Origin of the sequence: Bacillus sp. J14TS2 (assembly GCF_018333015.1) — a bacterium.
Taxonomy (GTDB): domain Bacteria; phylum Bacillota; class Bacilli; order Bacillales; family Bacillaceae_C; genus Lederbergia.
Genome location: NZ_BORE01000007.1, coordinates 1 through 115,343, shown reverse-complemented (window position 1 = coordinate 115,343; position 115,343 = coordinate 1). Strand labels below are relative to the sequence as shown.

Genomic DNA, 115,343 nt, shown 5'->3' with positions numbered 1-115,343 from the left:
TAATGACAGTTAAAATAGGTGTTTGTCCAACCTCTGCTATTCTGTATGATAAATGGGCCATATTCAAGGTACCCAATGTTCCATATAAATAGGCGATCGCTACTAAGAATAGCCAAGAAGAAAGGACATTGATTGCAATATACTTAATCGATTCTCTTAGTTGCTTTTTCGTCCCTCCGATGGCGGCAAGTATATAGGAAGCCAATAACATTACTTCAAAACATACATAGAGGTTGAAGAGATCCCCTGTTAAGAAAGAACCATGGACACCCGCAATCATAAAGAATATAAAAGGATAAATAAATAGCTTTTCCAGTTTTTCATCCAAAGAATAAAAAGCATATAATAAGCAAACTGCTGATACAATCGATGTCGTCAGGACAAGCAACATGGAGAAGGAATCTGCGACAAAAAGAATGCCAAACGGCGGTTTCCAGCCCCCAAAGTCCAATCGAAGGATTCCTTCTGTTTGAATTTGATTTAATAGAAATATACTTATACCAATTGTTAAGAGCAGGGATCCGATGCTAAGCCATTTTTGGATTCGAATACGTCGCCGTAGGAAAACCAGTAAAATGGCTGTTAGAATCGGGATCACCATTGGTAAAACAATCATATTATTCATCATGAGTCCCTCTTAATTGAGCAAGATTATCGGTGCCAAGCTTACGATGCGTCCGGTAAGCTAAGACAAGAAACAAAGCTGTTACGGCAAATCCGATTACAATCGATGTTAAAATGAGAGCCTGGGGAAGAGCGTCTGTATAAGCGAGCGGTTTTTCCCCAATAATGGGAACACTTCCGGTTTTGAGGCCTCCCATTGTCATAATAAGTAAATGAGCGGCATGGGATAGGATGGCAGACCCTAGGATTACACGAATTAAATTTTTGGAGAGAAATAAATAGGTTGCGATCATTACTAAAATCCCCGCCAGAATGATCATTAATGTTTCCATTGGCTACACATCCTTACTAATACTTGAAATAATCGTCACAACCACTCCAACAACGACTAAGGCGACTCCCGCCTCAAATATTGTCACAGTTGTGAGCTCCGTCTCGCCTAGAAGTGGCAAGTGGAAGTGATGAAAGACTTGCTTTAAAAAGGGGGCACCAAACAGTACGGCTCCGACGCCCGTTGAAACAGCAATGAAGGCTCCTAATGCAGCTACTAACTTAAAATTAAATGGTATCGCCTTATGAATCGTTTCAGTATCAAAGGCGAGACAGAGTAAGACAACGGCCGCAGCTAGGACGAGTCCCCCGATGAATCCCCCGCCTGGACTATTGTGGCCGGACAAAAATAGATAAACGGCAAGGGTTAATATAATAAATACAACGACTTTTGCAACCGTCTGTAAAATCACATCATTGATCTTCAAGTTTTTCCTCCTCCTTTATCCCTTTGCGCTGAATAAGACTATAGACACCAATACCAGCAATGAAGAGGACGACGACTTCGAGCATTGTATCGAAGGCCCTGAAATCTCCTAAGATTACGTTTACGATATTTTTTCCTCCTGCAAGCTCATAGGCCTCTTCAAAATAACGAGAGATGGTTTCAAATAAGTTTCCACTATTCACAGCTAAAGCGACAAGGATGAATAGACTCCCTACCGAAACGGAGATCATTATGTTTGTGATTTTTGTTTTTCGTTTTGTATTTTCCTTTTTCCACTCTGGCAGGAAATGGTAACAAAGTAAAAATAAGACCGTTGAGATGGTTTCGACAACAAGCTGGGTAAGAGCCAAATCAGGTGCGCGAAATACAACAAATAGTACAGCAACCATATAGCCAAGTACACTATTTAATAGAATGGCTGTTACGCGAGATTTGGCAAATAAGATAGAAACACCCGCAATCACCATGACAAGCACAACAATCCATTCATAGACCCGAACCGGCGCATCTCCTGACATATCGAATGAAAAGGCGTTTGTGTAAAGATAAGTTCCGCCTGTTACGACAACTAGAAAGAGAAAGATATAAACTAAATAATCCCGTAAATATCCTGTCAAATAGAATTTTGTGAATGTTTTGGAACGCCCCTCTGATTGTTCCAATAGACTGTCATATAAAGTATTAAAACTCCACTTTGGTGGAAATAACGAATAGATTCCCTTCCATTTTCGAAGGAAGATGTATAAGAACGTACCAAGGAGGATGACACCGATTGTCATCGCAATTTCCATATTCCATCCATGCCAAGGAGAAACCGTTTGGCTTAAATCAAAGGATGGTGTAAATGTTGGAAAAATACTATACATCGCTGGAGTGATGATATATTCACCTAAAACATTTGGGAAAAAGAAAATACCGAGCACTAATATTGCTAATATGACAGGAGAAATGATCATACCTATTGATGCCTCATGAGCCCCATGTTCAAGCTTTTTCTCTTGATAGGTTCCTGTAAAAGTTTTAAATACAAAGATCATGCAATAGACAAAGGTTAGGATGCTCCCAACCCAGGCGATGATCGGAAAAAGAATGCCCCAGGTATCTAAAGAAAACAGATCAAGCTGATGAATGTTAAGGACAGCTGTAAAAAACATTTCTTTACTTAAAAAGCCATTAAAAGGCGGTAATCCTGCCATAGAGAAACACCCGGCTAAAGCGACTGTGAAGGAAATCGGCATAAAGGACATTAAACCACCAAGTCGGCGGATATCGCGAGTTCCTAATTGATGGTCTATAACGCCAACAATCATGAAAAGCGCACCTTTGAAGGTAGAATGATTAATTAGATGAAATAGTGCTGCAAATGTAGCAAGTGTGAAGAGCACTGATTCTTCTTGTACACCTAAATGATAAGCGATGGATCCTAAACCAAGCAGGCTCATAATTAAACCAAGCTGACTAACAGTAGAAAAGGCGAGCAATGCTTTTAAATCTGTTTGTCGAATGGCTCGGAAAGATCCCCAGAACATTGTGACAAGTCCTACACAACTCACCAACCAGAACCACAAGGCTTCACCGCCAAAAATAGGTGTAAAACGTGCTACCAAATAAATTCCCGCCTTGACCATTGTAGCGGAATGGAGATAAGCACTAACAGGAGTTGGGGCTTCCATTGCATCAGGTAACCAAATATGAAATGGAAATTGTGCAGATTTCGTAAAAGCGCCAATTAAAATCAGAACTAAGGCTGGGATAAATAAAGGATGCCCCGTATATTGATCAATCGATGAAATGATCTCACGAATACTTGCTGAAGCAGTCATGGAATAAAGCATGATAAATCCAGTTAGCATAGAGAAACCACCGCTAACTGTGATTAAAAGCGCCTTTTGAGCCCCATTCCGGGAACCTTTTCGATGATACCAAAATGCGATTAATAGGAAGGACGAAATACTCGTTAGTTCCCAAAACACATACAAAACAAATAAATTCTCTGAAAACACAACGCCTAGCATTGCGGTCATGAATAAAAGTAAATACACATAAAAAGTGTGAAGGGATTCCTTCGATGATAAATAATAAATGGAATAAAGGATGACCAAGCTTCCAATTCCTGTGATTAATAGTGCAAAGATCATGCTAAGACCATCTAGATAAGTCGTAAAGTGAATGCCATAGGTAGGAATCCATTCGATTGTATGGAGATATGTTTCTCCAGACGCAACAGAAGGAATGAAACTTGCAAGCATAATAAATAGGATAATGGGAACAGCTAGAACAATCCATCCTATATGAAAGGGTAATTTCTTTTTAGAAAGGTACGGTAAGAATAATGCAATAAATAGGGGGATGACTATTGTTATGTTGATGGATAACAAAGTGAAACCTCCAATCTGTCTTGCCTCTATGTTGTGAACGCAGTCCTAATCCCCGTAAACACGTTAAAAAAGGCAGAAAACAATTTAAGATTTAATATGGACAAAATGGTAAAAGAAATACATGAACGATGGCAGAAGAGTAGCAAGCGAATCGAGATATGGGCATATGAGGTCCACGGATTGTGGGGGAATGGCTGATCCTTAGCCGTTCTTCCTATACTAAAGGCGTTTGTGCTATTCTTAATCATTTATGTGTGATACAGGATAATTGTTGCCCATATACATTTCGTTATTTTATGTATACTATATACAATAGTATACACGAATCCACTGGATAACGCACATGAGACGATTCTAAAAAAAATACGTATTTTTAGGATGAAATATGTTATATTGGATCAATAATGAAAATGATGATTAAAAAGTGAAGAAAAAATGAAGAGGTGGAATGACTCATGAGAAGAGTAAAGGGTCGTATGGATGAGTGTATTCTCGTCTGTGTTTATTACGGTCCGAATGGGGAGCGTCTTATTAGGCGTGGCTCTAAAATAGCGAATATGGTAAATTGCCCATTCTATATATTAACGGTAGATCCACGGCCATATGATGAATTTGATGCGGAAAAGTCGGACTATGTGGAACATTGGAAAGAGCTGGCAGACGAATTAGGGGCTGAAGGATTTATTTTGAAGGATAATGAAAAGCGTCCGTCAGCGAAGGTCATCGCAGATGTTGCCTATCATCATAACGTAACACAAATTATAATTGGTGAGACCGCGCAAAACCGATGGGAAGAAATTACGAAAGGATCTTTTGTGAATGTTTTATTGAGAGAGATCTCTTTTGTTGACCTGCATATTGTTTCGGTTGATCGCACCATCAAGAGTGAAGAAGATGACATCTATGAAAAAGGCATTCGTTGTTTCCTAGTGAAGGATGAAAACGGTGGTTATCAATTAAGCTTCACTCTATCTAAACGATCCTGCTTTGAAGGAATTTTCTACAAGGAAATTGGCACAGACTTTAACACAGGCGTTTTTAAAATTGTTGTGAGTGGGAAAACCTGTCAGATTCACGTAACCGATAATCAAATTATGGAACCAGAGAAGTTACCAACATGTTCTAACTAGATGAGTTGTTTCAAAAGGATACATCCTTTTGAAGCAGCTCTTTTTTAAAAAAAATATATAGCTGGTAATGTTTGAACGTCTAAAATGCTTTAAAGGAAACATGCCTGCAACCGGATGAATCCTTTTTAAGAGAAGATCCGTATACTTTGTTATCAGGTTGCACGCACTTTAATGATTATATGAAAATAAAGGATGTGTCATTCTTGGCAGAATATGAAGATAAAGTAAGAGATGAATTGGTCCTATGGCAAAGGAAAATTGTAAAACGATCGAGTCTTTTTAATCGAATGTCGAAAACGACGCAAACAAAGATGAATAGCTTGATTCCGGAAAAAGTCCATAATGTGGTCACTGAAAGTATAAAAAATATGGCAAAGGCAACACTTGCTGGCTCTAATGTGACAACGAAAAAAGAAGCATTTATGGAAGTCAATCTTTATGAACAAGACAAAAGGGTAAAGCAAAAGCTTACGACGTATAGAAAAACAGCTGTAGTAGAGGGGGCTGGTACAGGGGCTGGCGGTATTTTACTAGGTTTGGCTGATTTCCCCCTCCTGCTGTCGATTAAAATGAAATTTTTATTTGAGGCAGCTACGATTTATGGATTTGATACTAATAAATATGAAGAACGGCTTTTTATCCTCCATGTCTTCCAGCTGGCATTCTCTAGTGATGAGAAACGAAAGGAAACATTCGAGACAATTAAACATTGGGAGAATAAGAAGCGGGAACTGCTTGATATGGACTGGCGCGTTTTTCAACAAGAATATCGCGATCATATTGATTTGGTGAAAATGTTTCAACTAATTCCTGGAGTTGGTGCTGTTGTAGGTGCCTATGCGAATTATAATCTCCTTGATCAGCTTGGAGAGACAGCAATGAATGCTTATCGTTTACGATTATTAGGCAATTGAAATAAAGATGAAAGAAGAGTGGAAGAGTAATGAACGAACAACCTATATCGATTCGTCTATTGACTAGAGCTGACTTCAATGTCATCGAAGCGGCTTTTAAAAAGCAAGGATGGTATAAACCAGCTTCACAATTTGAACAATATGCTTTAGAGCAGGATAACGGGGAAAGAGTAATTTTTGTAGCCGAATACGTAAACGAGTTTGCTGGCTATGTCACAATAAAATGGCAATCGACCTATCCACCATTTTTAGAAAAGGGAATTCCAGAAATCGTCGACTTGAATGTGCTAATTCACAATCAAAATAAAGGGATCGCCACTAAGTTGATGGACGAAGCAGAGCGAATTGTCGCGGATACACATCCTGTCATTGGAATTGGCTTTGGACTTATGGAGGATTACGGTGCTGCCCAACGCTTATATATCAGCAGAGGCTACCTGCCAGATGGCCGCGGCATCTCCCAAAACGGAAAACAAATAAAACGTGGGGAACAAGTGCAAGTGGATGACGATTTAGCTTTATATTTAACGAAGGCTTTATAAGGTGCCTGAACCGCCAAAGCTTTTACCGAATTCCTGGATTTACAACATTCTACCTATGTTCAATCCTTATCTATTCGTGTAGCATAAACCCAAAATAGTTGTTTCGTGATAAGGAGGCGGCTACATGTTAGAAATGCTGGGGAATTTTCGTCATGGAATTCAGTCTACCTTAGAAAGAATCCAAACCACTTGGCAAACACTGGTTGGTAAGTTTCCGATCATCACCTATCTATATATGATTGTTTCGTGGATCTTTGTCATAGCTTTCATTATTAGTCTCTTTTTCTTGAAAGATTCACGAACAATGGTGGTCCAGTTCTTATGGTCTTTTTATCTGATCGTGCAGTTTTGGCTTCTTTGTCGAAGTAAAACGCTAACCTGGAAGCAATATACTCGTTTTTTCCTTGCGGGTGCTTGGTTTGTCGTTCCATTGACAGCCGTTATTGTTCTTCTCATTACAAAGTTATTTGGCAGTTTGTCTTCTGACTTTTGGAGTATGTCTATCTTAACCCCTATTATGGAGGAAGTTTTTAAATTATTGCCGCTAGCTGCATATTTATATTTGTCTAGACGAGCCAGTTCTCTAAGTCTCACAGACTATGCTTTAATTGGAGCAGCAACTGGTGCGGGCTTTCAACTCATAGAGGAATTTGCCAGAAGAATTGCAACAGGTAATATGTATGGATTTACTTTATTTGGCGGGCAAGTCCTTCATTGGGACTTCTTTACCCTTTTTCCCGGCTATATGGAGGAAAGCTTCCTCCCAACCCAAATGACAGCTAATCATGCCCTGTTAACAGCCATGATTACCCTTGCCATTGGCTTTGCTATAAGGTTTAGAAAAAAACTGAAAAATTTAACCTTTGTTGTGCCAGGCTTCTTTCTATTTGTCGCTATAGTGGACCATGCCTTGTGGAATGGCAGCTACCAATTCCCGGATTGGATTAGGGCTTTCCACGGATTATTAGGAAGCGGTTACCAAACAAAAGCTTGGTTTTTAATTATGTTAGGTATTGCTTTAATCATTGATTATACCGAGCTAAATAGAAATAAGGAGCAGATCCCGAGGCTGCCGAATGAAAAAGCCATTAACCCTTTCTCTGAAATTTGGAATTTGATCATTGCCTTTTTCAGAAGTCGCCAGCATTATGGGTTTTTATTGCATTTTTATCGAGAGCGTCGAGAGTTCAACTTGACTCTCCTCTATGGAAACAGCGAAGCTAAGGAGACGCGTCTTTCGCAATTAACGGAAAATGTTGAAAAATATTATCAAATCATTCTAGCAATTGCTGCGACGCTTTTAGTGATAATGATGTATAACGGATGGGAATATGTAGCTAGTGGCTACGAGGCCTGTTTTGCCTGTCTATTTGATAGCCTTCAAAATTGGTGGAATGGATTATCTGGTTGGGAAAAAGGAGCCATTTTTGCAGGAGCGTTCGCTTTAACGGTTCCATTTTTAGGTGTTTGGTCTGCGCTTGTAGCTGTTTCAACTGGAATTAGTCTTGCTGCAAGTGGAAAAGAGATTGCGGATGTGATCCGCCATCCGAAAAAGCTCATGAACCCTGAATATGCGGCAGCCTCAGTGCTGACGATTGGTATGAGCCGGCTGCCTTTTGGTAAAATTGTTTCCAAGAAAATACTAAAAGCAGGAAAAGGAATTGAACGCTTTGAGCTTACAACGGCTAGTGGCTTGACGTATCGAACATCTATTGGGAGTAAGGGAGAGCTTCGCTCAGTTTTTGCAAAAATCGAAAAGCGCCATTTGGGAAAGGGGACAGATACCAATGCTGCCTCAAGAAAATATGTAAGAAAGCTTGGAAAGTCAACGGATGATGCTGGACATGCGATTGGCAAGAATCTTGGGGGACTTGGCAATAAATATTCGGGAAATATTTTTCCGCAAAATCTGAGTGTAAACAGGGGATCATTTCGAGAATTTGAGAAATTAATTGCCAAAGAAGTAGCAGCTAATAAAAATGTATTTATCCGGGTTGTCCCTAAATATACGCCCGGTTCGACGAGGCCTATTGAGATAGCCTATCATGTGAGAATTGACGGAGTAATGATTAAACGAGTTTTCCCAAATCCATAAGGTGATACTTTAATCAGTGGGGATTTTTCAACGCACAGGATGTCGCGAACATAGTCTGCTTCCTTATCCTACACGGATGAGAAGATCAAAGGCAAAATTCGTGAATCCTGCGACCAATCTCCTGTTGGCCTGAGATAAAGAAAACACGATGAGCCCCTGCTAGTCGCTAGGAGACGAAGCTAGATTAGGGCAGTTATCCCTCACCTATGTTTCCCAGACTATACTAAAGCCTTAAGGTTGGGGGTTACTACTCATTAATGCGGGATAAATGACAAGGAGTTGAAGATAAATGTCCGGTTATGTTTTAAAAATAGATGAGGCAGAGCCACAGCAAAAGGAAAGCGATTATTCCTTTATTGGTGGTCAGCCTCGACTTCCAGAGGATAGGCCAATACCTCATTGTCAATTATGCGGTGCGGAGCAAACCTTCTTTTTTCAAGTCGCATTTCCAGCAGGTCATTTATGGGAAGGATTGACAATGGCTGTTTTTCATTGCACAAGCTGTGCTCATGAAGGGGAGCGTATTCCGGAAATATTGCCAGTTCCTTTAAAAGGGGCCGATATTCCGAAGGGCTTTCTTGAGTCCTACCAACGAAATTTTAAAATTGAAATCTTTGCGACGAAAGAAGGGGTGATTCGAAAAGACTATCAAGAGAACATTCAATTTAAACGTTGGATACTTGAGGCTGTAAACGGAGATCCCAAGGCTAATAAAGTGGGTGGGAAGCCTAATTGGCTTCTGGAAGATGAAGCGCCAGTCACTTATGACGGAAAAGTGCCGATGTTTTTCCTGATGCAATTAATGGAGGACTTTCAGTTTGAACTTGTGGATGATGCTCCACCGCAAATGCAAATTGGGTTGAGGGGTAACCCTGAGCCTTCTCAGGAACGGTATTATGAGCTTTTTTTGGCCAATCAGCTTTATTTTTTCGGAACGGAAGAAAAATCGGACCCGCTAGTTTATGTATTGACACAAATTTAAAGAGGGGCATCCATTGAATACCTCATCGATCAGGAATAATCGTATTCCGAATGGATACACACTTTCTTGGCGTATGGAAGATAAGGCCCTCCGCTAAGATAACATATTATTCGTCCTTGGAGTTTAACTCTTTATTATGCCCCAGCCTCTTTACCTTAGTATAGTGAAAAGAAAGAGAAAATTTTGAGAGGAGTTTCATATTTTGACAAATCCTATTTATCATCGCCTGCAACCTGCTCCTGTTCATGGGGGATACAAAGAGGAAGATTATTTTATTTGGTGTGGATCATGTGTAAAAGGGGAAGATGGAAGATATCATTTATTTGCATCGCGTTGGGAAAGAAATCTTAGTTTTGGTGCCAATTGGTTATTTAACTGTGAAGTTGTTCGAGCTTCTAGTGATACACCGGAAGGCCCTTACCGCTTTGAGGAAGTGGTATTGGAACGAAGGGGACGCACTTATTTTGACGGAATGAATCAACATAACCCTTATATACAGTATTGGAACGGTACGTATTATCTTTATTATATGGGTACAACATACGGAGGCCCTGTCCCAACGCCGGAAAATCCGCCATCTAGTGAGCGTATATTAGAGGTTTGGAATAATAAGCGTATAGGCCTTGCGACAGCAACTTCTGTATTCGGGCCCTGGGAGCGATTGGATAAGCCCTTACTGGAACCCCGTCAGGGTAAATGGGATGGTACGGTGACCACTAATCCCGCGGTAACGATTTTGCCCGATGGAACAACCTATATGATCTATAAATCACGAGAATATGCAGGCGCTACCCTTCAATTAGGGGTTGCGATGGCTGATCAGCCTGATGGCCCATTTCGCCGTCTATCAGATGCTCCCATCCTGAACTTCTCGGATCCCGATTTGCATGTAGAAGATCCTTTCTTATGGTATTCCGACAATCGTTTCCATCTGTTGGTCAAGGACGACTTCAAAAATAATTCCAATGGTTTAACTGGGGAATGGGGCGCTGGTGTCTATGCAAGTAGCACAGATTGCTTACATTGGGATATTCACAAAGGAAAAGCCTATTCACGAACAGTGAAATGGGATGATGGTACCCAGAAAAAAATGACGAATTTAGAAAGACCTTTTTTATTAATAGAAGATAATGTCCCCACCCATCTATTTGCAGCGACAGGCATCGGAGAAGTGTGGAATTTCGACCATACATGGAATATGGTTATTCCTCTTGCTTAACTAAAGCCCAAGACTGAGTTTCGATTTCAAAAAGGTTCACTAGATGGAGGAGATGTTGGTTTGCCGCAAGTTTGGGGAAATTGTGATAACGATATAAAACAGTTTGTGATCGAATTGAATGCAATTTTAGAAAATCATTTGGGAGATACATTAGTCGGGATCTATCTCCATGGTTCACTAGCAATGGGGAGCTATTATCGGCCAAAAAGTGATATTGATGTGATCGTTGTGGTTGATCAGAAACTTCCTGAGACTTTATCTGAAAACGTAGGAATAGCTATTGCCCGCCATGCTGAGAAGCGGCCGACCATCGGGAATATTGAACTTAGTGTGATCACCTCCAAGGTCGCGAAGGAAATACCGATCCCAACTCCCTATGAACTTCATTATAGCTCCGATTGGCATGAAACTATTTTACAAAAGAAGGTAGATTATCGTACTGAAAAAATTGATGAGGATTTGCCCTCACATCTGATGTATGTTGTGCAGCGCGGGATTTGTCTAGGTGGACAATCGATTGAGGATGTTTTCGGAGAGATGGACTGGGATGATTTTATGGCAGCGGTGCTTGACGATCTAAAATGGATTTTAGAAGATGATCATATTATCGAGACGCCTTTTTATAGTGTATTGAATATTTGCCGCGTGTTTCAATTGCTACATGAGAGAAAGGGAACAGTGCATAGCAAGGATGAAGGTGGGGAATGGGGACTTACACATTTTCCAAAAGAATATCATCCCATCATCCAACAAGCAATTGAAGTCTATCATTCCTCGAATCCTATTGAAGAACAGCAGAGGAAAATGGGTGGACGTGAGTGGGAGCGAGAACAACTCCTCGCTTTAAGGGATTATGCCCGTGTCCTTATGAAAGAAGGTAAAATACTAGATGTTTAGTCATTATGGCAAGCTTAGTACAGAACTTTATGATCTTACAAAACCGGTGGGACAGTCGATCAATGGCGATATCGACTACTATCTCAATCGATTAAAAAACGTTGATGGCAGAGTATTAGAAGCTGGGGTGGGTTCTGGAAGATGTCTTATTCCATTGTTAGAGAAAGGACTTACAGTAGATGGAATTGATTATTCTCTAGATATGCTGCAGTCGTGTCGAAATCGCTGTCAACAGCGTGAACTTACTCCTGAATTATACGAAATGCGACTAGAGGATTTTACACTACCTCATCAGTATCAGGCGATCATTATGCCAACAGGTACCTTTTGTTTGATCGAATCACGTGAAAAGGCAGTTAAGGTATTGGGAAATTTTAAGCAACATTTAGCAAGTGGAGGCCGTATTATCGTAGACTTATTACTTCCTTACGATTTTAAGGAGGGGGAAAGCACAACTGAAGTATTTTCTCTTCCTAATGGTGAAGGTATGACATTAGAAAGTAAATCTGTTCATATAAATTGGGTGGTACAGCGAACAACTACCCTTTTAAAATATGAAAAGTGGAAGGCTGGACACTTGCTTGCAACAGAATTACAGGAATTACAATTGAGTTGGTATGGAGTTGAAGAATTCACGTTGCTATTAAAAGAGCTAGGCTATCAAAATATCATTTGTTCTTCAAATTATATGCATGGCAGATATCCAACGGCTCCGGATGAAATCATTACATTTGAGGCAGAAGTTAGATGATTATTTGGGTGAATGGCACATTTGGTAGTGGGAAAACAACCGCAGCTTATGAATTGCAAAGAAGAGTTGAAGGGGCCTTTGTTTATGACCCAGAGAGGTTCGGCTATATGCTGATGGCCAATGTACCAAAAGAGGTTGCAAAGGATGATTTTCAAGATTATTCGTTATGGCGAGAGGCAAATTATCGTTTATTAAAACAGCTAGACCAAGAATACAATGGTGTTTTAATTGTGCCAATGACCTTAACAAATGAGCAATATTTTGACGAGATAATAGGCAGATTAAGAGAAAATGGTGTCATCGTTCAGCACTTTACGTTAAAGGCCTCTAAATCGACGATCAAAAAGCGATTATTAAAACGTTGGGAAGGGGAGAACTCATGGGCCTATCAGCAAGCTGAGGGGCGACTACAGAGTTTGGAAAATAGCCTGTTCAAGGAACATATCCAAACCGATAGTTTATCGATTGAGGAAGTAGTGAAAACAATTGCGAGATTGTCAGAGGTTGAGCTAAAGCCTGATCATCGAAACCCTTGGAGGAAGAAACTAGATCGCCTAGCTGTGTCGTTAAAGGAAATAGGAATTATCAAGCAAGGAAAGCATTGAAGGCGGTTGCTATACTAACTTTATTTTTAAAAAGAGATTTAAGGATAGGATATGAGGTGATTTTATTTTGAAAATGAGAACAGAGAAAGAAATGATGAGTTTAATTGTTGGGACTGCTGAGGAAGATAAGCGTATTCGTGCTGTGGTCATGAATGGTTCGCGAACGAATCCGCGAGCACCGAGGGATTGTTTTCAAGATTATGATATTGTATACGTCGTAAGGGATTTGCCATCTTTTACAAAAAATCATCAATGGATCCAGCAGTTCGGTGAGATTATGATTATGCAAATGCCTGAGGATATGTCTTTGATCCCTCCCGATAATAATGGGTTTTTTGTCTATTTAATGCAATTCACAGATGGGAACAGGATTGATTTAACCTTAGTTCCTGAGGAAAGAGCGGATGAACTAATTAGTTATGATCATGATAGTTTGAGTATCATCCTACTGGACAAGGATCATTTGCTCAAACCATTTCCTCCTGCTAGTGATCGGGATTACTGGGTACAGCCACCCACAGCAAAACAGTTTGCTGATTGCTGTAATGAATTTTGGTGGGTAAGTCCCTATGTTGCCAAAGGGCTATGGCGTGAAGAACTTTCCTATGCAAAAGAAACGATGGATATTCCTGTTAGAAATATGCTTATGAAAATGCTGGAGTGGCAAATTGGTATTGCCACGGAATTTTCTGTTAGTGCAGGCAAAAGCGGGAAATACTTTAAGCACTATCTTGATGAGCCAACCTGGGAGCAATTTGTCCAAACCTATCCGAATGGAGAGTATGACAATATATGGAAGGCGCTGTTTGTAATGGGAGATTTATTTCGAACATCTGCGCAAAAGGTTGCCGCTCATTTTGACTATCAATACCCAGAGGCAGAGGACATAAGAGTAACAGCCCATTTGCATCATGTTTATTCCTTGCCAAAGGATGCCAAAGCAATGTATTAGCTGGAGAGGGAAAATGGGGAAATAAATTATTGAAAATTCACTCTAAACGTTCTGTGAGATCTGCTATTCTAGCATTAGACATACATCTTGAAAAGCCCCACAAAAATACAAAGGATAAGTAAAGTTGTTTGCGATTCTCAAATCGCCTTTGTCATAAGAGTAGCTGTCCAAACTTGGACAGCTATTTTATAGAGTGGCGTATAAATACTCCCGTATAGATGTGAAATACTGTCGTATAGCATAAATTACTGTCGTATAACACCAAATACTCCCGTATAGACACGATTTACTCTCGTATAGAAAAATATAATTATTCCTCCAGTAGTGCAATCACTCTACTCCGCATATAATCATAGGCATCCTTGTCGTTTTTCTTTGCAAAGAAGCGAAGGCCATCAATCCCTTTAAAGAGCAAATAGCAGCGTAACCTCTCATCAAAATAAGGAATGTCTTTTCCGCTTTCGATCCACGATTTTCTTACTCGCTGCGGAAATTCAAGATGTGGCGACCAGAAATGTAAACCAGCAAGATCAAACATAAAGTCACCATACATTGCCATTTCCCAATCGACTATGCCTGTCACTTTCTGTCCATCAGAGAGCATATTGCCTAGATGAAAGTCACCATGAACAAGATGTGGTTCAGAAGGGGAATAGTCAGCCAGGGCCATCATTTTGTCAAAGCCTTCCGTAAACAAAGTTTCCTCTAAAAAGCTATCCGTATAGAATCTCGTCCAATTGTGATGGAAACCTTCTTGGGCTGGATCGAAAAAATGAATCAATGTTTCCTGCCAATTCCTTTGGCCAGTTACTTGGTTTGCTGTGATTGTTCCAAAACCAACGGCTGGATCAATTGGAATTTGACTCATATATGTAAAATGAATGGCCAATTGATTTAAAATCGTCTCTACTTTATTTTCTTCATCCCAATCACTTATTGCTTTACCCGCTGCCTTTTCGCTGATGGCATAATACATATCAGGCAGACTTCCAATTTTAACTACCTTTGGAATAGGAAGAGAGGGAGAAGAGTATTTTTCATACATATATTTTGCTTTATCAAACGATTCCCGATCACTTTTAAAATGAACCACATATTCCTTTTGTAGATGGTTGAAGCTAAATACTCGACTAAGCTCTCCCATCTCAATCGCCGTCACATTGGAAATTGGTTCTTTAAAAAGATCGTTTAGTTTGCTAGTTGCCTCATAAACATCCATATGCAATTTGAAAGACTGCATTTTAAGGCTCCTCCCATATTAAGTTTTTGTTGCCATTTATAGAGTTTTCATTTAGAATAATAAATAGTTCTTTATTGAGAACAAATGAGACTTTTATAGAAAGAAGGCACATAAATGGATGTAAAAAGAGTTCGTGACTTTCAACAGAAACAAATCTTATCACCCGATCTCTCGAAAAGAGCAGAAGGCGGCCATCAAGATCGTCAGTCTGAAGAGCTTTTGAGAGTTTTACAAAGAATCGAAACTAAATTAGATGTTTTACTTATGCAGAGACCAAAATGATGATAAAAGGATGAGCTCTTTACTTGCCTCTCCAGAAAGTAGACCACACCTTCCTTAATTGTGGTTATTTCGTTTGGAGAAAACGAGAAAATATAAATTCAGTAAGAAAGAAGATGGCTAACCCTGATATCAGGATGACAAAAGAGCTTTGAATAAGGGATGCTCCTTTGAAATTTTCAAAGACGGCATTAATAAAAAGAATCGAACTCCAAAAAATAAAAGTAATCGTTAAGGCGAAATGGACCGCCTTTGGCTGATGGTTAGAATTTTCTTTGAAAAAGATAAAACAAACCTCCCTTTTAGTAATATCATGCAAACAATACCCATGATTACATACAAACCATGGATATTGTTCAAAGTTACCTTCCTACAATTCCTATTCCAAATTGCGTTTTTGTTGCAATAATTGTTGGAATTCCTCTTCTAATTCTGGCGAAGGTTCAATACTCAGTCGACTGAGGACATCAGTTATTTTCGTCTCGAGTAAAAGTCGCTTATCCTCTGATGCATCTCGCTCCGTTTTTACACTTGCTTGTTTATATTCCTTATAACTTCCATCAAAAACCTGTAATTCCTGCTTTTCAATTATTAAAATTCGATTGGCAATCGATTCAATGAAACGACGATCATGAGAAACAAAGATGACGGTGCCTGCGTAGCCCTGGAGCAAGGATTCTAGTGCCTCCACAGCTTGGATATCAAGGAAGTTTGTCGGCTCATCCATGATAATAGTATTAATATCACTTACAAAGATTTTGGCAAACGCGACTTTGACACGCTCACCGCCACTTAAGACAGACACGTTTTTATAGACATCCTCACGGAAAAAGTGCAGTCTTGCAAGCACAGTGCGGATAAAACTTTCTTCTTGTGTGGAGGTGGAGCGAACATTTTCCAGAATCGATTGGTCGAGTTGTAAAACATCTAAATTCTGACTAAAATAGCCAATTTTCACAGCAGGGGAAAAGTGTATACCTTGTTCTTGACGAAGCAATTTCTTGATAAGCGTTGTTTTTCCGCTGCCATTCGGTCCGATAATAGCTAGCTTATCCCCGCCCTTTACCTGAAAATGAGCCGGTTGCCAAAGGATTCGCTCTTCGATTTTCCCTAAGACATCCTCTACCCTCAGAATGATCCGGCCTTTAAACGTTTCTTCGTTCGGTAGATTCATTTTAATCGATGGCAATTCCTTCACTTTCTCCACTTTTTCTAATTTTTCTAGGCGGGTCTCAATCGATTTGCCAGCTTGACGAAGCTTTTTTTGCTTATTGGCGAAATATGGCTTTGCCCCTTTAATCCTTGCATCGGAAGCACTTAAGTTTTTCGGGGTTTTTGTAGCACGAGCTGCTTTCTGTTCTTTTAATACGAGTGCCTCCTCTAATTGTTGCTTTTTCCGTTCGTATTGTTCATAGGCGCTCTCTTGTTGCCTTCGTTCTAATTCTTTTTGGGCCGCATAATCAGCATAATTTCCTTTGTATTCATTGATTTGTCCTTCCTCTAATTCCCAAATGGACGTACATAGAGCATCAAGGAACGCCCGGTCATGGGAGACGAGAATGAAGGCTCCTGGCCATCTCTGTAATTGTTTTTCAAGCTTTTCAATATGTTCCGTATCTAAATTGGTAGTCGGTTCATCAGCAAATAAGAGGTCTGGCTTCTTGGCCAACGCTTGATTAATATACTCCTGGGTCACTTCACCGCCACTTTTAGTTGTATTCGTCTTTTTTAATTGAGGAAGGAGTTCGCTCTCAGCATAAGAGTCAACCTTTCCAGATTCTGGTTGTTTTTCTTGTGCTAATAGCTCTAATAAGGTTGTTTTTCCGCTTCCATTTGTTCCAACTAAGCCAATCCGATCATTTGCTTGGATTTGCAAATGATCTGTCTCAATTAATAGGCGATCCTGCACATAATACTTTAGCTCGGTTGCTTCTAGTAACATCATCGAATCATCTCCATATTTTAAAATTAGGAGACAAAAAAGCCTCCTATATCCATCAGAATAGGAGGCATACGGGTAACACAAAAAGAGACCTAACTCCCTCTTTTTGCCCAACATGTAAAACCAATCCTATTCCGAAAAGATCGTTCGAAGACATGTGAAAGTAAACAGATCAATATCTGTGCTTTACCACGTTTCGTTCGACTGTTTTCAAAAAATAGGATTAGTTTCGCATCTAATTGGGTCACCCTTCCGTTTTTAGTTACTGTCACTGTAGCAGAGGGGGAGGAAAAAGTCAATGCGGGCTTGTCCAAAGTTTTCGCATTTCTGTAAAATAATAACGTCTATAAATTTAGGTAACTTACACTTGAAAATAGGTGTAAATTATCCCTCTAAGAGCACTGTGTAAATGATTTGTTTCCCATGTATTGTTATTATTCGTGGAGGTTGTCGTTTTTGTAATTTCCCCCTTTTGGTAACATCTGCTTTTTTTAGCCAATCTAAATTCGTTGCATTGGTATAAATGAACTTATTATATTGGAAGATATCTGAATCGATTTGGCTGTTGAATTATTGTTGGTAGGAGATGAACATCCAACGAGTAGGACTAAAAGTAATAAATGGTATATGATTGTTTTATTCATTCCTTAAGTAGAACCTTTTTGAATATATTTCTGTCAAAAAGTAAAAAATCCTTTTAAAAAGCTTTGAACCAAGCGGATTTCAACAAATGACTGTTCATAAGGGTTGCCGAAGCAGTGAACAATAGTATAGTGTAATGACAATGTTTGTAATGGAGTGGTTCAGATGACGAAAAAAGTGCTCATTTGTTTGAGCGTTCTTGTGATAGGGATGGTGGCTTATTTCTTCTGGCGAGGTTGGCAGGAGCAGTCCGCTCCAAGTAGTAAAAAGAATCAAGAGGAATTAATAATGTCTATTTTTAGCGAGGCCAAACTAGGGAGAGTTCCAGAAGTTCCTTTGGTTGCTGGAGAGTCCAGTCCTCAGGAAGTCTATAAGCTATTGGGAGATGCTGATAAAACCGACACACTTGCTGAAGGGGTATATCAACATTATGACGATCAAGAAATGACGATAGGCTCGCGGACAGATCGGGTGGTGGATATTCGTTCCTATGCCTCTGAACTAAGGGGTATTCATTTAGAAACCATTGAAAAATTAAAAGGTAAACCAGATGAGATTCGCTATTATCAAGATGAACAAGTCGACCAAATGATCTTAGTATACAACATGACGAAGAGTGAACAATTGAAATGGATATTGCCAAAACCGACAGAATCGGAACAAAATCCAGCGGTTGATCATATTTCGCTTTATTCGGATTCGGCCAAAGCAATAAGAGCGCAAAAGAATGTAACCGAGCAACTGAATGATATGAATATACGTGAAAAAATCGGGCAAATGATTTTTGTAGGGCCAGATGGAGCAGAGCTGGATGAGGGGACAAAAGAGCTAATCACGCATCACCAAGTTGGCGGCTTTATCTTCTTTTCAGAAAGTCTGCAAACTTCGGAGCAAATGCTCACGTTATTAAATGACATAAAGAAAGAAAACACGCAGAATCCCTTTCCGCTTTTTCTAGGGGTGGACCAGGAAGGTGGGCAGGTTTCCAGGTTCCCTGATGATATCTTGTCTCTGCCAACGAATGAAGGGATTGGGATGTTGAACAATTCAACCTTTTCCTATCAAGTGGGGCAGGTACTTGGAGAACAACTTAAGGCATTTGGGTTTAATCTTGACTTTGCTCCTGTGCTCGATGTTAACAGTAATCCAGATAATCCTGTGATTAATGATCGTTCATTTGGGCCCGACCCACAGCTTGTGAGTAGGTTAGGGATTGAAACAATGAAAGGAATTCAATCACAGCAAATTATGTCTGTGATCAAGCATTTTCCTGGACATGGGGATACGGCCGTTGATTCTCATTTAGAGCTTCCTATCATTGAGAAATCTGTTAAAGAAATGGAGAAGTTGGAGCTCATTCCGTTTCAAAAGGCAATCGATGAGGGGGCTGATATGGTGATGGTCGCCCATATCTTAATTCCAGAAATAGATCCTGCGTATCCATCCTCCATGTCAGAAAAGGTGATCACCAACTTATTGAGAGACCAACTTCATTTTACCGGTGTTGTTGTGACTGATGATATGACGATGAAGGCGATCACAAATCAATATGAGATGGGGGAAGCAGCCGTCCAATCTGTTAAGGCAGGAAGTGATGTGGTCTTAATTGCCCACGAGTATGACAAGGCGAAAGAAGCGATCGAGGCACTTGTTCATGCAGTAGAAACGGGTGAGTTGAGTGAAAAGAGAATCGATGAAAGTGTACGCAGAATTTTAGAATTAAAAAGGAAATACGCCATTCAAGACCAACCTGTTAAAAAGGTAGATGTACAGAAATTAAATAAAGCGATGGAAGAATTATTACAGGAATATCCGGAAGAATAAAGAAGCTGGGACATAACTAAAATGTTAAGCTCCAAAGACGAACAATGCATGACCTTAGCGACTCCTGCGGGAAGTGAGAGTTCGGCAAGACCCCCAAAGCCTGAGGAGGCTTGTCACTCGCCCGCGGAAAGCGAAGTATATTTCCGAAACGGGTATATACACCATACTAGTTCGTTTTTTTCTTGGTGAAAACACTTTTGTCCCTCTTTAAATCCTTAATAAATCATCGTTGAGCTTTTTCGCCTGATTTCGAAAATAGAGATAGAAGCCTAACCAAATTCCCGCATAAATAAGCAGAAATAGCCCAGAAAACAATAGAATGCTTTTTAGTGTAAAAGGAATCCAACCAACACGAAATGATAAAATAAAATAAAGAATAGCGACTGAAACAAAATGTAAGATGGTTTGCTGTAGTAATGTTAGTCTTTTTATTTCAAAAAACAGTGGTGTAACCGAGAAAAACCATCCACAGAAAAGGCAGGCAAGGGAATTTTTTAGAAAAAGCTGGCCGTCTAACAGATGTGATCCTTTTAAATAAACAATATTGGTGATCAAAACTGCCATGAAGGCCCCAAATAAAATCCCTATTACACTTTGAAATAAAAATTTCCTCATCTATTTTTTCCTCCTATTCATTTTCAATGAATCTCTAATGTTTTTTACATAGTGTCGGGTTACGTATTCTTTGGCGCCTGATTTAAAATGGACACAGAGTGTTCCGTTAAAGGAAGGCTCAAATCGGCTCAGTTCATGCAGATTAGCAATGACTGATTTGGACAAACGGACAAATTTTGAAGATGGAAGGATTTCTTCTAATTCATATAATTTTTCTTTCAATTTAAAGGAACCTACTGATGTCACAGCAACGACCGTTTCCGCTTCTGTATGAAAATAATGAATATCATTGGGTTTTAATATATGCTGCATCTCGCCATCTTTCCCAATAATGAACTCTGTTTCTTTTCCCTTTAAGAAGTCTAGAATATCTTGGATGGAATCATCGAGTTCTTTACAATGGATCGTGACTCTCGTTTGTTCATGATCTTGATCGATGTCCAGGGATATCTTCATCTAAATCGTCCTCCACTAATTTTCTCCCCCCTATTATACGGGTTTTTTCTTTATTTGAATGAACAAATAAGAAATAATTAGAAGTAGGAGTATGTAGCCAATCGATAAAAAGGTATCTGTATGAAAATGAATTTGGTTATTCCAAATAGCAATAAATAAATGATTCATATGATACATGGGATTTAGATGAGCGATAACTTGTATAAACTTAGGCATCATCTGAATAGGTAAAGCGAAATCTCCAGTAAACATAACAACTTGAAAGAGTACAATCGAGAAAATTAACGCATTTTTCATATCATGGAACAAAGAGTAGACAGCGGATGCCACAATAAGTAGGATAGCATTGAATAAAATGAAAAAGATATATGAAACGAGTGATCCAAACAAGCTAAAAGGTAAGCCGTAGATCAAAATGCTAAGTAACTGAATCATAAAATAGCCGAAGCTAGTGATAAGCACAGACTTAAGAATATTGGAAATCAATAATATTTCTTTAGGAACAGGTGAAAGTAATACCCTCTTTTCAACGCCGCTTGAACGGTTTATCACTTGTTCAAAGCCAAAGGCAAGGAAAATAACGGAAAATGTAATTAGTAAGATAAATGATGGTGTATAAGTTTCAGCATAGCTTAGCCCATTAGTATATGAATTATCGCCAAATAATTGGCCCATAAAGACATAGGTAACAGGTGGGATAATGAGTGAAAAAGCTAAATAAAAGATTTCTCTTGAAAACATTAGTAAATCATAGCGTAATTGTGTAAGTAACATGAACGTTCCCTCCTTGAAAAATTTGCGATTATATTGCCTCATTAACATTTTGTAAATAAAAATCATTAATCGATGAGTAGCCAAGTGTTAGAATTTCTTTAGGAGTTGAATAAAACTCTGCTTTTCCATCGTTAAGCAATAAAACCTTGTCACAGTACATTTCCACTTCGTCCATATAATGAGTAGTGAGAATAACAGTTGCTGCCGATTTCCGCTTGTAATCATTAATGTAAGACCAAAGAGTGTTTCTCATATGTGGATCTAGACCTGTTGTGGGTTCATCCAGAATAATTAGTTTTGGCTGAGACAAAAAGGCGATGGCTAGACTAACCTTTTGCTTCCAACCACCAGAGAGTTTTTCAAAATAGGTTTTCCGATGGGATTCTAGCTTGAAATCTTGCAAAATCTGCTTGATGCTGATATCGGTCCGATAATATGCCTTGAACAGGCGAAGTAATTCTTCTACTTTAAGGTTTTTATAAAATTGTGTGGGTTGTAAGACAGCTGAGATATTGGCTTTTATTGCTTGTTGCTGTTGTTCCGATAGCTTTTGTACGTTTTGGTCAAATACGGTTACTTCGCCTTCATCATAACTTTTGAGTGTCATTAAAATCTCCAGAAATGTCGATTTTCCCGCTCCGTTTTTTCCAATAACTCCAATAACTTCTCCTTTACTGGCTTGGAAATCAAGCCCGCGTAGAACGGATTTTCCTTTATAGGATTTATGCAAATTGCTTACTTGGATCATACTTCATCGACCTCCATGTCGCGGCTGTTTGTTAATAACATCGTATATAAAATTTGTATTTCCGTCTGTTGAATAAAGGTAATATGACTTTTTAGGTCGGTCACATGCAAAAAATCGCCGGTGTCTTACATATGATTTGGAAGGAAAAGTCATCCTTGACTTATCTCTCCTTACTCACTATTTGATAATGGTTCTCAATTAAACTATAATAATGACGAACTGTCTAAAGCCTCGTGACAGGATATAGATGGAAAATTGAATTTTATAAGAGGCTGGGATATAAGTATTTTCACCAAGATAAAGCGAAGCATATACTTCGCTAAAGTATTGTATTGTTCGTCCTTGGAGATTAACGTGTTAATTTCGTCCCAGCCTCTTCTCATATTTTTTAAAAAAAGAGGGGAGAGGAACAAAATTGCGAAAAGAGAATGACCCGCATGAGAAAAAGAATATTGAGGTGTGGGAGGATCTAGTGAATTTGAAAGATTTGATTCTATCACTAGCGATCTGTAGTGTAACGACTTTAGGTGCTTACTTCATGGCTCCTGCGCAACCCCCAAAGCCATTGTTTTTCGGTCTTGCAGGTGCTATAGTCGGTTTTATCATCAGTAGTATCGTTGTAAAACCGAAGAGAACATTTGAAATCAACGAGGATGAGGATTAAAATATGGATGTCAATTTAATACTTCAAATGATTATGGCGGCTGTGTTAGCTGCTATTATATATACAATAATTGGGATTGCGCCCGGAACAGATGAAACGGCGACAATTGCTCCAGTTATCCTTGCACTTGTTTTAATGGGAATCCAACCGATCGTGGTTTTAACCTTTTATATGTCAGCGATTGTGGCTAATAAATTAACAGACTCCGTACCCGTTGCAGTTGCAGGTGTACCCGGTGGAGTCATGTCCGCCCCAATGGTGGAGCATGCAGTTACGTTAAAAAAGTACGGCAAGCCAGATGTCAGCATTCGTAAGATGTCTGCAGGTTCCGTAATTGGAACATTAGTGGCTGTGCCCGTCAGTCTACTTCTGGCCAATGCTTTGGTTCCAGTGTCTGATGTCATTAAAGACTATGCAGATCCACTTTTCTTTATTGGAGCCGTGATTTTGGCACTTATGAGTAAAAACAGATGGATTGCATTGGCGTCCATTATTCCATTTGCGATCCTTATTCAGTCTTTACGACATTTATACTGGGGTGTCGGGACTGTTCCCGAAGATACGAATGTGTTTATTTCCTTCTTTCTAGGCATTACTATCGGTCCTGTGATTTTAACTCTTTTTGAACTATTGAATAAAGATAAAAGAGATCGTTTAGAACGTTTTGGCCTTAAGTCTATTGTGTTTAGTAAGAAGAAAAAGAAGAAGGAGTCGTCGAGCCCTTTTAAAATTTTGACGAAACAAGAAGTTGGGACAAGCGCATTGGCGTCTCTTATTGGCTCGATCACATTTATTATGAGCCCAGTTGGAATAACTAGCCTACTTGGTGAATTATTATCCAGTCGGATCAAAGACCCAGTTAAAAAAGCGTCACGGGCTATTTCCTCCATGGATGCCCTCACAAATGCTACCTATATAGCGGGAACTTTAATCCCATTAATTGCATTGGGGATTCCATTATCTCCTGTTGCGATAGGACCAGGTAACGCTTTGTTCAATGCACCACCGGTTTTTAATCTAGATCATAATATTCACCATCTATTAAGTACATCAGATTTCATTTGGGCAACGATTATTGGCGCAGTCGTGGCTTTGGGGATGACCTATTATGTTGTTGTGAAATATTCACAGGAGATCTGTGCATTTGTTTTTAGATGGATACCGCATGAGGCGATATTAGGTTTGTTTTTTGGGCTTGTGTTATTATTGTCCTATATGGACGGTGGCTGGCTTAATATTGGTGGAGTCTTCTTAATCGGTCTTGTTTCAGGCTTCCTTCACCGTTTAGGTATTCAATATGGGGTTCAATTTATGGTTCTATATACGGCTCCGTGGTTAATATCAAAAATCGCCGGTTTCTAAGCTGTGAGTTAATGCTAAGGAGAGGGAACAGATGATGACAATACAACAGAAGACAGCGATTGGCCGTGCCCATAGTAAAATTATCTTAATCGGTGAGCATGCTGTGGTATATGGGAAACCTGCCATTGCCCTTCCTTTCCCATCGCTTGAAGTGATTTCAAGTGTGAAGGCAATCTCCGGCGAGCTTTTTCTAGCTTGTCGCTATTTTGTCGGAAAGTTAGATGAAGCACCAAAAGATTTAAAAGGAATTGCTGCATGCATTACAGAGACTTTGAAAAATTTAAAACAGCCTGCAGAGGGTCTACACATTAAGATTGACTCGTCTGTACCGATCGGACGCGGTTTAGGATCGAGTGCGTCAAGTGCTATTGCTGTTGTGAAAAGTTTGTACGATTATTTTGAAGAAAAACTTTCAAGAACAAAGCTATTGGAGCTTGTCCATATTTCTGAAACCTTTGCCCATGGTAATCCAAGTGGGATAGACATGATGGCCGCTTCAAGTGATCAGCCTTTATGGTTTGAAAAAGATAGAGAGATATCTCTTGTTGAAGTAAAATCTCCCTTGCATCTTGTTGTGGCAGATACAGGACGTATTGGCGGGACATTAGAAGCAGTGGACTCCATTCGCAAAAATAGGTTAACTTTTCCCGATAAAGTAAAACGTTCAATTGACCTTTTAGGTTACTATACAGTTCAGACAAGATCAGCTTTAGCACAGGGGAAATTACTAATGGTCGGGAAAATGATGGATGCCGCTCATCGTGAATTAAGGAAATTAGGTGTAAGTGATCCGGAATTAGATCATTTGGTGCAAGCGGCAAAAGAGCGGGGCGCCCTTGGTGCAAAATTGACTGGTGGAGGAAAGGGCGGTTGTATGATTGCTCTTGCCTCTAGTCGCGAACATGCAGAAGATTTAGTGGAAGGATTATTGCGGAACGGGGCAGCCCAAGCGTGGTCTTATATTCTTGCCCGTTAATACAGGATAAATAGGAGTTGTTAGGATGAAGGCCACAGCTAAGGCAAATACTAATATTGCTCTGATTAAATATTGGGGAAAAAGAGATGAACAGCTTTTTCTCCCAATGAACAGTAATTTATCAATCACATTAGACCGTTTTTCTACAACCACAACTGTACACATTCATCCGGATCAACAGGAAGATATCTTCCTCCTCAATGGCCAGCAAGAAGGAGAAGAAGAAACGCATAAAATTAGTCGTTTTTTAGATATTATCCGGAAACAAACAGGAGAACAATGGGGAGCGACTGTAGACTCTGTGAACCATGTTCCAACAGCAGCAGGGTTTGCTTCCTCTGCTTCTGGCTTTGCGGCTTTAGCAGCAGCGGCAACAAAGGCTGCCGGACTTCATTTAAGTGATTCGCAACTTTCTGTGTTAGCCCGCCAAGGTTCTGGATCAGCATGTCGTTCGATTTATGGTGGATTTGTGGAATGGAAAAAAGGCGAACGAAAGGATGGACTTGATTCCTATGCTGTTCCCATTTTAGAGCAAAGAGAATGGGATCTTTCGATTTTGTCAGTATTGGTTGAATCAAAGCGTAAGAAAGTTTTAAGTCGAGAAGGGATGAAGAGAACGGTTGAAACGTCTCCTTTTTATCCGGGTTGGCTTGAAGCTGTAGAAAAGGATATGCGACTAGCGAAAGAAGCGATTTTTCAGCGTGACTTTGAAAAGCTAGGAGTAGTTTTGGAAAGTAATGCATTGAAAATGCATGCAACGACATTAGGAGCAAATCCTCCATTCATGTATTGGCAAAGTGCTACCTTTGATGTAATGGAGCAGGTTCAGGAGCTAAGGATGCAAGGGATTCCAGCCTATTTTACAATTGATGCAGGTCCAAATGTTAAAGTATTATGTGAACCCCATAATGAGGGGAAAGTGAGTGAGCTATTAAAAACTCTTCCAACTGTCCAAGACGTATTTATTTGCCATCCTGGAAATGGGGTAAGCTATCTAAATGAAGAAATCTGATACAATCGAAGTAAAAGTACCAGGAAAGCTTTTTGTTGCTGGTGAATATGCCGTAACAGAACCTGGACAATCGTCTATTGTTATTGCAATCGATCGTTATATAACAGCTACCATACAGAAAAGTGATAAAAACACAATATCTCTTCCACAATGGGGAATGGAGAAAATAGCCTGGGAAGAGGAGCATAAGCTTCTATGGGAGTCGGATCCAAAGTTTGCTTATATCCGAGCAGCTATGTTGATTTGGGATCGATATCTACAGGAACAGAACGAAGCATCCCACCCCTTTACGTTAACCCTCACAAGCGAATTGGATGATCCTTCAGGAAGAAAATATGGACTCGGCTCTAGTGCAGCGGTTGTTGTGGCTGTAATTACAGCTTTATGGACATTGAATGGTTTCAAGTTAACTCCCTCCTCTAAACGGAAGATTTACAAACTAGCCGCAATCGCTCATTACCAAACTCAAGGCAATGGGTCATGTGCCGATATTGCCGCTGCCACCTTTGGCAACTGGCTGGCTTATTCAACCTTTGATTCTGATTGGTTGCTGAAACAGATGAAGGCGGGGATATCGACTACAGCCCTAATCGCAGAAGTCTGGCCAGGGCTTACCATTCAAGAAATAACTCCGCCTTTATCCTTGCAGATTTGTGTAGGATGGACAGGAAATGCAGCAGCAACAGGTCCAATGGTCCGCAAGGTTCACCAATTGAAAGATAAAGCCCCTGTGTATTACCAATCGTTCTTACAGCAAAGTCAAAAGGCCGTTCAGCGTATATTGACAGCCTTTGAAACAAATGATTGTCAAAAGGCGATTCATTCATTAAAAGAAAATCGTCAGGTTTTATTATGCCTGGACCAACAGGCAGAAGTTGGGATTGAAACAGCGGAAATAAAAACTTTGATTGAAGCAGCCGACAAGTATGGCAGTGGAAAATCTTCTGGTGCTGGCGGTGGAGACTGTGGTATTGCGTTTGTAGAAGGCGGGCAAGCTGCTGAGGAATTACGAAGGAAATGGCAGGAGAAGCATATCTATCCATTACCTTTACAGGTTTCAGTCGTTGGTGCCCATGTGAGAATTCTTTAAATATTGAACAGAAAGAAGGTGTCATCATGTCTGATTCCATTCATAAACGAAAATCTGAACATATTGAAATCACATTAAACAAAAAAGTAACAGGCAATCAGATATCAACAGGTTTAGAGGAAATCTCTTTTATCCATAATGCATTACCGGAAATAGATTTTGCAGAAATCAGTCTAAAGACGAATTTTTTAGAACATGAATTAAACACCCCCTTTTTAATTAGCTCAATGACAGGGGGAGCGGCTTTAGCGGAATCCATCAATCGACACTTAGCGGAAGCTGCTGAACAACGTGGATGGGCACTAGCGCTTGGTTCTACACGTGCTTTGATTGAAAGTAAGGAGCATCGTTCTTCCTTTCAGGTGAGAAAATATGCCCCCCATATTCCTATTATTACCAACCTTGGGGCAGTACAATTGAATTATGGATTTGGAATCGAGGAATGTAAGCAAATTATCGAGATCACGGATGCGAATATGCTTGTTCTTCACTTGAATAGTATCCAAGAGGTCATCCAGGAAGATGGAAATACAAATTTTAAAAGCTTGTTAGGAAAAATAGCAGAGCTCTGTCAGAAGCTAGATGTCCCTGTTGGCGTGAAAGAAGTAGGCTGGGGGATTGATGGAAAAGTAGCAAAGAAATTAATCGATGTCGGAATCGCCTTTATCGATGTAGCAGGAGCCGGAGGCACTTCATGGAGTCAGGTAGAGAAATTCCGGGCTAAGGACAAGGTGAAGGCGGAAGCGGCTGAGGCCTTTAGTGAATGGGGAATTCCCACAGCAGAATGTGTGCTATCCGTGCGTAAACAGGTTGAAGATCAGCCAATTGTCGCCAGTGGCGGGATGAGGACAGGCTTAGATGCAGCCAAAGCCGTTGCTATCGGAGCAGATATGATCGGCTTTGGCAGATCGATCTTAAAGGAAGCGACCCAATCAACGGAGGATGTTATGCGTGTGATGGCAACACGAGAATTGGAATTAAGGATGGCCATGTTCGGAATTGGTTGTTCATCCTTAGAAGAACTAAAGCGGACAGATAGAGTGATGTTGTGAGAAAAAAGGGACTCTTCGGAGTCCCTTTTTTCTGTGGCCTCAAGATTGAAGGTGTATTCTACAATAAATGTTTATCTCTCTTTGAGTAATCTATAATGAACAAAAGTGCCGATACTAAAAAAGGAATCACAAAATAACTAAGACGATAGAAAATTAATAACGCAAGAACATTTTCATCTTGAATCCTATAGCTTTCCATTCCCCATAGAAAAACCACATCAAAGGAACCAATCCCACCAGGAATCATACTTAAATTACCAGCACAAGCTGCGACAATAAAGATTGGAAGCAACTGAAAGAAACCAATCGGGATATGGAGGGAAAGAGTAATCAACCATATGATTACCATGATCGCAGACCATTCTAGGATGGAGGAAAGCACAAGCTGAGTTCCAGATGTTTTATTTATAAGAGAAGTTTTCCCTTTTTTTCGCTGAAAAAGATGAAAGCCAATTATAATAGGGAGATAAAGCCCCATGGCTATCACAATGAAAACAGAAAAAGGTGTTTCCGAAAATAAAGGAAAATGGCGGTATCCGACCAAGACAACCCAAGCTAAAACAGACATCCCTGTCAAAGAAAATAAAGTGACAGAGGTCACGCTTTTTAAAAAGTCCAACTTATCCTTTTTGTAAGCAGAGTAATAAAAACTTCTCAGCATTAATCCTGCTATTCCGCCAAATCCAATAAAATTAGAAATGGAATTCACGATAAAGGATTGTCTTATTGTAATCATAAATGAACGTTTTATTTTGAGTGCATTCAGAAGAACTATATCGTATAGAAACATGGGAGAAATGGCCATCATCGCAGCAATAATTAGAAAAAGAATTAAAGAATCATTCATATTCCTAATTTGCTTCCCTAGTAAGTGAAAGTCTGTGTTTCTTATAATTTCACTTAGTTCGGTTCCAGCTAATATCAATAATGCCAATGGAAATAAGATTTTTAAGAATTGTAGTAGCCTATTTGGTATCACTTTCAAACAATACACCCCATGTCGTTCAGCTCTAGTTGCAAGATATACATTATTATAACATGCTTTTATCCTCGCCAAAGCTCATATTGTAGAATGGTTCAATTTTCAAAGTAAACATTGGAAGTGAATAGTATCCGATTAGGATTGGGAAAGGGGCAGAGTATTTGAAAAAACTCATTGTTAGCTTTATTTTCCTCGTTATTGTATTTCTGACGGTTACAAGGCCTTAAACTGGGCGATTATATTCGTTGTTTGGAATGGAAATGTTTATGAAGTGACAGAGGAAACTGTGGCTGGAAATCAAATAAGGAAGGTTATTGGAGAAGTCAAAACAAAAGTAAATGAAAATACGGGAAAATTCCATGGCAATGCGTCGAATTATTATCCGATCGGCACAAAGTATTATGATATTGAAGGTGCAGCACCAAGTGAAGAAATCGCAGTTGAAGCAGGGAAGGGGCAGTGGGTAAGGGCTATTTTTGCATATAAGCGCCTTTCCATGTAGGAGATTTTTTTATAAGATATTTGCCTTTTTTTCTATCAGGGGTGGTTCTACTATTAGGCTTCATTCTCTATAAAAAGAAAAAGCCTCCTGTTTAAAGTGGCTGGGACAAAAGTGTTTTCATCAAAGAAAAAAATGAATTACTAGGGTGCATAAAATTCGCTCCGGAAATATACTTTGCTTTCAGCGGGTGAGTGGCAAGCGGGGTCTTGCCGAACTCTCACTTCCTGCATGAGTCTACGCATATTTCCTTCGCTAAGGTAATACATTGTTCGTCTTTGGAGCTTAACATTTTAGTTATGTCCCAGTCTCTTCCTTATAAAATCTTTCTCCTGTTTCGGGATGAAAGTATACGACCATTCTTTTCTTAGTCGTAGGATCGATAAAAACTTCTTTCGTCCGAATATAGCCTTCAGGTATAGGTTGTTCTGGGTGTTTTTTATAACGACGATCCCAAATAAACCATGAACCAATAGCTAAAATGATAAGAGCAAGAATGCTTAATCCATAAAGGCTAAACACCACCGCCATCAGCTTCATCCTTCTTCCGCAATAACGGCTGTCCCATATGCGACAATTTCACTCATGTTCTGTCCAATTTCCCCTGAATCAAAGCGCACCATAATAATTGCATTGGCACCCATCGCCTTTGCATTTTCAACCATCCGATCTAGCGCTTGTTTTCGGGCATCCTCTAGCATTTCTGTGTATTCGCTAATTTCTCCGCCAACTAAGCCTTTCAAGGAAGCGAAAATATCCTTTCCAACCCCGCGTGCTCGAACGGTTAGACCAAATACGGGCCCTTTTACTTCGGTTACTTTATGATTAGCAATTTGTTCTGTCGTGACAACGATCATATTCCCCACTCCTTCTATTTGTATCAAAATGTTTTTGTCATAAAATCTGAAGCTATCGTTGTTTTTATTTACGGACAGGAACAAGAAATGGTTTCAAAATTAGTACAAAATTTAGTCAGATACTACTTTATTTGATATAATGAATGATAGTCAGTCATATGAAGAATGCTAATAAAATCCATATAAGGGATGTGGCGATATGAATAAACGAGAGCGAATTGTTCAAGCGGCAGTTGAGGTTTTTCAAGAGAAGGGGGTGGAAAAGACGAAGATTTCGGATATTGTTAGGTTAGCGGGAATCGCACAAGGAACCTATTATTTATATTTTCCTTCTAAAATGGCGGTTATGCCCGCGATTGCAGAAGTAATGGTAGTAAAGAGTATCGAGGAAATTCGCGCAAAAGTGAAAAGAGAAGATGATTTTTCTACACAGCTTACGCAGGTGATTGATGCCCTTTTTTCTGTAGCAGAGGATTATCATGAGGTATTGGCGATGGTCTATGCGGGCATGGCAACAACTGAGCATATGAAGGAATGGGAAACGGTCTATGAGCCGCTTTATCGATGGATGAGTGACTTTTTGAAGGAAGCCCAAACTGCTGGAGTAATTCGTAATTCCGTGAATACAGAGCGTGTCTCTAAGCTTGTGATTGGCTTGATTGAATCGGCGGCAGAGCAAATCTTTCTCTATGATTCCGATCAAGAGCAAGAGGCAGATATTCAAAAGCAAGAAGTTCATTCCTTTTTAATTCATGCTTTAAGGGTTTGAAACGATAAAAAGGACAATGAATCATGAATGAAAATGACTGATAGTCATTCATATATACGGGAGGTAATGTTTTGAAAAAGGCATGGCTTTATGTTGGGCTGACTAGTTTTTTTGAATTAGTCTGGATTTATGGGTTTAATACAGCGAATCAATGGTGGCATTGGATCTTTATTGTCTTTTTTATTTTTGTGGATTTCCACTTTTTAACGAAGGCCTGTGAACTGCTTCCAACTGGTTCAGTTTATGCAACCTTTGCAGGTGTAGGAACGGTGGGGACAGCTTTAATGGATATATTCTTCTTTGAACAAACGTTTAATGCGGGAAAGGTTTTTTTCATTATTATTTTGGTTGCAGGAGTTATTGGATTAAATCTAGCAGATCTGAAAGAAAAGGAAGGAACGGTTTAAAATGGGATGGATATATGTCGTTTTGGCTGCCATTAGTGAGATTTCCGGAACAATGGGGTTGAAAATGTATAGTCAGAAGAAGACCTGGAAGAGTGGATCACTTTATCTAGGAGGCTTTGGTGCTTCTTTTGTTTTTTTATATGCAGCTTTTCATTATATACAAGTGAGTATCGCCTATGCTGTTTGGATTGGTATTGGTACAGCAGGCGCAGTCCTTGTTAACATGGTCTTTTTTGGTGAGCCAAAAAGTCGAGCGAGATTGATAAGCGTTGGTTTAATAATTATCGGAGTGACAGGATTAAAGGTGGTATCTTGATCATTATTGGGCTGTCCAAACGTAATGTGGACAGCCCTTTCTGTGCTTGGCCCCATTATTTTTTTAACTGTTGTTGCGCCATTTTGATCATTTCCTTTACCATGTTGCCGCCGATTGTTCCACCAATTTTTCCGGCTTGCTCGGATGTAAGTTGTCCGTTATACCCTTCTTTTAAGGGAATGTTCTGCTCTTTTGCAACTTCATACTTAATATTGTCGGGATGTTTTTGGTCGACTTGATATCCCTTTTCTTTCATCACATTGGCTTTAAGTTGATTTAATGGTTCTCGTGCTGCAGGAACCAAAATCTTGTTTTTGCCCATCTTCATCAATCCTCCTTTCATTTAGACTGTGTATTCTCTCACTTTATAAACTGGCAGTTATTCTCTCGAATAAAACAAGTTCACAGGTACAAGATAAGGGAAATAAAAATAGAAAGCTGGGTGGGAATATTGGATATGAATCAACTTTATCATCCGGGTGAAATTGTATATGTTATTCTTCGTAATCCACATGCACAAAATGTAGCGAATGTTCAGCAAGCTGCGGTTGTAAAAAATCCAGAAAATCCTTCTCAATTGGCGTTATTTTTACATGAGAACTATTACCCTTTAACAGAAGAATTTGCAGTTTATCCAACAGAAGGAGAGGCAGAAGCGGCTTATCAAGAAGCTTTTGGGGTTTCAGATATAGAGGGGTTTTATGGTTAAGCCGTTTGTTCCACAACTCGTCTATGTTGAACCAAAGGCATTGGAATATCCGCTTGGAAAGGAATTAATTACTAAGTTTCAAGATATGGGCATTGAGATTCGCCATACGACCTCCCATAATCAAATTCGAAATCTACCGGGAGAAAATCATTTTCAAAAATATCGAATGGCGAAATCAACTTTAGTTGTTGGTATAAGGAAAACATTAAAGTTCGATACTTCAAAGCCTTCAGCTGAATATGCGATTCCATTAGCGACTGGCTGTATGGGCCATTGCCATTACTGTTATTTACAGACGACAATGGGCAGCAAACCATATATTCGAACCTATGTAAATGTGGAGGAGATATTTGAGGCAGCGGAAGAGTACATGCAAGAAAGGGCACCAGAAATAACACGTTTTGAAGCCTCCTGTACATCCGATATTGTAGGAGTCGATCACCTAACTCATTCTTTAAAAAGAGCGATTGAGTTTTTTGGGAAGTCCGAATATGGACAACTTCGATTTGTTACAAAATTTGCTCATGTTGATCATCTTTTGGATGCCGATCATCAAGGAAAGACAAGATTTCGGTTTAGTATTAATGATGATTATATTATTAAATATTTTGAACCAGGTACATCTAGACTTCATGAGAGATTAGAAGCAGCTGCTAAAGTGTCTGCGGCAGACTACCCCCTAGGATTTATTATTGCCCCCATTTATTTACATGAAGGCTGGAAAGAGGGGTACTTGGAAATGTTCGAAAAGCTAGATGCCACGTTGCCCGCTAGCGCTCGAAAGGATCTTACATTTGAAATGATCCAACATCGCTTTACCAAGCCGGCTAAACGAGTAATTCAAGAAAACTATCCAATGACGAAACTTGAGCTTGATGAAGAGAAAAGGAAATGGAAGTGGGGCCGATATGGGATTGGGAAGTATGTATATACTGATTCCGAACAAGAGGATATTAAAGATACCTTAGGCCAGTATATTAAGCATTTCTTTCCCGAAGCCAGATTAGAGTATTTTACTTAATATTGCGTATAAGACTGGGAGAAGGTGTAAAAATAAACCGAACGATCCCACATTAAGGAGAGTAAGAAATGAAAAGGTTTATGCTGATTTTAGTCATTTGCTTTGGGATGTTTCCGCTCGTAGTTAGTGAGAATCCTGTACAGGCTGAGAATAAAACTGTAAAAAATGTCATTTTCATGATCCCTGATGGTTTCTCAACCGCTTATGCGACGGGGTATCGGTGGTATAAAGGGGAGAAATCGATTATGGATGATATGTTGATCGGCATGCATCGGACCTATTCCGCAAACTCGGTTGTAACGGACTCTGCTGCTGGTGGAACGGCGATGGCCACAGGTGTGAAAACAAATAATGGGATGATTGCAATGTCACCATCAGGTGACCGATTACCTACTATTTTACAAGCCGCACAGGCAAGTGGGAGGAAAACAGGCTTGCTAACAACTACAACGATCACATATGCAACACCTGCTGCCTTCGCCTCTCATGTGCAAGACAGAAAAATGGAAGCAGACATTGCGCCACAACTGATAGACAATAAAGTAGATGTTCTGTTGGGTGGCGGAAGGGAGTATTTTCCAGAAAAGCTTCTGAAGCAGGCCGAAACAGAGGGATATCAGATTGTCACAGATCGCAAGGGGCTCTCAGTAAATTCGTCTTCGGATAAACTATTAGGCTTATTTTCTGATGGAGCGATGGCCCCTGAACTGGATCGTCATAGGACAAAGGAGCCCAGTCTTGCACAAATGACAAAGGCGGCCATTCGACTTTTACAAAAAGAAAAGAACGGTTTCTTTTTAATGGTGGAAGGCGGACAAATTGATTGGGCTGGCCACGCGAATGATGCTGCATGGGCAATGAATGATATAGAAGCCTTTGAACAAGCAGTGAAACAAGCGAAGGAATTTGCTAAAAAGGATCAGCAGACATTAGTCGTTATCGCCGGAGACCATAACACAGGCGGCATATCAATTGGGGGCTATAATCAATACGCCGCAAATATTGACCTCCTTCATAAGATGAAAGCTACTGGGCAATATATGGCCACCCAATTAGATCAAGACCGAAATAATAGCAAAAAGGTTCTAAAGAAATATGCAAATATTGTTCTGACTCCTGACGAAGAGCGGAAAATTCAGGTTGCGAAGGATCCCCAACGTGCCATTAATCAGGTCCTCTCAAAACGGGCATTAATTGGTTGGACAACGTATGAGCATACCGGGGTGGATGTTCCTGTATATGCATATGGACCAGGGGCTGAGAGCTTTAGAGGCTTGCAAGAAAATACAGATTTGCCGAAGAAGATGGCAAAGCTAATGAACATTACACTCTCCAAATGAAATCAATTTCATAAAGTTAGCGTAAAAAGGCTGCCCCCTGGAGGCAGCCTTTTTACGAGCGGATAGAAAAATTTACGAGCGGATAGAAAAATTTACGAGCGGATAGAAAAATTTACGAGCGGATAGAAAAATTTACGAGCGGATAGAAAAATTTACGAGCGGATAGAAAAATTTACGTGGCTTAGCAGGCATGTGCACTTATCTTATGCTTAAACAGTCTCTTTATGTTAGTATGTAAAATACCAATTACATTGTATGTTAATTTTTTACTCTTAAGGAGGTCATGAGGATATGTTCTGGAAACCATGGGAAAGCTGGCAGCCAAGCTATATTGAAAATATAATCGGCATCCTTATTGCCATTGGGGTGTTTTTATTATTCCTCTTTTTAAGAAAGGTTCTTACGAAATTAGTATTTACGATTATATTAAAATTGACGCAAAAAGTACCCGGGAGCTTATTTACCAATATAACAAGGGCTTTTGAAAAGCCGCTACGATGGTTATTTATTGTTATCGGTCTGTATATCGCAGTTTCCTATTTTCCATATTTGGACAAAACGAATCCTTTATTTCTTCATCTCATTCGATCTTCTATTATTTTGATCATAGGCTGGGGATTATTTAATCTAGCAGATGCTTCTTCTAGCTTGTTTACCAAAATCAATGAAAAGTTTCAATTTAATATTGATGAGATTTTAATTCCGATTTTGTCCAAAACTCTTCGCTTTATTATTGTGGCGATCACCATTTCCGTGATTGCGGAAGAATTTGATTATAAAATTAGTACCTTTGTGGCTGGATTAGGTATTGGTGGACTTGCTTTTGCCTTTGCAGCTAAGGATGCGTTAGCGAATTTATTTGGCGGAGTGGTGATTATTACCGAAAAGCCTTTTACAATTGGCGATTGGATCTTAACACCGACAGTGGAGGGCACAGTGGAAGATATTACTTTCCGTAGTACGAAAATCCGTACCTTTGCCGATGCACTCGTAACAGTTCCCAATTCAACATTATCAAACGAAGCCATTACCAATTGGAATAAAATGAATAAAAGAAGAGTAAATTTTAATGTGAGATTGCCTTATGACACATCATATGAAAAAGTCCGTGATACAAAGAGCAAAATAGAAACGATGATCAAAGACCATCCAGGTGTTCATCCAGAAACCATTTTGGTCAAATTTGATGAATTTAAGGAAAATGGCTATGATATAATGCTTTACTTTTTTACAAAAACGACCGCTTGGGAAGAGCATTTGGATGTGAAGGAAGATATTAATTTACAAATTCTCAGTCTCTTAGACGAGGAAAACCTTTCGATTGCGATCCCAGCTAGACAGGTGTTCGATGCTTCTACTCAGGAAGGCCCTTCAAATGTTGGGTCTGTATCGAATGATTCATAGCCATATAAGATAAAGGGAGTGTCAGGCAAGCTTTCGCCTAGGACGCTCCCTTTTCTTGAAGAATTTCAACCATTAAACAATGAAATAGGCTAATATGGAGAGACAGATGGATGTAATGGTCATTGCGATTAATGGCTTCAAAGCTCGGGAACGTAGATCTTTAAGGCTAACATTCAAACCCAGTCCAACCATCGCAGCTGTTAATAGCCAGGTTGTGACCGTAGCTACCCCTTGGAACACGGAATCAGATACAGGAATAGAATGTCCAAAAACATAGCTTCCCAATATGCTCAAAAGAATAAATCCAATTAGGAACCAGGGGAAATCAACCTTTGTGTTTTGCCCAGAGTCTTTGTTCTTCCGTTTCATAATAAAAATAAAGATGAAACAAAGCGGAACAAGCAAGAAGACACGACCTAATTTTGCTAATAAGGCAATCGCCAGGGCGTCTTCTCCAGCAGGATCAGCTGCGATCGCAACATGGGCAAGCTCATGGAGACTGATACCAGACCAAATGCCGTAATCCAATGCTTCTAAAGGAAGGAATGGCCGCAAAATCGTATATGTAATCGCGAATACGGTTCCCATTAAGGCGATAATCCCAACACCGATTGCAGTATCTTCATCCTTGGATTTCACGATCGGTGCGATCGCAGCAATTGCAGCAGCTCCACATACTCCAGTCCCAACTCCAAGCAATATGGAGATCATTTTATCCGCTTTCAATACCTTTGCGAGCCAAACGGTCAAAAGGATAGCAAAGGTAATAACGAGAGCATCACGTGCAAGTAATCCCAATCCATCGTGAAAAACGACATCAATATTTAATTTAAGACCGTATAAAATAATAGCAACACGCAATAGTTTTTTCGATGAAAAGGTAATACCATTTCGAATCACCTCTGGATAACCGAAAATTTGCCGATAGATCACGGCAATGATAATGGCACAGGCTAATTGCCCGACCCGGTCAAATCCTGGTACCATGGCAAGCAAATATCCAAGAAGGGCGATAAAAAAGGTGAACGCTACTCCGGCTATCCACTTACCAGCTTGATTTTCTTGTATAGTTTGTGTTTGTGATAATGACCCCATGAAAGCACCTCCTGATATTAAGGATAATGAGCACTCCTATATAAGTAAAATAATTAGTTGTGATAATGATGATAAGTAAAATGATATAATAGGGGTGTTCGAAAAGGCAGGTAAAATGACACTGCGCTAATAAAGTGATTTTCGACTAAGTGCCGACATGTCCTATGTCGAACGTTGAAGTCCGCCTCGGGCTTTCACTGTACAAGATGTACTGGTGTTGGGTATTTGCGATTGACGTCAGCGCTTTTACCCTCCTTTTTGAACACGCATTGATAGGATAAGGGGGCCGAAACAATGGATCAGCATTTGCAAGTATTTGTCACGGTTGCTGAAAAGCAGAATTTTTCCCGTGCGGCGGAAGAATTGCATATGACACAGCCGGCTGTTAGTCAGTACATCCGTGCTTTAGAAGACAGTATGGGGATTCGATTATTAGAGCGAACGAATAAATATGTTCAATTGAATAAAGCTGGAGATATTGTGTATCATCATGCCAAGGAAATTCTTGGTCTATATACGAAAATGCAAAATCTAGTCGATGATTTGACGCATAGGGCGAAAGGCGATCTAAAAATTGGCGCTAGTTATACATTTGGCGAGTATGTCTTGCCACATATTCTAACCGATTTGCAGCAACAATATCCGGAAATTGAACCTTCTGTGACAATTGCCAATACAGCGACCGTTGCAGAGCTTATTGCAAGCCATCAATTAGATATTGGTATTATAGAAGGAGGATTAAAGGGCAAGGAATTGATAGAAGAGAATTTTGCGGAGGATTCCATGGTGATTGTAGTTTCAACTCATCATCCATTGGCATCTAAAAAGCTTGTGACCATAAGTGACTTGGAGAATGAGCGGTGGATTGTCCGTGAAAAAGGATCGGGCACACGAGAAGCTACTGAGGCTATGTTTCACCAGCTTTTGTTTTCTCCAAAGAAGAAAATAGTTTTTAGTAGTACGCAACCCATTAAAGAAGCGGTAGAAGCTGGCTTAGGTATTAGTTTATTGTCAAAATGGGCTGTGCAGAAGGAAATTCGAAACAAAGACCTGCAAGTTTTACCAATCAAGGGCCTGCCATTCTTGCGGCAGTTTTCGATTATTACTAAATCGCGATTTCAGACAAAGGCATTGGAGGTATTTATCGAGCTGCTTCGTACGAGCGAATCACTTACTTTAAGGAAAGGGTGAGGAAAATCTTCCATTTGTAAGGAGGAAGACGACTGCCTCGGTCGTATGAAGAGAACGGAGGAGAGCGATGTTATCAACAACACTAGCAAATAAAATTATTTATGAAGTAGGAAAATTATTTGAAAAAGACCTGATTATTGTCAATATAGATGGAGAGATCATTGCTAGCTCGGAGGAAGGGAGAATTGGTGATTATCATGAAGGTGCATTGCTTTGTGCACAAAAATTGGAAAAGATTATCATAAAAGAAAGTGATGTCCCTTATTTAAAAGGAGTAAAAGCGGGCATAAATTTTCCAATATTATTTCAAGGAAAAGTAATTGGTGTGATTGGGATTACAGGTGAACCTAGTCAAATTATGCCCTTTGGGGAACTATTACAAAAGATGACAGAATTAATGATAAAAGAGAATTATTTTTCAGAAGAAAGTCAATGGCGAGCTAGAATGATAGAATCTTTCATACTAGATTGGATACAAGAGAAAGAGTGGACAGCGGAATTCATAGAACGTGCGCATGTATTAAAAATTAATCTAGAATTGTGTCGCCTACCTATATTCATTGAATGGGATCAACACTCTCCCTTTATCTTCAATGCAATCGGACAAATTAGGCAGATTTGGGAAGAATCGCAAAGCCAGGATTTAATGATCCAGTGGGGCAGTCATCGTTTTTTACTTTTACATAACGGACCGATAATGCAGAAAACCACTATATTGCATAAGTTAAAACAATTAAAGACGTTCATTGAAAGCAGCTGGGGAGTTTCTGTTCGAATTGGTGTTGGAAACAAGGTGATACCACGAAAGTTGGGAATAGGGGTGACAGATGCAGAAAAGGCACTCCTAGCAGCTTCAGAGACCTCTCCCATAATGTTTGAAGAGGATTTACGTTTAGAGCTATGTTTACAAGAAATTAAACAAAGTACGAAGCAAGAGTATATGACACGTATTCTTGATCCATTATTGGCACAGGAAGAGCTATTAACAACCTTAAAGGCTCTGTTTACCTATCATTTATCGCTAAAAAAGACTGCGGAGGAGCTGCATATCCATATCAATACTCTTTATTATCGCTTGAAAAAAATAGAGGAATATACAGGATTGGATGTGAAGGCAGTCCCAGATGTGTTTCAACTATTCTTAGCTTTACAGTTTTTGGAGGAACATACAAAAAAAGGGATCAAAAAAGAAAAATAAACTAAATATCTCTCTATAGAAAAAGCGACCCGATTTTTTTATGATAAAGTGAGGGGAGCGCACGCTTATCCGCTACTTAGAACATCCATCTTAAAATGGATCCTTAAAGGGTAAGAGTTTCTTAATTTAGGCAAAGAGGGTGGATTATGATGATTTCCAAATCAATCAAAAGCCAGTTTGAAGCGATCGTAGGCAAAGAGAACATAATGACCTCACAGGCGCAAAGGCTTGTATATTCCTACGACGCAACACCGAATATGCAAGCGATGCCCGACTTAATATTGGCTCCGCGTTCGACTCAAGAGGTGATTGAAATTGTAAACGTTTGCCGGGGAGAGAAAATTCCGATTGTCCCACGTGGTTCTGGATCCAATTTATGTGCGGGGACAGTCCCGATTGCAGGCGGAGTTGTGCTGTTATTTAAACATATGAATCAAATCCTTGAAGTAGATGAGGAAAATTTAACGGTAACTGTGCAGCCAGGTGTGATTACACAAGATTTGATTGAAGCAGTAGAGAGGAGAGGGTTATTCTATCCGCCTGATCCCAGCTCAATGAAAATCTCAACGATTGGTGGCAATATTAATGAAAATTCTGGTGGATTACGTGGTTTGAAGTATGGTGTGACCGCTGATTATGTGATGGGTTTGGAAGCTGTTTTAGCGAATGGTGAAGTTATTCATACAGGTGGCAAACTAGCCAAGGATGTTGCTGGATATAATTTAACTCAATTACTGGTTGGCTCAGAAGGGACATTGGCGATTATCACAGAAGCAACATTGAAACTAATTCCAATGCCTGAGTCGAAAAAAACAATGCTCGCACTCTATGAAAATATTGATGCAGCGGCACAATCTGTCTCAAAAATTATTGCAGCACAAATGATCCCAGCGACTTTGGAATTTTTGGATCAGCCAACTTTACAAGCAGTAGAGGATTTTTCCCAGATAGGATTGCCAACAGATGTGGAAGCCGTTCTTTTGATTGAGCAGGATGGCCCCGAGGAAGTAGTAGCACGTGATATTGAAAAAATGGCGCTGATTTGTACAGAAACAGGGGCTGTATCTGTGCAAATTGCGGCAACAATAGAGGAAGCAGAGGCGCTGACAACAGCAAGACGGGCAGCATTATCAGCTTTAGCAAGATTGAAGCCGACAACTATTTTAGAGGATGCGACCGTCCCACGTTCAGAAATTGCCAATATGGTAAAGGCAATTAATGAGATTGCAGAGAAGCATCAGGTGAAGATTTGTACATTTGGTCATGCAGGGGATGGAAATTTGCATCCAACCTGTCCAACCGATGCTCGAGATGAGGATGAAATGGCAAGAGTAGAGGCTGCTTTTGCGGATATTTTTGATCAGGCGATTCGATTAGGCGGCACGATCACTGGTGAGCATGGAGTTGGAATCGTCAAGGCCCCGTATTTGGAATGGAAGGTAGGGGCAGCAGGGATTGCGGTTATGAAAGGAATAAAACAAGCATTAGATCCACAGCAAATTTTAAATCCTGGTAAGGTTTTTTCGGAAGAAACCCGTAATCGATTGGTGGTGTCGACATGATGGATTTAACAATCCGTGAGAGGAACATTCAAGAAGCATTCCAGGAAAGAATGGATGAGTCGGAATTGCTGAATTGTATGCGCTGTGGTTTTTGCTTGCCCGCTTGTCCGACTTATATTGAAACAGGATATGATGAAACTCATTCCCCGCGTGGGCGGATTGCCTTAATGAAGGCAGTCTATGACGGACTTATTGCTCCAGATGAAGAAGTGGAACATTCATTAAATGTTTGTTTGGGCTGCCGAGCTTGTGAACCTGTTTGTCCAGCAGGAGTGCAATATGGTCATTTATTGGAAGAAGCAAGAGATATTTTCAATGAACATCATCCTCATTCATTACCAGTGAAGGCGTTGCGTAAAACGATGTTTGATGGTTTGTTTCCACATCAAAAGCGGATGACCAAAGCCGTTGGTTTACTAGGATTTTATCAAAAAAGTGGCTTGCAAACCATTGCTCGTAAAATTGGCTTTATGAAATTATTCCCAGAAAGCTTGCGACAAATGGAAAAGGCTTTACCCGAGGTGCCGAGACATCGCAGGATAAAAACTCATCTACCTTCATCAGGGATCACATCCGCAAAAGTGGCCTTTTTCTCCGGCTGTTTAATGGATACGATGTTTTTAGAGACGAATGAAGCCACGATCAAATTACTGCAGAAGGTTGGCTGTGAGATCGTAATTCCGGAAAATCAAGGTTGCTGTGGTGCTTTGCATGGGCATAGTGGAGAAAAAGAGAAGGCCAAGGAGTTAGCTAGGAGAAATATTGCCGCTTTTGAAAAAACAGAAGCAGATTATATTATCGTCAATGCGGGAGGCTGTGGCGCCTTTTTAATGGATTACGACCACTTGTTAAAAGACGATCCAGAATATGCAGAACGAGCGCGCCAGTTTAGCGCAAAAATGAAGGATATTTCGCAGATTTTATATGAATTGAACTTTCATGAACGTGTGCCGCTTCAAGTAACACAACAAGTTGTGACCTATCAAGATTCATGCCATTTACGAAATGTGATGAGAACAGCAGAGGCTCCTCGCGTTTTGATGAAGGCAATAGCTGGTGTCACATACAACGAAATGGAAAAAGCCGATAGCTGCTGTGGCTCCGCAGGAATCTACAATCTAGTTCAACCCGAGATGTCGATGCAAATATTAGATCATAAAATGGAAAAGGTGACCGCAACAAGAGCGCAAACGATTGTAACAGCCAATCCTGGATGTCTGTTACAGATGAAGCTTGGTATTGAGCGTGAAGGATTAGGAGATCAAGTGCGCGCCATTCATATTGTGGATTTGTTGCTGGAGGCATGTGGTTAAGGAAGATGGCTTCGTGAGGGAGAAAGGCACGAAGCTTTTTTGCATAGGATGAGAGTAAGCAGGAAAAAGGTGCTATTTCTAGAAGTGTAGGTATAAGGAGGTGAAAGGATGAAATATGTAAGCTTCGGTGTTTTTATCGTCATCATAGCCATAGTCGTTGGTTTTGTCACGAGTGATTGGCTGCTTGTCTTGAAAATTTCTGGTGGCGTTGTGCTGGTATTGTTATTTCTTGCTGGGCTCTTTACCGGGGCAATGGCAGGAGGAAAAAGCTTAAACGAGATTAACTGCTCCTATCCGGAATTAAGCTTTTTCTATAAGGGGTTAAAAACATCTAGCATGTTACGCTTTCTCCTTCTTCGGCCAAATAAAATTTGAAAGGGCGATCAAGAAGTCAATTCCAAGGACCAAAGACCATAGTTTCCAAAAGCCATCCAAAACTTCTGTGCGAGCGGGGTCTTGGATGAAAAAGATAAGGCCGAGTAAAAAGACACTCCCGATTATATAGGCAAGTACATGCTGTCCCCAGCTTTTTAAATAATGCTTTGCATAATCCATGCCATAACGCTTCAATGGTTTAGGGCCTTGCTTCATTATATAATAACGAAATCGCTCATCAGCCCAACGAATCATACTTTTTCCGAAGGCGAGTGAAATCCCAATATAAATAGCTGCGAGTCCATGGGCTTGAGTGGCAGTTGCCCCATGATATAAATCAAAGCTTGTAGTCCCCAATAAAATTAAATCAATCACAGGTGTGAGAGCTAGGAAGAAAAAGCCTAGTTTTTCTTTTTTTTAGTAGATATCTTGTCACAAACCCAAGTAGAATCACAACCCAAAAGCCAATTTCAGCGGCGATAATCATCCATGCGACAAAGTTCAATCTGTATGCCTCCCCACCTCAAAGTAGATTTAAAATATACCATGGTTTTTATTTTAATACAACTGTATTTTTTAAAGTGATTTTGGTAAAATAAACGTATGCCAAAAATAGTTGATCATGAAAAAAGAAAAAGACAAATTGCAGAAGCTACTTGGAAAGTAATTTTGGAGCAAGGAATGGAGGGAGCAACGGTACGCAATATTGCAAAGGAAGCTGGTTTGTCCTTAGGGGCTTTGCGATATTACTTTTCAACCCAAGATGAGTTATTTGTTTATGCAATGAAATTAGTCAAAGAGAATGCGACAGAACGTATTAATAAAATCGCTGCCAGTGAACTGCCAGCATTTGAAAAAGTCATGGCTATTTTATTAGAAATTGTCCCGGTCGATGCACAAACAATGGCAGAGATGGAAGTGTGGTTTGCCTATGTCTTCTATACAAGACATAAAGAGGATATATTTGCTGCAAAAGAAGATGTTATTTTTAAAGGAATGGAAAAATTATTGCTCTATTTACGTCAGCAGCAAGTACTTCGGGCTGGGGTGGATATCGAGATTGAAACAGAAAGATTGTATGCTTTAATTGATGGACTGGCCCTTCATGCTTTATTAGAACCACAAAGAATGGACAAGGAAAGGCTTGTGAAGGTGATTGAGTATCATCTGCAAATGATTTGTGTTTAGGTGAAAAGAAGAAAATGAAGGAAAAGTGGCTGGAACAAAATCCGGAAATATACTTCCCTTTCCGCGGGCGAGTGGCAAGCCTCCTCTGGCTCCGCCTTCCGAGGTCTTGCCGAACACTAGCTTCCCGCAGGATCTACGTATATTTCCTTCGCTAAGTCCCAGCCTCTTGACAGATAGAACTATTTTTTCTTCACGATAATATCTCCATTTTTCGTTTCCAGCTGAATCATTGTTCCTTGATTCTGGTTATTGATCGTTTGTTTCTTTTGATCAAAAATAAGAATGTCTCCATGCTTTGTAGCTGTATCAAACTGGACGTTTTCAGGGTAGTTCTGTGCTTGAATGAATATATCCCCATTTGACGTTTCAGCGGTTATAGGACTTGAAATCTGATCATTACGCAAGGAGAAATCTCCTGATCGTGTTTTCGCCTGTACCTCTCCAGAGACATTTTTGAATGCTGTGTCCCCTGATCTTGTTAGGCTCTGGACATTGGCAGCGTCAATATTAGATAAGACAATGTCTCCTGATTTTGTTTCTGCAGATGTATCACCAGTGATTTGATCTAAACGGACATCACCGCTCGTCGCTTTGACAGCGAGTTGATCAGACGTAAGGTTTTCAGCTACGATATCCCCGGCATTAGTGGCGATGTCGATATTCTTTGCTGCGATTTTTTCAACGTATAAATCAGCTGTTTTTCCCTTTACTTGAATGCTGTCATATTCTTTTTCAGGCACATATACGATGATTTTAGGTGATTGATCAAAGCCGAATGAAAACCACTTTTTTGTTTTATCTTCAGAGTGAATGCTAAGTATATCGCCTTGTTGGTCCACTGACAGTTCGTTACTCCTCTTTTGAGCGCTCCTGCCCACTACCTCAATCTTTGCTTGTTCTTGAGTAGGCATCAGTTCGACATCTGTATTCGTAACATCAATTTGCACGGCGTTAAATGAGAAATCACTAATATCGGTTGTCACCGCTGCTGTTTTCTCCTTAGCTGCTGAAAATGTGATGGCACTGGCGATTCCTCCTACAATGATAAAAAGGAGAGCGATGATTGAAATTTTCTTGACCATGTTATTTTCCACCTTTCACAACAGATACATTATATTTTAAATAACGAAGAAGCAAGTTTTTAAATCCAATGGACAGATGATACATTCCTAGGGAAATGAAAAAGCCTAGTCCGGAAAGAACGATAGAGACAAATAGATCGAACCATGCGAATGTTCCTGGATTGAATAAGGCACTGATCACAACTAATAGGGGGCTAAGTGTAAAGGAAGCACCTAAGCACCATCCTCCTAATAATAAACCTACTAAGGCAATAAACGGACCTAGCACTAAGACCAAGTTTATAAAGCCAAGTCCAATCACAGACCATACGGCGCGAAAAATATTTCCTGTTGATCGGCTCGTTTCCATTTTTTCTATATGATATTCGGCAAGAATTTCTCGAGCTAATTGTTTTGGTGGACCAAGAGCTGCAGAGATTTCCTCCTCTGATTTCCCTTCTTCAATTCCAAAATTAAAATGATCTTCATAATCTTGAAGAATATCATTTTTTTCTACCGAAGATAGGGAACGTAAATATCGTTCTAATTCTAAAGAAAACTCCTTTTTATTCATGGGCGATTCCCTCCTCGATGATGTGGTCGACCCCTTTGGAAAATTGTTTCCACTCTGCAACAAGTTTATATAAATAATCCCGCCCCTGTTCTGTTAATTTATAATATTTCCGTGATGGGCCTTCGGTTGATTCGCGCAAATAGGTTGTAAAATAACCTTCTTTTGTTAATCTTCTTAGTAAAGGATAGACTGAGCCTTCCGATATTTCAATTTGATTGGAAATGCTTTGAACAAGTTCATATCCATAGCGGTCTTCCTTATCCAGCAGGACGAGAACACAAAGTTCTAAAACTCCCTTTTTAAATTGAACATTCAATTTTCACCACTCCACTACTGTATAATGTATAGTACTTGAATATAATATAACATCTAGTACTGTTCATTGCAAGGTACTGTAGAAATTTTAATTTAAAAAAGCTGTGAAGAGGAGTGGAAAACCCTCTACACAGCTGTATGCGCAGTTCGATTTTTAAAAAACATGAAAAGCGCTCCGATTAATAACAAGATTCCGGCGAAAAGGAATCCTCCGTTGGCTGTTAATTGGAGTAATCCTGTAATACCTGAACCGATGACGACTCCCATGGAGAAGAAGGCGTAAAAATATCCATATGCTTTTCCGCGATATGCAGGATCTGTTGCGTCGACAAGCATAGAGTTTAAAGATGGGAATAAAAAAGCAAAACCAATTCCGTAAGTACCCATAATTACATAAAGGAGTGTGATGCTTGGGGCAAAGCTGATGAGGAGCATGCTTATGCCCATAATTGTCATCCCAAACACGGCTGTATGTATAGGCTTTAAGCGATCAAATAATGTATTGGTTGGCAATATAAAGATTAACACAGCCACTAGCCCAAATGTACTCATCAATAAGCCACTTGTTTGAGTGTCACTTCCTAATCCCTCTACTTTTAATGGAAGCATATACGCGACAACGCCTTGTGAGAACATAAGGAATAATGCGCCTAAATATGTTTTCATAATGAACGGATCTTGGAAGAAAATTCTTACCGAAATCGGCTTTTTATCCACTTTAGGTTTTTTCACTTTTTGTAACGAACGAAGGAAGATAAAGGACAGGATCCCTAGCACAAACATGAAAATAGCTGTGACCGTTAGCACGGTGACTTCATTCATTTTACTAGCGACGATGCCACTGAAGGCCGGTCCGCTGATCGCGGCTAGTCCAATAAAAGCACCGGATAATGCAGCTCCTTTCCCTTTCTTTTCCTTCGCCGTTGTATTCGCTAAATTGGTAAAAGCTGCAGGAACGATCAGACCTGCTGTGAAACCATGTAGAAAACGAACAAGCAACAAAATCCAAGTACCTGTTGCGAAATAATATAATAATAATGTGATACCTGTTGAAAATAGGCCGAACATTAAAATGGAAAAAGGTCCTTTTTTATCCGTCAAAAAGCCGGACGTCACATTGCCGATAATATTAGAAAGAGAAAACATCCCGACAACCAGTCCAACTAAAAAAGGAGGTGCCCCAAGGGAAGCCGCCAATGGACTCATAATCGGCAATTGCGAAAAGAGATCGAAAAAGGAAAAAAACACAATTAAGTAAATGAGAATCCTCATCATACTCACAGCCTCCAAACTAGAATCATTACCCCCATCTTCTCATGAAAACAGAAATTCTCAAGGGTATAGTTCAACAAATATGTGAAAAACCTGGGAATTATGTGCCGAATTTCTAGCTTTTATAAAAAAGAGGGGGGTAATTCCATAGGAGAAATTTAAACCCGTATAAAAAGTTTTAAACGCATAAGGAGTCGGGATAATCTCGTAAGTGAAATTAAACCCTTATAAAGAGTTATTAAACCCGTAAGGCAGGGTTTAAACACGCAAGGAGTCTGTTTAATCCCGTATAGATCCCTCCTTGTATAGAACTCTTAATCTTGTATGCAATCAAATTTAGTTCGTTTTTGCAAATAGCGCTTGAAGTCTATTTGATACAAGATTTAAGCACTTAGTCTTTAAAAAGGAATAGGCAAAGTGGTGACCAGCTATTCTTGACAAAGCGGCTTTTAACCCAAGAAGTGAAAGTGGTTCCTTTACATAGTTTGCAATTTTTATTTTGATTACCTCCATATATAATCGGTTATTCTGATTATATATGGACATCACCCCTCGAGCCAATCCTGATTATGATCTTCAGCATTCCATTGGTATTTTGATAAATTTACTTTTCCCTTTCCAGAAACCTCGACGCCCTCTTCACTAAGCAAAGAAGCTTGTGTATGGGCGGCTTCAGGATCTCCAATTACAATTTCCCCCTTTGCATTGACAACGCGCTGCCAGGGTAAATCATATTTTCGACTCATAGAATGAAGAATTCTGGCAACCTGTCTGGCAGCACGAGGGTTGCCAGCTAGGCGAGCAATTTGTCCATAAGTGGCTACAGCTCCAGCTGGGATCTCTTGTATGACCGTTATAACTTGCTGTGTATAAGGCTCCATGTTTTATTCTCCTGACTGATTAAGATATGATAAAAGTAAAATAACCTTGAAAGGGTGTGCACGATGGATATTCGCAATGCAACTGAAGTTCAAGATTATCAAGAATCACGTTTCACTAAAAACATATTATATCAAAATGATAAAAGCACAGCATTTGTTTTGAATTTTTTGCCAGGTCAGATGTTACCTCCTCACCCGCATCCGAACGCTCATGTTTATTTGTACACAATAGAAGGAACTGGGACGTGCACAATTGATGGAGACGAACAAGTTATATCAGTCAAAGATGTGATCCATTGTGAAAATCAGCAAATATTAAGCATTGAGAACACAGGTGAAGGGCCACTAAGTATTTATGTTGTCCTTGCCAAAGAATAAAGTGAAACTTCATTCAGTGGGGTTTTTTTCCATCCCCACTGAATGGTTAAGGATCAAAGGCTAAATTCGCAACATCTTGTTGGCAGACTCAAACGCGACGACAATCGCTACGTCTGCACTAGTACATCCTATACGTTGCAACGCCTTTGTAGCCTGCGTCCTGCAGGCCTGAACCAATCGGGTATTTGACTTTCAGTTGTTCCCCACTTACAATTCTCGTTTTTACCTCGAATTCTTGAAGTGGGGGTCTTACTGCCAGTTAATTCGGGATAAAAAGGATGGTCGAAAATGGCAAAAATTTTAATTGTAGAAGATGATCCTAAGATTGCTCAATTGCTGCAAAATCATTTAGAAAAGTACGGCTTTGAAGCAATCATAACAGAAAAATTTGATAGAGTTCTCGATTTTTTCAAAGAAATTCAACCTGACTTAGTATTATTGGATATTAACTTGCCAAGCTTTGATGGCTTTTATTGGTGCAGGCAAATCCGGCAAATTTCCACATGCCCGATTCTTTTTATTTCTGCGCGTTCAGGAGAAATGGATCAAGTGATGGCGTTAGAAAATGGCGGGGACGATTTTATTACAAAGCCTTTTCATTATGAAATTGTCATGGCGAAAATCCGAAGTAGCTTACGGCGGGCATACGGGGAATATGCCCCGAAGGTGAAAGAACGGACTGTCGAACTAGATGGGCTTGTTTTATATGTTGAGAGGATGGAAGTCACTAAAGATGGGAAAAACGCGCCTCTAACAAAGAAAGAAGCAGTCTTGCTTGAAATGTTAATGAAACGTTCACCACGAATCGCCTCCCGTGAAGCGATTCTGGAAAAATTATGGGATGACCAATCCTTTGTTGATGAAAATACGTTGAATGTCAATGTTACAAGAGTTCGGAAAAAACTACAAGAGTTGGGGATTATAGAGGCAATTGAAACCGTAAGAGGTGCAGGCTATCGGCTTATTCCTAATTGGGAGTCTTCATTATGAAGCTATTTTTTCGGGATCATTTCCTGCTTATCCTTATGAACGTGCTCCAAGTCATTGTTCTATTAACCGTGTTTTGGATGGATGGTTATCAGCATTTTACCTTGTATGTTTATGCTCTTTTCTTAGCGACCTTTATTCTCATGCTCTATCTTATTTTTCGTTATCTTGTTCATCGCAGGTTTTATAAAAGGTTGTCGAACCCGATGGAACATATGAATGAAGCCTTTGAGACATTAGACACGGCTCCCCTTGCCAAGGCATTAGGTGAATTATTAAAACGACAACATCGTATCTATATGAATCAACTTGATCAACAAGAAAAAAGGCGAAATGACCACTTAACGTTTATTAATCAATGGGTTCATCAGATGAAAACACCCTTATCCGTCATTGAATTGATCACCCAAGAAAATGATGACGACGAGCAGTTAGAAAGCATTCGTGAAGAAACAGATAAGTTAGAAAAGGGCTTAGAAATGGTGTTGTATGCGGCAAGATTGGAAATGTTTGAACAAGATTTTCAAGTAGAGCCTGTGTCTTTGCGATCAGTCATTGAAGCAGCTGTCCGAGAAAATAAACGCCTTTTTATAAAAAATCATGTGTATCCAGAGATTCATGTTTCCGAAACAATTGTGGAATCTGATGAAAAGTGGTTAGAATTTATCTTTAATCAATTGATTACAAATGCAGTGAAATATTCTACTGGAAAAGGGCGTAAGGTGGTCATCAATGAAGCGAAGCATAAGCGTGCAATCATGGTAACGGTGCAGGATTATGGTGTAGGCATCCCCAAAACGGATTTAAAACGAGTGTTCAATCCCTTTTTTACAGGAGAAAATGGCCGGGTTTATCGTGAATCAACAGGTATGGGGCTCTATTTAGTCAAAGAGGTCTGTGAAAAATTGGGTCATGATATTGAACTCTCCTCTGTTCAGGGAGAAGGGACGAGTGTACAACTAGTATTTCATAGATAATTCTTACATAATTGTAAGCTAAATGAAAGCTAGAGCGATGGTATGAAAGAGCCCGTTTCTCTTACACTATAGTTAGTTGAGAAAGGGGTTTTTAATTTGGAAATCTTAAACATTAAAAATTTAAGTAAGGTCTATGACGGCAAAGTTGCCCATAAAGCATTAGCAGATATTGATTTGACGATAGAGGAAGGGGAATTTGTCGGGATTATGGGTCCTTCAGGGAGTGGGAAGTCGACCTTGTTAAATATGGTGGCGACGATTGACCAACCGACATCAGGCTCACTGATCGTGAACGGTAAAGATCCCTTGCGGATGAAGCATAATGAATTGGCTCTCTTTCGACGCCAGCAATTGGGATTTATCTTCCAAGACTTTAATCTACTCCCCACTTTAACAGTCGAGGAAAACATTGTTCTCCCGCTTACATTAGATGGGGCCAAAGTAAAGGACATGGAACAAGCTGTAACGGCTGTCGCGGAGAAATTAGGGATTACATCGATTTTAAAAAAGCGTATCTATGAAATATCAGGTGGACAAGCACAAAGAACGGCGATCGCCAGAGCGATCATTCATAATCCGAAGATGGTCCTTGCCGATGAACCGACGGGAAATTTAGATTCTAAGGCATCGAGAGCGGCAATGGAAATGATGGAGAGAATCAATAAGGATGATCAGTCAACCATGATGATGGTTACACATGATCCGATTGCAGCTAGCTATACGGAAAGAGTTGTGTTTATCAAAGACGGTACATTATTCAATGAAATTCACCGTGGTGAGAATCGACAAGCTTTTTTCCAAAAGATCATCGACGTGTTATCGCTGTTGGGAGGGGATGCAAGTGACCTTTCGTCAATTCGCGTTTAACAATGTTTTTCGCAATAAACGTATTTATGCAGCTTATTTTTTAAGTAGCTTATTCTCTGTGCTTGTCTTCTTTGTATATGCGATTTTCGCTTTTCATCCGGGATTATCGAAAATTAATCCACATGTAGCGGTTGGATTGCATTTTGCTGAGGGGATTATTTATGTATTCTCATTTATTTTCGTGCTCGTGTCGATGAGTGCCTTTTTGAAATCACGAAAAAAGGAATTTGGTTTAATGGTGATGCTGGGGATGACCAATCAGCAGCTGCGTCGCATGGTTTTTCTAGAAAATGTGCTAATTGGATTTTTCGCAACCGTTTCTGGCATCGTAGTAGGGCTCGTTTTTGCCAAATTGATTTTGATGGCTGCACAAAGCATTTTAAATTTAGATCAAGCCTTGCCCTTTTATCTACCATGGCAAGCGATCTTATTAACATTTAGCGCCTTTTTAATTTTGTTTATTGTCATTTCCTTTTTTACGGTTTCTATTTTAAAAGGAAATAAATTAATTGATTTAATTAAAGGGAGTTCAGCACCGAAAAAAGAACCAAAGGCCTCTGTTACTCTGTCTATTTTGGCGGCTCTCCTACTCGCAGTTGGGTATGCGATTGCTTTGATCGTCCGTGAAGGGCAAGTTGTTATTGCGATGATTCCCGTTACTACCCTCGTGGTTATAGGAACGTATTTTCTGTTTACCCAACTTAGTGTATTTACGATTAATCGTTTAAAGAAGCGTAAGACGATATTTTGGAAAAAGACGAATATTGTTCTCCTATCCGACCTTGCCTATCGTATGAAGGATAATGCACGCGCCTTTTTCTTTGTTGCCATCGTATCGACAGTTGCTTTCTCGGCCATTGGCTCGTTAGTCGGCTTTAGGTCTATGCTTGTGACTTCTATAACAGAGAGTCAGCCATTTGCGTTTGACTATGTCTCATATGAAGACAATAAGCATGAGGCAGAACATATCCAAGAAATTGACAAGGAATTAGCTTCAACCAATTATAAAAGGGCGAGTATCTCGATTAAACATACTACTGTCGAAAATCCAGATGGAGAATCCTTAGAAAGGGCGATTGTTTCACAAACTGAATATAATCAGTTGGCTAAGATCGCTGATCAGGCAGATAAGCAAGTGAAGCTTGAAGGGACTGATGCTGTATTACTTTATACGCAAAATTCCTTTGATAACCTGCCTGATATCCCTAAAAAAGTTAGTCACCAGATTGAAGGACAGACGGTTCAACAAATTGATATTCAGCTGATGAATCTAATTGGGACCTATGAGGATTATCTTGTTGTCAATGATAGCTTTTTTAAAAAAATTGAATCAGTGGAAACAAACACTTATTATGGTTTTTATATGAAGGATTGGAAAGACACTGCTGACATTGGCGAAAAACTAATGAAAAGATTCGATGTGGAAGGAACGGAGGGGTTTGATACAAACGGGACATTTAGTTTTACTTCTCTAGGGTATAGTTGGCATATAGTTAACCAATCATATGGAGCGGTTCTGTTTATTGGCTTGTTTATTGGCGCGGTCTTTTTCGTTGCTGCCGGAAGCTTCTTATATTTCCGTCTCTATGCAGATTTAGGAGATGAGAAACAGAAATTTTCTGTGATTGGCAAGCTTGGACTTACGGATAGGGAGCTTTCGAAAATATTGACAGTTCAATTGGCTCTGCTCTTCTTTGTTCCAATAATTGTTGCAGTGATTCATGGTGCCGTAGCGCTCACAGCCCTGCAGCATATGTTTGATTTTAACTTATTTAAGAGCTCAGCAATGGTACTAGGAACCTTTACAATCGTTCAATTGGTGTACTTCCTCTTCATTCGCTTTAATTATATTCGTAAAATAAAAGAATCGATATGATATAGGCTTGAAGGCACATTTCTAAGGAGATGTGTCTTTTTTTTTTGCTTAGAGAACTATAAAATTGACGCTTGTGGATAACTGTTTATATTGTGGTTGGTGTCTAGCTCCAAGCGCCATCGGCAGGAGCGAGTCCATCGGCGTTGCGACGTACAGGATGTACTAGTGCAGACGAAGCGACACGACATCGCGTTTTTAGCTGTTCATCCTTACTATGAAAGTTTGTACGTCGCTAAACGGGCGCCTTTCGCTTTTCTATCTCTAGACATGTATATCACATTATGATATATTCCTTTTAGATATATATCATTTTTGGATATATCCGAAAGAGATATAGAAGGTGATGGATTGGGAAAAACGGAACATTTAACAGATTCAATGTTTTATATTATGGCTGCCTTAACAAAACCAAGGCATGGCTACGCTATTATGAGCTTAATTGAAGAGACAACAAATGGAGCCATGACGATCGGGCCTGCTTCGATGTATACGATCATTAAAAAGCTATTAAAACAAGAGTGGATTTATTTACATGATGGCTCGGATTCAAGACGTAAAACATACTTGCTTACTGAAAAAGGCAGGGAAGTATTAGCTGAAGATATGGAGCTTAGAAAACGGATGCTGCGGTTAGCGGAAACTGGCTTGAAGGAGGTTAGGGAATGAGACAAACCAAGTATATTATGTCAGGTGGGCTGGCCTTTTCTGAGGATAAGGACATGGAAAAATTACGCCAGCTTTCTTTGAAGGGTTGGCATGTTAGTGACTTTAAGTTTATGGGGTATACCTTGGAAAAAAGGGAAAGCGCGGAGTATATCTACAGTATAGATTATCGTTCAGTAAAAAAGGATGAAGAAGAGGAATACCTTGAATTTTTTTCATCTGCTGGATGGTCGCACATTGCCTCAGAAGCAAATATTCATTTATTTCGAGCACTTCCTGGTACACAACCAATTTATACCGACCGAGATACAACAGCTGAAAAGTATAAGAATTTAAGTAATTCCATGAACAAATTAGCTATCCCGTTTGTTCTCATAACGGCTCTTGCTTGGGTTGCTGTGATGATCAGTTCTGGCAGCTTACAATCAATCCTTCTTGGAGTGGCTGTTATTCTTACTGGAGTCGCCCTTCCAGCAGCTTGGACGATTATCACCACGTACAGTAACAAATGGCAGGTAGAGGGGAGGAAGGGATTAGTCAATTTAGTAAAAATGCTACCTATCCTTACCTTATTCATTGTCGTTATTCTTTTGTTATATGTCGGTGGTACAGATGCAGACCCCGCAATTAACCTCTTAAGCTATATGATAGCTGGAGCGACCGGACTCCCAACAGCTATTTGGGTGATTATGTCGCTTTGTAGTAGGAGTCGAAAAATAAAATTTTCCTCAAAATGATTGGGATCTCTGTGACTTAAAGCCATTTAAGGATGGATACTTGAAACTTTAGATCATTTCATTCGTAAAGAGTAAGTGAATAGAAAGGACGTGTGGTATGGAGCCAATTTTAACTGTAGATCAATTAGGGAAAGCCTTTAAGCAAACGCAAATTATTCAAAACATCTCGTTCCAAGTGCATAAGGGAGAAATTATGGCCATTCTTGGACCGAATGGAGCGGGGAAATCGACAACGATCCGAAATATTATGGGGATTATGTATCCAGATGAGGGAACGGTGCAATTTCATAATCAGCCAACTGGTGAAATCCCTCGCCATAAAATTGGGTATTTACCAGAAGAACGCGGGCTCTATAAGAATGTGAACGTGATGGATATGATTTTATATTTAGCGGAACTAAAGGATTACCCCTTGAAAAAAGCAAGACAGCGGGCGATGGACTATTTAGCGAAGCTCGGCCTTGAGGGAAAAGAAAAGGTTTCTGTTGAAGAATTATCAAAGGGAATGGGGCAAAAAGTGCAATTTATCGGTTCGATCATTCATGAGCCGGAACTGCTGATTTTAGATGAACCCTTCTCGGGATTGGATCCTGTTAGCCAAGAGGTTTTTAAAAAGGAAATTCAGGAATTGGCAAATCAGGGGACAGCGATTTTATTATCTTCCCATCAAATGAACATGGTGGAAGAGGTTTGTGATCGTTTATTTATGATCCATCGGGGGCAAAAGGTGATTTATGGATCATTAGAAGATGTAAAAAATCAATACGCTAATTTTAAATGTACGATTCGTGGAAAAAATGATGTGCAAGTATTGGAGCGACTCGCAGAGGTACAACGCGTTGAATCAACCGGTGATGTCGCGGTGCTTTACTTGACTCCAGAAGTACATGTTCCATCATGGTTAAGACAGCTTCCAGAAAATCTGAATATTCAAGAGTTATCGATTGATCGAATATCCTTACATGAAATTTTTATAGATGTGGCAACAGATCAACACGTAGGTCAAGATCTTCAGGAAGGGGGCGATCATTATGCGAAATAGCTGGAAGGTGGCTAAATGGGAAATCAAACGCAATATGAAAAATAAATCGTTTATTATTTCTTTGATCATTACACCGATTATTTTTATGTTATTTGCGTTTATTCCTACTCTTTTTAATTCGGAAGAAGAGCAGACACAAGTATTTATTTTAGATGAACTGGATGTTTACGGGCAAGTAGAGGAAATGGTTACTTCCTCAGAGTTAAATTGGGAGTTACAGCAGACCGATGTCACTGAAGCGGAGATGGCGGCTAAAGTAGAAGCAGATGAACATACAGCTTATATTGCTCTAACAGAAAAGGCACTAGAAGAAGGAGAAATCCCCGTTTATTTAAACGACAAGCTGGAGGAAAGTTTTCTTTTTGAAGCATCGATCATCGAAACACCACTTCGTCAACTACAATTGGAACGAATGAATTTATCAGATCAACAGTTGGAAGTCATTGGCAAGGGCGTTTCATTGCAGCCGATCGAGCATGAGAATACTGGGGATTCTTCAAAAACAGATGGGGAATCATCTGAAGAAGAAGGGGATCCGTTCAAGCATCTTGTTCCTGGAATTGCAGCGGGCGTTGTCCTATTTTCGATTGTGATCACAGGGATGATGATTTTCACCTCTGCTTCACAGGAAAAAAAGGAAAAGGTCGCGGAGATTATTTTGTCTTCTGTTACACCAACAGATCTTATGCAAGGAAAAATCATTGGCTATTTCGTTTTAGGGATTACACAAGTAGCCGTTTGGCTAGCATTTCTTCTTCCTATCGCTTTATGGAAGATTGACTTTCCGATCCTAGAATACTTATTTGTACCAGAATTGGCGCTGCTCTTGCTTATCGCTTTAGCCGGCTACCTCTTATTCGCGGCTATTTTTGTCGGGATGGGAGCAACGGTCGAAGACATGAGCTCTACAAGTAACTTTCAAGGAATTGTGATGATGTTGCCATTCCTTCCGTTTATATTTATGGGGCCAATTTTAATGGATCCAAGTGGTTTGGTTGCCAAAGTGATGACCTATATTCCGATTACCACACCAGGTGTTCTATTAATTCGTCTTGCTATGCTGGAAGAGTGGCCGTGGCTTGAAATCATCATTGCGATTGTCGTGCTATTTGTATTTATTTGGTTAGCAATGAAAGCAGCCGGAAAAATATTCAAAATGGGTATCCTTATGTATGGAAAAAATGCCACACCAAAAGAAATTTGGAAGTGGCTGTGGGCTTAATGAGTCACTCCTGGTCGGAATTTGGCCAGGAGTGTTTTTTACTCTAAGTAGAATGGGAGAGTCGTAAGAAGGAAACATCCCTGTTCCGACTTGCTGAAGGTGAACACTTTGCTTCACTAAATGGTGACATCACTATGAATTGGCAGGCGGGCAATAGGTCCCCCACTCCAAACGTCCTGATTAATATTTTTTCAGCAGGACGAACCGGTTACTTCCCCAAATATCACTTGTATTTTCTTCACAATGAGTGAGATAATGAATCATATTCCTAGGCTAGATGATCATAACAATGGCTAAAAACTTTTAGCCAAGCAAGTAAAGTTTATCGTGTGTTTACTTGAAAATAAGCGATTTTTAAGAATGTACTTTTCCGAAATCACAATTTGGTAAATGTGAGCTTAATGAAGCTAACTTCGCAAATCCATCTAAGAGTATCCTTGAACAGTTAAACGTTACATCGATGGATCTGGAAGGATGCTAAGTTCCATCTGATCAAGCGGTTGTATTATTAAAGAATAACTTATAAAGGAGTGCATCCTATGAAGCAGCCTACCCGTTTTATTAGATTCCTAGGCGGACGCGATCTTATTTTCGCTTTGGTTATCTTAATCTTCATTGGAATTACTATTTTTATTTACAATAAGATTTCCTTTATTTTCCACCCGGTGATTGTCATATTATCAACAATTGGAGCGCCGATTATTCTTGCCTTTATTGCTTACTATATAATGAATCCGATTGTCAATCTCCTAGAAAGACTACATATTAAGCGGATATGGGGAATTATCATTATTATTTTGGGGATCGGCGGACTAATAACCGGTCTTGTTTTCCTCGTCGCCCCATCCATAGAAAAACAGATTAATGATTTGATTGTCGACATTCCAATCTATTTGAAGCAGATGGGAGAAGAAATAAATGATTGGGTCGACCATTCCTTTATTGGTCCTTATTATGATGAAGGATACAAATGGGTTACAACAACCTTAAGTGATTTGCCAAATAAAATCAGTGGATATTTAGGTGGTGCTTACGAAGGTATCTTGAGCATAGCCAGCACACTGACACATGTGTTTGTTGCACTGTTTACCTTTCCGTTTGTTCTGTTCTTCCTATTAAAGGACAGCGCAAAATTCAAGACCTATTACTTGCAGTTGATTCCACCAAAATATAGAGATGATGCGGATCAGGTCCTTAAAAATATAGATGTACAAGTAGGGTCTTATATACGTGGCCAAATTATCGTTGCTACTTGTATCGGTATCCTATTGTACATTGGCTATTTGATCATTGGTTTGGATTATGCAATCACATTAGCCATTGTAGCTGCTGTAACAAGTGTTGTTCCTTACCTTGGACCAATGATTGCTGTTTCTCCAGCCATTATTATCGCTTTAGTGGACTCCCCATTTATGCTTGTAAAGCTAGCAATCGTATGGGCAGCAGTTCAGTTTTTGGAGGGTCACTTTATTTCACCTAATATTATGGGGCATACGATGAAAATTCATCCGATTACCATCATGTTCATATTACTTGTCGGAGGAAATTTATTTGGGGTTGTTGGTGTAATTCTTGGTATTCCTGGTTATGCAATCTTAAAAGTAATTGTCGCCCACTTTTTTGGTAAGTTCAAACAACGATATGACAAATATTATGGAGAAGATGCTGGAGCTTATCAAATGGATGAACAAGCTCATAAATAAGAATGCAGGCATGTTCAATAGAAAAAATACTCTCGGATAAAGTTGAAATACTGTCGCATAGTAGAAAATACTCTCGGATAATAGAAAATACTCGCGTATAAAAGTAGAATACTCTCGTATAAAATGGGGTAGCTTAATGCAAAAAATCCATTTGATAGCTTCGATCTTTAAATGTACCAGTGGCATTTAGATTCATATTTTTTAAGATGCGTGAGGCTGTGTTCAAGTTATCAATTTGTAAAAATGCTCGACAATCTCGATTCTTTATCGCTTTCTCCATGATGAGAAACCATTCGCGTATGGTTTGAATATGAGCCAAAGGATTATTTTTCCGGCACTGAGGACAATGCCAAGACCGAGGTATCTTGTTCATGCCGATATACTTGCAGGTTGGACAAATGACGCCAGTTTGAATATCCTCTTTTGGGATGGAGTAGTTTTCGCAAATAGGTGGAGGAATATACTCTTGATGGCTTTTTAAAAGTTTGTTCGTTAGAAGATCAAGCATATGGATATCAAGTTTTTTTTGATAATGCGAGAGAGTATGAATATAGGGTGGGATTAAATTAGGAAATAATATTTTTATATTTTGGGGTGGCACTTTGACTATTTGCTTTGGATAAGCCAAAACGATAACACCAAGAACTGGGAGATGGATGTTTTGCTGGTGGAACCATTCCCGGAGTAAAGCCATATTCCGTTCTAATTGGGTGGCAGGGCTCTCAAAGCTATCTACTTTGCCGCTAAATTTTTCGCGAATTAATTGCGGAGGATTTTCCTTGAAAGTTAAAATTCCTGATATATTCTTCACTTCAAAAATTACGGCAAAGGCTTGTGTGAGAAAGGTTGTATCTAATTGGAATTTAGCACTTGTATGAAGAGACAAATCGTGGAAAATGCGATGTTCCATCTGGAAAGAATGGGTTCGGAAGATCTGCTCCACTCTTTTCTCTCCAGCTATACCTGCCTTTTTCGACTGGTATTTACTGAAAATGAGTGAATACTGAGGATGATCTGTAGATAACCGATTTAATGTTGCTTTTAATCCCTGAAGTGCTAGTGATTCTGCTGGAAATTTAACATTAATGGCAACAACACCTCCATTTGATATTGCTGTTATTCTATCACACGATTAGAAAAAGATCGATAAAAAGTCAGATTCAAATTGAGATACTGTCATATGCAGGAAAATACTGTCGTATAATGAAAAATACTGTCGTATAGAGACAAAATACTCTCGTATAATAAAATTTTTCTCTCTATGCTATAATAAAGCGTATGAATTTTAATAGAGGAGATTCTAAAATTGATGGAGTGGAAAAATATATTTCGCGGCTTTCTTATGGGAACAACGGATTTAATACCAGGTGTGAGCGGAGGGACGGTTGCTTTCGTTCTTGGAATCTATGATCGGTTATTATCAGCGATTAGCGGTTTTTTTAGCCGAGATTGGAAAAAGCATATTGGCTTTTTGCTCCCGCTTGCACTTGGAATGGGAACAGCAATAATTGTCCTCAGTAAGGGGATCGATTATTTACTGTCGGAGCATAAAGAGCCCACGCAGTTTCTTTTCATGGGGCTTGTGTTGGGTGTTTTACCTTATCTGATGAAACAAGCAGAAGTGAAAAAGAACTTTTCAGCTAAGCATTATATTGTTTTAGTCATCATGGGGATACTTCTTGCTTCCTTGGGATTTTTCAAAACGCAAGAAGATGTTGATCCCATTACGACACTAAACATGTCTACTACGATCGGGTTATTTTTTTCAGGGTGGTTAGCGAGTATGGCGATGCTCTTGCCAGGAATTAGCGGCTCCTTTGTTCTGCTGTTATTAGGTGTGTATTCAACAGCGATCAATGCGCTTTCGACTTTTAATATTCCCTTGATTATTACGATTGGAGCTGGGGTAATCGTTGGTTTTGTGGTGAGTAGTAAAGGGATCCAATATCTACTCTCCCGTTCTTCACATATGACATATGCGGTCATTATTGGCATGATTGTCGGTTCCGTATTTGTTATCTATCCAGGTATGGCAAGTGGGACAACCCTTGTCATCAGCATCTTCACTTTTATAATTGGGCTTGGTCTTTCTTTTTCCATTAGTCTAGTAAGAAAGGCTTAATAAACATTTAATCAAATGTTTGATTAAGAGTGAAATCATAAAAAAATCCGCTAGAGGAGGATATCTAGCGGATTTTTTAATTAAATAGTAGATAAGGAGCAGGTATTATTTAAGAAAGATCGAAGTTTATCAATGGGAGGTTTACTAGAATGGATAGCCCTTTTCGTTTCAAAAAAAATGAGACTGAAGAAATAATTAATCGTTTTGGAGAGGATTTCCACAATAAAGTTTTGAGAGATATTGAAGTTTATGCTGATAAGTGGAATTTAACCTCATTTCAATTCATTCCTTCATATTCTGCAAACTTAGTTTTTAAATGTTATTCGGATAACCTTGGAAATGCCGTACTTAAAATAGGCAATCCATCTTTCGGGGAGATATTTAAAGAATTTTATACTCTGTCTGAATATAACGGCAAGAGATTTTGTAGGGTATTTAAAGATGATATTAAGAATGGCGTCATTCTTGAAGAGCGTGTGCAGCCTGGGCAACCACTAAGGGCTGAGAAGTCTCTCGATAAAAGACTGGCTATTTTTTGTTCTTTATATAAAGGATTACATATTCCCCCCACTCAGGAGGACATATATCCGACTTATATAGAGTGGGTCGATCGGATAACAGACTATATGAGTAGACGCAATGATTGTCAAGAGTTATATGGGCATATGAAAAAGGCAAGAGAGATATGTTCATCGCTCTCTGCTTTGTATTCGCAAAAGGTACTGCTTCACGGAGACTTTCATCACGATAATATTCTCCTTGGTAAGGATAGTGAGTATGTAATCATCGATCCTAAAGGTGTAATAGGTGATCCCGTCTTTGATGTTTCCCGTTTTATATTAAATGAATTTGATGATGAAAAAGATGAAGCAACATACAAAAAAATAAACCATATCATCCATTTTTTTGAAAAAGAACTTCATATTCCTGAAAAGATTATAAGACAATGCCTATATGTGGAAACGGTTATGGGAGTATGCTGGTGTATAGAAGATGGTGAAGAATATACGGATTTTATAAAAGATATTGCTTTGGCCGAATCCATTTTGAATGAGAAAATAGCATTTTAAATGGGGAAAAAGAAATAGAAGCTAGGCTTTTACAAAAAAACGAACCAGTAAGGCGCATATACTCAACACCGGAAGTATACATCGTTTTTCATGGTCCTCTCGGGATTTTGCCGAACTCTTATTTCTACATATACTTTAATGCGTTGTTCGGCTTTGGCGCTTAGAATTTCATACCTTGCGCCACGCAAGATGCAAGTCAAAATAGCGTTGCGCCATGAGTGCGCAACGCTATTTCTTCTATTAAAAATTAAAATCGACTTCTTGTTCTTCTTGTTCTTCAACGCCTTTCATATAGTTGATGCGGCGTTGAGCAGCGGCTTGACCTACTTGCTCATCTGCGTGATAGGATGAGCGGACAAGTGGGCCGGATTCACAATGGCTAAAGCCTTTGGAAAGAGCAATTTCCTTTAATTCAGCGAATTCGTCAGGATGATAATAACGAACGACATTTAGATGCTTTTTCGTTGGTTGTAGGTATTGGCCAATTGTCATAATATCGACATTGTGAGCACGAAGATCATCCATGGCTTGAATGATTTCTTCTTTGGTTTCACCAAGCCCCACCATGATGCTTGATTTTGTGGGTGTTTTTGGGGCGATTTCTTTTACTCGCTGTAAAAGTTGGAGTGAGCGACGATAGGTTGCTTTCGCACGAACCTTTGGTGTTAAGCGCTCCACGGTTTCGATATTATGGTTGAAAATTTCTGGTTCACTGGACATTAAGGTGTGAAGACTTTCATAGTCTCCCTTCATGTCAGATGGTAAGATTTCAATTGTACATCCAGGATTCTTCCGGCGGATCGCTCTAACGGTTTCGGCAAATACAGCAGCTCCACCATCATTTAAGTCATCACGGGCAACCGCTGTAACCACGACATGCTTTAAGCCCATAATTTCTACGGAATCGGCAACTCTTTCTGGCTCGCCCCAATCTAGCTCATTTGGAAGTCCCGTTTTGACTGCACAAAAACGGCATCCCCTTGTGCATGTATCTCCAAGGATCATAAAGGTAGCTGTTTTTCTCTCACTCCAGCACTCATGAATATTAGGACAACGCGCTTCTTCACAGACTGTATTTAAACGTTGACCGCGCATTAACTTTTTTAAGCCCATATAAGATTCATTCGTATTAATTTTTGTTTTCAACCATTCTGGTTTTCTAATATATTCTTGTTTATCGATTGCCATTATGCCTGCACCTTCTTTTGAAATTTTAGATTCCAGTCATCTGAACGATACTTTGATTCTGCTAGAGCCCGTACTTCTTCCCATTGGGAGTCACTGAGTTCAAATGGGGTAAACTGTAAGTCCAATCCAGTTTCGAATCCCTTTGTAAACGCAGCAACTGCCTGATCGTATGTAATGTTTCTTCTGCTCGCTTCATTCATAGAGATGGCCTTATTTGCAAAAGCCTTTCTTTTTCGGGCACGCATCTCTTCTGTTGAAAAGGCGAATAAATCAAAGAGCATGTCTTGATCGATTGTAAAAGGTAAGGAACCATGTTGCATCAAAACGCCCATTTTTCTTGTCTGAGCATGGCCAGATATTTTCTTCCCATCGACAAGCATTTCATAATCGGATGGTCTTTCAAAACAAACAGCAGACCGTTCCTCTATAAAATGATCTTCAGGCATAGAAAACTGTGCTTGGATGCCTAATTCTTTAAATCCTGCAAAGATCCCTTGGGCCAATGCATGATAGGCTTTCCGAATCGAATCTTCTATATAGGGTTTTCGTTCAGAAACAACAAGGCTGTAAGTACATTCATCATCATGTAGCACAGCACTTCCTCCAGTTAGACGACGGACAAATTGGCACCCGTGTTGTTCAATACCGGGAAAATGAATTGTTCTTTCCTTTTGAAAATGACCAATGGATAGAGTGGGCTTTGACCAACCATAGAAACGAAGAACAGGTGGAATCAGATCTTGGCTATGCCAAAGGAGGAGACATTCATCCAATGCCATATTGATTGCTGCATCTTGATGTCCAGTATTGATAAGCCCCCAAGTATCTTTCATTTTGCTCAACTCCTAGATGAATTTAAAAATCATAGAAGGCCATGGCGTAAGTGATCGTTATCTAGTTTTTTCTATAAAAAATGCCATTCTTTTTTCAATACGAATCAATTTCATAATAGAAAATTCAGTATTAAAATCCGAACAATGTTGATTTCCGCTCCAATCAACTGGTGTGAAGTTTACAATAAGTATTTGAATCACCATAACGTTCGTGTTTTATCTCTTGATCCATAATTATGAAATTGACTCAAAACACATAAAAAGAACTGCATTTTCAAAGAAATGCAGTTCTTCATGAAAATCGTCTAAGACCTCATGTTTCCCACACTTCAGAGGATATCCTATATCTTTATCCCGAATTAACTGGCAGTAAAAACCCCCACTGAATGAAGTTTCACTTTATCTGCTAGAAGTATGGTAACAAATGTCAATCTAAAAGTACAGCTTTGTGATCGGGATGACAGGAATTGAACCTGCGACCCCTAGCACCCCATGCTAGTGCTCTACCAAGCTGAGCTACATCCCGATAATCGTGATACTAGCTCTTATTATAGTAGATGGCCCCTTGGAAAACAATCCCAAAACATTCATTGTTATGAACCGTCTTCAAGACTTCTTTTATACTGATCCAGCACTTTAGGGAGGATATTGGTGATGACGTCTTCTTCTAAACGGGATAATACGCCATCATCTTCATTTTCCTTTTTGATAGAGGAAACTTCTTTATGCAATTTCTCCATCTTTTTATCAAGATCTGCCGCAATAAATGCGGTGCTCTGCAGTTCCTTCGCCAGATGTTCTGGAATTTCCTTATCATATTTATAGTAAATTTTATGTTCAAGGCTTGCCCAAAAGTCCATCGCAATTGTACGAATTTGGATTTCGACATACGTATGCTCTGTGCGGTCAGTCATATAGATTGGAATTTGGACAATAAGATGTAAGCTTTGATAGCCATTGGGCTTGGGATTTTGAATATAATCCTTGTATTCTATAACGGTAATATCCTTTTGTTTGCCTAACATCTCAGCTAAAACATAAATATCTGAAATAAACGAACAAGTAATCCGCACCCCTGCAATGTCGCGAACATTCTCCTTAATAGTATTGAGGGCAAATGGATATCCTTTTCGCCTTATTTTATTAAAAATACTTTCAGGAGACTTCACCCGCGATTTTACATGTTCAATCGGGTTGTAGTCATGGAGATAATTAAATTCATCTGATAATATATTAATTTTTGTATTGATTTCATCACAAGCGAATTGATACGCCATCATAAATCGAGTGAGCTCGACTTTCATTTCTTTTACGAGTTGAATATCCAGTATTTGATCTTGTTTCATGAAGGTCTTCCTTTCTAGATGATCTTTTTAAAGATCGGATAAGCAAAATGCCCTCTTATATACTATATCGTACCATAACCAGCAAGATTTTTTTAGTAAATCCAATATCTTCCTTGTCTAGAGATAAGAAATATTATATACTACATTACAACACTAATGCACTAATTTTGAAGGGAGGTCCCTGGATGCTATTACACCAAGATGGCTCTAAACCCATTTATGTGCAGATTGCGGAATGGCTTGAAAATGAAATCATCGCAGAAACGTTCAAGAGTGATGAGAAAGTATACTCACAATATCAATTAGCAGAGATGTTTACGATTAATCCAGCGACAGCCGCAAAGGGGTTGAACATGCTAGTGGATGAGCAAATTTTATATAAAAAACGTGGACTCGGTATGTTTGTAACAAAGAATGCGAAGAAAGCCATATTGAAGAAGCGAAAGAGTGAGACATTAACGGGGCTTATTCATGAACTAGTTTTAGAAGCAAAGCGATTGGAAGTAGAGGAGAAGGACTTATTACAGATGGTTCAAGCGGTCATCAGGGGAGAGGAGGAGCAGAAATGAATGTGATTGAATGCAAAAAATTAGTGAAAAATTACGGGAGAACGTCAGTCTTAGAGGATGTAACTTTTACCATAGCAGGAGAGAAAATCACCGGACTAATCGGTAGAAACGGAGTTGGAAAAACTACGCTGTTAAAAATGATTGCTGGTTTTACTCACGAATCTGCCGGCGAGATCAAAGTGTTTTCTAGCAGACCTTTTAACAGCTTACTTGTTTCCGCTAATAGCGTTATGATCGACGATCAAATGACTTTTCCACCCTCATTACAATTGGATGAAATTTTGCAAGAAGGAGAGCGATTTTATGACAATTTCAATCTTGAATTAGCGAGGCGATTGCTAGAGTATTTCTCTTTATCAAAAACGGCTTATTATGAGCAGCTTTCAAAAGGAATGAGAAGTACCTTCAATATGATTTTTGGACTTTCTTCTCGATGTGCCTTAACGATTTACGATGAACCGACGACTGGGATGGACGCTGCGGTACGTAAGGATTTTTATCGGGCATTGCTTAAGGATTATGTAGCACATCCACGGACCATTATCCTCTCAAGCCATCATTTGAATGAAATAGAGGACTTGTTAGAGGATGTGTTGCTGATTCACGAAGGAAAAGTGTTGCAGCATTCATCGATTTCTGACTTGAAGGAATGGGCGATTGGTCTTCAAGGGAAAAAGTCGGCCATTGCTCGGTGGACTGAAGGACAAGAAATCGTGTATGAAAAAGAAATCGGCCCAGGACTTGGATATGCTGTGATCCGGAATAAATGGTCAGAAGCCACGATTCGTGCAGTCAAGCAGGAAAGAATTGAAGTAACACCTGTGTCAGCAAATGACCTTTGTATTTATTTAACAAACGGAGATAAGGGAGGGATCGATGATGTCTTTAATCGAAACGAGTCTCTCTGAAGTTGTTTGGAAACAATTTGTTTTTAAAAGTAAATCCTTTTTCACGACATTTGGTACCTTGGTGATTTTACAAGTTTTAGCGATATTCTTTTCGTCAGGAGGAAGTGGGTCATCTGGATTTCACGGTAGAGATCTTTCTGTTGAGCTCAACTATTATTCAGGTGATATTGTCGTTATATTTACCATCTTATGGACATTTTCTCTAGCCATTTTTACGACCACTAAAGCAACTCGATACGACGATTACGTCTTTGTAGGAAATCGACTAAGCAGCCATTTGGCGAATGTACTATTTCTACTAACAGCTAGTCTTATTGGAGGAATCTCTGCGACCTTATGTGGATTTATTGTGAGGATCATTGGCTATTTTTCTGATGATGTCATGATGGGTGGAGAGTTATTTCAGTCACCACTTGATTTTCTCCTCTCTATCGGTGCGATTAGCTTATATGGATTCCTGTTTGCCGCACTCGGTTATATATTTGGTATGATCATACAATTTCATCGAAGTTTTATCTTTTTGCTGCCTGTAATCTGTGTAGGAGTAATAATCGCCTCCGTGACAAGTGGCTATGATGAAGAGATGAAGGCTGTATTTGATTTTATTATGATGGAAACTCATTTCTGGATCTTTTTGTTGAAGGTATTACTCATCTCTGGAATTTTCTTTGTGGCAGCTATTCTTCTCTCAAATAAACTGGAGGTGAGGAAATGATAAATATCCTTTTATGGGGACTGCTTATTCCTCTTTTGCTTATTGGATTTTTGTATTGGAAGCTGATCCGAAATCTAGCAACAGGTAAAGGGGGCATTTTTAAAAATAAAAAGATCGTAAAAGTTCTAATCATCATTTATGCGACTGCTCTCATTCTCTCACCCATTATCTATGAATTTTTGCCGAAAACGAGTGAGGAGATTCCAAGGGTGCAGGATAAGAACTTGGACCAAAAAACGATGGAGCTTGAACAGGCGATCTATGATGGGCGGCTTGCTGATATTAATCCTGAGTATATTCGAGAAACTTGGCAGCAGCCATATGAGGGAAATGAGTTAAATCTACAACAAACAGTGGAGGAAACTGTCCCGATTGTTATAGAAAGAAAACAAGAGAATGATGGCATGATTGAAGGGAAATATATTGCGAGTGTGATCTATCAAGCATTGGATTTCTCTGACAAAATCAGGTCGATTGAATTTAACTTATCAGATGATACATTAAACCTTGAGGAAGTTGGCGAGTTTTTTGAATTTAAGGGGATTACAGTGGAAAGAGATTTGGTTCTCTCCCAATTTACAGAAAGTAGAAATATCTTTACTGAGGGCACGATAAGGCAAGTTCGTTTTATCTACCTACAAATCCCAAAAGATTTGCAGCTCCAAGTAAATGCTGATTTATCCTTCAATTACACGGGGGAAATGGAAGTAATTTATAATGTAGAGTAAGAATAATGAAAGACCTCCTGTTTTAAAAATCTCCAGTATGGCAATCATGCTAATGATTTTAAGAATAGGAGGTTTTTCTGTGAAAAAATTGTTGTGTGTCCTGCTAGTTATGGGGATAACATTAGCTGCTTGTAGTAGTGGAGAAGAGGCGGTGCCGCAAGTAGAGGAGGAGGCTATTCCTGTTAGTGGCCACGCAGATGTTGATGTAAAGATGATCAATTCTGAAGGAAAGGAAGTTGGCAAAGCGGCCCTCAAGGAAACAGTAGAAGGAGTACAAATCCACTTGCAGGCGAAAGACGTAGAGCCAGGGATAAAGGCGATTCATATTCATGAAACTGGAGTGTGTGAAGCACCGGATTTTACATCCGCAGGTGCTCATTTTAACACAGGTGAAAAAGAACATGGCTTTGAAAATCCAAAAGGTTTTCACATAGGGGATTTACCGAATATCGGAATTGAAGACGATGGTACGGTGAATGTCATGATCACGGCTCCAAATGTGACATTAAAGCATGACGAAGAGAACTCCTTGCTTGATGAGGACGGAAGTGCCCTTGTTATTCATGAAAAAGAAGATGATTATAAGACCGATCCTGCCGGAAATGCTGGCGATCGCATTGTCTGTGGTGTGATCGGCGGTAAGTAAAAATAAGCACATTATTTTGTTACTCAATGGAGTACAGAATAATGTGCTGTTTTTTTGATGGGTAAATTACCCATATTTGACATTTGTAGAGCAATTTGAGTCAATAATAGTACGAATTTGAGCATGCAGGGGTAATGAAAAACATTGAAAAAACATTAGTATATAAAGTAAGCCCTTTCAGAATACATAGAGGTGGAAAGATGGAAGAATGGTTAAGACCGAATTACCGAATGAAATCAATTGGAGAACAGGACTTTGCGTTCCACTCACACGCGCAGTTTGAGGTGTATTTCTTTCATCAAGGGGATTGTAAATATCTTATTCATCATTCCATTTATGATCTTCAGCCTGGAGATATTATTATTATGAATGGCTTAACAGCCCATCGCGCTAATCCATCTAAATTTGCCTTGTATGAACGAAGCGTGGTGCATTTTTCTCCGGATTGGATTTATCCAGTGATTGAGGAACTGCGGATGCCAGAATTGCTCTCTCCCTTCAAAGAAATGAATAATTGTTTGCTTCGCGGCCAAGATGAAGGAGAAAGAGAACGGATCTTACAATCGATGAAGACAATGGATCATCTGATGAATGAAGACTCCGCATTTATGATGAAGCCGGAAGTAGAGGCAGAATTAAAGATTTTACTCTTAACGATTTTGATGCAAATTTATAAGTTGAGTAAAAAAGAAAATCAACATCTAGCCATGCCGAAAAGCGAAAAGGTGCTTCATGTTGAAAAAATTGCTCATTTTATTCAGACACATTTTAAAAAGAGTATAAGTTTAGAAGATATTTCATCTGAATTGAATTTAAGTAAGTTTTATTTATCGAGAATTTTTAAGGAAGTAACGGGTACAACAGTGATGAATTACGTAATGACATGTCGTTTAAATCAAGTGAAATTTGACCTTGAAATGTACCCGGATCGAACCTTAGTGGAAATAGCAACAGAATCAGGTTTTGAGAGTCAGGCGCACTTCAGCCGTTTTTTCAAGCAAAGGGTAGGTATGACACCTTCTGTATATCGTAGACAAAAATTAAAATCATAGAGTAGGAGAGTGACAGAGATGGAAAAGAAATTTGCTGCACAATTATTTACAGTAAGAGAACAGTTAGCGGAGGGAATCACACCTGTTTTTCAAGAGATTAAAAAGATGGGCTGGGCAGGTGTACAGATTTCAGCTTTGCCACAAGGCTATGACCCACAAGAAGTTGCGGATGCTCTAAAGGACAATCAACTTGGCACAGCAGGAATGCATATTTCATTAGATCGTTTAGAGAATGATTTGGAGAATGTTGTGAAGGAAGCGGACTTATACGGGACGAAGGATATTGTTTGTCCATATTTACCGGCGGAATATCAAACAGAAGAAGGGTATAAAATCGTCCGAAAAAAATTAAATGATGTGGCTCATCAAGTTTCTGATTATCGTATTAGCTATCATAATCATGCCTTTGAATTTTCAACTGAAATAAATGGAATGTCAGCGCTTGAATACTTATTAGAGCCAGTTGCAGAAAACAAGGTTTTGGCGGAAGTTGACCTCTATTGGGTGAAAAAAGGCGGCCAGGATCCATTGTCCTTTATCCAGCCTTATGTGAATAGGATGCCAATTATCCATCTGAAGGATATGACCGATGATGAACAAGAAACATTCGCCGAAATTGGTACAGGAAAAATTGACTTTATTCCAATCTTGCAATGGGGTGAGAAATCGGGAGTAGAATGGTATGCGGTGGAACAAGATTCTTGTCCTGGAAACCCACTGGATAGTCTAGCTTTAAGCTTAGAGAACTTAATGAAATTGAAGGAAAAAATCTAAACTGCAAATCGAAGTGCTTTTTTCAGCCCTTTCGGAATAATGATGTTGTTAGATTCAGAATCATGTGTACAGGTTTAATAGGAAAATAAAGGGAGGCTTTTAACCATGACAAACGTAAAAGTAGGAATAATTGGACTGGGAAATATGGGGACAAATCACGCCAAACGCTTGTTCAATCGTGAAATTGACGGGGCTATCTTAACAGCTGTGTGCGATGTGCGTGAAGAACGAATGGTTAAAGCCAGAGAAGAATTCGGGGATCGAGTCAAACGCTTTTTAACGATTGATGATTTTTTTGCTGAAGCTGAGATCGATGGCGTGATTATTGCGACCCCACATTACGAGCACCCACCACTAGCGATTAGGGCTTTTGAAAAAGGGTGGCATGTTCTATGCGAAAAGCCTGCGGGCGTTTATACGAAAAATGTTCGCTTAATGAATGAGGCGGCTGCTAAAAGCGGAAAAGTGTTTAGTATGATGTTTAATCAACGGACAAATCCGCTTTATCAAAAAATGCGTGAGCTCATTCAGTCTGGTGAACTAGGTGAGATTAAGCGAACTAACTGGATTATTACCGATTGGTATCGGGCGCAAAGCTATTATGAATCAGGTGGCTGGCGTGCTACGTGGAAGGGCGAAGGCGGCGGTGTGATGCTGAATCAGTCTCCACATCAACTTGATTTATGGCAATGGATTACCGGAATGATGCCAACTAGGATTCGCTCGTTCTGTGGATTTGGAAAGTACCATGATATAGAAGTGGAAGACGATGTGACAGCTTATGTTGAATATGAAAATGGAGCAACAGGCTTATTTGTAACATCAACAGGGGAAGCGCCTGGTACGAACCGCTTTGAAGTGGCAGGTGATCGTGGAAAGCTCGTGATTGAGAACGGAAAATTAACCTTCTGGCGGCTAAGACAATCTGAGCGTGAATTCAATCAAACGTTTAGAGGCGGCTTTGGCGAACCGGAGTGCTGGAAAATGGAGATTCCGGTACGTGGCAAAAATAATCAGCATTTAGGGATTTTGGAAAATTGGGTGGATGCGATATTAAATGGTGCGGAACTATTAGCCCCAGGTGAAGAAGGAATTAAAAGCTTGGCCATTTCAAATGGTGTATACTTATCTAGCTGGTTAGATGACTGGGTGGACCTACCGATCGATGAAGATCTTTATCATGAAAAATTACAAGAGAAAATTGCCGCATCAACGTTTCGTAAACAGTCAGCAGATGATGTTACTTTAGATGTTAGTGGTACGCATTAAAAGCGAAAGGAGGGAGCTATATGTCAAAAGATGGAATGAACTATGCGCCAAAGGGTAAGCCCAATCGTGTCGTTGCAGAAGGAGAATTTGTGATGGCAGCGATGGCGCTTGATCACGGGCATATTTATGGGATGTGTAATGGACTAGTGGAAGCAGGCGCAACTTTAAAATGGGTATACGATCCTGACCCACAAAAGGTTGAAAAGTTTTTGGAAGCCTATCCAAATGTTCAGGCGGCGACAAGTGAAGAAGAGATTTTCCAGGATCCTGAGGTAAAGCTTGTGGCAGCGGCAGCGATTCCTAATCAACGTGGGCCCCTTGGTATTCGTGTTATGGATAGTGGAAAGGATTATTTTACGGATAAGACGCCTTTTACAACCTTGGAGCAATTGGAGGATGCCAAGGCAGCAGTTGAGCGAACAGGTCAGAAGTATATGGTCTATTATTCGGAAAGACTCCATGTAGAAAGTGCTGTTTTTGCCGGAGAGTTAATTGAACAAGGCGCGATTGGGCGTGTTATTCAAGTGACCAATCTAGCGCCACATCGACTGAGCGCACCGTCACGACCTGAATGGTTTTTTGAAAAGGAGAAGTATGGCGGCATTATTTGTGATATCGGCAGCCATCAGATTGAACAGTTCTTGTTTTATACAGGCAATACCGATGCAAAAGTGGTGCGCAGTCAGGTCGCAAATTACGCGAATAAGGATTACCCCGAATTAGAGGACTTTGGTGATTGTATAATTGTTGGCGAAAATGGGGCAAGTCATTATTGTCGTGTGGATTGGCTGACTCCAGACGGATCGGAAGTCTGGGGAGATGGGAGAACCATCATTCTTGGAACAAATGGATATATTGAAATCCGTAAATATATTGATGTAGGCCGTGAACGTGAAGGAAACCAGGTCTATCTCGTGAATCAAGAAGGTACCTATCATTATTCAGTAAAAGGCGAAGTTGGTTTTCCTTTCTTCGGTGAACTTATTTTAGATTGCTTAAATCGAACTGAAAATGCAATGACACAGGCACATGCCTTTAAAACGGCTGAACTTTGCCTGATCGCCCAGAAGGAAGCTGTAAGGTTAGAATAGAAAATATATTTTCAAACGGAAAACTCTGTTGGCCAATTTACTTGGCTAATAGAGTTTTTTAGGTTGGTTGATCAATAAATTAATTTTGTTATTTAATTTTTAAATAAATATTGATTTAAAAATTAATATGTATTAACATTATATTAAGAAATTAAATAAAAGGAGGGAAAGTGTGGGGTATCCATTAATTACAAACTGCCCAGTATGCTCACATAAGTTAAAGATTACGAAATTACAATGCGATCATTGCCATACAACAATTGAAAATGACTTCGAGCTATCAAGCTGGGCATCACTCACGCCGGAACAATTGCACTTTATTGGGGTCTTTTTGAAAAGTCGAGGAAATATTAAAGAAGTTGAAAAAGAATTAGGTATTTCTTACCCAACTGTCCGTGGAAAACTTAACGATGTGGTTGCAGCTCTTGGTTATCCCGAAAAGAAAGAAACGAAAAGTAAAACAGAGGAAAAACAGGTGATCACCATGCTAGAAAATGGCGAAATCACCGCAGAAGAGGCTTTACGACGATTAAAGGATGAATAAAAGAGGGGGATGATTGGCATGAAAGAGGAAATCAAAAAAATCTTAGCGATGATGGAAGAAAGGAAATTAGACTCAGAAGAGGCAACAGCTTTGATTCAAGCTTTGCAAGAGAAAGAAGAGTCGGTAGCGAAAGTGGAACGCACGGATTATTTAAGTAAATCCTTAAAGATCCGCGTCATAGACGAAGACGATAAAGTAAATGTGAACTTGCCATTGCGGCTGGTGAAGGCCGTTTTACAATCTGGATTAAGTATAGCATCTAAAATCCCTGAATCTGCCAGATATGTTGAGGGAATTGATAAAATTGATGTGGATCTTATATTAGAAGCAATTGAGCATGAAGCAGAAGGTCAGATTGTCGATATTGCGAGTGGCGATGGCGAACAAGTTTCAATCGTGATTGAGTAAGAGCGCTCATGTTGAAAATCACGATTGGTCAAGAAAATCAAAAACCTAGGACTTTCCACGTGCCCTATTTTATTCTCAGAGCTGGGGGGCGGCTTGCGACAACAAAACTATTGTGGAAGCTGATCGAATCTAGAGTAAAACAAAAGCAAGAAAAAACAGACGTTCCATCGTTTTCCCTAGATCAAATAGATTGGAAGGACCTTCAACCAATCGTAAAAGAAATAAAGAATTATCAAGGATTAACCATCGTTGATATCCAAGATAAAAATGGGCAAGCGATTAGAATTGAACTTTGAGTTCTTCTCCCCTTTTATATAAAAGGGGAGAAGGATTTTTGCGTATAGAGTAGAATATGTATATAGACCAAAAAAGAGGTGATGAAGTGAAACAGAAGGAAAGAACAGTTCCAATTGTGATACTAATATTAGAGGCATTACAAAAGAGACTTTTAGAAGGCCACCCAGCTAGGGTCCAAGTTAAGGAAGAATTAGGTAGGCGCTCTGCCGGATATCGAGGCGAACAGATTTTAGATTACTACGCGAAATACCTTCCCCTACAAAAACACCACTTTATTTTTCACGATCTTCGATTGCCCATCTCCAGTGAAGCTTTTTTTCAAATTGACACACTTATCTTAACCCCATATTATCTTTTAATTTTTGAAGGAAAACATATGGCAGGGAAATTGTTTTTTGACCCAAAACAATTAATACGAGAGTTAAATAATGTGGAAGAATCGTTTCCGAATCCTATTGTCCAAGTAAAAAACCAACAATATTTTTTAAAAGTATTGTTGGAGAAGTACTCCTTCCCCTTTCTCCCATGCAAAGCCTTCGTTGTGATTACCAATTCAAAATCCATTATTTTGCCAAACCCCGACTATAAGGAAGTATTAGAAACAGTCATTCGACCACAAGCATTAAGATTTGGTTTTGAACTTGTCGGAAAAAAACATGCCAAGCCAATTTTGAGTGATAATGAGTTAGTGAAAATCTCAGAGCTTTTACTACGGCTGCATACACCAGATGAACCGGACGTATTAGGTCAGTATGGGCTGAATAAAGTGAAATGATGCGGGTATTTACTGTGAAGAATGTGGGGAGTTTTCTGTTAAAAGACTCAAACGCTTCTGGAGATGTCACATTTGTAGTAAAAAAGCTGATAAAGCGTTTATTCAATCACTGATCGATTATCGCTTATTAATTCGTACAACCATAACCAATCGAGAATTTCGTGAGTTTTTTGGCGTTGATTCTATTCATACCGCATCCAAACTGCTCAACTCTTTAAACTTGCCAACTAGAGGTGAACGAAGACATCGAAAATATGAATTATCATTAGATTACCTACTAAGCCTGCTTTGAAGGAAACGAAGCAACAGCTAATAGAACGAGAGCAACGGCTAATAACAAGACTTTACCGGCAAATAGAGTGCCTGCGATGACTAATAGGCTAAGCGCCTGCTTCTAACGGCTAATAGAGCAAAACGGAGACAATAAATAAAGCCATTCGGCTATTGTAGATGCAAGATTGTCGCTGAAAAGGGTCAACAGCTAAAAGAACGAGAGCAACGGCTAATAGCAAGACTTTACCGGCAAATAGAATGCCTGCGATGGCTAATAAAATAAGCGCCAAGGCTAATAGCCTGCTTCTGACGGCTAATGGAGCAAAACGGAGACAATAAATAAAGCCATTCGGCTATTATAGATGCAAGATTGCCGTTGAAAAGGGTCAACGGCTAATAGAACGAGAGCAACGGCTAATAGCAAGACTTTACCGGCAAATAGAGTGCCTGCGTTGGCTAATAGAATAAGCGCCAAGGCTAATAGTCTCCTTCTAACGGCTAATAGAGCAAAACGGAGGCAATAAATAAAGCCATTCAGCTATTGTAGATGCAAGATTGCCGTTGAAAAGGGTCAACGGCTAATAGCCGTTGCAAATCGCCTGCTCTAAAGTGTATCCAAATGAGCAATAGGCCTTCTTGGAAGGAAAACATTCCAGCAAGGCTTGCCGTTTTGCCATCTAAAAAAGAGCTTTTATTTTAAAAAGCTCTTTTTTTAAGGGATTGTATTTATCACTATTTTGCGGTGTGCAGCAAAATTGGGATTTTCTTAGTAACCAGTTTTATAATGATGTATAAGCTGTAGCCAATCACGGCTCCCGAAGTATTAAACACTAAATCATCCAAGGTTCCACGTCTTGTCATTGTAAAGAAGGTTTGAATCAATTCGATGGTTAAAGAGGAAGCAAATCCTAACAAAACGATCGTCCATAACCGCTGGCAATGCTGAAATAATAAGGGAGTAAATAGCCCTAAAGGAATGAATAAAGCAATATTACCAAGTGAATAGAGCATTTGTAGTTTGGGATTGGACATATTTTTTAATTCATAAAAGAGGTTGAAATCATAATGATAGGTTGTTTTTCCACCCCATATTCCGAATGGAATATTCCAATGGAATGGCTGCATGGTCAGGAATACGACAGATAAGAGATAGACAAAAAACAAATTGATAATCAATTCTCGAGACGAATCCACATATTTTTTCTTGTATCTTTTATGACGGTATAGGATCCAAAGAATACTGAATATACCGAGAATGACGAGTCCCTGCCACACATTAAGCTCTCCCTTATACTAGGATGTTTTTTCTTTTCCCGTCTCAATAGTAGCATAATAAATACGGCACCGGCTACAAAAAACTATAACATACGCAAGGAGGTACTCGTGATCCAATTAAGTAAAAAGCACAATCGAGGGCAAGTAATCCAAAGATAATCGGAACTTGGACGCCAATAAATTGTGGGAACCAGAGTAATGATTTGAAAACGGATACATTTTTTAAAATGATATGAATGTCCGAATGCTAATTAATATGGTCAGAAGAATAAAATTAGGAATGGCGATGAAAACCAAATTTTTAATCCATTTATTTTCTTGATGTCTGATTGGGGCGCCCATAAAAATACCAGCAAGTAAAATAGAAACAATAGCAGTCATACCTGTAATCTTGACAGCCAAAAACCAATTATTGGTCAGGAATCCGGTAATAAGTGAAATGAGGGAAATGGCTATCCCAAGTGTTAGTGATTTATTCACATTTCACACCCCCTAAGTCTACTGTATGCATAGAAGAATGGAAGGTTATCGGATGAGTTGAGAAAGTATAAAATTTTCCTTGGGATTGCTTTGGAACTGAGTGTAGCTTAAGGCACCATTGGCTCAGAACACTTGCTTGTCGAAGGTAGTGGGCTCCTTGCGCTTTTCTTATGGTTAGTGGATAACTAGATTATGGGCCAGCGCCCGACCCCAAGAGAAGCAACAGGACGTCGCGAATTTAGCCATCAAGACGCTTACGCTTTCTTGTGCAAAATAAAAAAGCTGCCGAGCATTCTCGACAGCTTTATGTTCAAAAGAACACTTTTTATTTTTCTAACGTCCAAACATGTTGACGATCTTTAACTTTTTCTTCGCCTTTATGTTCGATTGTGACAGTATAAGCTTTTAGGTCAGGAAGTTTATCTCCTTGTTGAAGCTCCACGCGTTCTGGATTTTTAACTTTTCCGCCGCCATGACCTGCTTCCACATAAGTACCTGTTACGGGTGCTGTGTCACCTGGTTTGTAAAATTGGTTCATAATGTATTTCCCTCACTTTAGATAGATTGCACAATATAAAGACATTATAACAAACAATGCATATAAAAAGCCAACTCAATTGTAAAAGATTAAATTTTACAAAAAGTAATCTCTATTATCAACCTAGATGACGCCCCGCATTTTGGCACATTCTTTACAATATTTTACTTAAAAATTCTTGTGTACGTTCATTTTGTGGATCGTCAAAAATTTGGGTTGGGTTACCTTTTTCCATGATAATGCCCTCATCCATAAATACAACACGATCTCCAACTTCGCGTGCAAAGCCCATTTCATGTGTCACGACTACCATGGTCATTCCATCTTCTGCGAGGTCCTTCATGACTTGTAGGACATCGCCCACCAATTCAGGGTCTAAGGCAGAGGTTGGTTCATCAAAAAGCATAACCTTTGGATTCATTGCTAATGCGCGAGCAATGGCGACACGTTGTTTTTGCCCACCTGATAAGCTTTGAGGAAAGACTTGGGCTTTATCAGAAAGTCCAACCTTCTCTAATAAAGGCTCAGCAATTTTCTCAGCATCTGATGTGGACATCCTCTTCACCTTTTGTGGACCCAATATAATATTTTCTAATACCGTTTTATGGGGGAAAAGATTAAAATGCTGAAAGACCATCCCAACTTGGGAACGAATATCATTAATGTTTACTGATGGATCGACGATATTTTCGCCATCAATGATCACTTCGCCCGATGTAATTTCCTCTAATAAATTAAGGCAGCGAAGAAAGGTACTTTTTCCAGAACCTGATGGTCCGATAACACAAACCACTTCATTTTCTTCAATTTCCATATCGATTCCTTTTAATACTTCCAATTTCCCAAAGCTTTTATGCAAATTATTTACTGTAATCATATTAGACATCCAGCTTCCTTTCTAATCTTTGTAAATAATAGGAGGTAGGGATAGTAATGAGAAGATAAAGTATACAAACCATAATTAATGTTTGGAAAGCGGAGAAGGTCGCATTATAATACTGTTTTCCCATGTAAAGAAGCTCTCCAACGGCAATAACAGAAAAAAGGGAAGTGTCTTTTAAACTAATGATAAATTGATTTCCTAATGGAGGAATCATTCGTTTAAAGGCTTGCGGCCAAATAATATAGCGCATCGTTTGTTTCGCTGTTAACCCGATTGAACGCCCAGCTTCATGCTGTCCTTTATCAATGGATTTCACAGCACCCCGTACGATTTCTGATATATATGCACCAGCATTAATGGTAATCGCAATGATAGAAGCTGTAATTTTATCGATATTAAATCCAATTATATCTTCAGAAAGTCCAACATAAATAAATAAAATTTGCACTAGAATAGGAGTCCCACGAACAACCTCCACATAAAAGGCACAAATGCCACGGAGAATTCTGCTTTTTGATAAGCGGCCTAAACCAGCTAAAGCTCCAAGAATAAAACCAAGAATAAGACCGATGATCGTAATAATTAATGTCCAAAGCAATCCTCTAAAAAGCATAGGGAGGCTTTGAATATAATGACTGTCCATGATTGTTTCGAGCATTCTTTATTTCTCTCCCTTTGAAAACGTATTTTGCATGAGTGAAAAAGTCGCAACAAGTTAAGGAACTTGTTGCGACTGAGACCAACAGGAAGTTGATCAGAAAGGCGTTGCGCCAGGACGGCAACAACTGGGCGTCTGCGCTTTTCTTAATTAGCTTGGCGCCTTATTCACAGCTCAACATAGCTACCTCCTATGGTCTAGCTTCCCGGCTGCATGAAGTCTTACCTATTCTTCGCCCAACCATTCATCGCTAGGTTTTTCACCGAAATATTTCTCGTAAATTTCCGCATAAGTTCCATCTTCAATCATGCTCTCGAGCGCCTCATTGGAGTCATCAACCAATTCAGATCCTTTCTTAAAGGCGATTCCATAGGATTCTCCTTGAAGAATTTCACCAGTGGTTTTTAATTTTCCTTCTCCTTCTTGGGCGATATAGTACTGAACATTTGGAACATCATATAGGACAGCATCGAGTTTGCCATTCGCTAAGTTCATATACGCTGTGACAATTTCAGGATATGCTTCCACTTGGGCATCCGTATTTTCGCCTAAGTAGCTTTCACTTGTAGAGCCTTGTCGAGACCCAACTTTCTTTCCGTCCACATCATCAATCGACTCAATATCGCTATCAATTGGAACCATTAAGATAATACCAGAATCATAATATGGAATGGAGAAATCAAGTGTCTCCTCACGTTCAGGTGTGATAGACATTCCGGCAACGCCAATCTCATAGCGTCCGCCTTGCATGCCTGCAAGAAGGCCATCAAAATCCATTGATTCAAAATCAACTTCATAGCCCGCACGGTCGGCGATCTCTGTGATCATGTCAATATCAAAACCCTCTAAGTCTCCCGTCTTTGTATTGAGATATTCGAATGGTTTGAAATTCGAATCTGTGGCGACTGTATAGGTCTTCCCTTTCGAATTACCATCTCCGTCATTACTTCCGCCGTTACTACCTCCATCAGCATTTTCACTTGTTCCACATGCTGCAAGCGCTAGCATAATAGAAACCATAGCAATAAGAAAAACAAGCTTTTTCTTCAAGATTGTGACACCCTTCCTATTTTTTTGCATCTGCTCTTTATTATCTAATAAAGCTGGAATAAAGGAAAAATTCCCAAAACAGTATGAGGATGGATTAGCAAGGATAAGAGCACATGTAATCAACCTAGGCTACTATTCTTGTAATAATCCTCTCCATATGTCTCGATAACTGTTTGATACCCTTTTGTAAAATGGCATAAACATATTTTTCGAAGAGAGCAGGGAAAAGGGAACCAAAAAAGCTCCCACGACCTAATGGTATGGGAGTTTTGGAGATTTATTCGTCTAATTTAAAGATAAGAAGGGATAAAATTAAACCCCCTGTGTACAACGAGGCCGCTGAAAAAGTCCTGATAATAAAGGGAATTCTATGGAACGGTCGATTTCCGCTCTAGGCGGACGCTTTCCGGGGGGCGTGCGGTGAGCTTCCTCGTCGCATACGCTCCTGCGGGATCTCACCTGTCACGCTAATCCCCTAGGAGTCGCCGCCTTCCGCTACAATCAACGGTAACTGCTCATAATCAATGGTTTTTCAGTGGCCTTTGTACAACAACTAGGTTTTTTTCTTTCAATTAGACTATTGTTGACGTGGCGGAAAATCCAAATATCTTGGGATTAGTAATGACCAAGCATGTGTACTCGTACTCGTCGCCGGTGACCGTCAGAAAATGATTTGCTCTGGCGCATGGACGCATTCAGGCTGCAAAATTGGATGGAGCGATTGGTGGTGATATATCTGACTCAAATGTGCTATGCACTGATTGGTGGAGGGCATTTAGTTCCTATGCGAATTCAAAGGGCTTACTCATTACCGACCCAAATCCGACGGAAAACAACGTGTATCATATTCAAAATCTTAACAGAATATGTTAGTCAAATCGTGTCTGTTTACTGTAACCGAAACGGATACCAAACCTAGACTTTCTGTTTATTCTTGTTAACCTAACCGGTAGGATAGTTGAACAAATACTTGTAATAACTGCAATATAGCAATCTAAAAGAAATTATTATATTCATCCTGTGCTATCATCAGCTTAAACATAAATTATTGCAGTTGGAAAGGAGTAGGTAGGGCATGGTAAATATCGAGCACTTGCAGACCGTAAATGTTCCAGCTTTGAAGGTGTATAAAACTTTAACCACTGCTGAAGGACTGTCGGAAATATGGACCAATGAACTCGTTGTTAATAATCAGCTTGGCTTTATTAATGAATTTCGATTTGGCAGTAATGATGTAAATAAAATGAGAATAGAGGAATTGATCACTAACCAAAAAGTCGTTTGGCAGTGTATAGATTCAGATCCGGAATGGATTGGTACGATTATTTCCTTTGATATTCTAGAGAAAAAGGGGAAGTCTTTTATTACTTTGCGTCATACGAACTGGAAAGAAGTAACGCCATTTTATCGCTCCTGTAACTACAACTGGGCTATTTTCCTTTATAGTCTCAAATCCTATTGTGAAGATGGCGATGGCATCCCCTATCAGAAACGTAAGTTTTAAAAATTTAAGTTCATTCTACTAATGGGGAACGAAAGCTTAATAGAGGCTGGGACAAAAGTGTTTTCACCAAAGAAAAAAACGAACTACTAGGGTGCATATATCTCCGCTGCGGAAATATACTTCGCTTTCCACGGGCGAGTGGAGGCCTTTTCTCAGGCTTGGCGGGGTCTTGCCGAACTCTCACTTCCCGCAGGAGTCTATGTATATTTTCTTCGCTAAGGTAATACATTGTTTGTCTTTAGAGATTAACATTTTAGTTATGTCCCAGCTTCTTCCTTATGGACAAATATCAACATTAGTAGTTAACATGGCCTTAATTAAACGACTGTCCTCTGAGGTGACGTAGTTTCAAACACAAGGTAAGCTTCCTTGGCAGGTGTTCTTTTCTAAGGAGCCGACTTGTAGAAGATATACTTACTTCCGTGCTACCGAGCTTCCACCGTACGTGTCGGCATCAATTTATCTCGCAGTGTCATTTTACTGGAATTTTACACATCCTCTGAAACAGCAATGGCTATATATGTTAAATCGGCGTTTGTCAGATTTACCATCTGTTTAGAAAAGACAAATGACCATGGTTGTGACGACATAGGATTAATTTCTAGTGAAGAAGAGAAGTCTCCTTGAGCAATGGTCTCTTTATGCTGATTTGTGATCCTTACGGACAATTTATGCAAGTGTAAGGGATATGGAAAGCCATTGTGCAGGAAAACAGTTGCCACAAGCCCGCCATTGCGTTTATATTTTGTCATAATTGGGCTGACTGTAAAGGATTCCTCAGGTATGACAAGAGTTTGTGCTTCTTGAATATAGGATTCCTTTTCTTTTTCAGTTAGTTGCTGATCCCAGACAGGATGAAAATGAATAGCCGACATGAACATCATTCCTCAATAAGATGGAGTATTTTTAAACCATTGGCGATACCGGATTCAGTCACACTGGTTGTCTTATGCTTGGCATACTGATAGAGATCTGGATGAGCATTTCCCATTGCAAAGCCTTCTCCCACAGCTTGCAGCATTTCTTTATCGTTCATTCCATCCCCAAAGGCAATGGCATTCTCTTTTGGAATCTTTAAAACTTCTAATACTTTGTGAATGGCGCCGCCTTTATTTACCCGATCACGTATCACATCATAACAGTGGAGTAGCGCTTCCACATTGACTTGGGAAAGATGGTAGGTCGGGTCGAAATGATAGAGCTTTTGGTCTTCAGCTGTTAGATTGATTAAAGTAGCTCCTAGAATTTGATCAGCTACTTCTTCGGTAAACAATTCATTTTGTTTTAGTTGAAACATCTCAATAAAATGCTGGACAACAGGTGTATCGATGCTAGTGAAATAGTTTTTCTCGCTTGTATATAAGACCATCTCATGATCGTTTTTTCTCGCGATCTCTAGAAATTGTAACACCGTTTCTTTCTTCATCGGTTCATTGACTGCAGCTTCCTCCTTATAAAGTGCGAGAGCTCCATTATAGCCAATAAAAGAATGGACATTCAGTTCCATTGCCAAATCCCTAATTTCGTGTAGAGGCCTGCCAGTGGCTAGAAAGACTTCTAATCCCTTTTTTTGTACCTGCCCGATCGCCTCTTTTGTTGAGGGATCATACGTATGGTCGGGTTTAAGAATCGTTCCATCAATATCTAAAAACAATACCTGATAAGTAGACATTTTATTCTCCTCTAGAAGTTGGTTTTTAGCCAGTTTATCATATTAAGGAAATAAAACATATAACAAGTGTGGACGAGAGCGAATTAAAGCGAATATTGTCAAAAGAAATGGAAGGATGATTGCTTGACACTCCTAAAAAAATAAGGAATGATAAAAAAGTAAAGTTACTTTTAAAATATGAATAAGGAGAGATCCTAATGAAGTATCGTAGACTGGGAAAAACGGGTTTAAAAGTTAGTGAGATTAGCCTTGGAAGCTGGTTAACCTATGGGAAATCGGTGGAAGATGATACGGCAACAAAGACGATACATAAAGCGTATGATTTAGGGATTAACTTTTTTGATTCTGCAAACGTTTACGAGCAAGGGGAAGGGGAAAAGGTCCTATCTAAAGCATTGAAGGAATTTCCTCGTGAATCTTATGTCATTACAACAAAAGCTTTTTGGCCGATGGGAGAAAGACCGAATGATCGCGGCCTGTCGCGGAAGCATGTATATGAGCAAGTTCATAATAGCTTGAAACGTATGGATTTGGATTATGTCGATATTTTCTATTGTCATCGTTATGATCCGGAAACACCTGTAGAAGAAACGCTTCGTGTGATCGACGATTTAATTCGACAAGGGAAAATTTTATATGCGGGCGTCAGTGAATGGTCAGCAGCACAAATCGAAGAAGCAGTAGGCATTGCAGATAAAAAGTTGCTTGATCGAATTGTGGTGAATCAACCCGTTTACAACATGCTAAATCGCTATATTGAAAAAGAAGTATTACCAGTATCAAGTAAATATGGGATTGGACAAGTGGTATTTTCCCCGCTCGCTCAAGGGATTTTAACGGGCAAATATCTTGGTGGCGATATCCCTGAAACAAGTCGTGCGGCGAATGATGAGATTAATAATGGTGTAAGAAGGATGCTGACAGAGGAAGTGCTAGGGAAGGTAAGAGAATTAGCTGAAGTGGCAAAGGAATTGGATACCACCTTACCAGCATTAGCTCTTGCTTGGATTTTACGTCAACCTACGGTAGCAAGTGCGCTAGTTGGGGCTAGTAGACCCGAACAAATTGAAGCAAATATCAAAGGCAGTGAGCTTGAATTAACCGCTGATGTCCTTGATAAAATAGAAGGCATACTGGCCTAAAGGGAAAGCTCCGATTTTTCGAATGAAATCGGAGCTTTTTATGGTTGGAGAGACTATAAAACTAGATCAGAACATTGTTGGGATGTAAAGGATGTATGAGTGCAGATGAAGAGATAGGACGGCGCGAATTTAGCCATTCATCCTTATTAAGAAAGTTTGGACGTCGTTAAACAGGCGCTTGACCTTTTGTTCTAGCAATAAAGGCTTTTTAAGGTAGAATAGTAGAAAATAAGGAAAGGAAATTTATATATATGCAGCAAGAGAATTTTACAAGGGGTTCGATTGGAAAGCAGCTACTGATATTTTCGGGTCCGATTATTTTAACCAATCTTCTTCAGGTGTCCTATCAATTAATTGATAGCTTGTGGGTTGGAAATTTGCTTGGTGCTTCAGCGCTTGGAGCGGTAGCGGTATCCAGTACCGTAATTTTTACCGTGTTATCCTTTATCATTGGTGTCAATAATGCTACATTGACGATTTTATCTCAGTTGAAGGGAAAGAATGATACAGCAGGCTTAAAAAGCTATACGAATGCCTTCACTGTCATATTAGGAAGCATGGCCGTAATGCTTGGGATTATTGGCTATCTGTCATCTGAGTGGATACTTCGTTTATTAGGAACACCCGAATCGATGTTAGGAGAAGCAACAGGATATTTACGGATAAACTTTTTGGGAATCCTTTTTTTATTTGGCTATAATTTCATTGGAACCGTATTTCGAGCGTTAGGAAACAGTAAAACCCCGTTGCGATTTGTCGTGATTGCTGTAATATTAAATATTTTCTTAGATCCACTCTTTATCTATGTATTCGATTGGGGGATTGAAGGGGCGGCGATTGCGACCATTTTTGCTCAAGGAATTGCCTTCCTATATGGTGTGTTTTTAAGTGTTTCTCATAAGCAAATTCCGTTTTCACGTCCTGCTTTTCCAAAAATAGAGGAGGTAAAAATAATCCTTGGGCAAGGTCTTCCATCTGGGTTGCAAATGACGGTCATTTCCGCTGGCTCCGCAGCAATTATGAGTGTGGTCACTTCGTTTGGAAATGATGCTGTATCTGGCTTTGGTGCGGCACAACGATTGGAGAGCATAATTATGCTGCCGGCACAAGCTTTAGGAACTGCTGTTAACAGTATGGCTGGTCAAAATATTGCAGTTGGAAAATGGCGGCGAGTACATAAGATAACTTTGTATGCAACCATTCTGAATCTCATCACGATGCTTTTGATTGCACTGCTGATTTTTGCGATTGGTGGTTGGGGGATTCGCTTATTTATTTCTGAGCCAGAATCTGTTCGTTTTGGCACAGATTATATAAAAATGGTTGCGTTCTTCTTCCCATTTTTAGGTTTTAATTTTGTGTGGAATGGTGTCGTCCGCGCCTCTGGGGCCGCCTTTCAAGTGCTGATACTGAATCTTATTTCTTTTTGGGTTTTACGATTCCCATTAACCTGGTTGTTTGCCCAATATTTTGGCGAGAGAGGAATTGCCTATGGATTAGGCAGTAGTTTTGTAATTAGCAGTATAGTGGCCTTCTGCTATTATCGTTTTGGAAAATGGAGTGAAAAAGAGTTACTAAAGGGTGATGCCGGCAGATCGGTGGAATCCTAATTTACTTTAAGAAGATGTTCAAAAAATCTGGTAAACGGGATAAATGATCTTCGACTAATTGCCGACACGTCCTGTGCATGTCCGCCTTGAACTTTCCACATAAGAACGTACTAGTGTCGAACGTTTGCGATTGACGTCAGCGTAGTCGCCGGCTTGTCCTTTTGAACACGCATTTTAGAGATGAGGTGATTTAATGTTCGTACATCCTGTGGATGAGGAGCTTTATTTGCGAATCGCAGAAGAGGAGGATGTGGAAGAGCTCTTTTGGCTGACCGATCAATCGAGAGAATACTTACGGGAATGGTTACCGTGGATTGACAGGATCAAAAGTAAGCAAGACTCCAAAGCTTTTATTGAATCAAGTCAGCAGGGATTTGCCGAATTTACTTCCATGAATCTGGTTATTCTATATAGAGGGAAATTGATCGGAGTATCAGGATTTAATGAAATGGATACAGAAAATAAAACAGCGTACATTGGTTATTGGTTAGGGAAGGACTTTCAAGGGCAGGGGATTATGAATCGGGTTGTCCGCTCACTGATGGATTATGCGTTTCATGTCCTCCAATTTAACCGCATTGAAATTCGGGTAGCAGTTGGAAATAAGAAAAGCCGAGCAATCCCCGAAAAACTTGGCTTTAAAAAAGAGGGGATCCTGCGTGAGGCTGAGTGGCTTTATGACCATTATGTGGATCATATCATCTACGGTTTTCTCGCTAGTGATAACCCAAAAACATAAGGAAGACAACCGAATGATCACTAGAAAGACTTAGCTGTTATCTTCATGCAGCCATTTACGCTTTTATGGATAGAAAATTCACAACTTCTTCTTATTTCATTTCGCTGAACAGTCGCCTACGCATTTCTTTGTCTAGCTACGGCTCATAGCGGCTAGCAAATTTACGTCTTCTTCCTACGATAAGTTAACATCGGTTCGTCCTTCGTCCTTACCGTGTTTCCTATATCTCGTCAGAAGTCTTTAAATTTGTACACCGCTAAACAGTCACCTACGCATTTCTTTATGAACTGTTCATGCTTCGTTCATAGTTTATTCATATCTTGTGATTATGATAAAAGTACCATAAATCGCAGGGAGGTAATCAAAATGAAGGATCAAGATGAATATGAAGTCAGTAATATCACAGAAAAACCTAAAAAACGTTGGACGAAAGGAAGGACGGCTGTGAAGAGAGTTGTATCCACTGTAGGTGCAGGTGTAATCGGTTCGGTCTTAACTTTAGCTGTTGTTCTTAATACACCGCTTTTAAAAGACTCTGAACCTCAGGAGGATACCGTGTCAACAGCTACGGCAAATACAGAGCAAAATTCATCCGGAAATGTTCAGCAACTTTCGGCTAATACGACATCTCTTGCCGATATGGTCGAAAAGGCATCAGACGCAGTTGTCGGAATTGTGAGTACGAGTAAGGCACAGGAAAATCCATTTGCTCCTCAGAACGAAAGTCAAGGGGAAAAATCAGGGTCAGGTGTCATATTTAAAAAAGAGGGTAAAGACGCTTTTATCGTGACGAATAACCATGTAATTGAGGGTTCTGAGCAAATTGAAGTCAATCTAGAAAATGGAGACAAGGTGGAGGCTGAATTGATTGGGGCGGATGCTTTAACTGATTTGGCTGTCCTTAAAATAGATGGTGGCAAAGTTGATTCTGTTATGGATTTCGGTGATTCCGATACGCTACGTGCAGGTGAACAAGTTGTGGCGATTGGAAACCCACTTGGACTTGAGTTTTCACGGACAGTGACACAAGGTATTGTGAGTGCGGTGAATCGTTCCATTGATGTGCAAACCTCTGCAGGGAATTGGGAATTAAATGTCATTCAGACTGATGCTGCAATCAACCCAGGAAATAGCGGTGGAGCCTTAGTCAATACAAAAGGTGAATTAGTTGGGATTAATAGTTTGAAAATTGCCGAGAGTGGTGTAGAAGGGCTAGGATTTGCGATTCCGATCAATGATGCAAAGCCGCTTATTGAAGAAATGATTAAAAACGGAAAAATTGAACGTCCTTATATGGGAATTAGCATGGTCGACTTTGAGCAAGTTGCGCCCCAATATTTAGAAAAACTGCCGAAAGACGTTGACAGTGGCGTGATTATCACATCCGTTGATCCCGATTCTGCCGCTGGCCAAGCTGGCTTACAGATGGAGGATATTTTAGTTAGTATCAATGACCATAAGATTGAAAATGCCAGTGATCTAAGAAAGCTTTTATATACAGACCTTAAAGTTGGCGATAAAGCCTCCCTCCAAGTCTATCGTGACGGGAAGGAAAAGACATTCTTTGTTACTTTAACGGCAAACCCTGAGAGTTAAGTTTAACTGGATGTAAAATCTCCCCTGATTGAGGTTTCAATTTAGAAAAGATGCTTACACCTCTTGTAAATAGCAAGGGGTGTTTTGTTCATGCTGGCTTGTTAACAGAAAGGATTGCCGTCCACCACCGACGCTACCCCTATTTGATGCTTGCACAACGGTAAAAATTCCTTTACTTTTATATAGTATAAAGGGGGTGCCCAAGTTGAAGATATTAGTCATTGAAGATAATGAAAATGTCGCTTCTATGATTGAAATGTTCTTTTTAAAAGAAGGAATTGAAGGGGAATTTATTCAAGATGGAATTGTCGGGTATGAACGTGCTGAGCAGGAACAGTGGGATTGCTTAATTATCGATTGGATGCTCCCAGGAATGGATGGTATCAGTATCTGCCGGAAAATTCGAGAAACGAATAAAACGGTACCGATTATTATGCTCACAGCCAAAGACACTGAATCTGATCAAGTATTGGGCTTAGAAATGGGTGCCGATGATTATGTGACAAAGCCGTTTAGCCCCCTTGCTTTAATGGCAAGAATTCGGGCTGTAACACGCAGATCTCAAAGCCAGCCGAGTAAAAGAGTAAACAGCCATACGATCGAAACACCCCATTTCAAAGTAAATAAGGATACACGTGAAGTCTTGTTAGACGGGAAGGCTGTTAACAATTTAACACCGAAGGAATTTGATTTGCTTTATCATTTTTTACAGCATCCGAGACAGGTATTTTCACGCGAACAATTATTAGATAAAGTATGGGGCTATGATTTTTACGGAGATGATCGAACCGTAGATGTTCATATCAAGCGCTTACGTAATAAATTAGGCTCTTCAGATCAACCTTTTTTTAAAACCGTTTGGGGTGTAGGATATAAATTTGAAGAATCAGCGGATGAACTCAAAAAACAGACTGGAGAAGCTCCTCCAAATGAGAATCGCTATGAAAATTAAAATGAAATATCTGTATCAACAGCTTTTGAGTCATGTCAGTGTGATTGTGATTGCAATCCTTATTTTAAGCTTGCTGTTCTCTCATTTTATTGAGAATTTAATTTACCAAGATAAAACGGATGAGCTTACAGCCTACGGGAAGAATGTTTTGGCAGATCTTGAACAAAACTATGATTCCGAATCCACTTTACAAGAATATGGACATGTTCTCGCAGGGCGTGATATCCAGTACAGTTTATTTGATCCGAGCTCAGCGATTATCTATTCAACAGGAAGGGGAGCGAGAATCAAGCTGGAAGCGGGAGAATGGCAGAAAATCCAAGATGGCTATACGGTTGTAGTGAAACAAGACTATAAACGATTTAACGAAGGGATGACCTTTGTGTTGTTACCTTACTTCCGTCAGGGCCAATTTGTCGGTGGCATTCTGCTTGCATCTCCAATTAAAGGAACACGGGATATTATTTCACAAATCAATCAATATTTGCTTTATACAGTATTGGTGGCAGTAGCTGTTGCTTTGCTTTTAAGTTGGATCTTATCGGCTTTTCATGTAAGAAGAATTAAACGGCTTCAGGAAGCTACCTCTTTAATTGCAAATGGTGATTATTCGGTGCGTATTCCTTCATCTGATTTTGATGAGATTGGGGAACTGTCAAAGGATTTTAATCAAATGGTAGAAAAATTAGAGGGGTCAATGGAAGAGATTGAACGTTTAGAAAATCGGCGCCGCCAATTTATGGCAGATGTTTCTCATGAATTAAGGACTCCGCTCACAACGATTCGCGGTGTGATTGATGGAATCCGCAATCAGATGATTCCTGAATCAGAAAAAAAGCGGGCTATGCTGATGGCAAGTCAAGAAACAAAGCGTTTGATCAGATTGGTAAATGAAAACCTCGATTATGAAAAAATCCGTTCGAATCAAATCAAACTCCATAAGGAAAATCTTTTATTGTCTGAAGTGATGGAAGTGATTCGCGATCAGCTGGAAATTCAAGCTGAAGAAAAGCAGGATAAGATTGTATTAGAAGTAGAGAATGATGCACAGGTGTATGCTGATTATGATCGCTTAACGCAAATTTTAATAAATATCACAAAAAATAGTATTCAGTTTACGGAACAGGGGACGATCACGTTACGAGGAAAAATGGGCGAGACCGAGACTGTTATTGAAATAGAAGATAACGGACAGGGGATGGATCCGCGCGAAATTAGGAAGATTTGGCAGCGATTTTACAAGGCAATGGTATCAAGAACCAATAATCCCTATGGAGAGTTTGGCCTTGGGCTATCGATTGTCAAACAGCTTGTTCAGTTGCATAATGGCCAAATTGACGTGAAAAGCGAGGAAGGAAAGGGAACTACTTTCACTTTGACCTTCCCATTTAAAAAATAGATATCGAAATTTTTAGCGTTTTCATATATTATATGGATAGGGTTAGCTCCAGTGCGCAGCGATTAGCAAACTTTCGGTTTTTTCTACGATAAGTCAACAGATTGGACGTTGGTCAAGTTTGTATTTCGCTAACCGGGTACTTGCGCTTTTCGTAATAGTTTGTTCACATTTGTTTTGTAGACTAAGGTTGTACAAATAATTATGGCCTATATAACTAAATTAAAATAGGGATTAGAGGAGGAAGAAAATGAGCCAGCATCAACAACCAAAATCATCTAGCAAAAAGTTTGCAATTTCTGTGATTGTCCTGATTATACTTGGAGCTGCTGTTATTTTTACAACGGCTTTTGTGAAAAGAGACATTGTCGCGAATGTTGGGGATGCCAAAATCACAAAAGACGAGCTGTATGAGCAACTTGTGGACAACTATGGGGAGCAAACTCTTGATGGTATGATCAATGATGAAATTGTAAAAATGGAAGCAAAGAAGGAAAAAGTATCTATATCTGATGATGAAATCAATCAAGAAATGGATAAATATGTTGAGCAGAGTGGGGGCGAAGAAGCCTTTAATTCAGCCTTGCAACAACAAGGCCTGACTAAAAAGGATCTTGAAAAGGATATTGTGAGTTTTTTATCAATTCAAAAGATCTTAGAACCACGGATCGACATTAGCGATGATGAGATTAAGGAATACTTTGAAGATAATAAAGCTAGCTTTGACCAAGAAGAACAAGTAGAGGCTAGTCATATTTTAGTCGATGATGAGAAGACAGCAAAAGAAGTGAAACAGAAGATTGACGATGGAGAAGATTTCGCAGAATTAGCCAAAGAATACTCAACAGATGAATCAAATGCTGAATCTGGTGGAGAACTAGGCTTCTTTGGAAAAGGAAAAATGGTCAAAGAATTTGAAGACAAGGCCTTTTCTATGAAAGTGGATGAAATTAGTGATCCTGTCAAAACAGAACATGGCTATCACATCATCAAAGTAACTGATAAAAAAGACGCTAAAGAGGCGAAATTAGAAGATCATAAAGAGGAAGTTAAAGACGCACTATTTGAGCAAAAACTGCAAACAGAATACCAAACATGGTTAAATGAGAAAAAAGAAGATTATAAAATTAAAAAATCATTAGGTACAAATTAATAAGTTGCTCGTAAAAGGCTGCCCCGTCCCGGAGGCAGCTTTTTTACGAGCGGATAGAAGAATTTACGAGCGGATAGAAGAATTTACGAGCGGATAGAAGAATTTACGAGCGGATAGAAGAATTTACGAGCGGATAGAAGAATTTACGAGCGGATAGAAGAATTTACGAGCGGATAGAAGGATGTATAAAAACGGACAGTTGACGAATCCTATTAGGAAAACGAAAGGGATTTTTTGTCATGTTTTCATTATTTAAGAAAAAACACAAGGATACAGGAAATACACACAACAAATCCCATATGGAGCATTTAGGTTCTCATTTATCTGACACAGTGCAAAGAATAAAGAAAGAGACAGGGGACAGTTCGGATATTGTCATAAGGGAATTAGAGTTGGGGGAGCCGAATCTATCATTGGCGATTGTGTATGTAGAAGGGATTATTGATGATGCCTCGGTCCATGATTTTATTGTAGAGTCGATCATAGAGTCCAATATAAAGACGGTAAGAGAGCCTACAGAATTTCTACAGTTACTGACTCAAAAAGTTATCATTATGGGCTCTATTCAAAAGTCGAACCAATGGAAACAGTTATATACAGATTTAATGGATGGGAATACGATTGTTCTTGTTGATGGAATTCATACATATATGTCGATTGAAACACAAGGGGGCGACAAGCGCTCGATTGAAGAACCGGAAAGCCAGGTGACGGTTCGTGGTCCAAGAGATGGATTTACAGAATCGCTACGTACGAACACTGCTCTTGTCAGGAGGAGGATCCGTAACCCTAATCTTTGGACAGAGTCGATGAAAATCGGCAATCAAACCAAAACAAATGTGGAAATCATGTATCTAAATGGTGTTGTCAACGAGAAGATTGTGACTGAAGTGCGAAAGCGGTTAAAGGAAATTGAAATTGATGCCATTTTGGAATCCGGCTATATTGAACAATTGATTGAAGATCAGGCCTGGACAATCTTTCCAACCATTTATCATACAGAAAGGCCGGATTCGGTAGCGGGGAATATTTTAGAAGGAAGAGTAGCTATCTTTGTCGATGGAACTCCCTTTGTTTTACTAGCACCAGCCGTGTTTATTCAATTTTTTCAATCCGTAGAAGATTATTATGCTCGGTTTGACATTGCAACCGCTTTGCGATTTTTGCGGATTATCACATTTTTATTATCGATTATTGCGCCATCTGTCTATATTGCTGGCACGACGTTTCATCAGGAAATGATCCCGACACAGCTGGCAATTATTGTCGCGGCACAGCGTGAAACCGTTCCATTCCCAGCTTTTGTGGAAGCTATCATGATGGAGGTTACATTTGAAATCTTACGGGAGGCGGGGGTACGAATGCCGCGTGCTGTTGGGTCTGCCATCTCCATCGTGGGAGCCCTTGTGATTGGACAAGCGGCCGTCCAAGCAGGAATCGTTTCCCCTGCTATGGTAATTATTGTTTCGATTACTGCGATTGCGAATTTTGCAACTCCCTCTTTCGCGATCGCCATTTCTGCACGCCTCATTCGTTTTTTATTTATGGTAGCTGCTGCGACCTTTGGATTATATGGGGTGATTTTGTGTATTATTTTTCTTACTATTCATTTATGTAGTTTACGTTCCTTTGGTGTGCCATATATGACGCCAATGGCCCCTGTTACAATTGGGAATTTAGGGGATACCCTGATTCGAATCCCGATATGGACGACAAGAAGAAAAGCCAATTTAATCATGAAGGGAAAACAGATTCATGCAGGGAATATGCCGAAGCCTGCTCCTCCAGCACCTCGATCAATAAGGAATAAAGATGTTGGAAAAGGTGACAACAATGACTCATAAGCTAAAACTATATTTCATCCTGATCTTATCAATCTGTCTCCTGACTGGTTGTTGGGATAAAAAAGAATTGACTGATATTGCTTTTGTGTCAGCAATTGGGATAGATAAAGGGGAAGATGGCCAATATGTAGGCACCTTTCAAATTGTCAATCCCAGCAATGTTGCAGGTGGTCTCCAAGGAGGATCTGGACAAGAAGGATCAACTGTCACGGTTTATCAGATTACGGGAAAAAACATGGTAGACGTTAGTCGCCGTGCAGCGAATGAAATCTCAAGGGTTTTATTTTATTCCCATGCTAATTTGGTTGTGATTGGAGAAGAACTAGCTAGGGAAGAGGGAATCGATGGCATTTTGGATGGTTTAGATCGTGATGATCGATTTCGTGACTCATCTAAAGTGGTGATTGCTCGGGGAACTACAGCAAGCGAGCTGTTGCAAATCACGACTCCGATTGACAAAATTCCCGCAAATAAGGTCATTAAAACACTGCAATTCTCTGAACAACAATGGGGAGAACAATGGCCTGTCAAAATTAGAGATATTTTAAATGCCTTAACAAGTACTGGAAAAGAGCCAGTTATTCCGAGTTTTTCCATTTACGGTGATTGGGAAGCGGCGAAATCCCTTGAAAGTCTACAAAGAATGAACCCAGAAGGGATTATTCGTACAAACGGTCTTGGGATCTTCAAAGAAGGAAAATTATTGGGGTGGATTCATGATGAACAGGCTCGGGGAACGGCATGGGTTATGGATAAAATCCATTCAAGCAATATTACGATTGAATGGGAAGGGGAAATGGAGGCCATTTCATTTCAAGTTGTCCGAGAAAAAACGAAGGTGAAACTTGAGTTTGATGGGGACCGACCTGTTGCAAAGTTTGATATTCAGACACATGGAGAATTAGGAGAGGTGAACGTACCCATCAACGTTAAAGATCGACATATCCGTAATCAAATTGAGAAGAAAGTAGAAAAGGAAATTAAACGTATGATTCATTCAACAATTACAGAGGTTCAAGCATATCAAGCTGATATTTTTGGTTTTGGAGAAAAAGTGTATCAATCCCATCCCAAAAAGTGGCGACAAATAAAGGGAGATTGGCAAGATCACTACTTTCCTGAAATGAAGGTAGAGGTAAAGGTAGATGCAATGATTTCAGGAACTGGTTTAAGAAGTAATTCGTTCAAATATATTGAACATGACTAAGAGAAAGCTCCATTTCATTTGTGTAAAAGAAATGAAATGGAGCTTTTTTACTGTTTTGGCTCTAGCTCCTATCAAAATGCCAATTGTAGCTCTTCATCCCTTTCCTTTCCTCTTTTTAAAAAAAGCAATAAGTAATAACAAGGCTGGAATGAGAACTTGGAATGGCAATTGGATATAGATAGAGGCAATCTTTTTTGCTTCCTCAATATGCTCCAACGAATTATTAGCAACAACAATGGATAAAAAAATAACAACAAACGCTAAGGGAAAAGCAAGTTTTGCAGATTCCCTTATTTTAAATAAATCAGCGGTGCCAATGATCACAACATAAAAATAAATAGCTACCTTGAAAAAGCCAAGGATAATCAGAGATAACATAAAAAAGATATCCAATCGCTGTAAAAATTCCGCAATTTCAATTGCCTGAATGGTATTGAGTAAAGGAAATTGAGTGCGTTCAATTTTGGTATAACCAAGAACACTAATATTAATAGCGGTGCTAATAGCTAAGTTAATACCAATCAGCAATAGAGCTAGTATCCCGGCCTTTTTTACTTTTTTCGGTTGATTGACATAAGGAAAGATCATGGCATAGACAAATACTTCCCCAAATGGGAAAAACACTACCCGTGTAAAGGCCGTTTTTAAAACAGGTAAAATACCGTCTTCTAAGAACGGTTTTAAATTACTTAAATGAATGAGGTCAGAAGCAATAATAAAGATGAAACCAAAAATGGCTAAAACATAAATAAGAGTAAATAAAATTTCACCTGCTCTTCCTATGACTTCAATTCCTTTTCTGACTGCATAGATGACAACCAGAATTAATAAAAAATGATTGATGACAAGAGGAGTCTGCGGATAACCGAGAATAGCAAGCATTTCACCGAAGTCGCGAAGTGCGCGAGCAGCGAGGTAAAGAATAAAAAGCATGTAGATAAAGGCTGCTATTTTCCCGAAAAATTTACCAAGGATCCTCTGAGTATAAGTTGTTGGTAATTGATCAGGATAATAATGATAAAGTGCATAATGAATAAAAAAAATACCGAATCCTCCAACCATGGCAAATAGAATCGCTAGCCATGCATCTTGTTTCGCCGTGATGCCGAGTGGATATAGTAAGGCACTGCCAAGTTCGAAAAGGAGAATTAGAACGAATAATTGAAATGGACTAATTTTTGCAGATTCCATAATATCTCCTTTCTGGACAAAATCACGAGCACCTGTTTAGGGATTGAACAGCTATGTCCTGTACGTCACAACGCTGTTCTGATTTACTCCTGTGAAACACAGGTGAGCCAAAAAGGTGAACTGGTGTTATTTACACAAGCAGGTACCGAAAGTTTGCTAGGCGCTGGAACTGGACGTTGAAACACGAAGTTAGAACCCAACCGTAAACCAGAATTTTATAAATTCCTAAGCAACAAGAAAAGGGATGGAAGTATATTCATCGTTTTGCCCAATATCTCCCGAATTTATAACTAGTCAATGAATATCCTCTAAAAGGATAAATTGAAGGATGTGGTTCATGGTGAAAATTGTAGGGATCACTATTTTATATATGGTCCTGTTAATCCCAGCTACAATGTGTATAAATATTTTTTTCTATGGGTCTGATATCAAAGAAGCGATATTAAATTGGGTTCAACCGCTTTATTTGCGAACCATCTCTGAAAATCTTCTTTATATTGTTTATCCATTAAGTATTATTTGTTATCCAATTGTAAGCTTTTTTTTGAACAAAAAAAGAAACACATCATAATGTTTAGGACAGCGATAGTGAAAGCTATCGTTTTTTTCTTGTCAATCCACCAAAATAAAGAGGAAGAGAAAATATACTAATTTTTTCTCTCCCCCCATTTCGTTAGGAGCTTTTTCAAGATTAGTCCTACTAGTACTCCAGGGATTACACTAAGAATCGGCAACCATATCGGGCCAGGTAAGTAGCCGAAAATGGTGACCTTTGTGGAATAGATTGTCCCTACCGTAACAAAGTAAGCGGAAAAGACAAAAGGCATAAATGAATATGGTTCTTTTCCGCCACCGCCATCTTTGAAAGCATCCCACATAGCGAAAAAATAAAGACAAGGATAGAAAAGAAGCCATTGGAAATCAGCTAATTCGATTGCTTTTTGAATATCACCATGGAAACTGGCGATGATCATTGCATTAAATTGAGATTTAACGTTCACGATAAATTCCAGTACAACAAATAAGAGACCTTTTACATATTTTCTATTTAATAATTGTCCAAAGCCGGGGAGGGCAATACTCCAAAATAACTTTTCTTTTGCGTCCACATTATCTTAACCCTTTGCTAAATTTGCGCGGTCTGGGGCGGAAGGAGGGATTTCCATCCAACCATTATCAATCATAATTTTTGCCCCATCCTCAGAGTATTCGCCTGCTTCCAGAATCAAGCGACCATAAGCGGTGGCAAGATCCTTTCTTGGGCTCCCCCCCATACTACCTCCGTAGTAGCTCATCCCTGCATTAATTAAAGCACATGTGTGATACATAAGCAGTTTATCTGAAAAAATCGGTTCTGTAGTTGATGTTGGATTAAAATTTCCATACGTTGGAGCGGCTAAATCATCATCCAATAAAAACTTAGAGAATACTGAACAGTAATGATGTGAAATTTCAGCACCTCTCACCATATATTTTTTTACGTTTTTAGATTGAGCCACTTGAGCAAATCCCCTCAATAAAGCCTCGCCTAAAGAATTACGATAAAGATTCATAAATAGAAGTGAAATTTCTATACTCGTAAGTGGCCTTTGTTCGCCTATCCACCCCGCTAAAAAGTGCTGCTTATGGGCAAATTGGTTTTGTTGTGGATATGGAATAGATGGCGGCCGGACATAAGTCCCTTTTTCTATAGAAAGTTCAGTTGTCCGGTTAAATAATTCAGCCGACGACTGGAGACATTGAGTGAAATGGTCACGTAATTCCTTCCGAATCGCCTTAGGTAATCCCATGCTATATGCGCCTAAGCCCATAATCCCAAGGTTTTGGACATAATGGAGAATAAAATCATCGGTATATAGTCTTGGGGCATGAATATTTACGTCTTGCTCAGTAAATCCGACTGGAATAGGAATCCCTTCTTCTGTAAAAATGTCCTTATCAAAGCGAACGTGCAATTCCGATAATTCTAGTGCATATTCCACACAAGCCTTCATGTCTGGATCTTCCACATGCTCTTTAAAATAAGAGAGCATACAAATAGCTAAGGTATCATCTAGATAGGATCCAAATAAAATGCTTAATTCGCTTGCCGTTAATGTACTATGGTTGGGAGATGTCATGTTAGTTCCTCCTCCTTTTAGAATATCTAAGTAAGCATAGTGTTTCCCTAAATTGAAAAAATATAATGGAGAGTGGAAGGGAAGATGATTTCTCTTATTGAGAAGATTCACTTTTTAACACTCTTCCGATTAAGGACACATGCAATGATTTTACACATAAGATACCTAGATCAAATATGAGGAGGATGTCGTGTGATTCCCAATTATCCGTATTATGGATTTTATAAAAAGTGTAAAGATGAGCCAATTGCTTTCCCGCCTCAACATCAATCGCTGCAGCCTGGTCTGGAATATCTTATGCATCCCCGCCCGATTTCTGAGAATCCAGATGAACAAGGCTCCAATAAATTAGAAAATAAGGTAGCGATTATTACAGGGGGAGATAGCGGAATTGGCCGTGCCATTGCTTATGCCTTTGTAAAAGAAGGAGCTAAGGTAGTAATTGTCTATTTGAATGAGCATCGTGATGCGAAAGAAACTCAGCAAAGAATTCACGAGCTTGGCGGGGAATGCCTGCTGATTTCCGGAGATTTAAAAGATGAGAAAATGTCAGATCATGTTGTTCAGCAGACAATTGAAGCTTTTGGGAAAATTGATATTTTGGTGAATAACCATGGGGTACAATATGTTCAAAAAAGTATTCTTGATATTACGAAGGAACAGCTGGAATTCACTTTTCAAACGAATATATTTGCTTTTTTCTATCTAATTAAAGCCGTTCTTCCTTATATGAAAGCAGGAAGTTCAATTATCAATACGGCTTCGATTACAGCGTACGAAGGGCATAAAAAGCTGATAGACTATAGCGCGACGAAAGGGGCAATTGTGACATTGACACGTTCGTTATCCCTTTCACTTGCCAATCAACAAATTCGCGTGAATGCTGTTGCTCCTGGTTCGGTTTGGACACCACTTATTCCAGCAAGCTTTTCTGATAAAGATATTATGAAATTTGGACTTGACGCCCCGATGAAAAGAGCAGGACAGCCTGTCGAATTAGCTCCAGCTTATGTCTATCTAGCTTCAGATGAAGCAAGCTTTGTATCAGGGCAGGTCCTGCATGTGAATGGCGGTGTGATGGTAAGCTCATAAAAAAAGAGAAGAACGCTCGCGAGCTTAGAGTGTTCTTCAATCGTTAGGAAAAAACCATCCGTAAGTCAATCGTTAAATCTTCAAAAATGGAGACTTTAATCAAATCTTCATCAGTATATAAATCTGGGCGGCCATATCTTTGATTTGGTTGTAAAGTAAACGCACTTACTATTTTTTCTTGAGGTTCAACAATCCAGTATTCTCTTACTTTCGCCTGTTCGTATTTATTAAATTTCTCAATTTTATCTCTTCTCGCGGTTGAAGGGGAGATGATCTCAATAATCAAATCTGGACTTCCCTTACAGCCGTAATCATCTAGTTTTGACTGATCGCATATAATCGTAATGTCCGGTTCAAACACATTCTTTTGGTCTTTCTCATCTTCCATTTCCTCGTCAAGGTCTAATACAACATGGAATGGAGCAGGATACACCTTGCAGTCCTTTCCTACTAAAAAATTGGAAATTTGTCGATGTAATTCAGATAATATTTCTTGATGAACTCTCGAAGGAGCGGCTTGAAAATAGGGGATCCCTTCTATAATCTCGATTCTCTCCTCTTCTGGCCACGATAAATAATCGGCATACGTGTAAAGTCGATTTTCATTAGGTATTGACACTGCATTCACCCCGAACCAAAGTTTGATTATCTTTTATTGTATCATTTTCCGCTAAAAATTACTTACTTATGTAGGTAGTCTCATTTTTCGTAAATAATGGATGATGTAAGTTTTTGTATTGATTTTTTTCTTATCCCTGCTACTTTCAGGTATACTAAAGATTAAAGGGAAAATCGACCAATCAAATGGTCGCGGTCACAGTTCGTGGCGTCTGGCAATTTTCATAGAATGGTAGGGAGAGAATCGTGAAAAAGGAAACAAAACAAAAGTACGTTGTGGCCGGTTTATTAATTGCAACTTTTTTAACTGCGATTGAAGGAACGATCGTAAGTACAGCTATGCCTAAAATTGTTGGAGATTTAGGTGGCAGTCATTTATATACGTGGGTGATATCGGTTTATTTACTGGCGACGGTCATTAGTACACCGATTTTTGGTAAAATGGCGGATTTATACGGCAGAAAGCGAATGTTTGCTCTTGGGGTGCTTATCTTTTTGTTGGGTTCAGTGCTTTCAGGTCTATCTCAGTCAATGCAACAGCTTGTTGTCTATCGAGTCATTCAAGGACTGGGCGCAGGAGCATTGACAACGATTCCCATGACGATTATTGGTGATGTCTTTGCTTATGAAATGCGGGCGAAAATTCAAGGATTGATTAGCAGTGTGTGGGGAATCTCCGGAATTCTAGGGCCTTTAGTTGGCGGCTTTATTGTAGATTCTATTTCATGGCATTGGATCTTCTTTATGAACCTCCCCTTTGGGATTATTGCGTTATTTTTGATTGGAACCTCATTACATGAACAAATAGAAAAGAAAAAGCGCACGATCGATTATGCAGGAATTTTAACCTTTGCAGTCTGTATGACTTCATTTCTATATGCATTGAATTTATGGAAAGAGGAGCGGCAATTGACAGGAAGCATCACGGTGATGTTTGCGATTGCTTTGATTAGCCTTCTTCTTTTTATCTGGATTGAATCTAAAGGGAAAGAACCGATGCTGCCATTGTCTTTGTTTAAAAATCGCTTGATCGTTGTCTCGAACGGGGCCAGCTTTTTAATCGGCTTTATTTTAATCGCGGTTACCTTTTATATTCCATTATGGGTTCAAGGGGTAACAGGCCTTAATGCTACTTTATCTGGGATAGCGATGTTGCCGCAATCATTAACTTGGCCTTTAGGAGCGATGCTTGTCGGGAAATGGGTGAAGAAAATGGAGGTTGGGCGGATTGCCTTGATTGGTATGGTGTTTGTCATTATAGGATGTATTGGGATGAGTTTATTGCAAACTGGTACAAGTCTAGTATGGATGATGCTTATAACCGCCACTTTAGGACTTGGTTTTGGTTTATCAACCACCTTGTTTACTGTTGTCGTTCAATCATCTGTAGGGTGGAGTATGCGTGGTGCTGCCATGGGCTCTAATAATTTATTCCGTACTTTAGGACAAACCATCGGGATTGCCGTCTCTGGGCTTTGGTTAAGTGATCAATTGCAGGGTGCCGAGTTAGAAGCAAGCTTGCATCAAGTTTTTATCCTGTTAATTGTGTTAGCAGGGCTTGGCTTTGCTGTGACCGCCATGCTTTTGGGTGAAAAGGGAAAGGAATTATCAACAGAATAGATCTGAAAGGAAAAAAGATGAAGAGTGAAAGGAGTCTTCATCTTTTTGATTGAAGGGATATATAAAAGTCTAGCTTGTGGGTAACTGTTGGTGTCTAGCCCTAGGCGCCATCGGCGTTGCGACGTACAGGATGTACTAGTGCAGACGAAGCGACAGGACGTCGCGTTTGAGTCTGCCGCCAGGACGGCGCGAATTTAGTCTTTCTTCCTAGAGCAAGGCGCTTGCGCTTTTTTTAAGTTTATTCAATCGTCCCCGTACTCTTGATAGCTGTTTTTACTCGAACATCAAATTTTACCTTTGGATAGAGCTCTTTCCATTCTTCGTACGTATCACGATTATGAATCCTTGTAGCACGATAACGCAGGCCAAATCCTAATGGATCAGCATCTTCTTCTTGGAGAAGCTTTAAAAAGCTGACGATATTTTTTTTAGCTGCTTTGCTTGCAAGATCACCGTAATGATCTAACTGTGAAGCTGACATTTCTTCAAAGGATTCTTCAATAATTCCTGCTTGTTTGACATTCATTTTGATGACAGGTATTTCCTCGGATGTATCAATTTTGTATTTTACCTTAATTGAATCAATCGCTACAAGAAAGTGAACATCCTCTTCTCTCACCCGAAGATCATATTTATTAATTCTATTTGTAAGTACATTAAAGGATTGTGTGTATTTGCTTGAAAGATGTAAATCGTTATGATTGTTTTTTAGTACAACTGACTTATTTACCTTTACCTTTGACTTTTCTTTGTTGGTCTGAATTACTGGTAAGATTGGATCAATTCCCGGTTCGGAAAATTCCCTTTTCATCTCAAATAGAAAGGTGGATATCGTATAAGCACTTTCCACGCCATTTTTTGAAAAAAGATTTGTCAAAAGATTGGATGCTGCCATTTCAGAAACAGGCTCTGTTTTTAACACATCCTCAGCGGTTGGATTCCCAACAGCTACCCAGGAAATCATTTGAATATCTCTTCTCCTATAAAAAAAATCCATTACATCCTCAATATTGTGCTCTAATAACTCTTCTCCTAATAAAATAATTTTCCCATGACCAAAATCAGGCTCTTTGTCAGCGTATGTTTTCAGAAAACGGATGGCTCCTGCTAAGCTAGAATCTTCCCTAGACAGATAGCCATATTTATTGCCTTCCGCTTCTTTGAGAGAGCCAGTAGGTATAGCTAATTTCAAAGTGATCTTATATGGTTTATCTTCTTTCCCTGTGTAATCAATCGAAATGCCTTGTACAAAAATTCTTTTATCAATATCCTTAAAGGCGCAGCTCGAAAGGAGTGAAGTGAAAAATAGTACCGACAGAATCAACACCATATATTTTTTCAGAAGTCTTTTCATGCTGCCTTTGCCCTCCTTCGAATGAACCAAAATAGAATAAACGTGAGTAAGAAAAAAGGGGGAAGACAATTAAAAAAGTAATTTGTGTAGACTAATAATGTATATTCATTTAAATGGAATGTTAAAAACATGGTGACGGCCCAAAAGGTCCCAATAAAGATAAAAGGAGTAAGATTCGTTTTCTTCCATTTAAAATTTTCTAGCCAAAGAATGTTCTTACATAATTCCACGGCTACATGCCAGTGAATGAGAAGGCTAATAAAAGTTAGCGCTAGGAAAAACATAAAGAATAGAAAGAGCACTCTTTCAATCACACCAAATTTCATGCGAAGTGTATCGCTCGTTGTGATCGCAGGATAGACAAGATTTTCAATTTTTTCAAAGCCATTAAGTCCAATCGGAAGGATATAACTAGACATAACGATAATACCTCCTACAATTCCGATAAATAGCATTGATTTCCAGGAAAGCTGGAATTTTATTTTCGGAAAGGCACGATTAAACACAATGAGATTGGCAATGCCTAGGAAACAATACAAGGCTGCGGAAAAGCTACTATAGCTAGGCCAGTGATTACTATACATTATCGCTACTTTAACAAAGTCCCACACGAAATTTGGATTACTGTATGCCTTGAAAAAAATAAAGGTTATTAGGGGAATGGAGAAAATAAGCACTGTTTCAATCGTATATAAAACGCTTTTTGTTTTCATTAATACACCATATGAAATAAAAATTAAAAAAAGCGATGCAATAAGTAGAAGTGACATATCTGGTGTTAAAAATCGTTTAATCATAAATGTAAAATTGATTAATGTGATTAATCCTGCTGCAAACCAATTTATGGCTAAAAGGCTTAAGACGGGAAGATAGAACCACTTAGAGAAATACTTCTTTAATAACTCTGAAAGGTCCTTTCCTTGAAAAAAATTAAAAAAACGGATAAACAGATATACAGAAACCAAACCTACTGGAATGGCAAGCAGTAGAGAACTAAGAGTGCCGCTTGTCTTATGAATGAAAAAGATCCTAGGGACAGTTGAAATCATATTGGCCACCAAATTAACGAAGATAAGATAATAATAATATCGATTCATGATGTTTTCCCGCTTGTTTCCTTTTCTTTCGCTTGAATAAACATTTTAAAATAAGGCTCCCCAAAACTACGTTTGTTTGATAAAAGCATAATAAATCCTATAAAACTAAGCATTAAACCAGCCATCCCTCCAAAGGTCGCAAATAATAAGATAATGTATTTAGAAACCCGGATCGAAAAGCTCATTTCGTTAATCGGAATAACAAAAGTCGAAATTGCCACAGCCGAGACGATAATAATCATAATATTGGAGGTAAGCGCAGCATCTGTGGCTGCTGTTCCTAAAATTAAACCGCCAACGGTTGTCGCCGTAGCACTAACTGCCTTTGGTAAACGAATGCTGGCTTCTGTTAATAATTCCATAACGACTAACATAAACAAAACCTCCACATAAGAGGGATAAGGCACACCTATTCGCGAGCCAGCGACGGATAAGGCTAGTTCCGCTCGAAATACCTCTGGGTTATACGAAGCAATAGCCACATATAATCCGGGAAAGATGATGCAGGTAACAAGGCCAATATAACGAAGGATCTCGGCAAACTTGGTTACCCAATAAGGATGGTAATTATCTTCCATGGAGGTCATAAAATCGAAAAAAACAGCTGGCGCAAGGATAACTAATGAATCTCCATCAAGCAGAAGAATGATCTTCCCGCCAGATAGATTGTAGGTAATACGATCTGTCCGCTCGGTCTGAAGCATGGTCGGGAGAAGGGAACGTTTTTTCACATTTAGAAAGCGAACCAGTTCAGCACTGGACAATATAACATCGCTATTTAATTTTTTTAAGCCTTGTTTAATCAGTTTTAGAGTCTCAGGTTTGACTAAGTCTTTATCATAAATAACTGCTAATGGTTGATGTGACTTCTTTCCAACTTCATGCATTTCGATGACTAAAGAGGGTTGATGATAGCGCTGGCGAATCAAATTTAGATTGGTATCGATGTCTTCACTTAGGGCGAGCTGTGGCCCCATAATGGTTGGTTCGATATTGCTTTCAAGCACGGTATCTGTACGTACTGCCTTAAAGTCGAAAAGCAAAATGTTTTCGTTAAGGGAAATAACGACACTTCCTTTTGTTAATTCAAGTTCAATTTGTTCTTTTGAGTCAATGGTTTGCTGGTTGGGAAGAGAGGTTAAATAAGCTTCTACTTGTTCCATAGAAGCCAACTCGAAAAAAGGCTTGATAACAATCTGTTGTAGCCGATCATTATCTGTCACTGTTTTGATAAACAGTAAATCAATTTCCTTTTGTTCAATTTTTAATGATTTATGTGTAAAATCAAAGGAATTTTTAAATGTTTGAATAAGCCAGTCTTTTGTAACAGAGGAAGATGAAATTGATTTTCTCGGCATTGCTGGAACCACCTCGTTTCTTTCATTTTCTCTAAGGTAGTTTTGGCAAAACTGGATAATCTATGCGGAAACGATTTATAGAGAAAGATGATGCAGTTCCTTGACGTGCATCAAGATTGAAGAGTAAATAAGGAGAAAATGAAAATCAATTGTCATTTTGTGCTGAAAAATATTTAGGGTATGTCCACAAAAGCAGGTATGATGCATTTTTGACATATATAGCTTGATGGGAATAGGAATAGAAGGCTGGACATTTCTATAAAAAGAGTTATAATATCGTAGTCACTTTTTTTAGTGGATGTTCAAAAAGTCTGATGAAAATGACACTGCGAATTTCTTCGTTGGCTTGCTTTTCTGCTGCTCACGTATTAACTGCATACGTTCCGCTGCTCAAAGCTACGCCGCCTCGAACTTTCGACGTACAGGATGTACTAGTGTCGGCGTTGCTGACAGGACGTCAGCGTTCTTAGCCGACTTGGTCCTTTTTATCCTCCTTTTTGAACAAGCTATTTTAGATAGAAAGATAGATAAATTTTGGCGTTTAACTGCAAACAACAAACCACGTAACCTATATGATTAGTAGTTTGTAAGAGAGGAGCGTTTAAGTTGAATCGGCTTAAAAAGTTCTCATTCAACATTCATAGTAAAAGTGTACAATTTTTTCTAATTGCGATTGTTCTATTTTGGATAAAAACATATGTGACGTATAGACTGGAATTTAATTTAGGAATTGACAATTCAGTTCAGAAATTTTTATTATTTATCAATCCACTTAGCTCTGCTTTTTTATTTTCCGGAGCTGCTTTATTATTTAAGAAACACTGGGGTAAGGCCATCATTGTGATTCAATTTGTCTTATCGTTTTGGCTGTACGCGAATGTAGTCTATTATCGTTTCTTTGATGACTTTATTACATGGCCAACGATTTTACAGTTGAAGGTAAACGGGGGACAAACGGAGAGTGCCTTATCATTAATGACGCCGCTTGATATTCTGTATTTTGCAGATACAATTATTTTGGCTTTATTGTTAGGATTTAAAGTTTTTCAATTAAAAGCCGTATCCACAAGAAAACTGGCAATTATTCCGATGCTAGTAGCAGTGGGGATTTTCATGTTTAATTTGTCTTTAGCAGAGGATGATCGTCCTGAGCTACTGACTCGGTCGTTTGACCGGAATTATCTCGTGAAGTATTTGGGAACCTATAATTTCACTATTTATGATGGAATCCAAACAGCGCGTTCTTCGATGCAGCGTACTCTTGCTAGTAGTGATGATGTCACAGAAATTGAAAATAACTTAAAAGCCAATTTTGCGAAGCCTAACGAGGATTATTTTGGACAGGCGGAAGGGATGAACGTCATGTATATATCCCTAGAATCGCTGCAAACATTCATCATTGATTATGAATTGGATGGTCAAGAAGTTACACCATTTTTGAATTCATTAGCTCATGATGGGGAAACGTTCTATTTTGATAATTTCTTCCATCAAACAGGACAAGGAAAAACATCAGATGCTGAGTTTATGATGGAAACTTCGTTATTCCCGCTATCGCAAGGCTCAGTCTTTATCAATAGAGCACAGAACACGTATCATGCAGCACCAGCAATTTTAAAATCAAGCGGTTATACTTCGGCTGCATTCCATGGAAACTACAAAACTTTCTGGAATCGAAATGAAGTCTATAAAACATTTGGATACGATCACTTTTTCGATGCCACGTATTATAATATGACACCAGAAAATGTGAAAAACTATGGCCTGAAGGATAAACCTTTCTTAGAAGAATCGATGCCGTTATTAGAATCCTTACCACAACCATTTTATTCGAAATTCATATTGCTTTCGAACCACTTCCCATTTGCAATGGATGAAGGGGATACAGACTTTCCAGCAGGGGATTTTGGCGATAAAGTGGTTAATCAGTATTTTCAAGCGGCGAATTATATGGACCAAGCCTTGGAAGAATTCTTTGATCGTTTAAAAGAAGCAGGCTTGTATGATAATACGATTATTGTGATGTATGGTGACCATTACGGTATTTCGGAAAATCATAATAACGCGATGGAGAAAGTAACAGGTGAAGAAATCACACCATTTAAAAATGCCCAATTACAAAGGGTGCCTCTGTTTATTCATGCTCCTGGCGTGAAGGGTGGAGTTGTCAATAAATATAGTGGTGAGGTTGATGTTCAGCCAACGGTCCTTCATTTGTTAGGAGTTGATACTCGCAATTACTTGCATTTAGGAAATGATATTCTATCACCTGATTACAAGGAAGTTGTGCCTTTCCGTAATGGAGACTTCGTTACAAATGATGTAACACAAGTAAATGGCGTTTGTTATGATAATGAGACGGGTGAGGAAATCGAAGATGAGCAATGCCTTGCAGATGATCAAATTGCTAAAGAAAAATTAGAGATTTCGGATCGAATTGTTACGAAAGATTTACTTCGTTTCTATCAACCAGAAGGCTTTGAACCTATTGACCCGAAGGATTATCAATATACTAATGGAACGAAAGAATAAAGCAAAGCTCCCTCTCACTTGATGTGAGGGGGCTTTTTTGATTCCTTAGGAAACTATAAAATTGTAGCTTGTGGATAAGTTGTAATTTTGAGTTTTGTCATCCAGCCCCAGCGCCTAGCGACTAGAAAACTTTCAGCTTCTTCCTACGATAAGTCAACATCGGCTCATGCTTCGCCGTGTATCCTTTATCTCAGGCCTACAGGATGTAGGTCAGAACAGCGTTGCGCCAGGACGGCGCGTTTTTAGCTGTTCATCCTTACTATGAAAGTTTGTACGTCGCTAAACGGACGCTTGCGCTTTTCTTGTTTTTTTATAAAAAAGTATGCGAAGGATATTAGAGCAATATATGTCAAAAAAACGCATGACTTATTTGATATCTTATTTTTAGGGAGGTTAATGCAATGAGCTACCAGCCAATCATTCAAAAATCCATTAAGTATATAGAGAATAATCTGCATGAAGACTTATCTTTAGAAAGTGTTGCTCAGTTTGCCGGCTTTTCAAGGTATCATTTTCATCGTGTCTTTCAAAAGGAAACGGGTGTAACAATTTCTGAATATGTTAGGTATCGAAGAATTGCCAATTCGGCAAGTATGCTTATTAATACGGATGAAAAGATCATAGATATTGCCTTTTATTATCATTTTGAGACACAAGAATCATTCAGTCGATCTTTTAAAAAGTATTATAAGCTACCGCCGGGACAGTATCGGAAAATTATGGGGCAATTAATGTTCCAAAGGGAGGAAACTGTTTTGAAAAATGAACAACGTTTAAAAGGTTGGTTATTAAGTGGGAGTCATCCCGCTAATTATAGAATGGGAATTGATCGTAAGATTTTCCATAAAGGTAAGGGATCAGGATTCCTAAAATCTAGTACTGTACAATCAAATGATGAGTTTGCAACGATGATGCAACAATTTAAAGCAAATAAATATCTTGGCAAGAGAATAAAGCTTTCTGGCTTTTTGAAATCTCAGAGTATTGAAGGTTATTGTGGGTTTTGGTTAAGAGTGGATAATACAATTGGTGATGTCTTGCAGTTTGATAATATGAGTGACAGACCAATCACAGGTAGTACGGAATGGAATCACTATTATATTGTGTTGGATGTACCCCAGAACAGTTCATTAATCTCTTTCGGAGTTCTACTGTCAGGAAAGGGACAGGTGTGGGTGGATGAATTTAAATTTGAAGAAGTTGATAAAAAAACACCAACAACAAATATTGATTTTACCAGTAATATCTTAGATGAACCTACGAATTTATCATTTGAAGAATAAAAGGAGTTGGGATTTTTGTCTACTTCAAAACAACAATTAGTGATTGGTGCTGTAGTGGTGGTTACCATCATAGCAGGGAAATATCTTGTGGGTCATTTAATTGTAAACTTGATTAGAAGTTTAATGAATTGAACCAATTTCGGTGAAAGGAATTATGATTGGAAAAAAAGGGAGGCAGATGGAGCTGAGATCCATCTGCCATTAGAGCTTTCTTATTGTAAAATTATCCTCCAGTAAGAGCCAATTTTGTGGAAACGGATATCCGAGTACCCAATAGCTAATGCCTTGTAAATTGTATTGTTTCACTAAATCGAATTTTGCTTGAGCGCTGCGGGCATCCTCAAACCAAACTTCATGCTCTCTACCCTGTTCATCGGTATAACGGAAGAACGGCGACTGTGTCACAGTGTCATATTGGATAGCGGCTTGATATTTTAAAGCACGTCTAAGCGCCTCTTGCATATCGAATGTTTCCGCTTCTTGTCCTTCTTTATGAGGCAGAAGCCAATCACGGGCATACAATTGAAAGCCCATAAAAATTTTATTTCTTGGAATAACTGTAACCGCATAGTCGATAACTTGCTTCATTTGATTGATGGGGGAAATCGCCTGGGGTGGTCCAAGACGATAGCCCCATTCATACGTCATTAAAATGACAAAATCGACAATTCTGCCTTGTGCTTCATAATCATGCGCCTCATATAAAAGGCCTTTTTGTTCGGAACTTGTTTTCGGTGCTACTGCTGTGGAAACGAAAAAACCAAGTGGATGGAGGCGATCGACCGCCTTTTGTAAAAATTGATTATAAGCTTCTCTATCGCTTTGCCGTACATTTTCAAAGTCAACATTCAGTCCCTTATATCCTTTCTCTTGCATTACCTGCACAATGTGATCAAGTAATGTGTCTTGAAGCTGCGAATTGGAAAGGATTTGATGGGCTAGCTCTGTGCCGGTTTCTGTAGAAGAAAAATTGGTAATACACATCATCGGGACGATCTGATTTTCAACTGCAGCTTGGATTATAGCCTGATCATTTAGCGATGTTAGCGTTCCATCCTCTTTTATTGAATACACAAAAGGGGCAATATAGGTAAGATATCGCCCTACCTCCTGCACTTCCTGGGCTCCTGTTTCTCCGGTATTCATTGTATAAGCATTAACATCAATGATTGGTTTCGGAAAAGGAATAATCAAAACAGACCCTGAAACAATTTGGTTGGGGTTTTGTACCTGATTGGCTTGGATTAGTGATTGAATATTTAGTTGATATTGTTGGGCAATCTGCCATAAGGTTTCCCCAGCTTGTATCACATGGGTACGCGGGGGGATGATAAGAATGGTTCCGATACTGAGCGAAGAAGGATGACTGCTTACCGTTGGGTTTGCCTGAAGGATGGCATTTAATTGAATGCCGTATCTTTGCGCAATTCCCCACAATGTTTCTCCTCCGCGTACTGTATGGTGAATAGCCGCAATCGGAATCACCAAGGCTTGGCCAATTAAAAGCTTGTTCGGATCAGGCAATTCATTTGCCGTTGCAATCAGTTGACCTTGACTTCCATATTGATTAGCAATCGTGTACAATGTCTCTCCTTTTCTTACTACATGAATAATCATAAACCCACTCCTAAATAGATCATATAATTATTCTATGCAAGTATTGAGAAAGGAAGAACAGCTTGTTTTTCATGCTGAAAAAGTAAGAAGCTATGTCCGAAAGTCGGTCGGGAGTATAAGGTTAAAGGATCTTAATGCCCTCTGCAGCGAATCGCTTATTCAACTCATATGCAAAGTGGAGGGCGGAAGGGCTGTCCCCATGTAGACAGATCGTATCCGCTTGGACAGAAATATTGCCACCTTCAATGGTCTCTACTTTTTGTTCCATAACTATACGGATTGCTTGATCGACTGCCTGTTCCACATTGTGGATAAGTGCGTTTGCTTGATTTCTTGGTGTCAGCGTTCCATTTCTTTGATAGGTTCGATCCGCAAATACTTCGCTTGCCGTCTGTATACCTTTTTTTTCGCCAGCTCTGATTAACTCGCTTCCGGATAATCCAAATAAAATAAGGTCAGGCTGAAAGCGGTAGACCGCTTCTGCAATGGCCTCTGCTAATGTTGGATCAATGGCTGCCATATTATAAAGGGCCCCATGAGGTTTGACATGCCGAAGTTTCCCGCCATGCGCGACAACAAATCCATGAAGAGCACCAATTTGGTAAAGGACAATCTCAAATACTTCCTGGGGGGAAACCTTCATCGTTCTTCTGCCGAATCCCTGCAGGTCAGGAAGCCCGGGATGTGCTCCGATCGCAACATTATGCTCCAGCGCCAACTGGACAGTTTGATTCATCGTTGTGAAGTCCCCAGCGTGTAGGCCACAGGCGATATTGGCGGAGGAGATATAAGGCATGATCTCTTCATCACTCCCAATTCTATAGGCGCCAAAACCTTCTCCAATATCACAGTTTAAATCGATCTGCTGCTTCATATGAAAGCCTCCTAAATTAAGACATCTCCTGCCACTTCATTCGGCAAGCAATTTTTATTTTTTCTAAAGTTTGAAGTTGTTTATATGTTTTTTGATACGCCTCTTGTAAGCTAATTTCTTGAAAGTAAAGTTTTTGCCCTGGTCTCATTTGGCTTAGCCGTGGAAGATCACTTTGTATTACTTCACCGATTTTTGGATAGCCACCTGTTGGTTGACGATCAGCCATTAAAATAATCGGCTGTCCACTTGGAGGGATTTGTATGCTCCCGCATGTTGTTGCTTCCGTGATTAACTCTCTTGACTCTTCCCATTCTAGAGCAGGGCCTGACAAGCGATATCCCATCCGATCTGAATCAGGCTTTATTGTAAAAAAGCTAGATTCAAAGACTTGCAATGACTCTTTTTTAAACCAGTGATAGTGTCGACCTCTTATAAAATGAATAGGTGAGCAATTTTTATTGATATAGTGGCTGTTTATATGATAAGGAAATCCCCAATCGGGCGCTAGGGAGGGTACTTCACTTTTACTTGGAAGAATATCACCCTCTTTTAAGGCTCTTCCATTCAATCCCCCTATCTTGGCTTTCAAATCTGTACTATAGCTATGTAGTACCTTTTGGAGAGAAAAGCCTCCTTTTACAGCTAGATATGTTCTCATTCCAGTCTTAGCATAACCAAACGTTACAATATCCCCTCTTCGAGCGAAAACAGGCTTGCCTTGTGCCAGCTCCTCTCCATTTCTACTTACGTCCATATTAGCGCCAAAAATAGCGAGAAATAGATCTTCCTGGATTCCAAGTGTTGGTCCATGAACAGTCATTTCTAAAACAGCTTCATTTTCGTGATTGTTAAGCAGGTTATTCGCTATCCTTGCAGCCCATGGATCCATCGCTCCACAAACCGAAACCCCAAGACTTTGCCAACCATGTCTACCGAGATCCTGTATCGTCGTTTGCATACCTGGCTTGATCACGTGAAGAGACATGTCTTTCCCTCCAAAGCTTGAAATTCTTCGTTACTGATCGCGATAAAGCGAATTGAATCCCCAGGCTGAAGCAGGGTAGGCGGATGATGGTCTTGATTGAAAAGTTGATAAGGTGTTCGACCAATAATTTGCCAGCCGCCTGGAGAGGTTATGGGATAGATGCCAGTTTGCCTCCCTGCAATGCCAACAGAGCCAGCAGGAATTTTCGCTCGGGGAGTAGTTCGTCTAGGTACCGCTATTTTTGTGTCCATCCCCCCAAGAAAAGGAAAGCCTGGTGAAAATCCTAAGAAATAGACAGGATAATATTTACTTGTATGAATTCGAATCACTTCTTGTTCAGAGATCCCGTTTGATTTAGCCACAAATTGTAAATCTAGCGCATAGGGCTCTTCATAGCAAACGGGAATATCTTTGAGTTTTTTCACTTCCTGTGCTGTCGATAAAATGGGATTAAGTTGTAGAATCGATGATTTTAATGTTTCATAGGGACAAGAAGAAATAGACCCTGAATAATAAAAAATAGTAAGTGTCGTATAAGCTGGAACAATATCCATTACTCCGAGAAGATCTGCCGCTTCAATTGCCTTTTTCCAGCTGAGAATCCTTTGATTCGTTTCCAGATTAATGGAATCTCCAAATTCCATGATTAAAGCATCTTCACCCATTGGGAAAAACCTTATTGCGTCCATGCTTTTCACCCCTTTATCGAGATCTATACCTATTACTATACCAAGAGGGGAAATACTTTTACAGAGATTGTGATCACGATGGCTGGCAAATAGTGACATGAAAAAAGGCCAAGCGTCTAACTTGGCCTAGTAGGATAAATTATGAAACGTAGTATAAATCAATTAACAGAATAATACACAATTGCTAACACAATAGCTAGAAGAATCCGGTAGATGGCAAAGGGACGTAATTTTACCCGGCTGATCAGGGCTAGGAAAAAGCGAATTGAGACCCAAGCAAAGACAAAGGCGCTAATAAAGCCGACGATAAAAAAGGGTAAGACATCGAGTGTCATCACATCCCATTTTTTCAAAAGGGAAACGGCGCTTGCTCCGAACATGATTGGGACAGCCATAATAAAGGTGAAATCCGCGGCTGCACGATGTTTTAATCCCATTAAAACACCACCGGAGATCGTGGCGCCTGAGCGTGAGAAGCCTGGCCATAAGGAAATACATTGAAAAAGACCAATCAGCAAAGCTTGGCGATATGTAATTTCATCAAGCGAACTCCCACGAAAGTTTCGCTCCTTTTTAGATTGCCAGTCAGCGATCATCATAAGAATCGCTCCGGCAACGAGGGCCAATAGAACGGTTTCGATCCGAAATAAATATTCATCGATAACATCTTCAAAGGCCAGCCCTAACACGGCGGCGGGAATCAGACCAACGATGACATGAGAGAGTTTTAAATGGGAACCATGGGAGGAGGTGTTTGTCCCGCCAACCTTAACCCCGACCAAACTCCAAAGGCGTGACCAAAAGACAATGACAACGGCCATTATCGAACCTAGTTGAATGACGACTTTAAATGTATTGGCTACTTCCTGTGAGCCTAATAATGCGGCTGATTTGAACAGCATATCATCAACAATAATCATATGACCTGTTGAAGAAACAGGAGCAAATTCTGTCATGCCTTCTACAAATCCTAGAATAAGTGCGACAATCCAATCACGAATATCCATAAGTAACTCCTCTCATTAATAAACGTTGATCCTAAATGCTTTGCTAACTTAATACTCATCCTTTATTCAGTTTACACAGGCTTGAGGAAAAAAAGAACATATTTATCAATAATTAATAATATACATACACTACTTTTTCATTGTATAATCTCATCTTTGACACCTAAAACCGCTTTAAGTGTTGTAAAATCAACACTTAAAGCGGCTTTTTTAGAGGCTAAAACTGCGTACTATTTTCCTTTTTTGGTTTGTTTTAAAATGTTTTTCATATTTTT

118 protein-coding genes, 1 tRNA gene and 2 pseudogenes (1 of these 121 running past the window's edge) are annotated in these 115,343 nt (G+C 39.4%); 73 read left to right on the top strand and 48 right to left on the bottom strand.

From position 1 onward, the window contains the following. The 4 genes in view from KI375_RS12270 to KI375_RS12255 are tightly spaced (at most 3 nt apart) and all read right to left on the bottom strand, a layout consistent with a single transcriptional unit that may run on beyond the window. A protein-coding gene (locus tag KI375_RS12270) for a Na+/H+ antiporter subunit D (RefSeq protein WP_212973793.1) crosses the window boundary here: on the bottom strand, nucleotides 1-625 show its start. It extends 863 nt beyond the left edge of the window; 625 of the gene's 1,488 nt are visible here — the first part of the coding sequence; its start codon is at nucleotides 623-625; its stop codon lies beyond the left edge, outside the window. After that, nucleotides 618-956 carry a Na(+)/H(+) antiporter subunit C gene (locus tag KI375_RS12265; protein ID WP_212973792.1) on the bottom strand — a complete coding sequence of 113 codons (339 nt, stop codon included), beginning with the start codon at nucleotides 954-956 and terminating at the stop codon, nucleotides 618-620. Before KI375_RS12265 ends, KI375_RS12270 begins: the two co-directional genes overlap by 8 nt. A gap of 3 nt (nucleotides 957-959) precedes the next feature. Next, complete coding sequence (locus KI375_RS12260) at nucleotides 960-1,382, bottom strand: Na(+)/H(+) antiporter subunit B (RefSeq protein WP_212973791.1); 423 nt, start codon at nucleotides 1,380-1,382, stop codon at nucleotides 960-962. Next, nucleotides 1,369-3,780 (bottom strand): Na+/H+ antiporter subunit A, encoded by a 2,412-nt coding sequence (locus KI375_RS12255; RefSeq protein ID WP_212973790.1) that lies wholly within the window; start codon nucleotides 3,778-3,780, stop codon nucleotides 1,369-1,371. Before KI375_RS12255 ends, KI375_RS12260 begins: the two co-directional genes overlap by 14 nt. A 455-nt stretch (nucleotides 3,781-4,235) precedes the next feature. Between KI375_RS12255 and KI375_RS12250 the strand changes: the two genes are divergently transcribed. The 10 genes from KI375_RS12250 to KI375_RS12205 all read left to right on the top strand — a co-directional run bounded on the left by KI375_RS12250 (nucleotide 4,236) and on the right by KI375_RS12205 (nucleotide 13,867). Further along, a complete protein-coding gene (locus KI375_RS12250) occupies nucleotides 4,236-4,910 on the top strand; it encodes an adenine nucleotide alpha hydrolase family protein (protein ID WP_212973789.1) in 675 nt (224 codons plus the stop codon). 203 nt (nucleotides 4,911-5,113) lie between these two features. Then, entirely contained in the window at nucleotides 5,114-5,824 is a 711-nt protein-coding gene (locus KI375_RS12245; protein ID WP_212973788.1) for an EcsC family protein, read from the top strand. 29 nt (nucleotides 5,825-5,853) lie between these two features. Beyond that, complete coding sequence (locus tag KI375_RS12240; RefSeq protein WP_212973787.1) at nucleotides 5,854-6,366, top strand: GNAT family N-acetyltransferase; 513 nt, start codon at nucleotides 5,854-5,856, stop codon at nucleotides 6,364-6,366. A gap of 124 nt (nucleotides 6,367-6,490) precedes the next feature. Further along, nucleotides 6,491-8,461, top strand: coding sequence for a PrsW family glutamic-type intramembrane protease (locus KI375_RS12235; RefSeq protein ID WP_212973786.1), 1,971 nt, complete (start codon nucleotides 6,491-6,493; stop codon nucleotides 8,459-8,461). 289 nt (nucleotides 8,462-8,750) lie between these two features. Further along, complete coding sequence (locus tag KI375_RS12230) at nucleotides 8,751-9,443, top strand: hypothetical protein (RefSeq protein WP_212973785.1); 693 nt, start codon at nucleotides 8,751-8,753, stop codon at nucleotides 9,441-9,443. A gap of 202 nt (nucleotides 9,444-9,645) precedes the next feature. Beyond that, nucleotides 9,646-10,662: a glycoside hydrolase family protein gene (locus KI375_RS12225; RefSeq protein ID WP_212973784.1), complete on the top strand. Its 1,017-nt coding sequence runs from the start codon at nucleotides 9,646-9,648 to the stop codon at nucleotides 10,660-10,662. Between the two features lie 60 nt (nucleotides 10,663-10,722). Further along, on the top strand, nucleotides 10,723-11,559 hold the full coding sequence (locus KI375_RS12220; protein WP_212973783.1) for an aminoglycoside adenylyltransferase domain-containing protein: 837 nt from the start codon (nucleotides 10,723-10,725) through the stop codon (nucleotides 11,557-11,559). Next, nucleotides 11,552-12,310, top strand: a complete 759-nt coding sequence (locus KI375_RS12215; protein ID WP_212973782.1) for a class I SAM-dependent methyltransferase — start codon at nucleotides 11,552-11,554, stop codon at nucleotides 12,308-12,310. Before KI375_RS12220 ends, KI375_RS12215 begins: the two co-directional genes overlap by 8 nt. Then, a complete protein-coding gene (locus KI375_RS12210; RefSeq protein ID WP_212973781.1) occupies nucleotides 12,307-12,915 on the top strand; it encodes an AAA family ATPase in 609 nt (202 codons plus the stop codon). Before KI375_RS12215 ends, KI375_RS12210 begins: the two co-directional genes overlap by 4 nt. Before the next feature lie 73 nt (nucleotides 12,916-12,988). After that, nucleotides 12,989-13,867 carry an aminoglycoside 6-adenylyltransferase gene (locus KI375_RS12205; RefSeq protein WP_212973964.1) on the top strand — a complete coding sequence of 293 codons (879 nt, stop codon included), beginning with the start codon at nucleotides 12,989-12,991 and terminating at the stop codon, nucleotides 13,865-13,867. Between the two features lie 310 nt (nucleotides 13,868-14,177). Here KI375_RS12205 and KI375_RS12200 read toward each other — a convergent pair whose 3' ends face one another. Continuing rightward, nucleotides 14,178-15,107: an aminoglycoside phosphotransferase family protein gene (locus tag KI375_RS12200; protein ID WP_212973780.1), complete on the bottom strand. Its 930-nt coding sequence runs from the start codon at nucleotides 15,105-15,107 to the stop codon at nucleotides 14,178-14,180. 114 nt (nucleotides 15,108-15,221) lie between these two features. Here KI375_RS12200 and KI375_RS12195 point away from each other — a divergent pair, with 114 nt between their 5' ends. Next, a complete protein-coding gene (locus tag KI375_RS12195) occupies nucleotides 15,222-15,389 on the top strand; it encodes a hypothetical protein (protein WP_212973779.1) in 168 nt (55 codons plus the stop codon). Nucleotides 15,390-15,765: 376 nt separating this feature from the next. Here KI375_RS12195 and KI375_RS12190 read toward each other — a convergent pair whose 3' ends face one another. Beyond that, the gene (locus KI375_RS12190) at nucleotides 15,766-17,331 is read right to left on the bottom strand and encodes a Vga family ABC-F type ribosomal protection protein (RefSeq protein WP_212973778.1); all 1,566 of its coding nucleotides are present in this window, start codon (nucleotides 17,329-17,331) and stop codon (nucleotides 15,766-15,768) included. An 804-nt stretch (nucleotides 17,332-18,135) separates the two neighbouring features. Between KI375_RS12190 and nagZ the strand changes: the two genes are divergently transcribed. Further along, nucleotides 18,136-19,794 (top strand): beta-N-acetylhexosaminidase, encoded by a 1,659-nt coding sequence (nagZ, locus tag KI375_RS12185; RefSeq protein WP_212973777.1) that lies wholly within the window; start codon nucleotides 18,136-18,138, stop codon nucleotides 19,792-19,794. A 207-nt stretch (nucleotides 19,795-20,001) separates the two neighbouring features. Here the strand turns inward: nagZ and KI375_RS12180 are convergent, their stop codons facing one another. Genes KI375_RS12180 through KI375_RS12165 form a run of 4 tightly spaced genes read right to left on the bottom strand, consistent with a single transcriptional unit; the run spans nucleotide 20,002 to nucleotide 22,387 of the window. Beyond that, complete coding sequence (locus tag KI375_RS12180) at nucleotides 20,002-20,409, bottom strand: DUF3021 domain-containing protein (RefSeq protein ID WP_212973776.1); 408 nt, start codon at nucleotides 20,407-20,409, stop codon at nucleotides 20,002-20,004. Then, on the bottom strand, nucleotides 20,410-20,865 hold the full coding sequence (locus KI375_RS12175; protein WP_212973775.1) for a LytTR family DNA-binding domain-containing protein: 456 nt from the start codon (nucleotides 20,863-20,865) through the stop codon (nucleotides 20,410-20,412). 33 nt (nucleotides 20,866-20,898) lie between these two features. After that, nucleotides 20,899-21,639, bottom strand: coding sequence for an ABC transporter permease (locus KI375_RS12170; RefSeq protein ID WP_212973774.1), 741 nt, complete (start codon nucleotides 21,637-21,639; stop codon nucleotides 20,899-20,901). Nucleotides 21,640-21,667: 28 nt separating this feature from the next. Then, nucleotides 21,668-22,387, bottom strand: a complete 720-nt coding sequence (locus KI375_RS12165) for an ABC transporter ATP-binding protein (protein WP_212973773.1) — start codon at nucleotides 22,385-22,387, stop codon at nucleotides 21,668-21,670. 415 nt (nucleotides 22,388-22,802) lie between these two features. Here KI375_RS12165 and KI375_RS12160 point away from each other — a divergent pair, with 415 nt between their 5' ends. The 6 genes from KI375_RS12160 to fni are packed head-to-tail and all read left to right on the top strand — an operon-like array spanning nucleotide 22,803 to nucleotide 28,543. Further along, nucleotides 22,803-23,051 carry a hypothetical protein gene (locus KI375_RS12160; RefSeq protein ID WP_212973772.1) on the top strand — a complete coding sequence of 83 codons (249 nt, stop codon included), beginning with the start codon at nucleotides 22,803-22,805 and terminating at the stop codon, nucleotides 23,049-23,051. Between the two features lie 3 nt (nucleotides 23,052-23,054). Next, the gene (locus tag KI375_RS12155; RefSeq protein ID WP_212973771.1) at nucleotides 23,055-24,413 is read left to right on the top strand and encodes a tripartite tricarboxylate transporter permease; all 1,359 of its coding nucleotides are present in this window, start codon (nucleotides 23,055-23,057) and stop codon (nucleotides 24,411-24,413) included. Between the two features lie 31 nt (nucleotides 24,414-24,444). After that, nucleotides 24,445-25,389, top strand: coding sequence for a mevalonate kinase (gene mvk, locus KI375_RS12150; protein ID WP_212973770.1), 945 nt, complete (start codon nucleotides 24,445-24,447; stop codon nucleotides 25,387-25,389). Between the two features lie 25 nt (nucleotides 25,390-25,414). Next, nucleotides 25,415-26,401: a diphosphomevalonate decarboxylase gene (gene mvaD / locus KI375_RS12145; RefSeq protein WP_212973769.1), complete on the top strand. Its 987-nt coding sequence runs from the start codon at nucleotides 25,415-25,417 to the stop codon at nucleotides 26,399-26,401. After that, on the top strand, nucleotides 26,388-27,491 hold the full coding sequence (locus KI375_RS12140; protein WP_212973768.1) for a phosphomevalonate kinase: 1,104 nt from the start codon (nucleotides 26,388-26,390) through the stop codon (nucleotides 27,489-27,491). The genes mvaD and KI375_RS12140 overlap by 14 nt, the downstream gene beginning before the upstream one ends. Before the next feature lie 26 nt (nucleotides 27,492-27,517). Next, nucleotides 27,518-28,543, top strand: coding sequence for a type 2 isopentenyl-diphosphate Delta-isomerase (gene fni / locus KI375_RS12135; RefSeq protein ID WP_212973963.1), 1,026 nt, complete (start codon nucleotides 27,518-27,520; stop codon nucleotides 28,541-28,543). Between the two features lie 58 nt (nucleotides 28,544-28,601). Here the strand turns inward: fni and KI375_RS12130 are convergent, their stop codons facing one another. Then, nucleotides 28,602-29,522, bottom strand: coding sequence for a lysylphosphatidylglycerol synthase domain-containing protein (locus tag KI375_RS12130; protein WP_244852611.1), 921 nt, complete (start codon nucleotides 29,520-29,522; stop codon nucleotides 28,602-28,604). Nucleotides 29,523-29,796: 274 nt separating this feature from the next. On the opposite strand from KI375_RS12130, the gene KI375_RS12125 reads away from it, so the two are divergent. Next, on the top strand, nucleotides 29,797-30,027 hold the full coding sequence (locus KI375_RS12125; protein ID WP_212973766.1) for a hypothetical protein: 231 nt from the start codon (nucleotides 29,797-29,799) through the stop codon (nucleotides 30,025-30,027). Nucleotides 30,028-30,321: 294 nt separating this feature from the next. On the opposite strand, the gene KI375_RS12120 is transcribed toward KI375_RS12125, so the two are convergent. Next, nucleotides 30,322-30,555, bottom strand: coding sequence for a hypothetical protein (locus tag KI375_RS12120; protein WP_212973765.1), 234 nt, complete (start codon nucleotides 30,553-30,555; stop codon nucleotides 30,322-30,324). Nucleotides 30,556-30,560: 5 nt separating this feature from the next. Next, nucleotides 30,561-30,881: a YbjQ family protein gene (locus KI375_RS12115; RefSeq protein WP_212973764.1), complete on the bottom strand. Its 321-nt coding sequence runs from the start codon at nucleotides 30,879-30,881 to the stop codon at nucleotides 30,561-30,563. 199 nt (nucleotides 30,882-31,080) lie between these two features. On the opposite strand from KI375_RS12115, the gene KI375_RS12110 reads away from it, so the two are divergent. The 3 genes from KI375_RS12110 (at nucleotide 31,081) to KI375_RS12100 (ending at nucleotide 32,373) form a co-directional block, all read left to right on the top strand. Further along, nucleotides 31,081-31,650 carry a TetR/AcrR family transcriptional regulator gene (locus tag KI375_RS12110; protein ID WP_212973763.1) on the top strand — a complete coding sequence of 190 codons (570 nt, stop codon included), beginning with the start codon at nucleotides 31,081-31,083 and terminating at the stop codon, nucleotides 31,648-31,650. 71 nt (nucleotides 31,651-31,721) lie between these two features. After that, entirely contained in the window at nucleotides 31,722-32,057 is a 336-nt protein-coding gene (locus KI375_RS12105) for a DMT family transporter (RefSeq protein ID WP_212973762.1), read from the top strand. A 1-nt stretch (nucleotide 32,058) separates the two neighbouring features. After that, the gene (locus KI375_RS12100) at nucleotides 32,059-32,373 is read left to right on the top strand and encodes a DMT family transporter (RefSeq protein ID WP_212973761.1); all 315 of its coding nucleotides are present in this window, start codon (nucleotides 32,059-32,061) and stop codon (nucleotides 32,371-32,373) included. A gap of 55 nt (nucleotides 32,374-32,428) precedes the next feature. Here KI375_RS12100 and KI375_RS12095 read toward each other — a convergent pair whose 3' ends face one another. Beyond that, nucleotides 32,429-32,701: an alpha/beta-type small acid-soluble spore protein gene (locus KI375_RS12095; RefSeq protein ID WP_212973760.1), complete on the bottom strand. Its 273-nt coding sequence runs from the start codon at nucleotides 32,699-32,701 to the stop codon at nucleotides 32,429-32,431. Between the two features lie 129 nt (nucleotides 32,702-32,830). On the opposite strand from KI375_RS12095, the gene KI375_RS12090 reads away from it, so the two are divergent. The 4 genes from KI375_RS12090 to KI375_RS12075 all read left to right on the top strand — a co-directional run bounded on the left by KI375_RS12090 (nucleotide 32,831) and on the right by KI375_RS12075 (nucleotide 36,847). After that, a complete protein-coding gene (locus KI375_RS12090) occupies nucleotides 32,831-33,082 on the top strand; it encodes a transcriptional regulator SplA domain-containing protein (protein ID WP_207451196.1) in 252 nt (83 codons plus the stop codon). Then, nucleotides 33,075-34,103: a spore photoproduct lyase gene (splB, locus tag KI375_RS12085; RefSeq protein WP_212973759.1), complete on the top strand. Its 1,029-nt coding sequence runs from the start codon at nucleotides 33,075-33,077 to the stop codon at nucleotides 34,101-34,103. Before KI375_RS12090 ends, splB begins: the two co-directional genes overlap by 8 nt. 68 nt (nucleotides 34,104-34,171) lie before the next feature. Then, nucleotides 34,172-35,443, top strand: coding sequence for an alkaline phosphatase (locus KI375_RS12080; RefSeq protein WP_212973758.1), 1,272 nt, complete (start codon nucleotides 34,172-34,174; stop codon nucleotides 35,441-35,443). Nucleotides 35,444-35,734: 291 nt separating this feature from the next. After that, entirely contained in the window at nucleotides 35,735-36,847 is a 1,113-nt protein-coding gene (locus tag KI375_RS12075; protein ID WP_212973757.1) for a mechanosensitive ion channel family protein, read from the top strand. Nucleotides 36,848-36,919: 72 nt separating this feature from the next. Here the strand turns inward: KI375_RS12075 and KI375_RS12070 are convergent, their stop codons facing one another. After that, the gene (locus tag KI375_RS12070) at nucleotides 36,920-37,942 is read right to left on the bottom strand and encodes a YeiH family protein (RefSeq protein ID WP_212973756.1); all 1,023 of its coding nucleotides are present in this window, start codon (nucleotides 37,940-37,942) and stop codon (nucleotides 36,920-36,922) included. Between the two features lie 294 nt (nucleotides 37,943-38,236). Here KI375_RS12070 and KI375_RS12065 point away from each other — a divergent pair, with 294 nt between their 5' ends. From KI375_RS12065 to KI375_RS12045, 5 genes are all read left to right on the top strand, one after another. Further along, the gene (locus tag KI375_RS12065; RefSeq protein ID WP_212973755.1) at nucleotides 38,237-39,133 is read left to right on the top strand and encodes a LysR family transcriptional regulator; all 897 of its coding nucleotides are present in this window, start codon (nucleotides 38,237-38,239) and stop codon (nucleotides 39,131-39,133) included. A gap of 67 nt (nucleotides 39,134-39,200) precedes the next feature. Further along, nucleotides 39,201-40,331, top strand: coding sequence for a CdaR family transcriptional regulator (locus tag KI375_RS12060; protein WP_212973754.1), 1,131 nt, complete (start codon nucleotides 39,201-39,203; stop codon nucleotides 40,329-40,331). 149 nt (nucleotides 40,332-40,480) lie between these two features. Beyond that, nucleotides 40,481-41,893: a glycolate oxidase subunit GlcD gene (gene glcD / locus KI375_RS12055; RefSeq protein ID WP_212973962.1), complete on the top strand. Its 1,413-nt coding sequence runs from the start codon at nucleotides 40,481-40,483 to the stop codon at nucleotides 41,891-41,893. Further along, the gene (locus KI375_RS12050) at nucleotides 41,893-43,206 is read left to right on the top strand and encodes a (Fe-S)-binding protein (protein ID WP_212973961.1); all 1,314 of its coding nucleotides are present in this window, start codon (nucleotides 41,893-41,895) and stop codon (nucleotides 43,204-43,206) included. The genes glcD and KI375_RS12050 overlap by 1 nt, the downstream gene beginning before the upstream one ends. Nucleotides 43,207-43,314: 108 nt before the next feature. Further along, nucleotides 43,315-43,581, top strand: coding sequence for a DUF5316 family protein (locus tag KI375_RS12045; protein WP_212973753.1), 267 nt, complete (start codon nucleotides 43,315-43,317; stop codon nucleotides 43,579-43,581). On the opposite strand, the pseudogene KI375_RS12040 reads toward KI375_RS12045, so the two are convergent. Further along, a pseudogene (locus tag KI375_RS12040) lies at nucleotides 43,546-44,086 on the bottom strand (hypothetical protein). The gene KI375_RS12045 and the pseudogene KI375_RS12040 overlap by 36 nt on opposite strands. A 98-nt stretch (nucleotides 44,087-44,184) precedes the next feature. Here KI375_RS12040 and KI375_RS12035 point away from each other — a divergent pair. After that, nucleotides 44,185-44,769 carry a TetR/AcrR family transcriptional regulator gene (locus tag KI375_RS12035; RefSeq protein ID WP_212973752.1) on the top strand — a complete coding sequence of 195 codons (585 nt, stop codon included), beginning with the start codon at nucleotides 44,185-44,187 and terminating at the stop codon, nucleotides 44,767-44,769. A 179-nt stretch (nucleotides 44,770-44,948) separates the two neighbouring features. Here the strand turns inward: KI375_RS12035 and KI375_RS12030 are convergent, their stop codons facing one another. The 5 genes from KI375_RS12030 to KI375_RS12010 form a co-directional block, all read right to left on the bottom strand. Further along, complete coding sequence (locus tag KI375_RS12030) at nucleotides 44,949-45,851, bottom strand: DUF4097 family beta strand repeat-containing protein (RefSeq protein WP_212973751.1); 903 nt, start codon at nucleotides 45,849-45,851, stop codon at nucleotides 44,949-44,951. Nucleotide 45,852: 1 nt separating this feature from the next. After that, the gene (locus KI375_RS12025; RefSeq protein ID WP_212973750.1) at nucleotides 45,853-46,404 is read right to left on the bottom strand and encodes an HAAS signaling domain-containing protein; all 552 of its coding nucleotides are present in this window, start codon (nucleotides 46,402-46,404) and stop codon (nucleotides 45,853-45,855) included. After that, complete coding sequence (locus KI375_RS12020) at nucleotides 46,397-46,720, bottom strand: PadR family transcriptional regulator (RefSeq protein WP_212973749.1); 324 nt, start codon at nucleotides 46,718-46,720, stop codon at nucleotides 46,397-46,399. Before KI375_RS12020 ends, KI375_RS12025 begins: the two co-directional genes overlap by 8 nt. 125 nt (nucleotides 46,721-46,845) lie before the next feature. After that, nucleotides 46,846-47,991, bottom strand: coding sequence for an MFS transporter (locus KI375_RS12015; protein WP_212973960.1), 1,146 nt, complete (start codon nucleotides 47,989-47,991; stop codon nucleotides 46,846-46,848). 545 nt (nucleotides 47,992-48,536) lie between these two features. Then, nucleotides 48,537-48,872 (bottom strand): MGMT family protein, encoded by a 336-nt coding sequence (locus tag KI375_RS12010; protein ID WP_212973748.1) that lies wholly within the window; start codon nucleotides 48,870-48,872, stop codon nucleotides 48,537-48,539. A gap of 63 nt (nucleotides 48,873-48,935) precedes the next feature. Between KI375_RS12010 and KI375_RS12005 the strand changes: the two genes are divergently transcribed. The 10 genes from KI375_RS12005 (at nucleotide 48,936) to KI375_RS11960 (ending at nucleotide 59,324) form a co-directional block, all read left to right on the top strand. Then, a complete protein-coding gene (locus KI375_RS12005; RefSeq protein ID WP_212973747.1) occupies nucleotides 48,936-49,250 on the top strand; it encodes a cupin domain-containing protein in 315 nt (104 codons plus the stop codon). 288 nt (nucleotides 49,251-49,538) lie between these two features. Beyond that, nucleotides 49,539-50,240, top strand: a complete 702-nt coding sequence (locus tag KI375_RS12000) for a response regulator transcription factor (RefSeq protein ID WP_212973746.1) — start codon at nucleotides 49,539-49,541, stop codon at nucleotides 50,238-50,240. Beyond that, nucleotides 50,237-51,214, top strand: coding sequence for a sensor histidine kinase (locus tag KI375_RS11995; RefSeq protein WP_212973745.1), 978 nt, complete (start codon nucleotides 50,237-50,239; stop codon nucleotides 51,212-51,214). The genes KI375_RS12000 and KI375_RS11995 overlap by 4 nt, the downstream gene beginning before the upstream one ends. A 96-nt stretch (nucleotides 51,215-51,310) precedes the next feature. Then, complete coding sequence (locus KI375_RS11990) at nucleotides 51,311-52,081, top strand: ABC transporter ATP-binding protein (protein ID WP_374706841.1); 771 nt, start codon at nucleotides 51,311-51,313, stop codon at nucleotides 52,079-52,081. Next, on the top strand, nucleotides 52,056-53,957 hold the full coding sequence (locus KI375_RS11985; RefSeq protein WP_212973744.1) for an ABC transporter permease: 1,902 nt from the start codon (nucleotides 52,056-52,058) through the stop codon (nucleotides 53,955-53,957). The genes KI375_RS11990 and KI375_RS11985 overlap by 26 nt, the downstream gene beginning before the upstream one ends. A 348-nt stretch (nucleotides 53,958-54,305) precedes the next feature. After that, a complete protein-coding gene (locus KI375_RS11980; RefSeq protein ID WP_212973743.1) occupies nucleotides 54,306-54,623 on the top strand; it encodes a PadR family transcriptional regulator in 318 nt (105 codons plus the stop codon). After that, a complete protein-coding gene (locus KI375_RS11975; RefSeq protein WP_212973742.1) occupies nucleotides 54,620-55,357 on the top strand; it encodes a DUF2812 domain-containing protein in 738 nt (245 codons plus the stop codon). Before KI375_RS11980 ends, KI375_RS11975 begins: the two co-directional genes overlap by 4 nt. Nucleotides 55,358-55,454: 97 nt before the next feature. Beyond that, nucleotides 55,455-56,399 carry an ABC transporter ATP-binding protein gene (locus tag KI375_RS11970; protein WP_212973741.1) on the top strand — a complete coding sequence of 315 codons (945 nt, stop codon included), beginning with the start codon at nucleotides 55,455-55,457 and terminating at the stop codon, nucleotides 56,397-56,399. Then, on the top strand, nucleotides 56,389-57,621 hold the full coding sequence (locus KI375_RS11965) for an ABC transporter permease (protein ID WP_212973740.1): 1,233 nt from the start codon (nucleotides 56,389-56,391) through the stop codon (nucleotides 57,619-57,621). The genes KI375_RS11970 and KI375_RS11965 overlap by 11 nt, the downstream gene beginning before the upstream one ends. Nucleotides 57,622-58,160: 539 nt before the next feature. Further along, nucleotides 58,161-59,324 carry an AI-2E family transporter gene (locus KI375_RS11960; protein ID WP_212973739.1) on the top strand — a complete coding sequence of 388 codons (1,164 nt, stop codon included), beginning with the start codon at nucleotides 58,161-58,163 and terminating at the stop codon, nucleotides 59,322-59,324. A 133-nt stretch (nucleotides 59,325-59,457) separates the two neighbouring features. On the opposite strand, the gene KI375_RS11955 is transcribed toward KI375_RS11960, so the two are convergent. Further along, nucleotides 59,458-60,285, bottom strand: a complete 828-nt coding sequence (locus KI375_RS11955; protein WP_212973958.1) for a nuclease-related domain-containing protein — start codon at nucleotides 60,283-60,285, stop codon at nucleotides 59,458-59,460. Nucleotides 60,286-60,633: 348 nt separating this feature from the next. Here KI375_RS11955 and KI375_RS11950 point away from each other — a divergent pair, with 348 nt between their 5' ends. Beyond that, nucleotides 60,634-61,446, top strand: coding sequence for a DUF368 domain-containing protein (locus tag KI375_RS11950; protein ID WP_212973957.1), 813 nt, complete (start codon nucleotides 60,634-60,636; stop codon nucleotides 61,444-61,446). Between the two features lie 149 nt (nucleotides 61,447-61,595). Further along, nucleotides 61,596-62,516 (top strand): aminoglycoside phosphotransferase family protein, encoded by a 921-nt coding sequence (locus tag KI375_RS11945; protein ID WP_212973738.1) that lies wholly within the window; start codon nucleotides 61,596-61,598, stop codon nucleotides 62,514-62,516. Nucleotides 62,517-62,756: 240 nt separating this feature from the next. Here the strand turns inward: KI375_RS11945 and lipA are convergent, their stop codons facing one another. From lipA to KI375_RS11925, 4 genes are all read right to left on the bottom strand, one after another. Beyond that, on the bottom strand, nucleotides 62,757-63,704 hold the full coding sequence (gene lipA / locus KI375_RS11940) for a lipoyl synthase (protein ID WP_207451229.1): 948 nt from the start codon (nucleotides 63,702-63,704) through the stop codon (nucleotides 62,757-62,759). Beyond that, nucleotides 63,704-64,537 (bottom strand): lipoate--protein ligase family protein, encoded by an 834-nt coding sequence (locus tag KI375_RS11935; RefSeq protein WP_212973737.1) that lies wholly within the window; start codon nucleotides 64,535-64,537, stop codon nucleotides 63,704-63,706. Before KI375_RS11935 ends, lipA begins: the two co-directional genes overlap by 1 nt. A gap of 452 nt (nucleotides 64,538-64,989) precedes the next feature. Further along, a tRNA-Pro gene (locus tag KI375_RS11930) sits at nucleotides 64,990-65,063 on the bottom strand. Nucleotides 65,064-65,130: 67 nt separating this feature from the next. Continuing rightward, the gene (locus KI375_RS11925) at nucleotides 65,131-65,883 is read right to left on the bottom strand and encodes a GTP pyrophosphokinase (protein WP_212973736.1); all 753 of its coding nucleotides are present in this window, start codon (nucleotides 65,881-65,883) and stop codon (nucleotides 65,131-65,133) included. 185 nt (nucleotides 65,884-66,068) lie between these two features. On the opposite strand from KI375_RS11925, the gene KI375_RS11920 reads away from it, so the two are divergent. The 13 genes from KI375_RS11920 to KI375_RS11860 all read left to right on the top strand — a co-directional run bounded on the left by KI375_RS11920 (nucleotide 66,069) and on the right by KI375_RS11860 (nucleotide 75,659). Further along, on the top strand, nucleotides 66,069-66,452 hold the full coding sequence (locus KI375_RS11920) for a GntR family transcriptional regulator (RefSeq protein WP_212973735.1): 384 nt from the start codon (nucleotides 66,069-66,071) through the stop codon (nucleotides 66,450-66,452). Beyond that, entirely contained in the window at nucleotides 66,449-67,360 is a 912-nt protein-coding gene (locus KI375_RS11915) for an ATP-binding cassette domain-containing protein (RefSeq protein ID WP_212973734.1), read from the top strand. Before KI375_RS11920 ends, KI375_RS11915 begins: the two co-directional genes overlap by 4 nt. Beyond that, nucleotides 67,332-68,075: a hypothetical protein gene (locus KI375_RS11910; protein ID WP_212973733.1), complete on the top strand. Its 744-nt coding sequence runs from the start codon at nucleotides 67,332-67,334 to the stop codon at nucleotides 68,073-68,075. The genes KI375_RS11915 and KI375_RS11910 overlap by 29 nt, the downstream gene beginning before the upstream one ends. Next, nucleotides 68,072-68,803: a hypothetical protein gene (locus KI375_RS11905; RefSeq protein WP_212973732.1), complete on the top strand. Its 732-nt coding sequence runs from the start codon at nucleotides 68,072-68,074 to the stop codon at nucleotides 68,801-68,803. The genes KI375_RS11910 and KI375_RS11905 overlap by 4 nt, the downstream gene beginning before the upstream one ends. Nucleotides 68,804-68,882: 79 nt before the next feature. Next, nucleotides 68,883-69,449, top strand: coding sequence for a superoxide dismutase family protein (locus KI375_RS11900; protein WP_244852593.1), 567 nt, complete (start codon nucleotides 68,883-68,885; stop codon nucleotides 69,447-69,449). A 200-nt stretch (nucleotides 69,450-69,649) separates the two neighbouring features. Continuing rightward, on the top strand, nucleotides 69,650-70,501 hold the full coding sequence (locus KI375_RS11895; protein WP_212973731.1) for an AraC family transcriptional regulator: 852 nt from the start codon (nucleotides 69,650-69,652) through the stop codon (nucleotides 70,499-70,501). Between the two features lie 18 nt (nucleotides 70,502-70,519). After that, nucleotides 70,520-71,275, top strand: a complete 756-nt coding sequence (locus tag KI375_RS11890) for a sugar phosphate isomerase/epimerase family protein (RefSeq protein WP_212973730.1) — start codon at nucleotides 70,520-70,522, stop codon at nucleotides 71,273-71,275. A 105-nt stretch (nucleotides 71,276-71,380) separates the two neighbouring features. Further along, complete coding sequence (locus KI375_RS11885; protein WP_212973729.1) at nucleotides 71,381-72,544, top strand: Gfo/Idh/MocA family protein; 1,164 nt, start codon at nucleotides 71,381-71,383, stop codon at nucleotides 72,542-72,544. A 20-nt stretch (nucleotides 72,545-72,564) separates the two neighbouring features. Beyond that, entirely contained in the window at nucleotides 72,565-73,635 is a 1,071-nt protein-coding gene (locus tag KI375_RS11880) for a Gfo/Idh/MocA family protein (protein ID WP_212973728.1), read from the top strand. Nucleotides 73,636-73,807: 172 nt separating this feature from the next. After that, nucleotides 73,808-74,179 (top strand): DUF2089 domain-containing protein, encoded by a 372-nt coding sequence (locus tag KI375_RS11875; RefSeq protein WP_212973727.1) that lies wholly within the window; start codon nucleotides 73,808-73,810, stop codon nucleotides 74,177-74,179. Nucleotides 74,180-74,197: 18 nt separating this feature from the next. Next, complete coding sequence (locus KI375_RS11870) at nucleotides 74,198-74,587, top strand: hypothetical protein (protein WP_212973726.1); 390 nt, start codon at nucleotides 74,198-74,200, stop codon at nucleotides 74,585-74,587. An 8-nt stretch (nucleotides 74,588-74,595) separates the two neighbouring features. Further along, complete coding sequence (locus tag KI375_RS11865) at nucleotides 74,596-74,883, top strand: hypothetical protein (protein WP_212973725.1); 288 nt, start codon at nucleotides 74,596-74,598, stop codon at nucleotides 74,881-74,883. An 86-nt stretch (nucleotides 74,884-74,969) separates the two neighbouring features. Further along, nucleotides 74,970-75,659, top strand: a complete 690-nt coding sequence (locus KI375_RS11860; RefSeq protein WP_212973724.1) for a nuclease-related domain-containing protein — start codon at nucleotides 74,970-74,972, stop codon at nucleotides 75,657-75,659. Between the two features lie 401 nt (nucleotides 75,660-76,060). On the opposite strand, the gene KI375_RS11855 is transcribed toward KI375_RS11860, so the two are convergent. The 8 genes from KI375_RS11855 to KI375_RS11820 form a co-directional block, all read right to left on the bottom strand. Then, the gene (locus tag KI375_RS11855; RefSeq protein WP_212973723.1) at nucleotides 76,061-76,222 is read right to left on the bottom strand and encodes a hypothetical protein; all 162 of its coding nucleotides are present in this window, start codon (nucleotides 76,220-76,222) and stop codon (nucleotides 76,061-76,063) included. 23 nt (nucleotides 76,223-76,245) lie between these two features. Further along, entirely contained in the window at nucleotides 76,246-76,407 is a 162-nt protein-coding gene (locus KI375_RS11850; protein WP_212973722.1) for a hypothetical protein, read from the bottom strand. Nucleotides 76,408-76,664: 257 nt separating this feature from the next. Beyond that, nucleotides 76,665-77,207 carry a VanZ family protein gene (locus KI375_RS11845; RefSeq protein WP_212973721.1) on the bottom strand — a complete coding sequence of 181 codons (543 nt, stop codon included), beginning with the start codon at nucleotides 77,205-77,207 and terminating at the stop codon, nucleotides 76,665-76,667. Nucleotides 77,208-77,429: 222 nt separating this feature from the next. Further along, on the bottom strand, nucleotides 77,430-77,687 hold the full coding sequence (locus KI375_RS11840) for a hypothetical protein (protein WP_212973720.1): 258 nt from the start codon (nucleotides 77,685-77,687) through the stop codon (nucleotides 77,430-77,432). Between the two features lie 325 nt (nucleotides 77,688-78,012). Further along, complete coding sequence (locus KI375_RS11835; RefSeq protein WP_207451272.1) at nucleotides 78,013-78,225, bottom strand: YjzC family protein; 213 nt, start codon at nucleotides 78,223-78,225, stop codon at nucleotides 78,013-78,015. Between the two features lie 154 nt (nucleotides 78,226-78,379). Further along, nucleotides 78,380-79,102, bottom strand: coding sequence for an amino acid ABC transporter ATP-binding protein (locus KI375_RS11830; protein ID WP_212973719.1), 723 nt, complete (start codon nucleotides 79,100-79,102; stop codon nucleotides 78,380-78,382). 1 nt (nucleotide 79,103) lies between these two features. After that, nucleotides 79,104-79,766, bottom strand: a complete 663-nt coding sequence (locus KI375_RS11825) for an amino acid ABC transporter permease (RefSeq protein ID WP_207451274.1) — start codon at nucleotides 79,764-79,766, stop codon at nucleotides 79,104-79,106. A 225-nt stretch (nucleotides 79,767-79,991) separates the two neighbouring features. Then, nucleotides 79,992-80,816, bottom strand: a complete 825-nt coding sequence (locus KI375_RS11820; protein WP_244852590.1) for a transporter substrate-binding domain-containing protein — start codon at nucleotides 80,814-80,816, stop codon at nucleotides 79,992-79,994. Between the two features lie 587 nt (nucleotides 80,817-81,403). Between KI375_RS11820 and KI375_RS27390 the strand changes: the two are divergent. Both KI375_RS27390 and KI375_RS11815 read left to right on the top strand, forming a co-directional pair. Beyond that, nucleotides 81,404-81,658, top strand: a pseudogene (locus KI375_RS27390) (IS1595 family transposase); the annotation flags it as partial. Between the two features lie 233 nt (nucleotides 81,659-81,891). Next, entirely contained in the window at nucleotides 81,892-82,320 is a 429-nt protein-coding gene (locus tag KI375_RS11815) for an SRPBCC family protein (RefSeq protein ID WP_212973718.1), read from the top strand. A gap of 488 nt (nucleotides 82,321-82,808) precedes the next feature. On the opposite strand, the gene KI375_RS11810 is transcribed toward KI375_RS11815, so the two are convergent. Together KI375_RS11810 and KI375_RS11805 are read right to left on the bottom strand one after the other, a co-directional pair. Next, complete coding sequence (locus KI375_RS11810) at nucleotides 82,809-83,195, bottom strand: SLAP domain-containing protein (RefSeq protein WP_212973717.1); 387 nt, start codon at nucleotides 83,193-83,195, stop codon at nucleotides 82,809-82,811. 5 nt (nucleotides 83,196-83,200) lie between these two features. Then, entirely contained in the window at nucleotides 83,201-83,992 is a 792-nt protein-coding gene (locus KI375_RS11805) for an HAD family hydrolase (RefSeq protein ID WP_212973716.1), read from the bottom strand. Between the two features lie 197 nt (nucleotides 83,993-84,189). On the opposite strand from KI375_RS11805, the gene KI375_RS11800 reads away from it, so the two are divergent. The 9 genes from KI375_RS11800 to KI375_RS11760 all read left to right on the top strand — a co-directional run bounded on the left by KI375_RS11800 (nucleotide 84,190) and on the right by KI375_RS11760 (nucleotide 95,631). Next, nucleotides 84,190-85,134 carry an aldo/keto reductase family protein gene (locus KI375_RS11800; protein ID WP_212973715.1) on the top strand — a complete coding sequence of 315 codons (945 nt, stop codon included), beginning with the start codon at nucleotides 84,190-84,192 and terminating at the stop codon, nucleotides 85,132-85,134. A 251-nt stretch (nucleotides 85,135-85,385) separates the two neighbouring features. Further along, complete coding sequence (locus tag KI375_RS11795) at nucleotides 85,386-86,744, top strand: MATE family efflux transporter (RefSeq protein ID WP_212973714.1); 1,359 nt, start codon at nucleotides 85,386-85,388, stop codon at nucleotides 86,742-86,744. A gap of 193 nt (nucleotides 86,745-86,937) precedes the next feature. Continuing rightward, on the top strand, nucleotides 86,938-87,483 hold the full coding sequence (locus KI375_RS11790) for a GNAT family N-acetyltransferase (RefSeq protein ID WP_212973713.1): 546 nt from the start codon (nucleotides 86,938-86,940) through the stop codon (nucleotides 87,481-87,483). A gap of 366 nt (nucleotides 87,484-87,849) precedes the next feature. Further along, complete coding sequence (locus KI375_RS11785; protein WP_212973712.1) at nucleotides 87,850-89,079, top strand: S1C family serine protease; 1,230 nt, start codon at nucleotides 87,850-87,852, stop codon at nucleotides 89,077-89,079. A gap of 205 nt (nucleotides 89,080-89,284) precedes the next feature. Beyond that, nucleotides 89,285-90,031, top strand: a complete 747-nt coding sequence (locus tag KI375_RS11780; protein WP_212973711.1) for a response regulator transcription factor — start codon at nucleotides 89,285-89,287, stop codon at nucleotides 90,029-90,031. Continuing rightward, a complete protein-coding gene (locus KI375_RS11775; RefSeq protein ID WP_212973954.1) occupies nucleotides 90,027-91,430 on the top strand; it encodes a sensor histidine kinase in 1,404 nt (467 codons plus the stop codon). The genes KI375_RS11780 and KI375_RS11775 overlap by 5 nt, the downstream gene beginning before the upstream one ends. Before the next feature lie 247 nt (nucleotides 91,431-91,677). Then, nucleotides 91,678-92,580, top strand: coding sequence for a peptidylprolyl isomerase (locus KI375_RS11770; RefSeq protein ID WP_212973710.1), 903 nt, complete (start codon nucleotides 91,678-91,680; stop codon nucleotides 92,578-92,580). Nucleotides 92,581-92,819: 239 nt separating this feature from the next. Further along, the gene (locus tag KI375_RS11765) at nucleotides 92,820-94,424 is read left to right on the top strand and encodes a spore germination protein (RefSeq protein WP_212973709.1); all 1,605 of its coding nucleotides are present in this window, start codon (nucleotides 92,820-92,822) and stop codon (nucleotides 94,422-94,424) included. Continuing rightward, nucleotides 94,414-95,631 carry a Ger(x)C family spore germination protein gene (locus KI375_RS11760; RefSeq protein WP_212973708.1) on the top strand — a complete coding sequence of 406 codons (1,218 nt, stop codon included), beginning with the start codon at nucleotides 94,414-94,416 and terminating at the stop codon, nucleotides 95,629-95,631. The genes KI375_RS11765 and KI375_RS11760 overlap by 11 nt, the downstream gene beginning before the upstream one ends. Before the next feature lie 93 nt (nucleotides 95,632-95,724). Here the strand turns inward: KI375_RS11760 and KI375_RS11755 are convergent, their stop codons facing one another. After that, nucleotides 95,725-96,822 carry a GerAB/ArcD/ProY family transporter gene (locus tag KI375_RS11755; protein WP_212973707.1) on the bottom strand — a complete coding sequence of 366 codons (1,098 nt, stop codon included), beginning with the start codon at nucleotides 96,820-96,822 and terminating at the stop codon, nucleotides 95,725-95,727. 337 nt (nucleotides 96,823-97,159) lie between these two features. Between KI375_RS11755 and KI375_RS11750 the strand changes: the two genes are divergently transcribed. Then, a complete protein-coding gene (locus KI375_RS11750; protein ID WP_212973706.1) occupies nucleotides 97,160-97,393 on the top strand; it encodes a YczF family membrane protein in 234 nt (77 codons plus the stop codon). A gap of 76 nt (nucleotides 97,394-97,469) precedes the next feature. Here the strand turns inward: KI375_RS11750 and KI375_RS11745 are convergent, their stop codons facing one another. Continuing rightward, the gene (locus KI375_RS11745; RefSeq protein ID WP_212973705.1) at nucleotides 97,470-97,931 is read right to left on the bottom strand and encodes a hypothetical protein; all 462 of its coding nucleotides are present in this window, start codon (nucleotides 97,929-97,931) and stop codon (nucleotides 97,470-97,472) included. Nucleotides 97,932-97,937: 6 nt separating this feature from the next. Next, a complete protein-coding gene (locus tag KI375_RS11740; protein ID WP_212973704.1) occupies nucleotides 97,938-98,942 on the bottom strand; it encodes a DUF3231 family protein in 1,005 nt (334 codons plus the stop codon). 192 nt (nucleotides 98,943-99,134) lie between these two features. Between KI375_RS11740 and KI375_RS11735 the strand changes: the two genes are divergently transcribed. Beyond that, nucleotides 99,135-100,034, top strand: coding sequence for a glucose 1-dehydrogenase (locus KI375_RS11735; RefSeq protein WP_212973703.1), 900 nt, complete (start codon nucleotides 99,135-99,137; stop codon nucleotides 100,032-100,034). A 43-nt stretch (nucleotides 100,035-100,077) separates the two neighbouring features. On the opposite strand, the gene KI375_RS11730 is transcribed toward KI375_RS11735, so the two are convergent. Continuing rightward, nucleotides 100,078-100,653, bottom strand: a complete 576-nt coding sequence (locus KI375_RS11730) for a Uma2 family endonuclease (protein ID WP_212973702.1) — start codon at nucleotides 100,651-100,653, stop codon at nucleotides 100,078-100,080. A 245-nt stretch (nucleotides 100,654-100,898) separates the two neighbouring features. Here KI375_RS11730 and KI375_RS11725 point away from each other — a divergent pair, with 245 nt between their 5' ends. After that, on the top strand, nucleotides 100,899-102,272 hold the full coding sequence (locus tag KI375_RS11725) for an MDR family MFS transporter (RefSeq protein WP_212973701.1): 1,374 nt from the start codon (nucleotides 100,899-100,901) through the stop codon (nucleotides 102,270-102,272). 238 nt (nucleotides 102,273-102,510) lie between these two features. On the opposite strand, the gene KI375_RS11720 is transcribed toward KI375_RS11725, so the two are convergent. Genes KI375_RS11720 through KI375_RS11710 form a run of 3 tightly spaced genes read right to left on the bottom strand, consistent with a single transcriptional unit; the run spans nucleotide 102,511 to nucleotide 106,081 of the window. Beyond that, nucleotides 102,511-103,626, bottom strand: a complete 1,116-nt coding sequence (locus KI375_RS11720) for a Ger(x)C family spore germination protein (protein WP_212973700.1) — start codon at nucleotides 103,624-103,626, stop codon at nucleotides 102,511-102,513. Continuing rightward, a complete protein-coding gene (locus KI375_RS11715; RefSeq protein WP_212973699.1) occupies nucleotides 103,623-104,723 on the bottom strand; it encodes a GerAB/ArcD/ProY family transporter in 1,101 nt (366 codons plus the stop codon). The genes KI375_RS11720 and KI375_RS11715 overlap by 4 nt, the downstream gene beginning before the upstream one ends. Beyond that, nucleotides 104,720-106,081, bottom strand: coding sequence for a spore germination protein (locus KI375_RS11710; protein WP_212973698.1), 1,362 nt, complete (start codon nucleotides 106,079-106,081; stop codon nucleotides 104,720-104,722). The genes KI375_RS11715 and KI375_RS11710 overlap by 4 nt, the downstream gene beginning before the upstream one ends. A gap of 606 nt (nucleotides 106,082-106,687) precedes the next feature. Here KI375_RS11710 and ltaS point away from each other — a divergent pair. Together ltaS and KI375_RS11700 are read left to right on the top strand one after the other, a co-directional pair. After that, nucleotides 106,688-108,613 carry a lipoteichoic acid synthase gene (gene ltaS, locus KI375_RS11705; RefSeq protein WP_212973697.1) on the top strand — a complete coding sequence of 642 codons (1,926 nt, stop codon included), beginning with the start codon at nucleotides 106,688-106,690 and terminating at the stop codon, nucleotides 108,611-108,613. 401 nt (nucleotides 108,614-109,014) lie between these two features. After that, nucleotides 109,015-109,896, top strand: coding sequence for a helix-turn-helix transcriptional regulator (locus KI375_RS11700; protein ID WP_212973696.1), 882 nt, complete (start codon nucleotides 109,015-109,017; stop codon nucleotides 109,894-109,896). Between the two features lie 201 nt (nucleotides 109,897-110,097). Here the strand turns inward: KI375_RS11700 and KI375_RS11695 are convergent, their stop codons facing one another. The 5 genes from KI375_RS11695 to KI375_RS11675 form a co-directional block, all read right to left on the bottom strand. Continuing rightward, nucleotides 110,098-111,513, bottom strand: a complete 1,416-nt coding sequence (locus KI375_RS11695; RefSeq protein ID WP_212973695.1) for a glycoside hydrolase family 18 protein — start codon at nucleotides 111,511-111,513, stop codon at nucleotides 110,098-110,100. A 121-nt stretch (nucleotides 111,514-111,634) separates the two neighbouring features. Beyond that, nucleotides 111,635-112,387 carry a 5-oxoprolinase subunit PxpA gene (locus tag KI375_RS11690; protein WP_212973694.1) on the bottom strand — a complete coding sequence of 251 codons (753 nt, stop codon included), beginning with the start codon at nucleotides 112,385-112,387 and terminating at the stop codon, nucleotides 111,635-111,637. A 16-nt stretch (nucleotides 112,388-112,403) separates the two neighbouring features. After that, nucleotides 112,404-113,372, bottom strand: coding sequence for a 5-oxoprolinase subunit C family protein (locus KI375_RS11685; protein WP_212973693.1), 969 nt, complete (start codon nucleotides 113,370-113,372; stop codon nucleotides 112,404-112,406). Further along, on the bottom strand, nucleotides 113,357-114,061 hold the full coding sequence (gene pxpB, locus KI375_RS11680; RefSeq protein WP_212973692.1) for a 5-oxoprolinase subunit PxpB: 705 nt from the start codon (nucleotides 114,059-114,061) through the stop codon (nucleotides 113,357-113,359). Before pxpB ends, KI375_RS11685 begins: the two co-directional genes overlap by 16 nt. 158 nt (nucleotides 114,062-114,219) lie before the next feature. Beyond that, nucleotides 114,220-115,068: an undecaprenyl-diphosphate phosphatase gene (locus KI375_RS11675; protein ID WP_280528644.1), complete on the bottom strand. Its 849-nt coding sequence runs from the start codon at nucleotides 115,066-115,068 to the stop codon at nucleotides 114,220-114,222. Nucleotides 115,069-115,343 lie beyond the last annotated feature (275 nt).

Coding starts and splice junctions, on each gene's coding strand:
- KI375_RS11975 (WP_212973742.1), top strand. CDS start 54,620: ATGAGACAAACCAAGTATATTATGTCAGGTGGGCTGGCCTTTTCTGAG.
- KI375_RS11715 (WP_212973699.1), bottom strand. CDS start 104,723: ATGAATCGATATTATTATTATCTTATCTTCGTTAATTTGGTGGCCAAT.
- KI375_RS11740 (WP_212973704.1), bottom strand. CDS start 98,942: ATGACATCTCCCAACCATAGTACATTAACGGCAAGCGAATTAAGCATT.
- KI375_RS11960 (WP_212973739.1), top strand. CDS start 58,161: ATGAAGCAGCCTACCCGTTTTATTAGATTCCTAGGCGGACGCGATCTT.
- KI375_RS12200 (WP_212973780.1), bottom strand. CDS start 15,107: ATGCAGTCTTTCAAATTGCATATGGATGTTTATGAGGCAACTAGCAAA.
- KI375_RS12140 (WP_212973768.1), top strand. CDS start 26,388: ATGAAGAAATCTGATACAATCGAAGTAAAAGTACCAGGAAAGCTTTTT.
- KI375_RS11835 (WP_207451272.1), bottom strand. CDS start 78,225: ATGAACCAATTTTACAAACCAGGTGACACAGCACCCGTAACAGGTACT.
- KI375_RS12175 (WP_212973775.1), bottom strand. CDS start 20,865: ATGAAGATATCCCTGGACATCGATCAAGATCATGAACAAACGAGAGTC.
- KI375_RS12045 (WP_212973753.1), top strand. CDS start 43,315: ATGAAATATGTAAGCTTCGGTGTTTTTATCGTCATCATAGCCATAGTC.
- mvk (WP_212973770.1), top strand. CDS start 24,445: ATGATGACAATACAACAGAAGACAGCGATTGGCCGTGCCCATAGTAAA.
- KI375_RS12190 (WP_212973778.1), bottom strand. CDS start 17,331: ATGATGTTACTAGAAGCAACCGAGCTAAAGTATTATGTGCAGGATCGC.
- KI375_RS12015 (WP_212973960.1), bottom strand. CDS start 47,991: ATGAGGATTCTCATTTACTTAATTGTGTTTTTTTCCTTTTTCGATCTC.
- KI375_RS11995 (WP_212973745.1), top strand. CDS start 50,237: ATGAAGCTATTTTTTCGGGATCATTTCCTGCTTATCCTTATGAACGTG.
- KI375_RS12230 (WP_212973785.1), top strand. CDS start 8,751: ATGTCCGGTTATGTTTTAAAAATAGATGAGGCAGAGCCACAGCAAAAG.
- splB (WP_212973759.1), top strand. CDS start 33,075: ATGGTTAAGCCGTTTGTTCCACAACTCGTCTATGTTGAACCAAAGGCA.
- KI375_RS12195 (WP_212973779.1), top strand. CDS start 15,222: ATGGATGTAAAAAGAGTTCGTGACTTTCAACAGAAACAAATCTTATCA.
- KI375_RS11915 (WP_212973734.1), top strand. CDS start 66,449: ATGAATGTGATTGAATGCAAAAAATTAGTGAAAAATTACGGGAGAACG.
- KI375_RS11970 (WP_212973741.1), top strand. CDS start 55,455: ATGGAGCCAATTTTAACTGTAGATCAATTAGGGAAAGCCTTTAAGCAA.
- KI375_RS11755 (WP_212973707.1), bottom strand. CDS start 96,822: ATGGAATCTGCAAAAATTAGTCCATTTCAATTATTCGTTCTAATTCTC.
- KI375_RS11770 (WP_212973710.1), top strand. CDS start 91,678: ATGAGCCAGCATCAACAACCAAAATCATCTAGCAAAAAGTTTGCAATT.
- KI375_RS12115 (WP_212973764.1), bottom strand. CDS start 30,881: ATGATCGTTGTCACGACAGAACAAATTGCTAATCATAAAGTAACCGAA.
- lipA (WP_207451229.1), bottom strand. CDS start 63,704: ATGGCAATCGATAAACAAGAATATATTAGAAAACCAGAATGGTTGAAA.
- KI375_RS12215 (WP_212973782.1), top strand. CDS start 11,552: ATGTTTAGTCATTATGGCAAGCTTAGTACAGAACTTTATGATCTTACA.
- pxpB (WP_212973692.1), bottom strand. CDS start 114,061: ATGGACGCAATAAGGTTTTTCCCAATGGGTGAAGATGCTTTAATCATG.
- KI375_RS12070 (WP_212973756.1), bottom strand. CDS start 37,942: ATGGGGTCATTATCACAAACACAAACTATACAAGAAAATCAAGCTGGT.
- KI375_RS12210 (WP_212973781.1), top strand. CDS start 12,307: ATGATTATTTGGGTGAATGGCACATTTGGTAGTGGGAAAACAACCGCA.
- KI375_RS12110 (WP_212973763.1), top strand. CDS start 31,081: ATGAATAAACGAGAGCGAATTGTTCAAGCGGCAGTTGAGGTTTTTCAA.
- KI375_RS11910 (WP_212973733.1), top strand. CDS start 67,332: ATGTCTTTAATCGAAACGAGTCTCTCTGAAGTTGTTTGGAAACAATTT.
- KI375_RS11805 (WP_212973716.1), bottom strand. CDS start 83,992: ATGTCTACTTATCAGGTATTGTTTTTAGATATTGATGGAACGATTCTT.
- KI375_RS11825 (WP_207451274.1), bottom strand. CDS start 79,766: ATGCTCGAAACAATCATGGACAGTCATTATATTCAAAGCCTCCCTATG.
- KI375_RS11830 (WP_212973719.1), bottom strand. CDS start 79,102: ATGATTACAGTAAATAATTTGCATAAAAGCTTTGGGAAATTGGAAGTA.
- KI375_RS11935 (WP_212973737.1), bottom strand. CDS start 64,537: ATGAAAGATACTTGGGGGCTTATCAATACTGGACATCAAGATGCAGCA.
- glcD (WP_212973962.1), top strand. CDS start 40,481: ATGATTTCCAAATCAATCAAAAGCCAGTTTGAAGCGATCGTAGGCAAA.
- KI375_RS12075 (WP_212973757.1), top strand. CDS start 35,735: ATGTTCTGGAAACCATGGGAAAGCTGGCAGCCAAGCTATATTGAAAAT.
- KI375_RS12065 (WP_212973755.1), top strand. CDS start 38,237: ATGGATCAGCATTTGCAAGTATTTGTCACGGTTGCTGAAAAGCAGAAT.
- fni (WP_212973963.1), top strand. CDS start 27,518: ATGTCTGATTCCATTCATAAACGAAAATCTGAACATATTGAAATCACA.
- KI375_RS11675 (WP_280528644.1), bottom strand. CDS start 115,068: ATGGATATTCGTGATTGGATTGTCGCACTTATTCTAGGATTTGTAGAA.
- KI375_RS12170 (WP_212973774.1), bottom strand. CDS start 21,639: ATGTTACTTACACAATTACGCTATGATTTACTAATGTTTTCAAGAGAA.
- KI375_RS11945 (WP_212973738.1), top strand. CDS start 61,596: ATGGATAGCCCTTTTCGTTTCAAAAAAAATGAGACTGAAGAAATAATT.
- KI375_RS11870 (WP_212973726.1), top strand. CDS start 74,198: ATGAAAGAGGAAATCAAAAAAATCTTAGCGATGATGGAAGAAAGGAAA.
- KI375_RS11685 (WP_212973693.1), bottom strand. CDS start 113,372: ATGTCTCTTCACGTGATCAAGCCAGGTATGCAAACGACGATACAGGAT.
- KI375_RS12205 (WP_212973964.1), top strand. CDS start 12,989: ATGAGAACAGAGAAAGAAATGATGAGTTTAATTGTTGGGACTGCTGAG.
- KI375_RS12050 (WP_212973961.1), top strand. CDS start 41,893: ATGGATTTAACAATCCGTGAGAGGAACATTCAAGAAGCATTCCAGGAA.
- KI375_RS11925 (WP_212973736.1), bottom strand. CDS start 65,883: ATGAAACAAGATCAAATACTGGATATTCAACTCGTAAAAGAAATGAAA.
- KI375_RS12120 (WP_212973765.1), bottom strand. CDS start 30,555: ATGGCGGTGGTGTTTAGCCTTTATGGATTAAGCATTCTTGCTCTTATC.
- KI375_RS11800 (WP_212973715.1), top strand. CDS start 84,190: ATGAAGTATCGTAGACTGGGAAAAACGGGTTTAAAAGTTAGTGAGATT.
- KI375_RS11760 (WP_212973708.1), top strand. CDS start 94,414: ATGACTCATAAGCTAAAACTATATTTCATCCTGATCTTATCAATCTGT.
- KI375_RS11795 (WP_212973714.1), top strand. CDS start 85,386: ATGCAGCAAGAGAATTTTACAAGGGGTTCGATTGGAAAGCAGCTACTG.
- KI375_RS12095 (WP_212973760.1), bottom strand. CDS start 32,701: ATGAAGATGGGCAAAAACAAGATTTTGGTTCCTGCAGCACGAGAACCA.
- KI375_RS12100 (WP_212973761.1), top strand. CDS start 32,059: ATGGGATGGATATATGTCGTTTTGGCTGCCATTAGTGAGATTTCCGGA.
- KI375_RS11880 (WP_212973728.1), top strand. CDS start 72,565: ATGTCAAAAGATGGAATGAACTATGCGCCAAAGGGTAAGCCCAATCGT.
- KI375_RS11950 (WP_212973957.1), top strand. CDS start 60,634: ATGGAGTGGAAAAATATATTTCGCGGCTTTCTTATGGGAACAACGGAT.
- KI375_RS12240 (WP_212973787.1), top strand. CDS start 5,854: ATGAACGAACAACCTATATCGATTCGTCTATTGACTAGAGCTGACTTC.
- KI375_RS11785 (WP_212973712.1), top strand. CDS start 87,850: ATGAAGGATCAAGATGAATATGAAGTCAGTAATATCACAGAAAAACCT.
- KI375_RS11905 (WP_212973732.1), top strand. CDS start 68,072: ATGATAAATATCCTTTTATGGGGACTGCTTATTCCTCTTTTGCTTATT.
- KI375_RS12000 (WP_212973746.1), top strand. CDS start 49,539: ATGGCAAAAATTTTAATTGTAGAAGATGATCCTAAGATTGCTCAATTG.
- KI375_RS11810 (WP_212973717.1), bottom strand. CDS start 83,195: ATGTCGGCTATTCATTTTCATCCTGTCTGGGATCAGCAACTAACTGAA.
- KI375_RS11885 (WP_212973729.1), top strand. CDS start 71,381: ATGACAAACGTAAAAGTAGGAATAATTGGACTGGGAAATATGGGGACA.
- KI375_RS11710 (WP_212973698.1), bottom strand. CDS start 106,081: ATGCCGAGAAAATCAATTTCATCTTCCTCTGTTACAAAAGACTGGCTT.
- KI375_RS11765 (WP_212973709.1), top strand. CDS start 92,820: ATGTTTTCATTATTTAAGAAAAAACACAAGGATACAGGAAATACACAC.
- KI375_RS12030 (WP_212973751.1), bottom strand. CDS start 45,851: ATGGTCAAGAAAATTTCAATCATCGCTCTCCTTTTTATCATTGTAGGA.
- KI375_RS11690 (WP_212973694.1), bottom strand. CDS start 112,387: ATGAAGCAGCAGATCGATTTAAACTGTGATATTGGAGAAGGTTTTGGC.
- KI375_RS11815 (WP_212973718.1), top strand. CDS start 81,892: ATGGTAAATATCGAGCACTTGCAGACCGTAAATGTTCCAGCTTTGAAG.
- KI375_RS12090 (WP_207451196.1), top strand. CDS start 32,831: ATGAATCAACTTTATCATCCGGGTGAAATTGTATATGTTATTCTTCGT.
- KI375_RS12155 (WP_212973771.1), top strand. CDS start 23,055: ATGGATGTCAATTTAATACTTCAAATGATTATGGCGGCTGTGTTAGCT.
- KI375_RS12250 (WP_212973789.1), top strand. CDS start 4,236: ATGAGAAGAGTAAAGGGTCGTATGGATGAGTGTATTCTCGTCTGTGTT.
- KI375_RS12080 (WP_212973758.1), top strand. CDS start 34,172: ATGAAAAGGTTTATGCTGATTTTAGTCATTTGCTTTGGGATGTTTCCG.
- KI375_RS12060 (WP_212973754.1), top strand. CDS start 39,201: ATGTTATCAACAACACTAGCAAATAAAATTATTTATGAAGTAGGAAAA.
- KI375_RS11920 (WP_212973735.1), top strand. CDS start 66,069: ATGCTATTACACCAAGATGGCTCTAAACCCATTTATGTGCAGATTGCG.
- KI375_RS12165 (WP_212973773.1), bottom strand. CDS start 22,387: ATGATCCAAGTAAGCAATTTGCATAAATCCTATAAAGGAAAATCCGTT.
- KI375_RS11720 (WP_212973700.1), bottom strand. CDS start 103,626: ATGAAAAGACTTCTGAAAAAATATATGGTGTTGATTCTGTCGGTACTA.
- KI375_RS12010 (WP_212973748.1), bottom strand. CDS start 48,872: ATGGAGCCTTATACACAGCAAGTTATAACGGTCATACAAGAGATCCCA.
- nagZ (WP_212973777.1), top strand. CDS start 18,136: ATGACGAAAAAAGTGCTCATTTGTTTGAGCGTTCTTGTGATAGGGATG.
- KI375_RS11965 (WP_212973740.1), top strand. CDS start 56,389: ATGCGAAATAGCTGGAAGGTGGCTAAATGGGAAATCAAACGCAATATG.
- KI375_RS12035 (WP_212973752.1), top strand. CDS start 44,185: ATGCCAAAAATAGTTGATCATGAAAAAAGAAAAAGACAAATTGCAGAA.
- KI375_RS11700 (WP_212973696.1), top strand. CDS start 109,015: ATGAGCTACCAGCCAATCATTCAAAAATCCATTAAGTATATAGAGAAT.
- KI375_RS11890 (WP_212973730.1), top strand. CDS start 70,520: ATGGAAAAGAAATTTGCTGCACAATTATTTACAGTAAGAGAACAGTTA.
- KI375_RS12265 (WP_212973792.1), bottom strand. CDS start 956: ATGGAAACATTAATGATCATTCTGGCGGGGATTTTAGTAATGATCGCA.
- KI375_RS12235 (WP_212973786.1), top strand. CDS start 6,491: ATGTTAGAAATGCTGGGGAATTTTCGTCATGGAATTCAGTCTACCTTA.
- KI375_RS11865 (WP_212973725.1), top strand. CDS start 74,596: ATGTTGAAAATCACGATTGGTCAAGAAAATCAAAAACCTAGGACTTTC.
- KI375_RS11750 (WP_212973706.1), top strand. CDS start 97,160: ATGGTGAAAATTGTAGGGATCACTATTTTATATATGGTCCTGTTAATC.
- KI375_RS11790 (WP_212973713.1), top strand. CDS start 86,938: ATGTTCGTACATCCTGTGGATGAGGAGCTTTATTTGCGAATCGCAGAA.
- KI375_RS12005 (WP_212973747.1), top strand. CDS start 48,936: ATGGATATTCGCAATGCAACTGAAGTTCAAGATTATCAAGAATCACGT.
- mvaD (WP_212973769.1), top strand. CDS start 25,415: ATGAAGGCCACAGCTAAGGCAAATACTAATATTGCTCTGATTAAATAT.
- KI375_RS11895 (WP_212973731.1), top strand. CDS start 69,650: ATGGAAGAATGGTTAAGACCGAATTACCGAATGAAATCAATTGGAGAA.
- KI375_RS12025 (WP_212973750.1), bottom strand. CDS start 46,404: ATGAATAAAAAGGAGTTTTCTTTAGAATTAGAACGATATTTACGTTCC.
- KI375_RS11695 (WP_212973695.1), bottom strand. CDS start 111,513: ATGATTATTCATGTAGTAAGAAAAGGAGAGACATTGTACACGATTGCT.
- KI375_RS12180 (WP_212973776.1), bottom strand. CDS start 20,409: ATGAGGAAATTTTTATTTCAAAGTGTAATAGGGATTTTATTTGGGGCC.